General features: G+C 64.4%; 95 protein-coding genes and 5 pseudogenes (2 of these 100 running past the window's edge). 44 read left to right on the forward strand and 56 right to left on the reverse strand.

Translation table 11 applies throughout. The annotated features are described in order from the left end of the window. A protein-coding gene (locus FHT19_RS09680; RefSeq protein ID WP_348981744.1) for a muconate/chloromuconate family cycloisomerase crosses the window boundary here: on the reverse strand, positions 1-956 show its 5' portion. The gene continues 205 nt to the left of window position 1, outside the view; 956 of the gene's 1,161 nt are visible here — the first part of the coding sequence; its start codon is at positions 954-956; its stop codon lies beyond the left edge, outside the window. Between the two features lie 107 nt (positions 957-1,063). Here FHT19_RS09680 and FHT19_RS09685 point away from each other — a divergent pair, with 107 nt between their 5' ends. From FHT19_RS09685 to FHT19_RS09695, 3 genes are all read left to right on the forward strand, one after another. Beyond that, positions 1,064-2,032, forward strand: coding sequence for a LysR family transcriptional regulator (locus FHT19_RS09685; protein WP_169475032.1), 969 nt, complete (start codon positions 1,064-1,066; stop codon positions 2,030-2,032). 118 nt (positions 2,033-2,150) lie between these two features. Further along, complete coding sequence (locus tag FHT19_RS09690; RefSeq protein ID WP_169474758.1) at positions 2,151-2,822, forward strand: OmpW family outer membrane protein; 672 nt, start codon at positions 2,151-2,153, stop codon at positions 2,820-2,822. A 210-nt stretch (positions 2,823-3,032) separates the two neighbouring features. Continuing rightward, the gene (locus FHT19_RS09695) at positions 3,033-3,485 is read left to right on the forward strand and encodes a YaiI/YqxD family protein (RefSeq protein ID WP_169475033.1); all 453 of its coding nucleotides are present in this window, start codon (positions 3,033-3,035) and stop codon (positions 3,483-3,485) included. 374 nt (positions 3,486-3,859) lie between these two features. Here FHT19_RS09695 and FHT19_RS09700 read toward each other — a convergent pair whose 3' ends face one another. Continuing rightward, entirely contained in the window at positions 3,860-5,536 is a 1,677-nt protein-coding gene (locus FHT19_RS09700) for a DUF5597 domain-containing protein (protein WP_248290357.1), read from the reverse strand. A 613-nt stretch (positions 5,537-6,149) separates the two neighbouring features. Continuing rightward, positions 6,150-6,776: an NUDIX domain-containing protein gene (locus FHT19_RS09705; RefSeq protein ID WP_248290358.1), complete on the reverse strand. Its 627-nt coding sequence runs from the start codon at positions 6,774-6,776 to the stop codon at positions 6,150-6,152. Positions 6,777-6,933: 157 nt separating this feature from the next. Between FHT19_RS09705 and FHT19_RS09710 the strand changes: the two genes are divergently transcribed. Further along, positions 6,934-7,998 carry a bifunctional nicotinamide-nucleotide adenylyltransferase/Nudix hydroxylase gene (locus FHT19_RS09710; protein ID WP_169474760.1) on the forward strand — a complete coding sequence of 355 codons (1,065 nt, stop codon included), beginning with the start codon at positions 6,934-6,936 and terminating at the stop codon, positions 7,996-7,998. 52 nt (positions 7,999-8,050) lie between these two features. Further along, on the forward strand, positions 8,051-9,433 hold the full coding sequence (locus tag FHT19_RS09715) for a nicotinate phosphoribosyltransferase (RefSeq protein WP_169474761.1): 1,383 nt from the start codon (positions 8,051-8,053) through the stop codon (positions 9,431-9,433). A 300-nt stretch (positions 9,434-9,733) separates the two neighbouring features. Here FHT19_RS09715 and FHT19_RS09720 read toward each other — a convergent pair whose 3' ends face one another. Then, the gene (locus FHT19_RS09720; protein WP_248290359.1) at positions 9,734-10,681 is read right to left on the reverse strand and encodes a LysR family transcriptional regulator; all 948 of its coding nucleotides are present in this window, start codon (positions 10,679-10,681) and stop codon (positions 9,734-9,736) included. Between the two features lie 86 nt (positions 10,682-10,767). Between FHT19_RS09720 and FHT19_RS09725 the strand changes: the two genes are divergently transcribed. The 6 genes and pseudogenes from FHT19_RS09725 to FHT19_RS09750 all read left to right on the forward strand — a co-directional run. Further along, positions 10,768-11,529 (forward strand): SDR family oxidoreductase, encoded by a 762-nt coding sequence (locus tag FHT19_RS09725; RefSeq protein WP_348981743.1) that lies wholly within the window; start codon positions 10,768-10,770, stop codon positions 11,527-11,529. 45 nt (positions 11,530-11,574) lie between these two features. Beyond that, the gene (locus FHT19_RS09730; protein ID WP_169474762.1) at positions 11,575-12,177 is read left to right on the forward strand and encodes an NAD(P)-binding domain-containing protein; all 603 of its coding nucleotides are present in this window, start codon (positions 11,575-11,577) and stop codon (positions 12,175-12,177) included. A gap of 29 nt (positions 12,178-12,206) precedes the next feature. Next, positions 12,207-12,608 carry a nuclear transport factor 2 family protein gene (locus FHT19_RS09735; RefSeq protein WP_169474763.1) on the forward strand — a complete coding sequence of 134 codons (402 nt, stop codon included), beginning with the start codon at positions 12,207-12,209 and terminating at the stop codon, positions 12,606-12,608. A 28-nt stretch (positions 12,609-12,636) separates the two neighbouring features. Next, a complete protein-coding gene (locus FHT19_RS09740) occupies positions 12,637-13,719 on the forward strand; it encodes an alkene reductase (RefSeq protein WP_169474764.1) in 1,083 nt (360 codons plus the stop codon). 95 nt (positions 13,720-13,814) lie between these two features. Further along, positions 13,815-13,973 (forward strand): hypothetical protein, encoded by a 159-nt coding sequence (locus tag FHT19_RS09745; protein WP_211184731.1) that lies wholly within the window; start codon positions 13,815-13,817, stop codon positions 13,971-13,973. 444 nt (positions 13,974-14,417) lie between these two features. Beyond that, positions 14,418-14,549: pseudogene (locus tag FHT19_RS09750) on the forward strand (IS3 family transposase); the annotation flags it as partial. A 207-nt stretch (positions 14,550-14,756) separates the two neighbouring features. On the opposite strand, the gene FHT19_RS09755 reads toward FHT19_RS09750, so the two are convergent. Genes FHT19_RS09755 through FHT19_RS09765 form a run of 3 tightly spaced genes read right to left on the reverse strand, consistent with a single transcriptional unit; the run spans position 14,757 to position 19,192 of the window. Then, the gene (locus FHT19_RS09755) at positions 14,757-16,232 is read right to left on the reverse strand and encodes an indolepyruvate oxidoreductase subunit beta family protein (protein ID WP_248290360.1); all 1,476 of its coding nucleotides are present in this window, start codon (positions 16,230-16,232) and stop codon (positions 14,757-14,759) included. Positions 16,233-16,264: 32 nt separating this feature from the next. Further along, positions 16,265-18,409 (reverse strand): indolepyruvate ferredoxin oxidoreductase subunit alpha, encoded by a 2,145-nt coding sequence (locus tag FHT19_RS09760; RefSeq protein WP_169474766.1) that lies wholly within the window; start codon positions 18,407-18,409, stop codon positions 16,265-16,267. A gap of 6 nt (positions 18,410-18,415) precedes the next feature. Continuing rightward, positions 18,416-19,192 carry a cyclase family protein gene (locus tag FHT19_RS09765; RefSeq protein ID WP_169474767.1) on the reverse strand — a complete coding sequence of 259 codons (777 nt, stop codon included), beginning with the start codon at positions 19,190-19,192 and terminating at the stop codon, positions 18,416-18,418. 102 nt (positions 19,193-19,294) lie between these two features. Here FHT19_RS09765 and FHT19_RS09770 point away from each other — a divergent pair, with 102 nt between their 5' ends. The 3 genes from FHT19_RS09770 to FHT19_RS09780 all read left to right on the forward strand — a co-directional run bounded on the left by FHT19_RS09770 (position 19,295) and on the right by FHT19_RS09780 (position 22,632). Continuing rightward, positions 19,295-19,759 carry a MarR family transcriptional regulator gene (locus FHT19_RS09770; protein WP_168555315.1) on the forward strand — a complete coding sequence of 155 codons (465 nt, stop codon included), beginning with the start codon at positions 19,295-19,297 and terminating at the stop codon, positions 19,757-19,759. 100 nt (positions 19,760-19,859) lie between these two features. Beyond that, positions 19,860-22,163 (forward strand): bifunctional salicylyl-CoA 5-hydroxylase/oxidoreductase, encoded by a 2,304-nt coding sequence (locus tag FHT19_RS09775; protein ID WP_169474768.1) that lies wholly within the window; start codon positions 19,860-19,862, stop codon positions 22,161-22,163. Positions 22,164-22,203: 40 nt separating this feature from the next. Continuing rightward, positions 22,204-22,632 carry a thioesterase family protein gene (locus tag FHT19_RS09780; protein ID WP_169474769.1) on the forward strand — a complete coding sequence of 143 codons (429 nt, stop codon included), beginning with the start codon at positions 22,204-22,206 and terminating at the stop codon, positions 22,630-22,632. A gap of 5 nt (positions 22,633-22,637) precedes the next feature. Here FHT19_RS09780 and FHT19_RS24755 read toward each other — a convergent pair whose 3' ends face one another. Continuing rightward, positions 22,638-25,205, reverse strand: a complete 2,568-nt coding sequence (locus FHT19_RS24755) for a LuxR C-terminal-related transcriptional regulator (RefSeq protein WP_169474770.1) — start codon at positions 25,203-25,205, stop codon at positions 22,638-22,640. Positions 25,206-25,532: 327 nt separating this feature from the next. On the opposite strand from FHT19_RS24755, the gene FHT19_RS09790 reads away from it, so the two are divergent. Both FHT19_RS09790 and FHT19_RS09795 read left to right on the forward strand, forming a co-directional pair. Next, a complete protein-coding gene (locus tag FHT19_RS09790) occupies positions 25,533-26,435 on the forward strand; it encodes a LysR family transcriptional regulator (protein WP_246865939.1) in 903 nt (300 codons plus the stop codon). A 79-nt stretch (positions 26,436-26,514) separates the two neighbouring features. After that, positions 26,515-28,302: a M14 family metallopeptidase gene (locus FHT19_RS09795; protein WP_169474771.1), complete on the forward strand. Its 1,788-nt coding sequence runs from the start codon at positions 26,515-26,517 to the stop codon at positions 28,300-28,302. A gap of 111 nt (positions 28,303-28,413) precedes the next feature. Here the strand turns inward: FHT19_RS09795 and FHT19_RS09800 are convergent, their stop codons facing one another. Then, on the reverse strand, positions 28,414-30,135 hold the full coding sequence (locus tag FHT19_RS09800; RefSeq protein ID WP_169474772.1) for a hydantoinase B/oxoprolinase family protein: 1,722 nt from the start codon (positions 30,133-30,135) through the stop codon (positions 28,414-28,416). Beyond that, a complete protein-coding gene (locus tag FHT19_RS09805; RefSeq protein WP_169474773.1) occupies positions 30,132-32,174 on the reverse strand; it encodes a hydantoinase/oxoprolinase family protein in 2,043 nt (680 codons plus the stop codon). The genes FHT19_RS09800 and FHT19_RS09805 overlap by 4 nt, the downstream gene beginning before the upstream one ends. 201 nt (positions 32,175-32,375) lie before the next feature. Between FHT19_RS09805 and FHT19_RS09810 the strand changes: the two genes are divergently transcribed. Then, entirely contained in the window at positions 32,376-33,680 is a 1,305-nt protein-coding gene (locus FHT19_RS09810) for a cytosine permease (RefSeq protein WP_169474774.1), read from the forward strand. Positions 33,681-33,696: 16 nt separating this feature from the next. Then, positions 33,697-34,071, forward strand: a complete 375-nt coding sequence (locus FHT19_RS09815; RefSeq protein WP_169474775.1) for a nuclear transport factor 2 family protein — start codon at positions 33,697-33,699, stop codon at positions 34,069-34,071. Positions 34,072-34,085: 14 nt separating this feature from the next. Here the strand turns inward: FHT19_RS09815 and FHT19_RS09820 are convergent, their stop codons facing one another. The 4 genes from FHT19_RS09820 to FHT19_RS09835 all read right to left on the reverse strand — a co-directional run bounded on the left by FHT19_RS09820 (position 34,086) and on the right by FHT19_RS09835 (position 39,477). Further along, positions 34,086-35,018 (reverse strand): sugar phosphate isomerase/epimerase, encoded by a 933-nt coding sequence (locus FHT19_RS09820; RefSeq protein WP_169474776.1) that lies wholly within the window; start codon positions 35,016-35,018, stop codon positions 34,086-34,088. Further along, on the reverse strand, positions 35,015-36,700 hold the full coding sequence (locus FHT19_RS09825) for a GMC family oxidoreductase (protein ID WP_169474777.1): 1,686 nt from the start codon (positions 36,698-36,700) through the stop codon (positions 35,015-35,017). The genes FHT19_RS09820 and FHT19_RS09825 overlap by 4 nt, the downstream gene beginning before the upstream one ends. Beyond that, positions 36,700-37,314: a gluconate 2-dehydrogenase subunit 3 family protein gene (locus FHT19_RS09830; RefSeq protein ID WP_169474778.1), complete on the reverse strand. Its 615-nt coding sequence runs from the start codon at positions 37,312-37,314 to the stop codon at positions 36,700-36,702. The genes FHT19_RS09825 and FHT19_RS09830 overlap by 1 nt, the downstream gene beginning before the upstream one ends. A 63-nt stretch (positions 37,315-37,377) precedes the next feature. Beyond that, complete coding sequence (locus FHT19_RS09835; RefSeq protein ID WP_168555327.1) at positions 37,378-39,477, reverse strand: TonB-dependent receptor; 2,100 nt, start codon at positions 39,475-39,477, stop codon at positions 37,378-37,380. Between the two features lie 399 nt (positions 39,478-39,876). On the opposite strand from FHT19_RS09835, the pseudogene FHT19_RS09840 reads away from it, so the two are divergent. Continuing rightward, positions 39,877-39,955 (forward strand): annotated as a pseudogene (locus tag FHT19_RS09840). Positions 39,956-40,435: 480 nt separating this feature from the next. Here FHT19_RS09840 and FHT19_RS09845 read toward each other — a convergent pair. The 13 genes from FHT19_RS09845 to FHT19_RS09905 form a co-directional block, all read right to left on the reverse strand. Beyond that, complete coding sequence (locus FHT19_RS09845; RefSeq protein ID WP_169474779.1) at positions 40,436-40,843, reverse strand: RidA family protein; 408 nt, start codon at positions 40,841-40,843, stop codon at positions 40,436-40,438. Positions 40,844-40,873: 30 nt separating this feature from the next. Beyond that, positions 40,874-41,365 carry a VOC family protein gene (locus tag FHT19_RS09850; RefSeq protein WP_169474780.1) on the reverse strand — a complete coding sequence of 164 codons (492 nt, stop codon included), beginning with the start codon at positions 41,363-41,365 and terminating at the stop codon, positions 40,874-40,876. A gap of 114 nt (positions 41,366-41,479) precedes the next feature. Next, the gene (locus tag FHT19_RS09855) at positions 41,480-42,892 is read right to left on the reverse strand and encodes an FAD-dependent oxidoreductase (protein WP_169474781.1); all 1,413 of its coding nucleotides are present in this window, start codon (positions 42,890-42,892) and stop codon (positions 41,480-41,482) included. Then, positions 42,889-43,191: a (2Fe-2S)-binding protein gene (locus tag FHT19_RS09860; RefSeq protein WP_169474782.1), complete on the reverse strand. Its 303-nt coding sequence runs from the start codon at positions 43,189-43,191 to the stop codon at positions 42,889-42,891. The genes FHT19_RS09855 and FHT19_RS09860 overlap by 4 nt, the downstream gene beginning before the upstream one ends. After that, entirely contained in the window at positions 43,188-44,411 is a 1,224-nt protein-coding gene (locus FHT19_RS09865; RefSeq protein WP_169474783.1) for an FAD-dependent oxidoreductase, read from the reverse strand. The genes FHT19_RS09860 and FHT19_RS09865 overlap by 4 nt, the downstream gene beginning before the upstream one ends. A gap of 2 nt (positions 44,412-44,413) precedes the next feature. Continuing rightward, positions 44,414-45,340, reverse strand: coding sequence for a dihydrodipicolinate synthase family protein (locus FHT19_RS09870; protein WP_168555335.1), 927 nt, complete (start codon positions 45,338-45,340; stop codon positions 44,414-44,416). Positions 45,341-45,500: 160 nt separating this feature from the next. Beyond that, positions 45,501-46,946 (reverse strand): sodium:solute symporter family protein, encoded by a 1,446-nt coding sequence (locus FHT19_RS09875; RefSeq protein ID WP_169474785.1) that lies wholly within the window; start codon positions 46,944-46,946, stop codon positions 45,501-45,503. Next, on the reverse strand, positions 46,943-47,176 hold the full coding sequence (locus FHT19_RS09880) for a DUF3311 domain-containing protein (RefSeq protein WP_168555337.1): 234 nt from the start codon (positions 47,174-47,176) through the stop codon (positions 46,943-46,945). The genes FHT19_RS09875 and FHT19_RS09880 overlap by 4 nt, the downstream gene beginning before the upstream one ends. 111 nt (positions 47,177-47,287) lie before the next feature. After that, positions 47,288-48,205: a LysR family transcriptional regulator gene (locus FHT19_RS09885; RefSeq protein WP_248290361.1), complete on the reverse strand. Its 918-nt coding sequence runs from the start codon at positions 48,203-48,205 to the stop codon at positions 47,288-47,290. Positions 48,206-48,236: 31 nt separating this feature from the next. After that, entirely contained in the window at positions 48,237-50,822 is a 2,586-nt protein-coding gene (locus FHT19_RS09890) for a glycoside hydrolase family 3 C-terminal domain-containing protein (RefSeq protein ID WP_169474786.1), read from the reverse strand. A gap of 65 nt (positions 50,823-50,887) precedes the next feature. Continuing rightward, a complete protein-coding gene (locus FHT19_RS09895) occupies positions 50,888-53,140 on the reverse strand; it encodes a TonB-dependent receptor (RefSeq protein ID WP_169474787.1) in 2,253 nt (750 codons plus the stop codon). 282 nt (positions 53,141-53,422) lie between these two features. Continuing rightward, on the reverse strand, positions 53,423-54,346 hold the full coding sequence (locus FHT19_RS09900; RefSeq protein WP_169474788.1) for a fumarylacetoacetate hydrolase family protein: 924 nt from the start codon (positions 54,344-54,346) through the stop codon (positions 53,423-53,425). Between the two features lie 75 nt (positions 54,347-54,421). Then, positions 54,422-55,549, reverse strand: a complete 1,128-nt coding sequence (locus FHT19_RS09905) for a cupin domain-containing protein (RefSeq protein ID WP_169474789.1) — start codon at positions 55,547-55,549, stop codon at positions 54,422-54,424. 117 nt (positions 55,550-55,666) lie between these two features. On the opposite strand from FHT19_RS09905, the gene FHT19_RS09910 reads away from it, so the two are divergent. Beyond that, entirely contained in the window at positions 55,667-56,623 is a 957-nt protein-coding gene (locus tag FHT19_RS09910) for a carbon-nitrogen hydrolase family protein (protein ID WP_169474790.1), read from the forward strand. A gap of 3 nt (positions 56,624-56,626) precedes the next feature. Then, positions 56,627-57,289 carry a flavin reductase family protein gene (locus tag FHT19_RS09915; RefSeq protein WP_169474791.1) on the forward strand — a complete coding sequence of 221 codons (663 nt, stop codon included), beginning with the start codon at positions 56,627-56,629 and terminating at the stop codon, positions 57,287-57,289. Between the two features lie 12 nt (positions 57,290-57,301). Here the strand turns inward: FHT19_RS09915 and FHT19_RS09920 are convergent, their stop codons facing one another. Beyond that, entirely contained in the window at positions 57,302-57,652 is a 351-nt protein-coding gene (locus FHT19_RS09920) for a hypothetical protein (RefSeq protein ID WP_169474792.1), read from the reverse strand. 38 nt (positions 57,653-57,690) lie between these two features. On the opposite strand from FHT19_RS09920, the gene FHT19_RS09925 reads away from it, so the two are divergent. The 8 genes from FHT19_RS09925 (at position 57,691) to FHT19_RS09960 (ending at position 67,214) form a co-directional block, all read left to right on the forward strand. Further along, complete coding sequence (locus tag FHT19_RS09925) at positions 57,691-58,425, forward strand: autoinducer binding domain-containing protein (protein WP_248290362.1); 735 nt, start codon at positions 57,691-57,693, stop codon at positions 58,423-58,425. Positions 58,426-58,519: 94 nt separating this feature from the next. After that, on the forward strand, positions 58,520-59,179 hold the full coding sequence (locus FHT19_RS09930) for an acyl-homoserine-lactone synthase (protein ID WP_248290363.1): 660 nt from the start codon (positions 58,520-58,522) through the stop codon (positions 59,177-59,179). Then, complete coding sequence (locus tag FHT19_RS09935) at positions 59,176-60,033, forward strand: phytanoyl-CoA dioxygenase family protein (RefSeq protein ID WP_169474793.1); 858 nt, start codon at positions 59,176-59,178, stop codon at positions 60,031-60,033. The genes FHT19_RS09930 and FHT19_RS09935 overlap by 4 nt, the downstream gene beginning before the upstream one ends. Continuing rightward, positions 60,030-60,653, forward strand: coding sequence for a GntR family transcriptional regulator (locus FHT19_RS09940; protein ID WP_169474794.1), 624 nt, complete (start codon positions 60,030-60,032; stop codon positions 60,651-60,653). The genes FHT19_RS09935 and FHT19_RS09940 overlap by 4 nt, the downstream gene beginning before the upstream one ends. A 225-nt stretch (positions 60,654-60,878) precedes the next feature. Beyond that, the gene (locus FHT19_RS09945; RefSeq protein WP_169474795.1) at positions 60,879-61,400 is read left to right on the forward strand and encodes an RNA polymerase sigma factor; all 522 of its coding nucleotides are present in this window, start codon (positions 60,879-60,881) and stop codon (positions 61,398-61,400) included. After that, entirely contained in the window at positions 61,397-62,407 is a 1,011-nt protein-coding gene (locus tag FHT19_RS09950; RefSeq protein ID WP_169474796.1) for a FecR domain-containing protein, read from the forward strand. Before FHT19_RS09945 ends, FHT19_RS09950 begins: the two co-directional genes overlap by 4 nt. Positions 62,408-62,499: 92 nt before the next feature. Next, entirely contained in the window at positions 62,500-65,058 is a 2,559-nt protein-coding gene (locus FHT19_RS09955; protein WP_169474797.1) for a TonB-dependent receptor, read from the forward strand. Then, positions 65,058-67,214 carry an Atxe2 family lasso peptide isopeptidase gene (locus FHT19_RS09960; protein WP_169474798.1) on the forward strand — a complete coding sequence of 719 codons (2,157 nt, stop codon included), beginning with the start codon at positions 65,058-65,060 and terminating at the stop codon, positions 67,212-67,214. Before FHT19_RS09955 ends, FHT19_RS09960 begins: the two co-directional genes overlap by 1 nt. On the opposite strand, the gene FHT19_RS09965 is transcribed toward FHT19_RS09960, so the two are convergent. The 4 genes from FHT19_RS09965 to FHT19_RS09980 form a co-directional block, all read right to left on the reverse strand. Further along, complete coding sequence (locus FHT19_RS09965; RefSeq protein ID WP_169474799.1) at positions 67,203-68,939, reverse strand: asparagine synthase-related protein; 1,737 nt, start codon at positions 68,937-68,939, stop codon at positions 67,203-67,205. The two genes, FHT19_RS09960 and FHT19_RS09965, sit on opposite strands and share 12 nt — an antisense overlap. Further along, positions 68,912-69,571 carry a lasso peptide biosynthesis B2 protein gene (locus tag FHT19_RS09970; RefSeq protein ID WP_169474800.1) on the reverse strand — a complete coding sequence of 220 codons (660 nt, stop codon included), beginning with the start codon at positions 69,569-69,571 and terminating at the stop codon, positions 68,912-68,914. Before FHT19_RS09970 ends, FHT19_RS09965 begins: the two co-directional genes overlap by 28 nt. Positions 69,572-69,637: 66 nt before the next feature. Then, the gene (locus FHT19_RS09975) at positions 69,638-69,775 is read right to left on the reverse strand and encodes a hypothetical protein (RefSeq protein ID WP_169474801.1); all 138 of its coding nucleotides are present in this window, start codon (positions 69,773-69,775) and stop codon (positions 69,638-69,640) included. 198 nt (positions 69,776-69,973) lie between these two features. After that, on the reverse strand, positions 69,974-70,120 hold the full coding sequence (locus tag FHT19_RS09980) for a hypothetical protein (RefSeq protein WP_169473149.1): 147 nt from the start codon (positions 70,118-70,120) through the stop codon (positions 69,974-69,976). Between the two features lie 176 nt (positions 70,121-70,296). On the opposite strand from FHT19_RS09980, the gene FHT19_RS09985 reads away from it, so the two are divergent. After that, positions 70,297-70,716, forward strand: a complete 420-nt coding sequence (locus tag FHT19_RS09985) for a thermonuclease family protein (protein ID WP_348981742.1) — start codon at positions 70,297-70,299, stop codon at positions 70,714-70,716. 444 nt (positions 70,717-71,160) lie between these two features. On the opposite strand, the gene FHT19_RS09990 is transcribed toward FHT19_RS09985, so the two are convergent. Further along, a complete protein-coding gene (locus FHT19_RS09990; protein WP_169474802.1) occupies positions 71,161-71,775 on the reverse strand; it encodes a hypothetical protein in 615 nt (204 codons plus the stop codon). Positions 71,776-72,122: 347 nt separating this feature from the next. Here FHT19_RS09990 and hxsB point away from each other — a divergent pair, with 347 nt between their 5' ends. The 4 genes from hxsB (at position 72,123) to FHT19_RS10010 (ending at position 76,768) form a co-directional block, all read left to right on the forward strand. Beyond that, positions 72,123-73,526: a His-Xaa-Ser system radical SAM maturase HxsB gene (gene hxsB, locus FHT19_RS09995; protein ID WP_169474803.1), complete on the forward strand. Its 1,404-nt coding sequence runs from the start codon at positions 72,123-72,125 to the stop codon at positions 73,524-73,526. Continuing rightward, positions 73,523-74,608: a His-Xaa-Ser system radical SAM maturase HxsC gene (gene hxsC / locus FHT19_RS10000; RefSeq protein ID WP_169474804.1), complete on the forward strand. Its 1,086-nt coding sequence runs from the start codon at positions 73,523-73,525 to the stop codon at positions 74,606-74,608. Before hxsB ends, hxsC begins: the two co-directional genes overlap by 4 nt. 458 nt (positions 74,609-75,066) lie before the next feature. Further along, positions 75,067-75,234, forward strand: a complete 168-nt coding sequence (locus FHT19_RS24760; RefSeq protein WP_169474805.1) for a peptidoglycan-binding domain-containing protein — start codon at positions 75,067-75,069, stop codon at positions 75,232-75,234. Between the two features lie 952 nt (positions 75,235-76,186). Beyond that, positions 76,187-76,768 carry a DUF2285 domain-containing protein gene (locus FHT19_RS10010; RefSeq protein ID WP_169474806.1) on the forward strand — a complete coding sequence of 194 codons (582 nt, stop codon included), beginning with the start codon at positions 76,187-76,189 and terminating at the stop codon, positions 76,766-76,768. 211 nt (positions 76,769-76,979) lie between these two features. Here the strand turns inward: FHT19_RS10010 and FHT19_RS10015 are convergent, their stop codons facing one another. The 10 genes and pseudogenes from FHT19_RS10015 to trbB form a co-directional block, all read right to left on the reverse strand. Further along, positions 76,980-78,332 (reverse strand): TrbI/VirB10 family protein, encoded by a 1,353-nt coding sequence (locus FHT19_RS10015; protein WP_248290364.1) that lies wholly within the window; start codon positions 78,330-78,332, stop codon positions 76,980-76,982. Beyond that, on the reverse strand, positions 78,329-79,207 hold the full coding sequence (trbG, locus tag FHT19_RS10020) for a P-type conjugative transfer protein TrbG (protein WP_248290388.1): 879 nt from the start codon (positions 79,205-79,207) through the stop codon (positions 78,329-78,331). The genes FHT19_RS10015 and trbG overlap by 4 nt, the downstream gene beginning before the upstream one ends. Before the next feature lie 41 nt (positions 79,208-79,248). Continuing rightward, entirely contained in the window at positions 79,249-79,932 is a 684-nt protein-coding gene (trbF, locus tag FHT19_RS10025; protein WP_169474808.1) for a conjugal transfer protein TrbF, read from the reverse strand. A gap of 3 nt (positions 79,933-79,935) precedes the next feature. Beyond that, positions 79,936-81,201: a P-type conjugative transfer protein TrbL gene (trbL, locus tag FHT19_RS10030; protein WP_169474809.1), complete on the reverse strand. Its 1,266-nt coding sequence runs from the start codon at positions 81,199-81,201 to the stop codon at positions 79,936-79,938. A 1-nt stretch (position 81,202) separates the two neighbouring features. After that, positions 81,203-81,526, reverse strand: coding sequence for a putative entry exclusion protein TrbK-alt (gene trbK-alt / locus FHT19_RS10035; RefSeq protein WP_169474810.1), 324 nt, complete (start codon positions 81,524-81,526; stop codon positions 81,203-81,205). A gap of 6 nt (positions 81,527-81,532) precedes the next feature. Next, positions 81,533-82,288 carry a P-type conjugative transfer protein TrbJ gene (gene trbJ, locus FHT19_RS10040; RefSeq protein ID WP_169474811.1) on the reverse strand — a complete coding sequence of 252 codons (756 nt, stop codon included), beginning with the start codon at positions 82,286-82,288 and terminating at the stop codon, positions 81,533-81,535. Continuing rightward, complete coding sequence (gene trbE / locus FHT19_RS10045) at positions 82,285-84,765, reverse strand: conjugal transfer protein TrbE (protein WP_169474812.1); 2,481 nt, start codon at positions 84,763-84,765, stop codon at positions 82,285-82,287. Before trbE ends, trbJ begins: the two co-directional genes overlap by 4 nt. 7 nt (positions 84,766-84,772) lie before the next feature. Beyond that, the gene (locus FHT19_RS10050; RefSeq protein ID WP_248290365.1) at positions 84,773-85,054 is read right to left on the reverse strand and encodes a VirB3 family type IV secretion system protein; all 282 of its coding nucleotides are present in this window, start codon (positions 85,052-85,054) and stop codon (positions 84,773-84,775) included. Positions 85,055-85,095: 41 nt separating this feature from the next. Continuing rightward, a pseudogene (locus FHT19_RS10055) lies at positions 85,096-85,383 on the reverse strand (TrbC/VirB2 family protein); the annotation flags it as partial. Continuing rightward, positions 85,380-86,411, reverse strand: coding sequence for a P-type conjugative transfer ATPase TrbB (gene trbB, locus FHT19_RS10060; protein ID WP_169474814.1), 1,032 nt, complete (start codon positions 86,409-86,411; stop codon positions 85,380-85,382). The pseudogene FHT19_RS10055 and the gene trbB, both read right to left, overlap by 4 nt. A 314-nt stretch (positions 86,412-86,725) precedes the next feature. Between trbB and FHT19_RS10065 the strand changes: the two genes are divergently transcribed. From FHT19_RS10065 to FHT19_RS10085, 5 genes are all read left to right on the forward strand, one after another. Further along, positions 86,726-87,511, forward strand: a complete 786-nt coding sequence (locus FHT19_RS10065) for a S1/P1 nuclease (protein ID WP_169474815.1) — start codon at positions 86,726-86,728, stop codon at positions 87,509-87,511. A 113-nt stretch (positions 87,512-87,624) separates the two neighbouring features. Beyond that, entirely contained in the window at positions 87,625-89,334 is a 1,710-nt protein-coding gene (locus FHT19_RS10070; RefSeq protein ID WP_169474816.1) for a thiamine pyrophosphate-dependent enzyme, read from the forward strand. Next, complete coding sequence (locus FHT19_RS10075) at positions 89,331-90,968, forward strand: FMN-binding glutamate synthase family protein (RefSeq protein ID WP_169474817.1); 1,638 nt, start codon at positions 89,331-89,333, stop codon at positions 90,966-90,968. Before FHT19_RS10070 ends, FHT19_RS10075 begins: the two co-directional genes overlap by 4 nt. A 387-nt stretch (positions 90,969-91,355) precedes the next feature. Then, positions 91,356-91,712 (forward strand): ParD-like family protein, encoded by a 357-nt coding sequence (locus FHT19_RS10080; RefSeq protein WP_169474818.1) that lies wholly within the window; start codon positions 91,356-91,358, stop codon positions 91,710-91,712. Further along, positions 91,709-92,296, forward strand: coding sequence for a zeta toxin family protein (locus tag FHT19_RS10085; protein ID WP_169474819.1), 588 nt, complete (start codon positions 91,709-91,711; stop codon positions 92,294-92,296). Before FHT19_RS10080 ends, FHT19_RS10085 begins: the two co-directional genes overlap by 4 nt. Before the next feature lie 559 nt (positions 92,297-92,855). On the opposite strand, the gene FHT19_RS10090 is transcribed toward FHT19_RS10085, so the two are convergent. From FHT19_RS10090 to FHT19_RS10125, 8 genes are all read right to left on the reverse strand, one after another. Further along, positions 92,856-93,635 carry a cytochrome b/b6 domain-containing protein gene (locus FHT19_RS10090; RefSeq protein WP_169474820.1) on the reverse strand — a complete coding sequence of 260 codons (780 nt, stop codon included), beginning with the start codon at positions 93,633-93,635 and terminating at the stop codon, positions 92,856-92,858. Between the two features lie 156 nt (positions 93,636-93,791). Then, positions 93,792-94,211, reverse strand: a complete 420-nt coding sequence (locus FHT19_RS10095; RefSeq protein WP_169474821.1) for a hypothetical protein — start codon at positions 94,209-94,211, stop codon at positions 93,792-93,794. A gap of 274 nt (positions 94,212-94,485) precedes the next feature. Continuing rightward, on the reverse strand, positions 94,486-95,058 hold the full coding sequence (locus FHT19_RS10100; RefSeq protein ID WP_348981741.1) for a DUF6152 family protein: 573 nt from the start codon (positions 95,056-95,058) through the stop codon (positions 94,486-94,488). A 66-nt stretch (positions 95,059-95,124) separates the two neighbouring features. Then, positions 95,125-96,507 carry a GntR family transcriptional regulator gene (locus FHT19_RS10105; protein ID WP_169474822.1) on the reverse strand — a complete coding sequence of 461 codons (1,383 nt, stop codon included), beginning with the start codon at positions 96,505-96,507 and terminating at the stop codon, positions 95,125-95,127. A 245-nt stretch (positions 96,508-96,752) separates the two neighbouring features. Further along, positions 96,753-97,877 carry a hypothetical protein gene (locus FHT19_RS10110; protein ID WP_248290366.1) on the reverse strand — a complete coding sequence of 375 codons (1,125 nt, stop codon included), beginning with the start codon at positions 97,875-97,877 and terminating at the stop codon, positions 96,753-96,755. Next, positions 97,877-98,572 (reverse strand): hypothetical protein, encoded by a 696-nt coding sequence (locus FHT19_RS10115; protein WP_248290367.1) that lies wholly within the window; start codon positions 98,570-98,572, stop codon positions 97,877-97,879. Before FHT19_RS10115 ends, FHT19_RS10110 begins: the two co-directional genes overlap by 1 nt. 62 nt (positions 98,573-98,634) lie before the next feature. Then, on the reverse strand, positions 98,635-99,102 hold the full coding sequence (locus tag FHT19_RS10120; protein ID WP_169474823.1) for a hypothetical protein: 468 nt from the start codon (positions 99,100-99,102) through the stop codon (positions 98,635-98,637). A 67-nt stretch (positions 99,103-99,169) separates the two neighbouring features. Then, on the reverse strand, positions 99,170-101,296 hold the full coding sequence (locus tag FHT19_RS10125; protein WP_248290368.1) for a TonB-dependent receptor: 2,127 nt from the start codon (positions 101,294-101,296) through the stop codon (positions 99,170-99,172). 764 nt (positions 101,297-102,060) lie between these two features. Here FHT19_RS10125 and FHT19_RS10130 point away from each other — a divergent pair. Further along, positions 102,061-102,884 (forward strand): annotated as a pseudogene (locus FHT19_RS10130) (ArdC-like ssDNA-binding domain-containing protein). Between the two features lie 142 nt (positions 102,885-103,026). Here the strand turns inward: FHT19_RS10130 and FHT19_RS10135 are convergent. Then, complete coding sequence (locus FHT19_RS10135; RefSeq protein ID WP_169474825.1) at positions 103,027-105,777, reverse strand: winged helix-turn-helix domain-containing protein; 2,751 nt, start codon at positions 105,775-105,777, stop codon at positions 103,027-103,029. Between the two features lie 108 nt (positions 105,778-105,885). On the opposite strand from FHT19_RS10135, the gene FHT19_RS10140 reads away from it, so the two are divergent. The 3 genes from FHT19_RS10140 to FHT19_RS10150 are packed head-to-tail and all read left to right on the forward strand — an operon-like array spanning position 105,886 to position 108,474. Continuing rightward, the gene (locus FHT19_RS10140; protein WP_169474826.1) at positions 105,886-106,794 is read left to right on the forward strand and encodes a hypothetical protein; all 909 of its coding nucleotides are present in this window, start codon (positions 105,886-105,888) and stop codon (positions 106,792-106,794) included. A 19-nt stretch (positions 106,795-106,813) separates the two neighbouring features. Then, entirely contained in the window at positions 106,814-107,461 is a 648-nt protein-coding gene (locus FHT19_RS10145) for a hypothetical protein (RefSeq protein ID WP_169474827.1), read from the forward strand. Beyond that, positions 107,458-108,474 (forward strand): hypothetical protein, encoded by a 1,017-nt coding sequence (locus FHT19_RS10150; RefSeq protein WP_169474828.1) that lies wholly within the window; start codon positions 107,458-107,460, stop codon positions 108,472-108,474. Before FHT19_RS10145 ends, FHT19_RS10150 begins: the two co-directional genes overlap by 4 nt. Here FHT19_RS10150 and FHT19_RS10155 read toward each other — a convergent pair. Then, positions 108,471-109,236, reverse strand: a pseudogene (locus tag FHT19_RS10155) (IS5 family transposase). The gene FHT19_RS10150 and the pseudogene FHT19_RS10155 sit on opposite strands and share 4 nt — an antisense overlap. 41 nt (positions 109,237-109,277) lie before the next feature. After that, the gene (locus FHT19_RS10160; RefSeq protein WP_169474829.1) at positions 109,278-109,547 is read right to left on the reverse strand and encodes a hypothetical protein; all 270 of its coding nucleotides are present in this window, start codon (positions 109,545-109,547) and stop codon (positions 109,278-109,280) included. Positions 109,548-110,003: 456 nt separating this feature from the next. Between FHT19_RS10160 and FHT19_RS10165 the strand changes: the two genes are divergently transcribed. Beyond that, positions 110,004-112,115 (forward strand): EAL domain-containing protein, encoded by a 2,112-nt coding sequence (locus FHT19_RS10165; protein ID WP_248290389.1) that lies wholly within the window; start codon positions 110,004-110,006, stop codon positions 112,113-112,115. Positions 112,116-112,317: 202 nt separating this feature from the next. On the opposite strand, the gene FHT19_RS10170 is transcribed toward FHT19_RS10165, so the two are convergent. Both FHT19_RS10170 and FHT19_RS10175 read right to left on the reverse strand, forming a co-directional pair. Then, a complete protein-coding gene (locus tag FHT19_RS10170) occupies positions 112,318-113,763 on the reverse strand; it encodes a patatin-like phospholipase family protein (protein WP_169474831.1) in 1,446 nt (481 codons plus the stop codon). Between the two features lie 391 nt (positions 113,764-114,154). Further along, positions 114,155-115,343, reverse strand: partial view of a winged helix-turn-helix domain-containing protein gene (locus tag FHT19_RS10175; protein WP_169474832.1) — the 3' portion only. It continues 137 nt past the right edge of the window; the window shows 1,189 of its 1,326 coding nt (coding positions 138-1,326); the start codon falls outside the window, past its right edge; its stop codon occupies positions 114,155-114,157.

Genomic DNA, 115,343 nt, shown 5'->3' on the forward strand with positions numbered 1-115,343 from the left:
AACGTGGCGAAGAGCTGCGCAGAGGCGGCCGTTCCCACGCCCGCCTCCAGCATCGTGCCGCCATAAAGGCCCACGCCAGCCGCATCGGCGATGGCGGCCACTTCGCGCGCCGGCAAGAGCCCGCCCGACTGGGCGATCTTGAGCGCAAAGACGCGGGCGCCGGCATGGGCGGCGATCGTGAAGGCCGATCGCGGACCGTGCAGCGCCTCGTCCGCCATCAGCGGAAGGGCATGCCGCGCCGAAAGACGCGCCATCGCGGCCAGCGCATCCCGGGCGACCGGCTGCTCGACGAGATCACATCCGGCTTCGGCCAGCAAGGCCATGCCGAGATCCGCCTGGGTCTCGTCCCAGCCCTGGTTGACGTCGACCCGCACGCTGCCGCGATCGCCGATCGCACGCTTGATCGCGGCAACGTGCGCCACATCCGCGCGCACGTCGCGCTTGCCGATCTTCAGCTTGAAGATGTTGTGGCGCCGCGCGGCGATCATCGCCTCGGCCTCCTCGATGTCGCGCCCGGTATCGCCGCTGGCCAGAGTCCAGGCGACCGGCATGCTGTCGCGCACACGGCCCCCACCGATCAGGTCCGCAGCCGGGATGCCCAGCCGCTTGCCAGCCACATCGAGCAGCGCGCTTTCCACCGCGCTTTTGGCGATGCGGTTGCCCACGACGTGGCGAGAGATCGCGGCCATCGTTTCGGCCACGCGGCGCAGATCGCAGGTCGCCAGGACCGGCGCGATATAGGTGTCGATCGCCAGCTTGATGCCCTCGGCGCTTTCCTCGCCATAGCTGAGGCCGCCGATCGTCGTGCCTTCGCCGATACCCTCGATGCCATCTGCGGTAAGGATACGCACCAGCACGATGGTCTGGCGGTGCATCGTTGCCATTGCCAGCACATGCGGGCGGATCGTCGGCAGATCGACGAGAATGGCTTCGACCGACTGAAGCGCAACCTTCACAAGCAATTCCCGAAATTGGTGTTCGATGCCGGCTAGGTAGGATCCGGGAGGGCGCGCGCCAAAGACTATTGCAGTCTCCAATCGATACCTATTAGGTATGGCGCATGATAAACCTGCGCCAGCTTCGCTATTTCGTCGCCGTTGCTGAAGAGCGGAACTTCACCCGCGCGGCAGACCGGCTGCACATCGCGCAGCCCCCGCTCAGCCGGCAAATCCAGCAACTGGAGGCCGAAATCGGCGCCCCGCTGTTCGATCGCGCCGCAAGACCCTTGCGCCTCACCCCCGTGGGTCGCCTGGTTTTCGAACAGGCGACGCAACTGCTGGGAAGAATGGGCGAAATGCGCGACATGGTGGCCCGCGCGGTGAAGGCCGAGCAGCGCCGTTTCGCCATCGGCTTCGTCGCCTCCACCATCTATGCGCGGCTGCCACCGCTGATCCGCGAGTTCCGTCGCCGCGCCCCCCAAGTCGACTTGTCCCTGGGCGAACTGGTCAGCCTCGATCAGATCGCCGCGCTCAAGGAAGGGCGGATCGACGTCGGTTTCGGCCGGATCAGATTCGAGGATGACGCCGTGCGGCGCATCGTTCTCCGCGAGGAGCGGCTAGTCGTGGCCATCCCTGCGGAGCACCGGCTGGCGACGGCAACGACACCCCTGTCTTTCGATGAACTATCCGGCGAGCCGCTCATTCTCTATCCCCGCGAGCCGCGCCCCAGCTATGCCGATCAGGTGCTGAGCCTGTTCCGCGACCGCGGCATTTCACCCCGCATCGCCCACGAGGCACGCGAGTTGCAAATCGCCATCGGGCTGGTCGCAGCAGAGGAAGGGCTGTGCATCGTGCCGGAATCGGTGCGCAAGTCGCTGATCGACGGCGTCACATTCCACGATCTGGCCGAGCCCGCGACATCACCGATCATCATGAGCCACCGCGCCGAGGACCACACCCCCGAGCTGGCACTAATGGCCGAAATCGTCGCGCGCATGTACAGCCTGTGGGGCTACGCGGTGCCGGACAAGATCCTCAAGCTGGCCGGCCTGAGCGTCGATGCGCTCGTGCGGCCAGAGGCTTCCACACCCTGAAAGTATCGGCCACATATCGACATGGTCTTGGACGCTATCTCCGACCATCTGCCATGTCCCTGGTGAAGCCGCACCATCGGCCACATCGCCGCCGAACCGGCCGCAGGGAGAGAAAAAGATGAAAACGCCGCTCGTGGCAGCCAGCGCGCTTGCCATTGCCTGTTTCCCGACCATGGCACTGGCGCAGCACACGGACAGCACATCACCGCACTGGTATGTTCGGGCAGCGGTTGGCCACATCGCCTTCGATGAAAAGGCGCAAGTCAAAGTGGGCGGCGAGCCCCTTCCCGGCGCCAACGGTACGCTGTCGAACAACACCACGCTGACGACGGAATTCGGCTACCATCTCACGCCGCATCTGTCTTTGGCGGCCACACTGGGCATCCCGCCGGAAACCACACTCACCGCGGCCGGCTCGCTGGCGGGAGCCGGCGTGCTGGGCAAGGTGCGCTATGCGCCGGGCAGCTACACCCTGCGCTATCATTTCGGCGCACCCGGCGCCCGCATAAGGCCTTACGCCGGCGCTGGCCTTAACTGGACGATCGTTCTCAAGAATCACGATGGCCTGCTGCACAACATTCGCGCTTCGGACACCACAGGCCCGGTCGTGACAGGCGGCGCCGACATCGCCTTGAGCCGCCGCCTGGGTGCCTTTGCCAGCGTTATGAAAGTCTGGACGCGGACAAACGCCAGCTTCGACATGCCTACCCCGGCCGGGCTGGTGCCAGGCACCACCCGCCTGCAGATGAACCCGACCCTGTTCCAGGCCGGCGTGCAGGTCCGCTTCTAAATCCGTCGGGACGCCCTGCCGAGGTCTACACCCAAGCACCGCCGTCTGGCCCCCACTGCGCCAGACGGTGTGGAGATTCTATAAGAACCACCGCCCAGCAGAGCTCAGCAGCTTCAACCGCGGCTTGGCGCAACATCGGCATGCGATGGTAGAGGAGTTGAAGGCAAGCGCCGTCGCCATTCAAGCACGGTGGCGCTATGGCACGTCATGATGCAGATTCTGATCGATGCCGACGCCTGCCCGGTGAAAGAGGAAACCTACAAGGTTGCATTCCGCTACAACGTACCGGTGGTTGTGGTCAGCAACAGCCCGATCCGCGTGCCACGCGATCCGCTGATATCGCGCAAGGTCGTGAGCGAGGCGTTCGACGCGGCCGACGACTGGATCGTCGAGAACACCGTCGCCGGTACGGTTGTGATCACCGCAGACATCCTGCTGGCCGACCGCTGCCTGAAATTGGGGGCCACGGTGATCGCACCGAACGGCACCCCATTTACCAGCGCCTCGATCGGCAGCGCCATCGCCATGCGGGCGATCATGTCCGATCTGCGCGCCGGCGGTGAGCAGGTTGGTGGACCTGCCCCTTTCAGCAAGACCGATCGCTCACGCTTTCTGTCCGCGCTGGATCAGGCGCTAACCAGACTGCGGCAACGGAGCGGATGACGGCGAACTGTCCATTTTCACGCCCATTCGATACGCTCAGTGCGTGAAATTGAAGCGATGATCTGTCGGTATTTCCGGCTGTGATACGCTTGCCCTCCTGCTTCAGGCGACGCTTTGTGCGCGCTGAAACCAAGGTAAGATCGTCTCGTGATTGGCAGATGAATGATTTGCCGTTTGAAAGGGGCGGGATGCGAGCGATGAGCCCGACCTCTGAAAGCGGCAGCGATCGACCAGGCAACGCGCGCGGAATGGCAAGGATTGGCGCAAGCCGATGTCCTCGTGCCGCATCGGAACAGCATGGGTGGGTCGGGGCTCGCCATCTGCGTCCGTTGCGCTGGTTTGCAAAAGTCAGACGTTGACTGACAACCCGAAATTCAATCTGCCTTTCGCAACAGGCGGATCCGGACCAGACCGATGCGGTCCATAGGAATAATGGTCAGGCGTTCGTCTCCATTGATGACTCGCCCTGCCTTCCAGCCATCTTCGGTGAAGCGCCCTTCCTCGACCCGGTCGATTTCGACGAGGCCTGCCCTGTCAGCAAAATCAACCGTGAACCCACGACCCATTACCAGAAAGCTGCCGTTGCCCTCATCAATGACAAGGCCAAACGGGCGACCATCCCCTGGCGCTGGCTGACCATGCTCGGTTTCGCTGGGCAATGGCGCGGGCACAGGCGGGGCCTGAAGGCCAGCATCGAGCAACATTTGCTTGAGCAACACCTGCGTCTCACGCACCGTGATTGTATAACCGCCCAGATGAATTTCGGTCAGTTTCCCGTCGTCGATCAGAATTCCGGCAATGCGCTTCTGCGCCTGTGCCCGCGTGATCACGTCATCCATATTGGCCAGCATTGCATAGGCCTGCGCCAACTGACCGTCCGGCTTGCCGTCCTCGATGCCAAAGATGGAATAGCCGAGCGCGCCATGCTGGCCCAAGGCCCAGAACAGATTGCCGGTGCGGAATTGCGCCTCGGGCACAAAGAGTGGATTACCCGCGTGATCATAATCGGCCAGTGGCACCTTGGCATCGGGTACGTAGATGTCTGGCGAAAGCATGTCGAGCGAAGGGGCTGCCGCCTTCCATACGTCCAGCACCCGCTTGGCAGGTCCGCCGCTGGGATATTGCCCAGCCATTGGCTGCCCATCCTGCGGCCCCAGCCAACCATTGACATACATGGGTAGAGGTAGGGCCTTTTTGCCCTCTGCGGCCAGCGCCTCCATATAGCGGGCGAAATGCCACGCCATAAACACTTCTTCGGCCTGCCAGTCCGTACCGAAGACCTGCGCCCAGGTTCCACTGCCGCGGCGCCCCTGACGCGCCCACAAATCTGCCAGTTCAGGGCGCAAAGCCTGCCAGTGTGCGTTCAGATATTGGAGCAGGGACGCGGGTACCTGCTGCCCCCAAGCCGCATTCGCTAGTGATGAACGGTCTCGGCTATCATGCAACATGCCGGTTTCGTTGTTGACCTGCACCATGATGACGCGATGATCAGGATCGGCCTGTGCCAGATGCTTCATAAAGGCAGCAAAAGCGCGCCGATCAGCATTCAGCAGTTCGGGCGAAAAGACCGACAAAACAGGCTTGGGCATGGCGCCCGGATAGGTAAAGGCTTCTGCAAACTGGCCTTTTGCCACGGCACGGGGGAAACGGGCAGGATTGGCGCGCACCCAAGTCGGCGCATAGGTCGAACTGGCATTCTTGAACGCTCCGAACCAAATCAGCACCAGCCGCATATCGTGCTGACGGGCCCGCGCAATCTGGGCGTCGATCAGAGTATAATCAAAACGACCTTCCTGCGGTTCGAAGTCTTCCCAACTCACCGTGCTGACCACAGTGCGGACGTGCATCGCTTTTAATTTGTCCCACACCGGCTGCATGTATTCGGAGTTGGAGGCGCTGGAATTGTGCAATTCGCCACCAAGCGCGAGGTATGGCTTGCCATCCACAAGCAGCTGGCGATTTCGGATGACCGGCAATTCCTCGGCATGCGCAGCAGGAAGGAGCGCCCCCGTCGCCAAGGCCATCAACGAGCCCAGCAGAATCCTCTTCACAATGCATCCCCTCTTCGATTTTTGCTCGATGGCGCGCGAAGCTTAAGTAGAACAAAGGTTCTGATATGACAATGGAGGCTCTTGCCGCGTGCGATCCAATTTGCGGGGCGACCGCATGTACGGCCGCTTTCGAGACAAGCGGGCGTTCGAGTGCCAAATGCCTGACGGCTTGACCTGATCAAAACTCGCCCTTTGGCATCGTTGGTCCCTGCACCTTGAACCAACTCGAAGCAACGGTGCCCCTACAAGTCAAATGCCGATCAAAGTGGTCCTTCTGGACTCTCCGCGAGAAAGGCCGAGAGCCAAACGGAATTTCGTCCCTTGCGGGCAGTCCACCAATTCAAGCTGCGCGGCGCGAATCTGGCCTTTGCCACGTTTGCGGCGCACCTTGAGCAAGCGGCGCAAATCACGCAGGGGCGCGACAGTCGAACGCAGGGCATGCAACGGCAGCCGCTCGTGCAGATTGTGTGCAGAGGCTCGTTCACAACAGACTCTTGCTGGTGATGCCAAGGCACGTCGATCCACAGCCTCGCATGTGCAGCCCACGGTTCAAAGCCGCCGCTATGGCCGCCGCTCATGCGCCTGAGTTGAGGCGTCGGAACCTGTCGTTCGTTCAGAGCGACGAGTCCGGCACGGCCCGGCGGTAGAACTCCGCAGGCCGGAACGCGGTCTGCGCCTCGCGCTGACCGGTGCCTTCGATCCATCCCGTGTCGAGCAAGCGGCGGCGGAACGCTGGTTTGTTGACCGCCTTGCCGATGATCGCCTCGTGCACTTCCTGTAAGTCACGCAAGGTGAACAACTCGGGCAAGAGCGCCAGCGCAACCGGTGCATAGTCCAGTTTGCCGCGCAGGCGTTCGATCGCCAGTTCGATGATGGCAGCGTGATCGAAGGCCAGCGGCGCTTGCGAGCCAGCCGCCGGCGCCAGCAGCAGGTCTTCTCGCTTGGCAACAGCATCGGTCAGGCATGCTGCAGGCATTAGGGCAAAGTACGCGACGCTGACCACGCGCATGCGAGGATCGCGGTCGGGATCACCAAATGTGTAAAGCTGTTCCAGCCAGCCTTCCGCCATGCTGGCTTTCTCCATCAGAACCCGGCGCGCGGCCTGTTCCAGCGTCTCGCCTGGGCCGACGAAACTGCCCGGGAGCGCCAGGGATCCGGCAAAGGGTGATTGCCCACGCCGCTGCACAAGCACGGACAAGCGCCCCTCAACCACCGTCATCAGCACGAGATCGACCGTCACCGCCACTGGTGGGTAATCGGCAGGATTGTAAAGTTCGGGAGCGGCCTCAGACATCAGGCATACTTAGATGTTGACGGCATATATGCAAAATGGATATTAGAGTTCCATCGCGAGCCGGGGAGTCCGCCTCGCCTTACCATTCGAGGGAGTCTCGAACATGAGCACGATCGATTTCGGCGTCTTCATCGGACGCTTTCAGCCGCTGCATTTGGGCCATGAACACGTCATTTCCCATGCGCTGGAGCGGGTCAAACACCTGATCGTACTGGTCGGCTCGGCCAATGTCGCGCGCGATCCGCGCAATCCGTTCACCTATGCCGAGCGCGAAGCCATGCTGCGCCGCGCTTTCCGCCATGAAATGGCCGAGGGCCGCCTGATCGTAGCTCCGCTCGATGATCACCTCTATTCCGACACCGCCTGGGTTGCCCAGGTGCAGCGCGTGGTCCGCGGCATTGTCCTGGACCATGGCAATCATCATGGGTTCCAGAACCACGGGATAAGCGATTTCCGGGTGGCTCTCACCGGATACGGCAAGGATGCCTCTTCCTATTACCTGAAGCTGTTTCCCGAATGGGAAAACCTCCAGATCGACAGCCAGTACGGCACGTTCTCTTCCTCTCATGTCCGTCGCCGCTATTTCCAGCGTATTCCCGAAGTGCCAGCCGCGATCCTCCCGGCCAGCGTTGCCCAGTTCATGCACGAATTCATGCTGGGTGATGTGTTCCGCAGGCTGCTGGAGGAAGCCGAATATCTGGAAGCCTACCCCGCGCAGTGGGGCAAGGGGCCTTTCGTCACGGCCGACGCGGTGGTGATCCAGTCTGGCCACATCCTGCTGGTCGAGCGCGGCGGTCATCCAGGCAAGGGCCTGCTGGCACTGCCGGGCGGCTTCGTCGCGGCGGACGAGCGCATCCGTGACGCAGCAATCCGCGAACTGCGCGAAGAGACCGCGATCAGTGATGGCAAGGGGCAGATCCCGCCCGCCATGCTTGCAAGCTTCATCGAGGATGCCCGCACCCGTGTGTTCGATGCGCCCACCCGCTCTCTGCGCGGCCGCATCATCACCCATGCCTTCCTGTTCCGCCTGCCCGAGCGGCGCAAGCTGTTCAGCGTCAAGGGGGGCGATGATGCCGCCCATGCGCGCTGGTACCGTTTCGGAGACCTCAGCCCGGACATGTTGTTCGAGGATCACTGGGCGATCATCGAGGCAATGGCCGACCTTTGAACGCCTGTGCGGGGGAGTCCCGCCCGGCCTGATCATGTGAGGAGTTCACATCATGACCAATCCCATCCTGGCAACCGACAGCTACAAGCAAAGCCACTTCCTGCAATACCCGCCCGAAGCGCGCGCGATCAGTGCCTATGTCGAGGCGCGGCCGAACGACTTTGCCGACCGCGTGTTGTTCCTGGGGCTGCAACCCTACCTGATGGACTACCTCGGCCGTCCGGTGACGAGAGCCGACATCGAAGAGGCGGAAGCGATCTGCGCAGGCCACGGCGTGCCGTTCAACCGCGCGGGCTGGGAAGCGATTGTGGCCGATCACGGCGGCTACCTGCCGCTGGATATTCGCGCGCTGCCCGAAGGTACCATCGTGCCCACCGGTACGCCCCTGGTGCAAGTGGAAAACACCGATCCACGCATGCCATGGCTGACCACGTTCGTGGAGACCGCCCTGCTCCGCGCGATCTGGTACCCCACCACCGTGGCCACGCTGAGCTGGCAGTGCCGCCAGATCATCCGCGCCGGGCTGGAAAAGACCAGCGAGGAGCCGGATGGGCAGTTGCCGTTCAAGCTGCACGATTTCGGTGCACGCGGCGTCAGCAGCGCGGAGAGCGCAGCGCTGGGCGGCATGGCCCACCTCGTCAACTTCATGGGCACCGATACCATGGAAGCGCTGCTCGCCGCGCGCCGCTACTACGGGGCGGACATGGCCGGCTTCTCGATCCCTGCCGCCGAGCACAGCACGATGACCAGCTGGGGCCGGGAGCGCGAGGAAGCGGCCTACCGCAATATGCTCGATGCTTTTGAGGGTGAAGGCCGCCTGGTGGCAGTCGTCTCTGACAGCTACGACCTTGATGCGGCGCTGCAAGGCATCTGGGGCGGCGCTTTGCGCGAAAAGGTGCTTGGCCGGAAAGGCACCGTGGTCATCCGTCCCGACAGCGGCGATCCGGTCGAAACGCCGGTGCGCACGCTGAAGACGCTGTGGGAGGCTTTCGGTGGCAGGGTCAATGCCAAGGGCTACCGCGTGCTCGACCCGCATGTGCGCATGATCCAGGGCGATGGCATGACCATCGCCACCATCGCGCAATTGATCGATCGCGTGGTCGCAGAAGGCTTTGCCATTGACAACATCGCCTTCGGCATGGGGGCCGGAATGCTGCAGAAGGTCAACCGCGACACCTTGCGCTTTGCCATGAAGGCCAATGCCATGCGCGATGCACAAGGCCTGTGGCATGATGTCTTCAAGAACCCTGCGACGGACCCTGGCAAGGCCAGCAAGGCGGGCCGCCAGGCGGTTGTCCTGCGCGAAGGCAGGATGGTTGCCGCACGGCGCGACGATACCGTGCCTGGCCAAGACCTGATGGTGCCGGTCTGGCGCAACGGCGAGATGCTGGTGCGGCACACCTTCGACGACATCCGCGCCCGGGCCGCAAAATGACCGGCAAACAAAACGTAAGGGCGCTGGTGGTCACACCGCCGGCGCCCTTGCCACCCCCCGGCGATCGGCTGCGCATATTCCCGGCGGGCAGCATTGATGGAGGGCAGGCGCCAGATTGGCATGCCGAGGTGATTACCGTGCTGGCCGATTGGCGATGTGGCCATCTTCAACCCTCGTCGCGCATCTAGGTCGTGAACTCATAAATGGCGCCCCGAGGCGGCAGTTTCCGACGCACAACCTCCGGCCGGCTAGCGCCAACCAAGTGAGCCCTGGCACACAAAACAACCGCAAGCCCGCCCATTATCCCAGACTGCCGGCAAACCGTTCTGCCAGACGACCAAGCTTGAAAGCCTCGGATACACAGTCAACGAACGCGCGGGTTTTGCCGGGCAGCAGCGTCCGCGAGGCGAAATAGATCGAGATCGCTCCCGCGTCGGCGTACCATTTCGGCACCAGTCGAATGAGGGCGCCGCTTTCTAGATCGTTGATGACATCGGCCACAACAAGCATCGCAACGCCCAGGCCCAACAACGCGGATCGCCGCATCGCCGCCGGATCATTGAAGACAAATGCCTCCTTAAGTTGCACTGGAATTTGCTCTCCAGCGGCGTCTCGCATGATCCAGTGCCGTACCCGTCCTGACTGGAGCGAGCGCATGACGATACCGTCCAGGTGAGCCAAATCTGCCGGGTTGGCGGGGAGGCTGCGTCCCGCCAAATAGGCCGGCGATGCCACCGCAATAATGTGAGCCGGGGCCAGATTGCGCGCCACGACACCCGGGGACAATTCGAACCCGCCACCGATAGCGACATCGTAGCCTTCGGCGATGATGTCGACCTGCCTGTTCTCGAAATGCCATTCTGGACGGATGGCGGGATAGCGCGCGATGAAGCCGGGGAGGAGCGGCAGGATGTGCATGGTGCCCAAGGTCGGTGCCATACTCACCTTGAGCACGCCGGACGGCGCACCGCCGGCCCTCGCCACGCCTGCAATCGCCGCCTGTATGTCGCTCAGGCTTCCTGAAATCGCCTGTCGGAACGCTTCGCCCGCTTCCGTCAGCGTCAACCTGCGCGTCGAGCGGTGGAAGAGACGGACGCCCAGATTGCGTTCCAGCATGGCGACATTGCGGCTGACGGCAGCCGGCGTGATCGCGAGACGGCGGGCCGCTTCGGAAAAGCTGCCATGATCAGCGCTGCGAACGAAGGATTCCAGATTGGCGAGCGTCTCCATGGCTTCATCTTCAACCATCAATTGAAGATAATGCAAGCCATATACGGCTAATCGTTGATGTTAGCCTGGGTCATATTCCCTTCACCAACACACCTGGAGTGAAGATGATGACGACCAACTCCCAACCCCTCCTTGGCAAGGTAGCCTTGGTCACCGGCGGCACCCGTGGCATTGGCGCAGCCATTGTCCGTCGCCTTGCCCGCGATGGCGCAGACGTGGTGTTCAGCTATGCCGCTTCGGCGGATCAGGCTGCAGCCCTTGTGCAGGAAGTCGAGGCCCTTGGTCGGCGCGCAGTGTCTATCCGCGCGGATCAAGCAGTCGCCGCCGAGGTCACTGCGCTCGTAAGGGATGCACATGCCGCATTCGGCCAGCTCGACATCCTCATCAATTCTGCAGGTGTCTTCGTCACCGGAATGGTCGATGATGCAGAGGCTGACCTTGCTGCGTTCGACCGTCAGATTGCGGTGAATGTAAAGGCAGTCGCGACAGCTGTTCGGGCGGCGGTGCCACTCCTCAGCGATGGCGGACGCATCGTCTCGATCGGCACTACCGGCGCTGTTCACGTCCCCTTTGCAGGCGCGGCGGACTATATTGCCACGAAGGCGGCGGTGGCAGCCTATAGCCGTGGTTGGGCACGCGACCTTGGTCCGCGTGGCATCACTGTCAACGTGGTTCAGCCCGGCGCGATCAATACCGACATGAACCCGGAAACCGGCGACTTTGCGGCCATGCTGAGCGGCCTTGCTGCGCTTGGCCGCTATGGCCAGCCGGAAGACATCGCCAATGCCGTCGCGTTCCTGGCCGGACCGGACGCCAGCTATATCACGGGCGCCACGCTCAACGTCGATGGCGGCCAGCTCGCCTGAGCGCGCGCTTCCCAACCACAATACGCACATCGAAGGATGAAAAGCATGACGAGCATCGGAATCATCGGTGCGGGGCAGATCGGCAGTGCCATCGCCCGCGCCCTGGCCAACAAGGGCATTCCCGCAACGATCGCCAACAGCCGTGGACCAGAGAGCTTGCAGGATTTCCTTTCCGAAGTCGGCCCTGCCATCACGGGCGGCACCGTCGCCGAGGCTGCCACGAAAGACATCGTCTTCGTCGCGGTAAACTGGTCGCGCTTGCCCGAGCTGTTCGCAACCCTGCCCGATTTTGCCGGGCGGATCGTGGTGGATACCAACAATCCCATCGAGGCGCCGCTGTTCAAGCCGGCCGACCTGGGCGGGCTCGCCTCATCCGAGGTAGTGGCGGGGCTGGCGCGCGGTGCGAAGCTGGTCAAGGCCTTCAACCACCTACAGCCCCAACTCCTGTCCGGCGACCCGCGCAGCGAAGGTGGTAGGCGCGTCTTGTTCTATTCGGGCGACGATGCACCGGCCAAGGAAGAAGTCGGCGCGCTCATCGACCGGCTGGGCTTTGCCGGAATCGATCTGGGTGCGCTCGCTATCGGCGCCCGCCTCGTGCAGTTTCCGGGTGGTCCGTTGCCCGCCCTCAACCTCGTCAAGTTTGGCTGACCTCCAGGCCGCCCAGAAAGGAATGTGCCATGACTGACACCACAGCCACGCAACCCGCCGCAGAGCCAGGCTATGACGCTCTGCTTCGCGCCAATCTTGAGCGCATCTTCAACGAGCGCGATCCGGCGCGACGCGACGCGGCCATCGCAGACCTCTATGTAGTCGATCCCGTCATGTACGAACCCGACGCCATCGTGGCAGGGCGTCAGGCCATCTCGGACGTCGCCGGAAAGCTCATCGACAACTTCGGCCCGGATTTCGCCTTCGTGCCGGAAGGCAAGGGTCTGGGCCATCACGGCATGGCAACGCTGCGTTGGCACGCTGGCACACCCGGCAATCCCGCAACAGTCATCGGCGCTGATACCGCAGAAATCATCGACGGTCGTATTGCCCGGCTCTGGGTGCTGCTCGATCTCTCTCCGAACAATTGAAACACGCTCTGCATAAGGACGTTTTCCCATGACCGATCTTTTCTCCCCGTATCACCTGGGCCGACTCGCGCTTTCCAATCGCCTCGTCATGGCCCCGATGACCCGCAGCCGTGCGCAGGGCGACGGCACTCCCGGCGCAAGTGCCGCGATCTATTATGGCCAGCGCGCCAGCATGGGCCTGATCATCAGCGAGGGTACGCAACCGTCTGACGACGGGCAGGGCTATCTGACCACGCCCGGCATCTACACGCCCGCCCATGTCGCCGGTTGGCGCAAAGTCGCCAATGCCGTGCATGCCGGGGGCAGCCACCTGTTCATCCAGCTCATGCATGTCGGCCGGATGTCGCATCCTGACAACACGCCGCATCACCGGCAGGCACTGGCCCCAAGCCCGATTGCGCCGGGCACGCCTATGTTCACGCCCAGGGGCATGCTGGATATTCCCGTGCCGCGCGCCATGACGCAGGCCGACATCGACCAGACCATTTCCGATTTTCGGCATGCCGCGCGTAGCGCCATCGAAGCAGGAGCCGACGGGGTCGAGATCCACGGCGCCAATGCCTATCTGATCCATCAGTTTTTGGCGCCAAGCGCCAATGCCCGCACCGACCGCTACGGAGGACCGATCGAGAACCGCGCTCGCTTCGCCATCGCGGTTGCGGCGGCCGTGGCGGACGAGATTGGCGCCGAGCGCACGGGCATCCGCTTGTCACCCGGAATGGCGATGTGGGGCATTGATGAGGGGCCGGACAGCGCCGACCTTTATCGCCATCTAGTAGCGGAGCTCGACAAGCTCGATCTCGCCTATCTGCACATCACCCATAACGTGCCCGATGGCCTACTGCGCGAACTGCGAGCAGCGTGGCACCAGACCTTCATCCTCAACCGCCCCGGACGGGCGCGCGACACGATCGGTGCCGACATCGCGTCAGGCCTTGCAGACCTCGAATCATACGGCGTCATGGTACTGGCGAACCCCGATTTCGTTGAACGTGTCAGGGCAGATGCACCGCTCAACCAAGGCGACCGTGCGAGCTTCTTTGGCGGGAGCGATGCTGGCTATATCGATTATCCATCGATGGGAAACGCCACCGAAGATCAGCACGGGTGACCACCCGGATTCTCAATCTCCTGTCAGAAAAACCATCATGACCAACTTCATCACCGGCTGCCTACGTCGCCCGCTACGGCATAGCGCAGGGCCGCGTGGCCAAGGCCATTGTGGTGAGCGCAGTGCCGCCGATCATGCAGAAGACTGAACACTACCCTGGCAGCCCGCCGATCAAGATCTTCGACGGCCTACGTGCCGGACTTGCTGGCAACCGGGCGCAATTTTTCCGCGTCTTGCGTCGTATTTTTGGGTAGCCCAGCGCGCTGCCGGAGGGGGCACATAGCGGAGAGGGTGGAATCGAAACAATCATCTAAGTGATTGTTTTTCAAAAAAAGAAAAAATTTGCGCGCTTTACCCCACATTTCTGCCCCTTGATTGTCTATAATCGATAAATCACAACAACTTGTGCATTCCCCTCAGCCTTCAGACTGCCATGCCATCAGCCTGAGCAAGATCGCGATTTTCTGTGGGGAAGAACTTGGCCATGCTTCCTTCGAGCCGTTGACTCCAGTCTTTAGAAGCCATGGCAGGCGCCTAACAGCTAGCATCGCGATAACTATGCGGGCCAAGCGCAGCCGCCTTGCCTATAAAGAATAGTCGGATCGACCTTGGTCAAGACGCTGGCAGTACGATTCGCAGTAAGCCAGCGGGATTTCGCCATGATGGTACCAGTGGCGAGCCACTTTGCAGCATAGACCTGGTCGATGGACTTCGTGGCCGACACGTTCGGCGCTTCCCGTCGGCTGAGCATCCTGGTGATCAACGATGACGCCTGCCGCGAGAACCTGTGCCTGGTGAGGGACACCAGAAACTCGGGCGTGCAGGCAAGCATCTCGATTCTGCTGCTGCACTGCTGATCGCCGAGAACGGCAGGGGTATCGCCCATACTGTTGGTCGATAGCCCTTACAGGCTCTCCAGCGAAATGGCCGCCTGTTCCCGATGCTACCGTAATTCGTTTGTATGGCCTTAGTGCTGGCCGCCGCGGCTTTAGCGCTGTTCTACCGGGACAGAAAAGCGGACTGAACGCCGTTGTTGCTCAGCGCGCCATCGCTTGCATGAGCGCGGTAGAGGTGTCGTCGGACAGTGCCAGGTCGCGCAGCCGGCGAATTTCTCCCGCGCTGCGCGCTGCCCGCCCATGTTCGGCCACGATGCGCTCGTAATTGGCCAGACCGCGTTCGAATGTATCACCATAGCCTTTGATAAGGCGCTGGCACTTGACGAGCTCGAGCGCAGCCTCGCCGTCTCGCCGCAGCTCGGCCCGCACCAAATCGAGCCAGTGCTCGATGCGCGCCTGCTCTTCGGCGTAGCGCAGCGAGCGCCGGCGCAGAATACGCATGCTCGCCACCACATGCAGCACCAGGAACCAGCGCAGGCTTGTCGTTTCAACATGACGGCCTGCGCGGAAGAACCGGCCCAGCAGGTTTGACAAGCCCTGGCTGGCCAGAATGCGGCGGCCGATGCCTGCGGGCAGGGTTTCGCAAACTTCCTGAAGGCGCGGGTGCATGAATTCCACGATCGAGACGACCTGGTCGGGCTGGGCCTTGATCTCGCCACGCACACGCGCGAAGCGGCTGCCCCGGATCTTGAGATCGGCCACCCGGATCGTGTCCTCGTAGGCCATCCACAGCGCCAGATGGCGTGCCGCTTCCGCCGTGACGGCATAGGGCGCCACGTCCAGCGCGGCGCAGGCCTCCAAGCGATCGAGATAAAGCGCAGCGTAGTCCGCGTCCTGATAGTCCATCAGCTTGGCCACGCCGTGCAGCGCATTGGTCCGCGCGGCATTCGGCAGCGTGCGGGTGATCCGCGCCGCCAGCACGCGGCCGCGATCGGTCGTCGGCTCGGGCGCGGCGTGGACCGGCGCATCGGGCATGGCGACGGGCCCCTGCGCCTGCTCGAACCCGTCCTGGAAACCGCGCAGATTGCTCTGCACGGCAATGCCGCCTTGCTCGATCGCCTGTCGGAAGGTTTCGACCCGGAACGGCAGGGCGCCGCTGCCGGCCAGGGCGCCGAACATCACCGCGCTGATCACGCTGCACGACCGTTCGGTCGCCGCGTCCATGTCGAAGCCGACGAAACGCCTGGACCGCTTGTGCGCCGCCTCGATGATCTTGTCGCTATTGCCGCGCCCATCGCCCATCACCTGCTTCTCGCCAATGGCATAGATGCGGTGGGTGGAACCGATCAGCGTTGTGCGCGCGGCGGTGGAAAACCCGCGCAGCAAGGCGCGGCCCGCTTCCATAAGTTCGGACGCGATCACCACGTCCACGTCGCCCGGCATGGGCATCTGCGCGAAAACGGGCACGCGGCCCGAGCCATCGGGCCGCGCCAGTTCAACGTAATAGACGGTCGATCCCGTGCGCTGCGCCACGCCGGGCACCGACGTGCCCTGGGCCAGCCAGCCTTCGGCGCGGGCAACGTCCTGGATCCAGTCGGCCAGGACGCCCCCGCCCTGCCCGCCCAACGCGAGAACGGCGATGGTCAGGCGATCTTGTGTTGCGACGGACATGGTCATTCTCTTGTTTGGGGTGCCTGGGCGATGGCGTGTCAGAATGCGCGCGCGGCGCGGCCGCGTTCGGCGGCCAGTTGCCGGCTGGCGATGATCGCACCGCCGATCCGGGCCTTGAGCCGTTCCAGCCGGCCGGGATTGGCCACGATCTTCGCGCGGTAGAAGCTGGGGCAGAGCACGGCGGCATGGCTGACTTCGCCGCACAGACCGCAGCCCACGCAGGAATTCTCCACATGGGCCACTGGGTCCTGCCGCAGCGGGTCAGGGTTGGGCTTGATCGTCAGCGACGGGCAACCCGACAGGCGGATGCAGCTGTGGTCCCCGGTGCAGGTGTCGCTATCCACGCCAAAGCGTTCGCGCACGACCCGCTTGCCGGCCTTGAGCGCGGCAGCGGTGACCTTCTTTTCGCGGCGCTGCTTGTTGAGCATGCATTCCGACTGGGCGACGATGACCTTCGGGCCCTTTTCCGGCGTGGTCAGCGCCTCGCGCAGCAAGGACGTCATCCGCGCCAGGTCATACGTGCGGGTCGTTTCCCGAACCCATTTCGCGCCAACGCCGCGAACGGCTTTGGTAATCGGATTGCGCGTCTCGCGACTGGCATTGTCGGCCCGCGACGACAGGATGTCCTGCCCGCCGGTCGCCGCCGAATAGCCGTTGTCGATGATCATCGTGACGGTGTCGTCCTTGTTGAACACCGCGTTGCCGATGCCGGACGTCAGGCCGTTGTGCCAGAACCCGCCGTCGCCCATGATGGCGATCGAGCGCTTGCCGCCTTCGCCGTCCTTGGGCTTGAATGCCGAAGCACCCGCCGCGCCCAGGCCATAGCCCATCGTCGTGTTGCCGATGTTGAAGGGCGGCAGGATCGAGAACAAGTGGCAGCCGATGTCGGCCGAAACGTGCGTGGGGCCCAGATCGCGCTCCACCAGCTTCATCGCGGTGAAGATCGGCCGTTCCGGGCAGCCGGTGCAGAAGCCTGCCGGCCGCTGCGGGATTTCCTGGGCAACGCGCGCCGGCAGCGGATCCAGGGCGTCGGGGGCCGGCGCCAAGGCGGGTGCCTGATCCGCCAGGAACCGCGACAGGCCCTTGCGGATCACGTCGGCGGTATATTCGCCCGAGCGCGGCAGCATGTCCTTGCCCAGGATACGGGTGTCCAGCCCGGCGCGACGCACAAGCGTGTTGAGCTCGTGCTCGATGAATTCGGGCTGGCCTTCCTCGACAACCAGGACCGTACGCTTGCCCGCGCAGAACGCGGCCACTTCGTCGGGGATCAGCGGATAAGTGACGTTGAGGCAATAGATCGGCAGCTGCGCGGCGCCGTAGGCATCGGCCAGCCCTAGGAGTTCCATCGCGCGGTTGAGGTTGTTGTAGAGCCCGCCCTGGACGATGATGCCGATGCCCGCCTCGCTCTGTGCCGGCCCGAACCATTCGTTGAGCCGGTTGTCGCGGACATAGGCCACGCCGGCTGGCCAGCGCTGCTCAATCTTCTCCACCTCGTGGAGGAAGTTGGCGGGGGGCAGCACGATCCGGTCGGTATCGCGCACCGGCGCCGCGGCCGCCTCACCCACGGTGAGCGGCGGGCGGCGGTTGTCCTTGGCCACGAACGAGCCGGTCATGTGGCACGATCGCACGCGCAGTTGCAGCATGACGGGCGTGTTCGACGCTTCGGAAAGGCGGAAAGCCTGTTCCACCGAATCCACAATGCTCGGCAGGTTGGGCCGGGGATCGATCAGCCACATCTGCGATTTCATCGCGAAGGCGTGGGTGCGCTCCTGCATGATCGAGGAGCCCTCGCCATAGTCCTCGCCCACGATGATCAGCGCGCCACCGGTCACCCCGCCAGAAGCGACATTGGACAGCGCGTCGGACGCGACGTTGGTGCCCACGACGGACTTCCACGCCACCGCCCCGCGCAGCGGATAGTTGACCGAGGCCGCCAGCATGGCCGCCGCCGTCGCTTCCGAAGCGCTCGCTTCGAAGTGCACTCCCAGATCACACAGCAGGTCGTTGGCATCGGCGAAGACATCCATCAGGTGGCTGATGGGCGAACCCTGATACCCGCCGACATAGGCGACGCCCGACTGCAACAGGGCCTTGGTCACGGCCAGAATGCCTTCGCCGGTGAAGACTTCGCCTTCGCCCGCCGTCAGCTTGACCACTTCACGCTTGAACGACCGCTCCGCCATGCCGGGTTACTCCGCAACCAGCGCGAGCACGCGGAGCGGGCTGCCCGACCCGTCGCGGATCTTGAGCGGCGCGGCGATCACCACCGCGCCGGTCGCCGGCAGCTTGTCGAGGTTTTCCAGGCACTGCAGGCCGTACTTGCCCGCCCCGTGCAACAGAGTATGCGCCGGATACATCGGGTCCAGCAGATGCGCCTGCCCGGCATCGGTACCGATCGTCTCGACGCCGAAGCCCAGTACGTCGCGTTCTTCAACGAGGTAGCGCACCGCGCAGACGTCGGGGCCCGGCGTATGGGCGCCGTCCTCGCGGCGATTGGTGTAGCCTTGCGCATCGCGCTTGGACCAGTCGGTGCGGAACAGCACCCAGCTGCCGGCGGGAATCGTGCCGTGCTCGGCTTCCCAGGCCTTGATGTGTTCGGCCTTGAGCAGGAAATCGGCGTCGACCGCACATTGCGCGGAGAAATCGAGAACGACGGCCGGCGCGACGAGCTTTTGCGCGGGCACCTTGTCCACCGTGTTGTCGGCCAGATCCTTGCCCGAAACCCAGTGCACCGGCGCATCGAAGTGGGTGCCGGTATGCTCGCCCACCGTGAAGTTGTGCCAGTGCCAGGCCACGCCGCGTTCGTCATACCGGGATATTTCCGTGCGCGAGAACGCTGCCGTCTGGCCGAATGGTTCGGGCAAGACCAGCAAGGGCGTGTCTTCGGACAGCGTCTGGGTCAGGTCCACGACAGCGATGTCGCCTGTGGCAATAGCATGTGTGAGGGCAGCGAGAACGTCAGTCATGGACTCGGGCTCCTTTTCGGACCATTACCCCAAAGACTATCCCCTTAACTTGCATATGCAACTAAAATGTTTTTGACCGCTGACTGCCGCTTGGAGTTTTGAATGAGTGAGGATCTGCGCCCCTTCGGCAATCCCGGATCGGAAAAATTCCGTCTCGATGCCTACCCGTTTTACCTACTGAATCGCGCGGCCAGCCGTTACAACGTGGTCATAGAAGCGGAGCTGCGCACCGTAGGCATCGATATTCCGACCTGGCGCGTGCTGATGATCTTGGGCGAAAAGGCTCCACTCGCGATCGGCCAGGTGGCCAAGTCTGCCGTGATCAACCTATCTACGGTCATGCGCATCGTCGAGCGCATGGCCAAGGCGGACCTTTTGGTCTCCGCCCCCAGCGAACAGGACGGTCGCGTCACCGAGCTGGAGCTGACCGACCGGGGGCGCGAAGTGCTGGCCGCGGCGCGCAAGGTGACTGCGCCGCTCTACGACAAGATCATCAAGGGCTTCTCGGCAGCAGACTTCGCGCGCATGCTGGACATCCTCGCGAGGCTGCACGACAACTTGAATTGAAGCCGCCGCGATCGGCCGCAACGCCGGCGCAGAGCATCAATTAAACTTGCACATGCAAGTTTATCGATGTACGCCTGGGATCTACCCAGGAGGCGTGATCATGCGTATCGCTTGTCTCGGCGGCGGACCCGCCGGCATCTATTTCGCGATCTCGATGAAGTTGCGCGACCCCTCGCACGAGATACACGTCTTCGAGCGCAATCGCTCTGGAGACACGTTCGGTTGGGGTGTGGTATTCTCTGATCAGACACTGGCCAATCTGCAGGCGAACGACCCGGTGAGCGCGGCCACCATTGCCGACAGCTTTGCCCACTGGGACGATATCGACGTCACCGTGGGTGGAAGTACGGTAACGTCCTCGGGACACGGCTTCATCGGCATCGGCCGCAAGCGCCTACTCCAGATTCTGCAGGCGCGCGCGGCGCAGCTTGGCGTCGTGACGCATTTCGAAGCACAATTCGATGCCGACCTTTCGCGCTATGCCGATTTCGACCTGATCGTTGCCGCCGATGGCGTCAATTCCATGATCCGCGCCGCCAATGCCGACAAGTTCGACGTCGACATTGAAACCCGGCGCAATACGTTCTCGTGGCTGGGCACCACCAAGCTGTTCGATGCCTTTGCCTTCATCTTCGAACAGACCGAGCATGGCTGGATCTGGGCGCACGCCTATCGCTTCGATGCCACGCATTCCACCTTCATCGTCGAATGCGCGCCGGAAACCTGGCGGGGCCTGGGCCTCGACACGATGGAGCAGGCCGAATCGATCGCGCTGTGCGAGAAGATCTTTGCCCGCCATCTCGACGGTCACCGGCTGATTTCCAACGCCACGCATCTGCGCGGGTCGGCCGCATGGATCAACTTCCGCCGCGTGATCTGCCGGCAATGGTCGTTCGACAATGTCGTCCTGCTGGGCGATGCCGCGCATACCGCGCACTTCTCGATCGGGTCGGGCACCAAGCTGGCGCTGGAAGACGCGATCAAGCTGGCGCAAGTGCTGGACCGGCCCGGGATCATCGGCCGCGAGGAACTGGCCGCTGCGCTTGCCGAATACCAGGCGGAGCGCCATGTCGAGGTGCTCAAGATCCAGAATTCCGCCCGCAATTCGACCGAATGGTTCGAGACGATCGACCGCTACCTCGGCTTCGACCTGCCCCAGTTTGCCTATTCGCTGATGACCCGCTCGCAACGCGTGAGCCACGAGAACCTGCGCCTGCGCGACCGCACCTGGCTGGAAGGCCTAGAGCGCTGGTTCTGGGCGGGTAACGAAGGGCGCAACACCCCCGTCCAGCCGATGTTCACGCCCTATGCCCTGCGCGGGCTGACGCTGCCCAATCGCGTGGTCGTGCCCGCGATGCTGACCTATTCCGCCGATCCGGACGGCTATGCCACGGACTTCCACAACGTGCACTATGGTGCGCGGGCCCTGGGCGGCGCGGGCCTGGTGGTGACGGAACTGCTCGCTGTGAGCCCTGAAGGCCGCGCCACGCCGGCTTGCCCCGGCCTGTGGCACGAAGGCCAGACCGAGCGCTGGGCCGCCATCAATGCCTTTGCGCATCAGCATTCGGCGGCGAAGATCTGCGCGCAGATCGGCCATTCCGGCGCGCGGGCGGCCTGCCGCGTTCCGGGCGAAGGCGTCGGCTACGACGTGCCGCTGGCAGAGCCCTGGACCACGGTTTCGGCCAGCGCCCTGCCATGGCGCCAGGGTGGCTTGGTCCCTCGCGCGCTTGCGCAGGACGAAATGGCCGGCATCGTCCAGCAATTCATCGCCGCCACCGAGCGCGCCCATCGCGCCGGTTTCGATATGCTGGAACTCCAGGCCGGGCACGGCAGCCTGCTGTCCAGCTTCATCACCCCGGTAATGAATCGGCGCGACGACGCATTCGGCGGCTCGCTCGAAAACCGCATGCGCTTTCCGCTTCAGGTCGTGGCCGCCGTGCGCGCAGCCTGGCCGGCGGACAAGCCGCTGGCGGTGCGCCTCTCCGCCAACGACTGGGTAGGCGAGGCGGGCGTCACGCCAGCCGAAGCGGTCGTCATCGCGCGGCTGCTCGGCGAAGCCGGCGTCGATATCGTCGATGTCTCGGCCGGCGAAACCGCGCCCGAGGCGCGCCCGGTCTATGGCCGCATGTTCCAGACGCCCTTTGCCGACCAGATCCGCAACGAAGCGCGCATTCCCACGATTGCGGTGGGCAACATCGCGGACGCTGACCAGGTCAATTCGATCCTCACCGCCGGTCGCGCCGATCTCGTGGCCCTGGGCCGCACGCACCTGTTCGATCCGGTCTGGACGCTGCGCGCGGCCGTTGCCGCCGGCCACGAAGCGCAGCCGGTGCCATTGCCCTACGTCACCGGCCATGCCATGGCCCAGCGCGCCGCGCAGGCGCCTGCGGCCGTCCGCGCCTGAGCGCCATCGTCCCATCTCATCCGGTCCGGAACACTGACCCATGCCTTTCACCACCCGCGCACAAGTCCGTTTCGCAGACGTCGATCCTGCCGGCATCGTTTTCTACCCGCGCTACTTCGAGATGTTGAACGGCGCGGTGGAGGACTGGTTCGAGCAGGATCTCGGGATGGATTTCAAGACGATGCATCTTGAACACCATATCGGGGTGCCCACGGTCAGGCTGGAAACCGAATTCTTGGTGCCTAGCAGCCTGGGCGACCGGCTGGACATCACGATCGCGCCCCGGCAGCTGGGCCGTACCAGCTGCGCGCTGTCCATCGAATTTGCGGGCAACGGCGTGACCCGGCTGCGCGCGCAGGTCGTGCTGGTGTGCATGGACCTGCACAGCAAACGCCCCATCGCCTGGCCCGAAACTTTGCGCACGGGGATCGAGCGAGGCCTGCCCGCGCCGATCGCGCCTGCCGCCTAAGCCCGTCAGATCAGCCGCCGGCGCAACGCCTCCGCGACGGCGGCCGAGCGCTTGTTGACGCCCAGCTTGCGATAGATATTGCCCAGGTGGAACTTGACCGCGCTCGCCGAGAGGCCAAGGTCGCGGGCGATCACTTTGGTGGAATGGCGCAGGGCGATCCCACGCAAGACGGACAGCTCGCGCGGTGCGAAGGCGATGCCGCCCGATGCATCGAAAGCATGCGCCGCGACGGTGCGCACCACGCCCGCGCAAAAACTGCGCACCCCCCGCCCCGCCGCGCGATAGGCCGGCACTGTCTTCATCGCATCGACCACCGGCAGCAGCGCCGGGCCCTGCTCTGCAAACGGCAGTACGATCCCTTCCGGTTGGGCCATCACGATCGCTTCGTAAAGGCGCTCGGCTGCCGCTTCGACGCGGTCCTGGTCGAACAGGCCCAGCGCCTGGATCACGAAAACGCGGATCGTCGTCACCGCGCGCCCGCTGTCCAAGGCCTGACGCTCCAGCCGATCCGCCACCGCGCGCAGCGCTTCGGCATCCTTGCCCAGCAGCGCGTCCTGCGCCTGAAGCAGCGCGGCCTCGTCGCGCGCGCGCCAGCCGACGCGGCTCGTGGCGATCGTGTCGGCCAGCGCCGGCACCAGATCGCGGCCCTGACGCCTATCCGCCACCACGCCCGCGTGCAGGATGCGGCAGAAGTGCTCGATATCGCCCAGCCGGCGCCCACGCATCAGGCGCATCGCGCGATCGAGCAGTTCCAGCGCGCGGGCATGGTCGTTGTGCATCAGTGCCGCCCGCGCACCCACGCGATAGCCGATGACGAAGGCATCGGGCCAGCCGTCGTGCGCCTCCAGATCGCGCAGCGCCGCATCGATCCGGTCAAACAGGCCTTCGGTTCGGCCGCGCTCCAGCTCCACCTCGCACAGCACGCATTCGCCAACGGCCCGCAGCCCGACGTCATCGGGCAGGGTGCGCGCAAACATCGCGCCGGCTTCGGTCGCCAGGCGGCTCGCCCGGCTCAGCTTGCCTTGCGCCAGGGCAATCATCGCATCGACCAGCATGGCCGAACCAAGCCCGTAATGCGCCGTAGCGCTTTCGTATTTGCGGCACGATGCCTCGATCTGTTCCTGCGCCAGGGCAAAGCGGCCCTGGCGGAAATAGTGCAGGCTGCGCAGCGCATAGACGAAGGCGGCATTGATCCGGTCGTTGGTATAGGTCGACCAGAAGAAGCCCTCGGCCAACTGGGCCTCGGTCAATTGGGTGTGCGAATGGAACGCCAGCACATGCTGCGCGATGATGAAATCGGCATAGACCCGCGATTGCGACGGTGATTGGTAGGCCAGTTCCTCGGTCACATATTCGCGCGCTGCGTCGAGCAGGCGCCGCGCTTCGGGGAAATGCCCCTCCTTCATCAGCATCACCGCCTGGGTTATGGTCACCTGGCCGGACTGCGCCGCCTGCGGCTGCTCGGCAAAGTCGGGCAAGAGTTGCGACAGGGTATCCCGCACCCGCGTGTAGCCCGATGCGCCGAGCAATTCGCCGCTGGTAAAGGCCTCGAACGCCAGCCGCGCCAGGGCCTGGTCGCCGCAGTCCCGCACCAGCGCCATCGCAGCATCGGGCGCGCGCCGTTCGACGTGATAGTGCAGCGCCTCGCGATAGGCCTGCGCGCGGTCTGCCGGCTTGCCCTTGTCCAGTTCGCGCCGGGCAAACCCGCGCAGCAGCGCATTGGCGGAAAACCCGCCGTCCACGCCGCGCCGCACGCTGATCAGCGGCGCCAGCTGGCCCAGTTCCATCAGCACTGGAAACGCAAGGCGCGGTGCCAGCAGCCGGCCCAGGTATCGCTCGTCGACCCATTCGAGCATGGCCGTCTGCGTCAACGCCAGTTTGGCGTCCACGCTCAGCGCCTGCCAGATGCCTTCGCGCATGGCGGCTTCGAGCAGACCGCCGGCGTGGTCGAGCACGGTCTCGACCGAACAGGGCCCGTCAATATCCGTCGCCACCGCTTCGGCCAGCGGCCAGCCGGAGGCAACCCCGGTACCTGGCCGAGCGGCAAGGTGCATCGCGGCATAGGCAGCCGCCTCGGCCGGATCGAACAGGAATTGCGCCGGGTCGAGGGAGCGGGTCAGATGGGGCGAGCGCACTTGCGCCAATAGCGCCGCGCAGGGGCGGCGCGAAACCAGCCAGACCTTGAAGCGTTCCGGCGTCCACAGCAGCAGCTGGCCAAGCGCCTGCCCCACGGGTTCGACATCCAGCGCGTTGGCATCGATCACCAGGATCAGCGGCCGCCCGTTCAGGCCGGCCAGAACCTGCCCGATGGCATCGGCCGTCGGCAAATCGCCACAGGCACCCACGGCCTGTGCGATGGCCCACTCGAATGCGCCGCCATCGCCCAGATCGCCGGCACGCAGCGTCAACCAGCGGAACGAAGCCGCGCCTGCGGCTGGTCCGCGGACGTGGTTCGCGAGCAGCGTGGTCTTGCCCAGGCCCGTGGGCCCGAAGACCTGCACGATCCGCTCGCGCCCATCCGTCGCCAGCAGATCGGCAAACCGCGCCAGGCGCACATCGCCGCAGATCGGCACGGGCGGCCGCGCGTGCTGCGGTGCAGCGGGCCATTCAGCTTGGTTTCCCCCGGGACCGGCTGTCTCCAAAGCTTCATCCGCTGCCGCTACCCGAACGGGGAGACCGCGCCCGGTCATGGCGTCTGGCACGCAAATGGGGGCAGTAGAATCCGCATGGGGCGGACACTAACGCCCCGGCGCGCGGCGCTGCAAGCGCACGCTGGGCCGTGACTGGCCGAATATGCACGATCCTGTCCATTCTGGCCCGTGCCTGCCGCCCGGCGCACCCGCTATCCTGCACTGCGGCAGACGCGTTGCCGGGCAATGCGTGGGGTGATGGAGGCGCCGATGTTGATGGATGTGGCAATGCGCTATTTCTACGAGGCCGCGAACCAGGGCTCGATGCGGCTGGCCAGCGAGAAACTGGGCGTCGCCGTCTCGTCGATCAGCCGGCAGATCGTCCAGCTGGAAGGTTATCTCGGCGTCAACCTGATCGAGAAAGGCCGGCGCTCGGTCAAGCTCACCGAGGCGGGCGAGCTGACTTACGACTTTCACCGCACCCAGATCGCGGAACTGGACAGCCTGCGCACCAAGATCCAGGACTTGCGCGGCGTGCGCAAGGGCTCCATCCGCCTGGCGGTGGGCGAAGGTTTCCTGTCGAGCGCGTTCTTCCAGACGATCGACGCGTTCCACAGCAGGAACCCCGGCCTGCGCATCGAAACCCATGTCGGCTCGACCAGCGAGATCGTGCGCATGGTCCAGGAGGACGAAATGCACATCGGCCTGGTGCTCCAGATCGAGCCAGAACCCAAAGTGCGGGTGCGGCTCTCGCTGGCCCAGCCGCTGATGATCATGGTCCATCCCTCGCACCCGCTGACGCGCAAGAACACCGTCACGATCGCCGATCTGGCCCAGCACGACTTGTGCCTGCCGCCCCGGGGGTTTCGCATCCGCCAGATTGTGGGCCAGATGGAAGCGGTGGCGGGCATCCATCTCGAACCCGCGCAGACCACCTCCTCGATCGCGATGATGCGCGATCTTGCGGCCGAGGGCCGCTTTGCCACCGTGCTGCCGCAGATCGCAGCGTTCGGGGAAGTGTCCACCCGCCGGCTGGTGGCCATCCCGTTCGAGGAGACCGAGGCCGATCCCGTCTCGGTCCACCTCATCACCCGCCTCGGCCGCCATCTGGAAGGCGCGCCCGCCAAGCTGCTGACCGTGCTCGAAGCCAAGATGCGCAGCTGGACGCACTGATCGCGCAACGAGATCGCCCCGCGCGCGCAATGAACGCGGCCTAGACTGCGAGGCGGACATGCGCGAAAAGGACGAGAACGTGAAGCCCGCATACTGGCCATCCGAACGGCGCGCGCCGCTGCCGCCCGTCCAGCCCTGGAGCGGCGCCAGCGAAGCGCTGATCCGGCCCGAAGACGATCCCTGGGTCTCGCCGGCGGAACGCTCGGATTTCGATACGACCCCAACGTATTCCGAAACCCTGGCATGGCTCGCTCGGCTGGCAGACGCGTCACCGCTGGTCCGCCTCTACGATTACGGGCTGTCGGCCGAAAGCCTGCCGCTCATGCTGGTGGTGGCCAGCACCGATCATCGGCGCATCGCAGCCCGCTTGCAGGGGCAGCGGCCGGACCTCTCCGCAGCAGCGGAACCGATCCGCGTCCTGAGCGAATGCGGCATCCACCCCGGCGAGATCGACGGCAAGGATGCCAGCCTCATGCTGCTGCGCGACATCGCGCTGGGCGGCAAGACGGACCTGATCGTCGGCTGCGACTGGTATTTCGTGCCAGTGCTCAATCCCGATGGCCACGAACGACGCTCTGCCTATAGCCGCCCCAACCAGCGCGGGCCCAATGTACAGGGCTGGCGGGCGTCGGCGCAGGGGCTCAATCTCAACCGCGATTTCGTCAAGGCACAATCGCCGGAAATCCGCGCCATCCTGCGCCTGCTGGCCAAGATCGACCCCGACCTGTTCATCGACATGCACGTGACGGACGGGCTCGATTACCAGTACGACATCACTTTCGGTTTCCAGGACCCGCTCTATTCCGCCTCTCCGCAAATCAGCGCTTGGCTGGAGCAGACCTATCGCCCGCAAGTGGATGCGCATATGCAGGCGCAGGGCCATGCTCCCGGCCCGCTGATCCTTGCGGCCGACGACCGCCGGCCGGAGCTGGGCCTGATGCTGCCCGCCTTCCCGCCCCGCTTCTCCCATGGATATGGAGACTTGCGCCATATCCCGACGGTGCTGGTGGAGAACCATTCGCTCAAAACCGTGCGCCGGCGCGTGCTCGGCACTTATGCGCTGCTCGAAGCATCGCTGCGCGCAGCCGTGATGCATGGCGCAGACTTGCGCGCTGCGCTGGCGGCCGATCGCGCCCGGCGCGAGCCGGAGCCGATCCTGGCCTGGGACATGGCGCCCGAGCCGGTGCGCACGATCACCTTCCACCCCATTGCCTCGAAGTTCTACGAAAGCCCGGCATCGGGCGCGCAGGAAGTGCGCTGGCTGGGCACGCCCCTGCCGCCCGTGGAAACGCCGGTGTTCGGATCGACACCCGCCACCCGCATTTCCCGCCCGCGCGGCTATTGGGTGCCCGCAAGCGAATTCGACGCGCTCGACCGCCTGCGCGCCCACGGCATCGCCATCGACATCGCGCCCGACTGGATCGAGATCGAAGTCGACATGCTGCGCCTATGCGACCTCGAGGTGGCCGGCGCCGTCTCCGAACGGCGCGTTACGCTCAAGGCCGGCGTGGCGCAGATCGAGCGACGCCGCGAACGCTTTGCGCCAGGTTCCGCTTTCGTTACCACGGACCAGCCGCTGGGCGACCTCGCCATCCACATGCTGGAGCCGACCTGCGCGGATTCACTATTCGCGCAGGGGCTGATCGCCGGAATGCTCGACCCGGTCGAATATCTCGAAGCCTATGTCGTGGCGCCGATGGCCGAGGAAATGCTCGCCACCGACCCGGACCTGCGCGCCGAATTCCAGGCAAAGCTCGCGGCCGACAACGCCTTTGCCGCCGATCCCATGGCGCGGCTTAAGTGGTTCTATCTGCGCTCCCCCTACCGCGACGAGCGCCACATGCTCTACCCCGTAGCGCGCTGCTGACCGGGGCCTAGGCCAATTCAACAGCGGTTGATTGGCCGAAACGGCCGGGAACGCCTCAAACAGCGGGACCTCGGATCAAGCCCGGGGTCCCGCTATTTCCACGCGCAACGCCTAGGCCCCACGCAGCGCCTCGGTCTCGGCCTCGTCCACTGCGTCTCCGGCGATCGCCACCTTGTAGACCGCTTGCGCTGCCTCGCGCGACACATAACCATCGCGCACGTCTGCCAGCACCGCTGCGGGGTCGCGCTCCACCGCCCGGCCATAGCCCGCGCCGCCCGCGCCGCGCGCGATGGCGCGGTCTCCCACTGCTACGGGCATGCGATAGGTGCCCACGCGCTTTTCCTCGGGCGTCCCGAGGCGCACGATCATCTCGTTGGTCTGCGGCTGTTCGCCGCCGGCCAGGGCCCAGGGCTTTTCCTTGGAGCGCTTGGTGATCGAGAGGAATTCGCCGTCCTGGGTGAAGCGAATCACTCGCTGCGTGCCCATGCCGCCGCGCTGCCGTCCGGCGCCGCCCGAATCCTGCTGGATTTCGAACTGCTCCATCATCATGCCGGTCTTCATCTCGATCACTTCGATCGGCGTGTTGCGCACCAGACTGCCGGAAATGTGGTTGGTGGCATTGATGCCGTCGAACCCGGCGCTGCCGCCCCAACCCACCGGCTCGTTGTTCGACACGGCGTACATCGCTTTGGTGATTGGGTCGGTACCAATCATCATGAAGCCCAGCGTGTCCCCACCCGAACAGGCCGCGATGCGCTCGGGCATGCCCTGCGCCAGCGCCTTGTAGACCAGTTCCAGCGCCAGGTGGGCCGGCCACTGCGTGAACGTGGCGGCGGGATAGACCGCGTGGAACAGGTTGCCTTCGGGCGCGATCACCTGAAGCGCGCGGAACGAACCGGCGTTGTTGCGCTGCGCGGCCGACGTCAGGGACTTGAGCACGAACTTGCAGACCGTTTCGGTCAAGCCGATCGGAATGTTGATCGGCCCGCGCACCGCCGGCGACGAGCCCGAGAAATCGCAGGTCAGGCCATCGTCGTCGATCGTGACTTTCACGTGGATCGGCACCGGATCATCGGTGATGCCGTCGTCATCGACCACGTCGCTCGCTTCCCAGGTGCCGCGCGGCAATTCGGCCAGGGCGCGGCGGACCAGCGCATCGCTGGCCAGCTTGATGCGGGCGACCGCTTCGTCAAACGCGGCGCGGCCAAACTTGGCGAGCACGGCGTTGAGCCGTTCCACCCCGGTGCGCGTTGCCGCCACTTGCGCATCGAGATCGCCCATCACCGGGCCGGGCATGCGCGAATTGAACTTGATAATGTCGATGATGTCCTTCACCGGCGCGCCATCCTTGTAGATGCGGGTGCCGGGAAAGATCAGGCCTTCCTGGTGCATGTCGGTGGAATCGAGCACATAGCCCGGATCCTTGGCGCCCAGGTCCATCCAGTGCGCGCGGATGCAGGTATAGGCAAAGGGCTTGTCGTCCCCTGCGGCAAAGACCGGCGCAAACAGCGTGGCATCCAGCGCGTGCGCCGAATTCCAGTAGGGATAGTTCATGATGAAAATGTCGCCCGGACGCATCGTCTCGGCGCCGGCAAAGGCCACGCCCTTGCGGATCGCATAATCATTGGCGCCGAGGAAAAACGCCAGGCCCGGCGCATCGGCGATCAGTTCCAGACCGGCGTCGTAGATCGAGATGCCGAAATCCAGGACCTCGTAGATCACGGGATTGAACGCGGTGCGGATCAGCGTGCGGCGCATTTCCTCTGCGGCCGAAACGAGATAGCTGCGGATGACTTCGATGGTGGCGCCATCGAGCGGTGCGGGCTGGTTCACGCGATCCCCCTGCTGGAGATGATCAGATGGCCGTATTCGTCCACGGCAACGGTCTGGTCGGAATGGATGACGGTGGTGGTCGTGCCCTCTTCCACGATGGCCGGGCCATCGAAGCGGTGGCCCGCGCCCAGACGCCCGCGTTCGTAGACGGTGAAGGCGGTGCGCTGGCGAAGCGCGAAGCAGAACGCATTGCGCGTGCCCGTGCTCGCCGCGCTGGTCGGACCTTGCGCCGTGGCGATCAACGGCAGCGTCGGCTTGGGCATCACCGCACTGGCGCGCACCCGCAGCGTCACGATCTGCACCGGCCCGGCGATCGCATGGCCATAGCGTTCGCGATGCAGATCGTCGAAGCGGGTGCGCAGCGCGGCCAGATCCTCGCCTTCGCCCAGTTCGATTTCCAGCGCATGCTCCTGCCCAGCATAGCGACATTCCACCAGGCGCAGGTAGCGGCGCTCGGTGTTGCTGCCGGTCTGGCCTTCAAGCTGTCCGCGCGCTTCTTCCACAAGTGTTGCAAACTTCGCTTCGATCGCCTCTCGCGCGGCGGGTTCGAGTAGGCGCAGTTCGGTCAGCGCCACATCGGTGACGATGTCCGACATCAGCATGCCCCAGGCCGAGAAGACTGCCGGGGATTGCGGCACGATCAGTTCGGCGTTCATCACCTCGCGCGCGATGAGCGGGGCGATCATCGGCCCGGCGCCGCCGAACGCCAGCATCGAGAAGTCGCGCGGATCGCGGCCCCGCTCCACGGTGATTTCGCGAATGGCGCCAGCGGTGCGGGCCACCAGCACGTCGAAGATGCCGGCGGCAGCGCGGTCGATATCGATGCCGAGCGGCGTGGCGACGCGATCCTGCATGCCCTGGCGCGCGGCCGGCACGTCAAGGTCCACGGTGCCGCCCAGGAACCTCGCGGGATCGAGGAAGCCCAGGATCAGCGCGGCGTCGGTGGTGGTGGGCTCCTGCCCGCCCCGGCCATAGGCGATGGGCCCGGGCTGAGAGCCTGCGCTTTGCGGCCCCACCTGGAGAAGGCCTTCCTGCACCCAGGCAATCGAACCGCCGCCCGCACCGATACAGCGGATGTCGAAGATCGGGATCAGGGCCGGCAGGTCGGCCAGCGGCGCCTCGTGCATGACCAGCGGCTCGCCATCCTCGATCACCGCGGCATCGAGCGAGGTGCCACCATAATCGAGCGTCAGCACCCGGTTGCGTCCGATCGCCCGCGCCAGCTGGCCCGCGCCGATCAGCCCACCCGCCGGCCCCGACAGCACGGTGTAGATCGGCGCCTGGCGCGCGGTCTGCGCGGTCATTGCGCCGCCGGCAGACCGCATGATCAGCAGTTTGCCCGCAAAGCCCGCATCGACCAGCCCGCTTTCCAGCCGGCCGACATAGTCGTTGAAGATCGGGTTGATATAGGCATCGACCACGGCGGTCGCCGTGCGTTCGTACTCGCGATATTCGCGGGTGATCGCGCTGGAGGCCGAGACCGCCAGTTGCGGATAGGCCGCGCGGATCAGCGCCGCCGCGCGTGCCTCGTGCGCGGGATTGCGATAGCTGTGCAGGAAGCAGATCGCCACCGAGCGAATGCCGGCCTCCACCAGCAGGCGCGCCGCATCGAGCACGGCGGCTTCGTCCAGCGGCTCGATCTCCATGCCCTGCGCATCGATCCGCCCGCCCACGCCATGGCGGTGCCGGCGCGCCACGATGCTGGGCGCGTGCTGATAGCGATAGTCGTACATCGAAGCGGCGGGCACATCGGCGCGGCCGATTTCGAAGATGTCGCGAAAGCCGGCATTGGTGATGATGCCGGTTTCCACGCCGCGCCGCTCGATCACGGCGTTGAGGCCGAGCGTGGTGCCGTGCACGAACAGCTCCGTATCCGACAGCGCCACGCCCAGCCGGTCGAGCGCGGCCAGTACCCCGCGCACGGGTTCATCGGGCGTGGTCGATGCCTTGGCCAGCCGGGTCGTGCCGGTTTCGGAATCGAACAGGATCGAATCCACAAATGTGCCGCCGATATCGACTGCCACACGAAATCTCTTCATGCACGCGCTTCCCGGATCTGGATGAATCCCTCGAATGCCGCGATGATATTGCGCAAACGGACCAAGAAGCGCCGATGTCGTTGCATCTGACGCAAGACCCGCTGCCCACCCTTGCCGCGGCCCACGCATCTGACACGATCGGGGGCACTATTCCCTTGGCCGGCCATGCTTTGGCGGCCGCCGGAGATCGATCGAATGCCCATGTTGAAGAGGATTGCCAGCATCGTCGAGCGCAATCCCGAGCGTCCCCCCGAAGCCGGCGCGCTGCGCAGCTGGCCGTTCCTGACCATGGTCCTGGTCGGGGTTTCGATTTCCGTGCCGTTCTTCGCGTTCGGCGGCACGCTGGGGCAACACGCCGATTTCCCGACCGTGGCCGCCGGCATCGTCATCGCCAGCGCGCTGCTGGGCCTGTGGGGCGTGATCACCGGGCATATCGGGCTGGTGGCGCGGCTGCCCACGGCGATGATCATCCAGCGCACGTTCGGACGGCACGGGTCGATCGCCATCGTGGCGATGATGGTGCTTTCCTCGTTCTGCTGGTTCGGGCTGCAGACGCAAATCCTGGTCAAGAGCCTGGCGGCCATCCTGCGGACGCAACTGAGCTATCAGCTCGACGAGCGGATCGGCGTGGTCCTGGTCGGCGCGCTGATCGCCTCGACCGCCGTGATCGGCGTCAAAGCCATGGGCAAAGTCGCGGTGGTCAGCGTGCCGCTGCTGCTCCTGGCCACGCTCGTGCCGCTCGGGATCGGGCTGGATCGCCACGGTCTGGGGCCGCTCCTGGCGATCCGCCCGATAGCCGAGCCCATGGGCCTGGGCATGATCGTGTCCACCGTGATCGGCGCCGAAGTGTTCGGCTGCTCGATCAACCCCGATCTCAGCCGCTTTCTCAAGACCTCGCGCGACAACGTGACGGCGATGACGATCAACTATGCCGTGGCCTTCCCGCTGCTGCTGATCCTGGCCGCCGCGCTGGGCACGATCTACAACAACGCCGATCTTGTCGCGACGATGCTGGCGGCGGGCATTGCCCTGCCCGGCAGCCTGGTCATCATCCTCGCCACCTGGACCAGCAACGACAAGAACCTCTATGCCTCGGCACTGGCGCTTTCGGCGCTGTTCCCGAAAGTGGAACGCTGGCAATTGGCAGCCCTCGCCGGCATTCTCGGCACATGCCTCGCGGCCGCCGACATTCTCGGCCATTTCATCGTCATGCTCACGTTCATGGGCCTGCTGATCGCGCCCATGTCGGGCGTCTATGTCGCCGATTTCCTGCTGCGCCGCAGCCGCTACACCGACGTCGACGCGCCGGTGCCCGCGTTCCGCGTGCGACAGCTGCTGGCCTGGCTGTTCGGCATTGCCGTCGGCGTTTCCACGCTGCCGGTGGCCAATGTCGGCCTGGGTCTTGCGGAAATCACCCACGCCCCCACCATCGATGCCCTGCTGGCCGCGATGGTGTTTCTGTTCGCAGCCGATCGCGTGTCCCGCGCGCGGCCGGCCATCGCCTGACCATCACGGAGCGACCATGACCAGCACGCAAAGCCCCATCGCCCGCATGTTCGCGTGGTGGAACGAAGCCTATCGCCAAGACGCCTTCACGCCGGCCGGCTTTGCGCAGCACTTCACCGAAGATGCGCCGTTCCTGGTCGATGGCGGTCTGCGCGGCACCGGGCCCACAGAAATCAGCGCCCATTTCGCCCGTATCCGCCAGGCAACCGATACGGTGGAATTGCAGCCGCCCATCGCCTTGCTCAGCGACGAGACGCAGGGCTTCGTCCACTATCGCTGCACCTTCACCGCCGACGGCCTCGCCGGTTCGGAAGTCTGCATGGCCCACGCGCGCTTCCGCGACGGCAGGATCGCGCGCTTCGAAGTGATGGGCCGACCCGAGGAGAACTGACGGCGCGCCCGCGATTACATCAGCGGCGCCAGATACTTCTGGGCATCGGCCGCGGTGCGCAGCGGGTCGGTCGGCACGTCGTATTCCACGAAGAAGTGCGCGACTCCCGCGCGTTCGGCCGCCGGGATGATCCTGCGGAAATCCACCAGCCCCGTGCCGGGATCACGCACGCTGCCGTCGGCGGCAATGTCCTTCATGTGAACCATGCGGAACCGACCCGGATTCCGCGCGAAATAGCCGCGCACATCCACCCGGGCCTTGGTTGCCCAGGCCAGGTCGAGTTCGAACTTCAGCCTGGCCGGGTCGGTCTCTTTCAGGATCAGGTCGTAGGGCACATCGCCGCCCAGCTTGCGGAATTCCTGGTCATGATTGTGGTAGGCCAGCTGGAACCCGCGATCGTGCGCGGCATCGGCGGCGCGGTTGAGCGCGGCAATCAGCTGCTTGATCTGCGCCAGCGATTGCAGCTGCGATGGCCAGGTGATCTGCCAGGTGATGTATTTCTGTCCAAGCGGGCCGGCCTGCTTGGCGCAGGCATCGATCAATCCCTCAACACGGGTGAAATCGAAGGCTTCGATGAACTTGCGCTCGAACGTCGCCCGGTCGATCCGGCCGGCCACGCCATCGTCGAACACTTCGTAGAGGCCCGGCGGCATGATGTGCTGCGAGGGCGAGACCAGGCCGTGCCGGTCGAACACCGCGCGCACGAATGCGGGGTCGCGTCCGAAGCTGCCCAGCGTCTCGACTTCGCGATAGCCCATCGCCGCCACTTTGGCGATCGTGCCTTCGAAGTCGGCATCGAGCAGGGTCATCAGGGTATAGAGCTGGATGCCCAGCGGGCGCCGCGGCGGGCGAGCCAGCGTCGCACCGCCGCCCAGCAAGGCCGCCGCTCCCACTGCGGCAGTCCCGCCGATCAGGCTGCGGCGCGACATCGCGAAGGGGTTCATCATAGCGCTCCTTGCTTCATCTGGTCCGCGGCAAAGGCAGCGGCGCGCGCGGTCAGCGCCATATAAGTCAGCGACGGGTTCTGTGCGGCCGAAGCGGTCATGCAGGCACCATCGGTCACAAAGACGTTGGCCGCGTCGTGGCAGCGGTTGTGCGCATCGAGCACGGCCTGCGCCGGATCGGCCCCCATGCGCGCGGTACCCATTTCGTGGATGGCCAGGCCGCCGGGCCCAAGGTCGGCGCTGGTGACGATGTCGGTGCCGCCCGCGCACTCCAGCATGGCCTTGGCCTCGACCGCCATGTCCTGGGCCATGGCATGCTCGTTGGCGTGCCAAGTAAATGCCACGTCGAGCAGTGGGCGGCCCCAGCGATCCAGTTCCTTGCCCAGCGTGGCGCGGTTGTCGGCATAGGGCATGCATTCGCCCATCGCGCCGATGAACATCTGCCACGGCCCCGGCGTACGCAGCCGGTGCTTGAGCGCAGGGCCGATGTCCTCGCCCTCGCCGCCGCGCGTCCACATCTGGCGCGAGGCGCTGCCCTGATAGCCATAGCCGCGCCGGAACGGCCGCTCATCCGCGCCGCCCTGGCCCGACAGGTTCTGGAAGCGGGGAATGTAGATGCCGCTCGGGCGATTGCCCAAGGGCATGCGGTCGGTAAAGCCGGGGATCGTCGCCAGGCCGAACGGCCCCATGACATGATCCATCAGATAGCGGCCGAGCGCGTCGGACCGGTTGGCGAAACTGCGCCCGCTGGCAGGATCGAGCGAGTTGAGCAGGATCTGCGTCGTCCCCAACGTGGAGGCGTTGAGGAACACCACGCGCGCGCCCAGCGTCGTGCGCGCCTTGGTCTTGGCGTCGATCACCCGCACGCCGGTCGCCCGCCTTGTCGCGGGATCATAGACCAGCGAATCGACGATAGCATCGGTCATGATCTTGAGCCGGCCGGTGGCGCGCGCGGCGGGCAGCGTGGAACTTTCGCTGCTGAAATAGGATCCCGTCGAACAGCCGCGAATGCACGGGCCGCAATAGTGGCAGGGCTGGCGATCGCCGAGCGGCCGGGTGAGCACGGCGCTGCGCTCGTTGATCATCGGGCGCCCGGCGAACTTCTCGGCAAGGACCGCCTTCACATGCTCTTCCACGCAATTCATGCCGTGCGCGGGCATGAACTCGCCATCGGGCAGCGTGGCAATACCGTCGCGGTCGCCGTTGACGCCGATGAAGCGTTCGACATGCGCGTACCATGGCGCCAGATCGTCGTAGGTAATCGGCCAGGCGATGCCATGCCCGTCACGCCCGGCCTCGCTGAAGTTCAGCGGGCTGAGGCGGAACGACGCGCGGCCCCAGGTGATCGAACGGCCGCCCAGATGATAGCCGCGAATCCAGGCGAATTCGGCATCCGGGTGCGTCGCATAGGGATTGTCGACGTCATCGACGAACCAGTGGTCGTTGGCATCCGAAAGCCCGGCCAGTCGCGATTGCACCGGCTTGCGCGCGGCATAGCGGCGGCGGTCGCCAAAGCCGCGATAGGGCAGCTGAAACGGCGCGAGATGTTCGGTGATATAATCGGTGCCGGCCTCCACATGGCGCCCGCGCTCCAGCAGCAAGACCGAAAAACCACGCTCGGTCAGCTCCTTGGCGGCCCAGCCACCCGAAATGCCGGAACCGACGACGATGACGTCCGCGTCCATCACGCCGCTCCCTTCGCCGCAGGGGCGATCGCCGGCGGCGCGGCATCGGCGGCGCGCGGCCCCGGATCAAGCGAGAGCGAAATGCCCCAGACGTTGAGCGCGGGCGCCCGCCCGCCCGCGCCAAATGCGGCGCAGGCGTCATAGGCGCCAGGCACAAGATTGAGATCCAGCTCCTCGGTCGCGCCGATCTCGCTGGTGTAATAGCCATAGACGGTCAGCTTGCGCAGCGTCGGCGCCTTGAACCGCCGCCCGTCGTAAAGCGCCACGGCCGGATCGCCCCCGGCCGCGAACGCTGCCATGACGAGATCCAGCTCGGCATCGCAGCGGCGCTGTTCCTCCGGGCTCATCCAGTGCTGGTGCATCATCTCGATAAAGCCGGTAACCCCGGCTTCCTTTGCCCCCCGCGTGGTGTCGGCCGGAATGATCAGGTCCACCAGGCGATCGAGCGCCGCATGGCGCGCAGGCGCAAAGGGGGTGTAGGCCGGCGGCGCCAAGGCAGAGGGGGCCGCATCGGCCGCCATGGCATGATGGTCATGCCCCGCCATCGCCCGCGCCGCGCCGGGCGCAACCAGCGCCGCGGCGGCAATCCATTTGAGCGTTTCTCTACGATGCAACGGCAATACTCTGCTGGGGGAAAAGGCCGGCGGCGGGGAAAACCACCGCCGGCCCGAACCCGATCAGAACTTCACGCCCAGTTCCACGCCATACTGGCGCGGCGCGTTGTAGCTGGCCAGCGTGGACGTGCCATAGGCGTGGGCGCCCACCGCCATCGGCGTGCGCTCGTTGCTGAGATTGCGGCCGATCGCGGAGAGCGACCAGGCCCCGCGCTGCAGCGTGACTTTGGCATTGAAGAATGTCTTGGGCCCGGTTTCGAGCGAATTGGCCACGTCCCAATAGACATTGCCGCGGTGCGCCATGTCACCGTGCACGACCAGCGTGAATGCGTCCGACAGCGGCGCTTCGTAATCGATCCCCGCCTGGGCGGTGAAGCGGTAGATCTGCGGAATGACGTGGTCGTAATAGGTATCGGGGTCTTCGGGCAGGTACGATTTGATCTTCACATCGGAATAGCCGACTGAACCCGACAGGCTGAGCCCGCGGGTGGGCCGGATCGTCAGTTCCGCCTCGGCACCCAGGACCTGCGTCTTGTTGATGTTCGAAATCGCGGTGTAGATGCCCACGCCTTCGACCACGCGCGAGGTGGAGAACTGTTGCCCGCGGAAATCGGTGTAGAACAGCGCTCCGTTCAGCGTCACCATGCTGCCGGCCAGATTGCTCTTGAAGCCCAGTTCGTAGTTGTCGGCCGTTTCGGGCTTGTAGGTCAGGAACATCTCCGCGCTGCTTGGGTTGAAGCCACCCTTGCGATAGCCGCGCGAATAGCTCGCATAAGTGAACAAGTCGGGCGACCACTTGTACGATACCGAAGCCTTGCCCTGCGGTTCGGAGAACTTCTGCTTGAGCTGCTTGGGCCCGGTCGAGGCGGGATCGAGATCGTCGTAGGTCTGGTGCTCCCAGTCGTAGCGGAAGCCGCCGGTCAGCTCGACCCGGTCGGTGATCTGGTAGGAAACCTGCCCGAACAGCGCGAAGGTCTTGTAGGTCCGCTTGGTATCGCTGTGCGAGAAGAACACCGGCGGATTGCCGGCATAGCCATAGTTGCTGGTGTAGAAACGCCGCTCATCCTGGTAATAGCCACCCACGTTCCACTTGAGCGGCCCGGCGCCGTTCGAAGTCAGGCGCAGTTCCTGCGACCAGGTTTCGTCGAGGAAGAAGACGTTCTGCGTATAGTTGTCGGCCGCCGAGAAATCGCCGTCCGCCGTGGTGTAGTCCCGCCCGCGCGAATAGGCGGTGATCGCCGTCAGCGTGGCGAAATTGGGAATGGTCCAATCGCCCTTGAGCGAATAGGCGCGCAGTTTGGTCCGAACGATGCCCGGCTGGTTCTCGCTGGGATTGGGCACCGTATCGCGGAAATCGACATCTGGCACAGGCGCCAGCCACAGGCCGCCGACCTTGCTGTCGGTGGTCGAAGCGCTCAGCGCCAGCGTGAAGTCCGCGGTCGGCGTGAAGATCAGCGATCCGCGCGTGGTCACGCCCTCGCCGAAATCGGCATTGAGCGGGTTGGCCAGATTCTTGATCAGGCCATCGCCTTTGTAAGCCGTGGCACCGAACGTGAAGTAGAGCTTGTCCTTCACGATCGGGCCGGAAATGCTGCCGATCGCCCGCTTCTCGTTGCCCGAGAGATATTGCGCCGAAACACTGCCGGTGAAATCGTTGGTCGGCTTGCGCGTCACGATATTGATCGCGCCGGCAATCGCACCGCCGCCATAGAGCGTGCCCTGCGGCCCGCGCAGTATCTCGATCTGCGAGACGTTGACCAGTTCCTGCTGGAAGAACATCTGGCCGGGCTGGACCACCCCGTCCACCACGGTGGCAAAGGGAAATTCGCCGTCGCGGCCCAGGGTGGTGAAGCCCCGGAACGATACCGTCTTGTACCCCGGATAGAGCCCGTCGAGCACGACAAGGTTGGGCGTCAGGCGCACGGCGTCCTGCAGGGTGCGCAAGTCCGAATTGGCGATCTTGGCGGCGGTGACCACGCTGATCGGGTCGGCCACGGTCTGCGCCGTCTCGTTGCGCTTGCGCGCGGTGACGGTGATTTCATTGGGCGCGAGCGTGTCGGACGCGTCTGCCTGCGGGGCTGCCTGCGCAAGGGCGGTCGTCGGCGCGAGAGTCGCGGCCGTGAGGGCCGCTGCCGATATCGCTGTCAGATAGTGCATCTTCATGATCAAAACCCCCATGAGCCAATTCGGTAGGCACCACCGCACCGGACGGCACGTGCCACGTGCTATTGCTGCTCCTGCCTGCGCCGTACGTCTTGCCGCGCACGGTCGCATCGCTTGCGGCACGGCGCGCCTGCTTCGCGCGCACCGGTTGAACCGCTGCCTGGGTGTGATGGTCACAGCAATGGCACGCGGGATCAATGCGATCGCCATCCCGCTTTCATTGTCGCTGGCGCAAATTAGGTCGTGGGGATCAAGGCAGGCTGCCGCTTTAGGAAAGTGCCCGCGTCCGGACTGCCGAGTGAATTTATGGGCACGCGGAGGCGCGGAGATCCTATTTGTCCGGAATCGCCCCAGTTGCGGACATTGTCTTCTCGCCCAATCCAACGATAGAGTAGCCCCGCTAGCGTGACGGAATTGGTAGACGTATCGCAAGAGCGATCCCGGCAACGGGTGGGGGTTCGATCCCCTACCGCTGGCAACTCTCGCCCACTTGCGGACCATCGCCATATCGACGAAAATAGTCCCGATGGATCGTTCCCGCTTGATACACCGGCACGGATGGCGCGGAGCGGCAATCGGCACTCTGATAGCGCTTGCGGCGATCGTGGCTGCGGTTTGGTCAGGGGGAGCAGGTCACGGCTCTTATGTCGCTGCTCGCGCACTTTTCCTGTTCTCTATGCTTCTGACGTTGCGCGAACGGAGCATTGGGCCAATTGGGATCGGCGTGGGTCTGGCTCAGTTTCCGCTGTACGGCACACTGATCGGCAGCGCCATAGCCACAAAAAATTACCGCGCCGTTGGTGTTGCGGCGGCTGCCCACCTCGTTGCCAGTCTCGCCTGTTTTTCGGGAACCCTGAGTGCTTTCGCTTAGTGAACGAATGACCGCTTCCCACCACTTGACGACAAAGGCACCGTCGCCGTGCAACGGTGCCTTCGCGCGCAAGAACAGGGGTTGGCGTTACGCCCGAATGGTGGCGATCGCTTCGATCTCGATCAGGAATTCGGGCATGGCCAGCGCCTGGACGCCGACGATGGTGTTGGCGGCGGGCATGGCACCGCCATAGAACGCGCCCAGTTCGGGACCGATCGCGCCCAGCATCGACACGTCGTAGTTTACCACGAAGGTGCGCAGGCGCAGCACTTGCTCCGGGCCGATGCCCAGCGAGTCCAGCACGGCCTTGATATTGGCCAGCGCCTGGCGCGCCTGAAGGCCCACGTCGCCGACGCCGACGACGGTGTAATCCTTGTCCCAGGCGACCTGCCCGGAGAGATGCACCGTGCCGGTGGCCTCATCCAGAGTGGCATGGGAGAAACCGTATTGCACGCTGGGATAGAGCGTTTCGGGATTGATGCGGGTGCTGGTCATGTCGAATACACTTTCGCGAGGTTGCAACGATCAATCGACCAGTTCGAGCTGGTGGCCCCACGGGTCCTGAATATAGAGGTTCTTCTTGCCGGCGAGCGGGCCTTCACTGATCTCGATCACTTCCATCGGCGTGCAGCCATGAGCAGCGAGATAGCGCGCGGCCTTCTCGACATCGTCGACCTTGAGGCCCAGGTGATGGCCACCCCAGTCGCAGTTGCGCGGCAGCACGGCGCCGCGATCGGCGGGCTTGTCGTATTGCACCAGCTGGAAATTGAGATTGGGCGTCAGCTTGAGCATGATCAGCCGCAGGCAGGCGCCCGGCACGTTGACGTGCGCGGCCATCCAGTCGCGGCCATCGGCGCCCACCGGAATGTCGGCCGCGTCGATCGGCCCCATGCGGAACAGTTCGCTTGCCCCGAGCACGTCGATGTAGAATTTCGCCACGGCATCGGCATCCTGGACCGTCCATGACACATGGTCGGCCTCGATGAAGACGGGACGGTCAAGGGCGGGCTCGGTCATGCGCATCTCCGGGCTGGGAACGGCTGTCAGCCTAAGCCGGGCCGTGTGCGCTGCAATGGCGGGCCTTGAACGAAAATGTTGCGCGCCGCGCAACATCCCGGGCCCGCGTGCCGCTTATGCGGGGCCGTCCAGCATGTCCGCGATCGACACCGCGCGGGCGGGGAAGCGCGCGCGAAACCCGGCGACGTCGCGCTCGGCACAGCCGCGCGCAGCAGCAATGCGGCGGATCAGCGCATGTTCGCAGCTGCGCCCCTGGCACAGGCCCATGCCCGCGCGGCAGCGCAGCTTGATCGCGCTGGCACCATAGGCCTGGCCGAGATGGCCGGCATCGGCAATCGCGGCATCGACCGCGCCGGCGGAAACATCCTCGCAGCGGCACAGCAGCGTTTCGCCCGCTGCCTCGGGCAGAAAGGCACACGGATCGGCAACCGCCCGCAGCAGGTCGATGAAGCCCTGCATCCGCGCGCGGGCGCGGCGCACCTGGCGCATGGCACGCTGCGCCGCCGGCTCGCCCAAGGCGCCGGCATCGCGCGCCATGCCGATCCCGGCCAGGGCGCCCTCTACCATGGCGGCATCGCTGCCCGCCACGCCGGTCGTCTCGCCCGCGACATAAAGACCAGGCACGCTCGCGCGCATCGCATCATCGTGCACGGCTTCCCAGCCGCCGGCCGGACCGGACCAGCGCACCCGTGCGCCGATCTGCCGCACGAGATCGGCTTGCGGCAGGAAACCATAGCATTGGGCAGCAACATCGCAGGCCAGGGCCTCCTCGCCGTGGGTGCCGGCAATCACCACCCGCATCACGCCCTGGTCCGATCCTTCGCAGCGCACGACAGGCGCGCTGAAACGCACCGGCACGCCAGAACGTCGCAGCGCGGCAAGGCCGGCTGCTGCCGCCAGCAGCGGCGCGGGCGTCCACAGCGCGCGGGCCAGATGCGCCAGCGCGGCCTTGGCGATCACGGCAAAGGGCTGGGCAAAGCAGACCGCATCCACCCGTCCGCCCGCCGCCACGATTTGCTGCGCCAGCACGATCATCAGCGGATGGGTGCCGAACAGCACGATACGCTGGCCAGGCAGCACCTGCTGTGCCTTGACCAGGGTCTGCACCGCGCCCGCGCTCATCACGCCGGGCAGCGTCCAGCCCGGCAGCGCCACCGGCATGTCATAGCAGCCCCCCGCCACCAGCACGCGCCGCGCCCGCACGTCGCGCAGGCCCTCGCACCCATCGGACAGGGAAAGGACGAAACCGTCCGCGTCGGGCGCAATGCCCAGCACCGAAACGCCGCCCCGCCAGTGGAGCGCCTTGTCCGCCGCGACGCGCGCGAGCAAGGCGCGCGCCTGGCGGTAGGGCGCACCGTCCAGCCAACCGGCCACCGCGAACGTGGCGGGCGGCTGGCGGAGGATCTGGCCGCCCGGCCGCTGCTGCTCGTCGACGATGCAAGTGGAAAGCCCGGCCGCCAGTGTGCGCTCGGCCGCCGCCAGCCCGGCGGGACCGCCGCCGACGATCGCCACGTCGTAGGCGCTCATGCCGCCGCCTCCGGATCGCGGGTGGTGATGCGCAGGCCCGGCTCGACCGGGACAAGGCACGCCCGCAGCCGGCGCCAGGGCCCGTCTCCGCGCGCGATCCACACGGTGCATTCAGCGCAAGTACCCATGTTGCAGAACATCCCGCGCGGCCGCCCCCCGCGATCGTCGCGAAACCGCCGCGTGTCCGAAGCCAGCACGGCCACCGCGACGGTTTCACCCGGATAGGCGCGCAAAGCGACTCCGTCGATCAGGACCGTGATCGACGCCGGGCGCGCGACATTGTCTTCGATCCGCTTCATGGCAGCACCGCAAAGGCATCGAGGTGGGCAAAGCGGCGCGGCTGGAACAGCGCCAGCGGCCCGGCCCCGATCCCCTGCGCGCTTCCTTGCGCTATCGTCTGCGCGAGCAGGCGCGCCAGCACCGGGCCCAGCGTGAACAGCGAGCCGCCCGCCGCGACGAACAGGCCTGGCGCCGCTGCAATCTCGCCCACGATCGGCAGCTGGTCGGCCGAAATGCAGGTCGTGCCCGTCCAGGTCCGCAGCAGCGCGCGGCGCTTGAGCAGGGGCATGACGCGCGCCGCCACGGCCAGGTTGGCGCGCAGGTTCGCTCTGTCCATAATCGCGGGCTGGTCCAGATCGGGCGTGCCGTCCGCGCGCTTTGCCAGCCGGGAGGCCCAGCCGCCGCCGATCAAAAGGTTGCCGTCCTCGGTCTGCTTCATCGACAGCCGCGCGCCGACATGCTGGATCAGGTAGGGCAACACCGGCTCGGTCCGGTCGGTCACGCTCATCATCAGAGGCGCGGCATAGAGCGGCACGTTGAGCCCGAGCAGCCCGGCCAGGTGCGGCACCCGGTGCCCCGCCGCCAGCAGGACGCGCGGCACCTGGACGGCAAGCGCGCCATCGGGCCCGTCGAGGGTGACACGATAAGTGCCATCGCGCGCCATGGCCATGGCGGTTACCGCCGTGCCGGTGCGGATCTGCGCGCCCTGCGCCTGGGCACCAGCGGCATAGGCATCGACCAGAATGCGTGGATTGGCATGGCCTTCGCTTTCCAGCCAGGCCGCCCCGGCCAGCGCCGGCGAGAGACAGGGTGCCCGCGCGCGCAACTGCGCGGCATCGAGCAGTTGCGTATCGAGGCCCAGCGCGTTCTCGCGCGCCACCTTGAACGCGAGCAGGTCCATGTCCGCTTCGGTTTCGGCCACCATCAGCCCGCCGTGCATGGCCACGTCGAGCGGGCGGCCCAGCAGGTTTTCCAACCCGCGCCATTCCTCGATCGCCAGGCGGTTGAGCGTGACGATGCGCGCGCCGTCGACGGCAGCCTGCTCGCCCTGTTCCAGGAAGCGGCGCTCGATCTGGAAATGCAGCGAGCCGGCGTTCTGCCCCGAAGCGCCGGCATTGGGATGCCCGCGCTCCACCAGCAGGACCTTGAGCCCCAGCCGCGCCAGATGCCAGGCCGAAGCCGCACCGACGAGGCCGCCCCCGACGATCAGGATATCGAAGCTGGTGGGTACGGCCGCCATGGTCAGATCATATCGAGCTTTCGCAGCGTCGCGGCAATGCTTTCGCGATCGGCCTGGCTCACCGCCAGCAGCGGCTTGCGCACCGCGCCGCCGGGCAGGCCCATGGCATCGAGCGCCGCCTTGAGAATGGCGGGGCCCGAACCGAACCGGCCGATCAGGTCTGGCGTGTACCATTCCTCCATCAGCACGCGGTCCTTGCGCCCGCATTCGCGCGCGCCCTCCACGTCGCCGGCCCAGAGCTTGTCGTAGAAGCCGGTCTGGTTGCGCCCCAGCACGCCGCCCGCGCCCATCGTGCCATCGCCGCCGTGGACGCGCAGCATGGTCAGGCCCAGTTCGTCCATCGGGAAGCCGAACACGCGCACCTGCTCGTGCAGCGCAAAGAAGGTTTCGGCAAAATGCGTGAAGCGCGGCGTCGATTGCTTGATCGCCACCACCGCGTCGATCTCGGCCAGGCGGCGCAGCAGATCGAGCGGCATGTCCACGCCCGTGCCCGGCGGCCAGTTGTAGACGCAGATCGGCAGATCGATCGCCGCGCCGATTTCCTCGTAGAAGGCGACGATTTCTTCGCCGCGCGGGCGGATATAGGGCGGCGGCGTGATCAGCACGCCTTCAAAGCCGCAGGTCGCTGCATGCTGGGCATAGGCGATCGTCTCACGCGCGGTGAAGCTGGAACAGCCGGCGATCAGCGGCAGGCGCTTGCCCATCTGCGCGCCGGCCACGGTGAACAGGCGCGCCCGCTCGGCCGGGGTCATGCTGGTCCACTCGCCGGTCGTGCCGGCCAGCACCAAGCCATGCATGCCCTGGTCGACCAGCCATTCGAGCAGCAGGCCGATGCCCTGATCGTCCAGGCCCTCTTCCCCGAGGAACGGCGTCGTGATCGCAGGGATGTACCCCCGCCAGTTGACCCGCGACCGCTTGCTGACTGCCATTCTTGCGTCCTTGTTCCTGACCTGCGCCGCCCCGGCCGAGCTTTTTTGAATCCCGGCTCGGTTGCCCGCTTTCATCACGACCGATGCCAGCGGGTCAGGTTTCCAACAATGGCGCGTATCGGGCGAATGCGTTGCATCGTGCGCAACGTAAGCGAAGCGCTCAGGCGGAGCGCGCAGGAAGTGGCGTGCACAACGAGACGGCCACCGTCACCACGGCATTGGCGATCAGCGCCACCAGCCCCATTTCCCAGTGCGGAAACCACCGGCCGGCCAGCGTTCCCAGCATCGGTACCCACAACACGGCGTAGCCGGTCGCCAGCCCGGCCAGCACCGCCGCCGCGCTGGTCCGGCGCAGCAGGAATGCGCAATAGACCCCCGGCGCCAGCATCCCGATCGCCGCATAGGCAGAGAGCCCGATCTCGACCAGCGAGCCGCCGGCGCCAAGCGTGAGGTAAAGCGCGATGCCGGCAAACCCGATCATCGACAGGCGCGATACCAGCAGTTCGCGGCCCTCGTCCATCGCCGGCACCAGCGGGCGCACGATGTTGCGCCCAAAGATCGCCCCGCAGGTCAGCAGCAGCACGCCGCCCGGAACCAGCGCCAGCAGCGATGCCGTGCCGGCCAGCAGGCCAAGCATCCAGGCCGGATAGCGTTCTCCCACAAAGGCCAGCAGCAGCGCATTGGGATCGCCGCCGGGCGCCTGCGTTCCGGCGAGCAGCGCGGCAAAGCCCAGCAGGATCACGAAAAAGTACGAGAGCGAATAGATCGGCTGGAACACCGCATTGCGGCGGATCGTGTCGCCGCTGTCGGCCGAAAAGCACAGCTGGAACATGTGCGGGAAGATATAAGTCCCCAGCGCCACGTTGATCGCCGAGGTCACCAGCCAGGTGACGTCAAGCCCCAGTTCTGGCTTGAGGCCGGGAAAGCGCACCGCCTGGGGAAAACGCTCCGCCACGGCGCTGAACACGCCTAGGATCGAACGCTCGCCCACCGCGTCCGCGATCGTCGCTGCCAAGGCGATCACCACGATCAGCATGAGCACGTCCTTGACGCCGGCGGCAAAGGCGGCCGAACGCAGCCCGGCCAGGAACACGAACAGCAGCATCAACACGACCGCGACAAGCGCCGCCGCCGCCGGGCTGACTTGCGGCCCGGCGGCAAGCCGCACCACCAGCGACAGCGCGGTCAGCTGAATCTGGACATAGACCACCAGCGCCACCAGCCCGGCAGCGGCGACGCACACGCCCAGCCAGCGCGCACCATAGCGGTGCGCGAAGAAATCCGCCTGCGTCACCAGGCCGTGCCGGCGGCCATAGGCGTGGATCAACGGCGTCAGCCAGTATCCCACCGCCGCCGCCAGCGAAACCGAGCAGAACGCCAGATAGGCCGGCGCGCCATAGGCCCAGGCAAAGCCTGAAATGCCCAGCACCGCGAATGTCGTATAGATTTCGCCGGCATTGAGGAACCAGAACACCAGCGTGCCCAGCTTGCGCCCGCCTAGCGCCCAATCCTCCATGCTGCGCGCGCGTTGCTGCCGGCGGCGGCCGTAGAGCATTGAACCGGCCACGGTGCCGCCCACGATCAGCAGGATCAGCGCCAGGATCATGCGCGTGCCCCGCCCTTGCGATCGATGCGATAGCGCAGCGCCAGCACCAGCGTGGCGAACACGATGCCCGCCATCTGCCAGGCCATGCCGAACGGCAATCCCAGCGGCCGCAGGCTCACCCCGTTGGCCCAGGGCGCTAGGCCGAGCTGCCACACGAAGGGCAGCAAAAGCAGGCAATCGGCTTTGCGCAGGCCGCCATCGGCGTTCGGGTTGTCCACGGAATCTGTCATGCTGGCGGCCCTAGTTGTGTCGCGATCAGCCTGACCAAGGCGGCCGTTGCATTCAATGACGAATTCTGCGCGCAACCGTTGCGATCAAACGAACGTTCGCGCGCCGTCGGTTCAGCGCTCGCGCCGCACCGGCTTGTTCCACTGGCGCAGCTGCGCCTCGATCCGCTTGAGCAGCCGCAGCGGCGCGCCTTCCAGCTGGCGGCCGGAACGCAGGACCAGACTGGTGGTCGTTTCCTCGATCGAATCGTCGGAGATCGGCACGCTCACCATCGTGCCTTCGATCAGTTCCGACCACACCGAAATCTGCGGCAGGATGGCCAGAGCCGTCCCCGCGCGCACCGCGTCCTGCATCACATGGATGGAATTGGAGGTGATCAGCGGCTGGAGATAGACTTTGGAATTGGCTTCGGCGGTGCCCAGGATCTGGCGGATGCGAAAACTCGCCGGCGGCAGGCAGAGCGGCGCGGTCGCCAGCTCGGCAATGGTCACGGTGGATTTCTGGGCAAAGGGATGGTCGGGCCGCATGATTGCCATCAGCGGCTGCGCGATCACCGCGCGCACGTGGATCTTCATGTCGTTGGGGGTGGAAAACACCAGGCCGAAATGCGCCTCGTCATCGGCGATCATGCGCAGGATTTCCTGCGTCGAGCCGGTCAGGATATCCAGTCTGATCTGCGGGTTCTGTTCGGAAAACTGGCTGACCAGTCCGGTGAAGGACTTGCCGGCAAAGCCTTCGCCGATCGCCGCGGTGACGTGGCCGGTGCGCACCGACCGCAGTTCCTCCAGCTTGGAACGCAGCGCCTCGCGATCGGCCAGCTGGTTGCGATAATGCGCGATGACGATCTCGCCCGCATGGGTAAGGCGTACGCCGCGCCGCCCCTTCTCGATCAGCGCCAGGCCATATTGGCTTTCCAGTTGGGCGATCTGCCGGCTGATCGAAGAGGGCGCTACGTTGAGCCGGTCGCCCGCCGCCCGCATCGAGCCGGCATTGAGCGCTTCCAGCAGGTATCGCATTCCGGCTTCGGACAACGCCCTCTCCTTTAATGCCGGCCATAGCAGGTCAGTGCGCGGGATCGAAGTCCCTCACCAGGCGAATGTCCCGCGAGCTCGCGCCCACCGCGATCCGGTACGTCCCCTTGGCCATGCGCCAGTCTTTCGCGGCTTCGTCCCAATAGGACAAGTCACGTGACGCAAGCGGAAACGACACCGTCGCCGCCTCACCCGGTGGCAGCGAGACGCGGGCAAAGCCCTTGAGCTGGCGCGGGGGTTCGCCCGCCGCCGCCGGCATCGCCACATAGAGTTGCGCCACTTCGTCGCCCGCGACGCGCCCGGTGTTGCGCACGTTCACGCGCACCGTCCAGCCCTGCCCGTCGCGCACCAGCGTCAGGCCGGAATAGCCGAACGTGGTGTAGGACAGCCCGTGGCCGAACGGATAGAGCGGCGCGATCCGCTCGGCATCGTACCAGCGATAGCCGACCAGGATGCCTTCGTCATAGCGCGCGGTCGTGCCGATGCCCGGATAGCGCGCGGGCTGGTCGGTGGGGCCATGGGTTTCGTCGGCCGGAAAAGTCACCGGCAGCTTGCCCGACGGATTCGCCTTGCCGGTGAGCAGCGCGGCGATCGCATCAGCGGCCTGCTCGCCGGGATACCAGGCCGCAAGGATGCCGGCGACTTTGTCGCGCCAGGGCATCAGGACGGGGCCCACCGTGTGCAGCACCACCACCGTGTTCGGATTGGCGGCAGCAACGGCCTCGATCAGCGCATCCTGGTCGCCCGGCAGCCGCAGGTCGGTGCGGTCCGCCCCTTCGGAGACGTGATCGGCGACGAACACCACCGCCACCTGCGCCTGCTTCGCGGCTGCGACGGCTTCGTCGATCAGCGTGCTGTCGGGCGCCTGCCAGCCCAGCCGCACTTCGTTGGCCGAAAGCGTCGGCGCGTTGGAATAGGCGAGGTCGAGCGCAACGGGCTTGCCCGCTTCCAGCCAGACAGTGCCGTGGGTGACGAGGCGGAAGCTCTGCTTGGGAATGGTGACGACGCGCTGGCCGTCGATGGTCAGCGCCATTTCGCCCCCGCCGTTCAGCGAAAAGCGATAAGTGCCGGTGCGCCGCGGGATGAAGCGCGCAGTCCAGCGCGCCGACCACAGCGCCGGCAGCCCGGCAACGCCCGCCTTGGGGCCTGCCTCGGCATAGTCGATCGTTGCTTCCTTGCGGGTGACGACCGGCTGCCCGCTCCAGTCCGGCGACGCGTAATAGCGCGCGGTCAGGTCGTGAAACGCGCTGGCCGGCATGGCCGGCAGCGGCGCAATGCCCAGAGTGCCACGGGCATAACGCACCGCAACGCGCGGTCCCAGCGCCGCTTTGAGCGCATCGAGCGGCGCGCGCACCCCGCCGATGTCCTCGGTCTTGACGAAACCGCCATAGCGTTCGGAGGTCTGCACATTGGCGCCGGCATCGTCTCCGATCACCGCCACGCTCGCGACTCTCCCCGGCCGCAGCGGCAAGATCCCGCGCGCGTTGCGCAGCAGGACGGTGCCTTCCTCGGCGATCCGCTCCGACAGCGCCAGATGCGCCGGATCGCGCACGTCGGCATTGGCATTGCCGGTTACCGGCCGATCGACCAGGCCCAGGCGGAACATCGGCGTGACGATCCGCGCCACCATGCCGTCGATGTCTGCCTGGATGATGGCACCGCGCGCGCGTGCCGCCTTGAGTTCCTTCACGCCGTAGAATTCGGCGAAGCCGAACGGGCTCACCCCGCCCGGCATCGAGATATCCAGCCCGGCCTTGACCGCCGCCACCGTGCTGCGATGGGCAAAGTACCAGTCCGCTACCACGAAGCCGTCAAAGCCCCAGGTCTTGAGCTGGCCCAGCGTTGCGGGGTTTTCGCAGGCATAGCGGCCATTGACGCGGTTGTAGGCGCACATGATGGAGCCGGCCCTGGCCGACTTCACCACGGACTCGAACGCCGGGAAATAGATTTCGTGCAACGCCCGCTCGGGCACCAGCGCGTCGGTCGCTGCATAGGCCGGGCCGTCGCCCAGGCGCAGCCATTCCTGGTTGTTGGCCACGAAGTGCTTGGGCGTGGCGATCACGCCCACGGACTGGATACCGGCGGTGATCGCACTGCCCAGCTGGCCGGCCAGATAGGGATCCTCGCTCAAGGTTTCGGCCAGGCGGCCCCACTTGGGCGTGCGGATGATATTGATCGTGGGCGCGAGGACGACATTGCGCCCTTTCCCGGCATGCTCGGTGCCCAGCGCCTGGCCATAGGCCTGCATCAAGGCGCGATCGAACGTCGCTGCACCCATCACCGGCGCGGGAAACTGGGTCACGCCTTTCATGCCGTTGCCAACGCCCGCCGGCCCATCGCCCATACACAGGCTCGGCAGGCCCAGCCGGGCAATGCCGCTGATATGCCCGACACAGGCATTGACGCCCGTGCCATTGGCATCGAGTTCGGTATCGCCCTGGAGCAGCCGCAGCTTCTCCTCGTCCGTCATTGCCGCAACCACCAGCGCGGCCCGCTCTTGCGGCGTGCGGGTAGCGTCCAGCCAAGGCCGATCCCCGCCGCCACCCTCTGCCGCCGCCCACGCGGGCGACGCGCAAAGCGCAGCACTGAGAATGGTACGGGCGATCCCGGAAAGCATGGCTTTCCGGGATCGGGCAACCAACTGCGACCCGTAGGGAGAGAACGGGGTGGTTGCCGCCATGGTCAGAACTTGACCATGGCCGAAAGGCTGACGGTGCGGGGACGATTGGTATAGTATCCCAGCGGATAGACGCCCGGGACGATCTCGTTGAAGTTGATCGTCGTCTGGTCGTTGAACAGGTTCGTGACGTTGAGGTTGACCGACCAGGGCCCCTTGTTGACGCCGGCGCGCAGCCCCACCAGCCAATAGGAGGGCAGCGTCTGGTAGTTGCTGATCGTCGAATTGAACTTCGTGGCCGTCGAACCCTGGTAGCTGGCATCGGCACCGACCGACCCCATCAGGCCTGAAGCGTCGATCGGCGCGGTATAGGCAATGCTGGCCGAACCCGTCACTTCCGGCACATAAGGGATGCGGTCCCCCTTGCGGCCGGTGCTCGCCACGGGATTGTCCCGTGCCAGCTTGGCCGTGTTGTAATTGCCCGACAGGTTGATTTCCAGGCCGTGGATCGGATGCGCCTCCAGCGTCATTTCGAAGCCCTTGACCGTGGCCTTGCCGCCGTTGCCGGTGTATCCGAAGGAAACCGTCCCGTCCGTCGCTTGCTCCGAAACCTGGATGTTCGTCCAATCGATGTAATAGACAGCACCGTTCAGGAACAGCTTGCGATCCAGCAGCGTGCTCTTCACGCCCCATTCGTAGCTCCACAACGAGTCCGAGCCATAGCCATCGGGGATCACCACGTTGGCCAGCGCGGCAGCGGTCTGGTCGTTGGTGCCGCCCGAACGATAGCCCTGGGCGATCTGGATATAGGTGTTGATCTGGCTGCTCAGCTTGTAGGCCAGGTTGAAGCGGCCGATCAGGCCGTTGTCCTTGGTGTGGAGCACGGGGCCAGCGCCCGCGCCGGTGCCGCCGCCGAACGCGACATTGGCCACCGAGACCTGCTCCAGCTTGAAATCGAACAGGCGGCCGCCGGCGGTGAACGTCAGGCCGGGCACGAATTCATAGCTCGCTTCGCCGAACAGCGCGCGTTCCTTGATGCGCGCATCGACCGTGCGATCAAGGAACTCGCCCGCGTTGGCCGGAATGTTGCCGGTCGAGTCCGCTTTGGGCCAGGCGCTGTGGTAAAAGCGGTTTTCGTTCTGGAAGAACCCGCCGACCAGGATCTGGAACGGCCCGTCGAAGCTGGAGGCGAAGCGCAGCTCGCCACTGTCCACCCGGCGGTGCTTGTCCTGCTTGAGCGCGCTGAGACCGGTGGTGCCATAGGGCAGGCCCAGGAACGCCTGCGCCGCCAGCGAGGCATCGCGCACGAAGCTGGTGTCGCGCACGAAGCGCGATACGGTGCCGGTGAAGGTGCCGAACGGCTGCTTGTAGTTGACCGTCGCGTTGTAGATCTCGCTCTGGTCGCCATAGGGCGCGCGCACCTGGTCGGCCTGGTAATTGGCGGGCAGCGCATTGCCGTCGTAATCGAGCTTGTTGTAGTAGTTCTTCGCGTCCTGGTGCACGTCCTGGTACATCGCCATCAGGTCGACGGTCAGGTCGGGCGTCGCCTGCAGCCGCGCGGAAAGGCGGCCGGCCTTGCTCTTTTCGGCGTTGGCGCCTTTCTGAAAGCGGTTGTCGATCCAGCCGGGCAGATCGGCATAGAAGCCGGAGGCCCGCACCGCGAAGACGCCCGGCACGATCGGCAGGTTGACCGCGCCATCGGTCTGGAGGCCCAGCGAGGCGCCCTTGGTGGCGCGCAGCGCGGACTGGGCATAGCCGCTCACTGCGTCGACGTCAGCCTTGGTGGTGATGTAGCGGATCGTGCCGGCCATCGAGGACGCGCCGAACGTCGTGCCCTGCGGGCCCTTGAGCACTTCGACCCGGCTGATATCGAACAGCTTGATGTCGGGCGCCTGGCCGCCGCCGTCCTGCGAATTCTCGCCGGTGATTACCGTCTCGTCGAGATAGAGCCCCACGGTGCTCGCCCCGGCGGAGTTGATACCGCGGATCACATAGCGCTTATCGCCCGGACCTTCGTCCTGGACCGAGAGCGCAGGCACCGCATGATAGAAATCGGCAAAGTCGATCGCGCCCTTTTCCTTGAGGGCTTCGCCACCCAACGCCTGGACCGCGATCGGCGTATTCTGGATGGTGGTTGACGTGCGCTTGGAGGCGGTGACGACGATGTCGCCGCCGGTGCTTTCGGTCGCGCCGGCGGCTGCGTCCTGCGCCAGGGCGGGCGTCGCGCCCAGTATGCAACATGGCACGCAACACAAGGCGGTGCCGGCCAGGAAACCGGAAACGGACAGCGTGCGCGACCTGCTCTGCTTGATGCTCATGGAATCCCTTTCCAGATTTTATGCTTTTACCCGGCGCGACAGCAAGTGTCCCCACATTCACCGGACAGGGCAAAGCTCCCATGCGCGCGCTTGCGCTTCAATGCAGGCCAATCGCGAACTTCGTTGCGAACAGAGCAACGCACTCTGGGCCTCAGTTGCCGCCATAGGTGCGCCGTGCCACGTCTTTTTCCAAAACGGGCTCCATTCGCGCCGCAATACCGGCGTCACAAAAAAGAAGGGGGCCAAAGCCCCCTCCCCTTGCGCGATTCTGGTGGAAAGGCTTCAGGCCTTGACCACCGGATGGCGCAGCGTGCCGATGCCTTCGACCGTGGCGACGATCGTGTCGCCTGGCCAGACCCACTCCTGCGGGTCCATCCCGGCGCCCACGCCCGCCGGCGTCCCGGTGGCGATGATGTCCCCGGGCTCCAGCGTGATGCCCTGGCTGATGTCGGCCACCAGCTCGTCCACCTTGAACAGCATGTAGGCGGTGTTGCTGCGCTGCTTTTCCACGCCATTGACGGTCAGCCACAGGTCCAGCGTCTGCGGATCGGGAATCTCGTCGGCCGTCACGATCACCGGCCCCATCGGCGCATAAGTATCCTGGCCCTTGGAATAGATCCACTGGCCGGCGCGGCGATTGTCGCGCGCGCTCATGTCGATGCACACGGTGTAGCCGAACACGTGGGCCAGCGCGTTCTCGCGCGCCACGCCCTTGGCGCGGGTGCCGATCACGGCGGCCAGTTCCACTTCCCAATCCAGCTGCTGCGTGATGGCGCCATCGTGGCGGATCGGTTCGCCCGGCGCGATGACGGCCGTCGGCGGCTTGGAAAAGATCACCGGCTGGCGCGGCAACTCGGGCGAGGTATCGAGCGACTTGGCGCTTTCGGCGACGTGCTCGGTATAGTTGAGCCCGATACCAAAGATGTTCTTGCGCGGGCGCGGAATGGGCGCAAGCAGCGTGACGTTGACGAACGGGATGGCCGTGCCCAGTGGAAACAGACCGTCGGCCTCGGCAATCAGCTTGCTCGCCAGGGCCACCGCCTGCGGACCGAGGTCGATGAATTCCAGCATGGTCGCGGGAAAGGGCACGCCCATTTCCGCGCCGAACGCTTCGAGATCGAGGACATGTTCGCCGCCTTGGGCCGAGACGAGCGCGCCGAGGCGGGCTTCGGCTTCGACATGGGCGCGATAGGTTACAAGACGCATGGGAAATCTCCCTGTTGGATCAGGTGCAAAGGCTGCGAATGGTTTCGGCGCCATCTGCGCCGGCCGGTTGTGGCGTCAGGCCAGTACGGGCTGGTGCCCGCCGTTTTCGGCCAGGGCTTCCTCGCGATAGAGGCCCAGCGCGCGCATCACGGGCAAGTCGTTGAACGTGAACAGGCAAGCGTCCTCACGGTCGGAAGCATTGGCATGTTCGTGCCAGGCCCAGGCCGGCACCACGAAAATGTCGCGCTCCTGCCAATCGAAGCGCTGGCCGTTGATGATCGACCAGCCGCGGCCCTTGGCGCATTGGTAGACGAAGCTGCCGGTCTGGCGGTGCGCCTTGGTCCGCTCGCCGGGGCGCAGCATCTGCATCGAAGCGCCGATCGTCGGCATCACCGGGCCGCCGGTATGGGGGTTGACGTATTCCATCATCACCCCGTCATAGGGTGAACCGTCGGTCACCCGCGCATAGTTCGAGAGGGCCTCGTAGGTCGGCGCCCATTCGTATTTCAGCAGCGGCGAATAGGCCTTGGACCAGGCCATGCCCGCCGGGCGCAGGCCGGTGCCGGCCCAGGTGGCGGTAGAATCATCGACCGGGTGCGAGACGGCCTGCTGCAAGTCCGGATGGACTTCGTAGAAATTGGCTTCCAGCGCGTTCATCAGCGGAATGTCGAGCCCGTCCTGCCAGATGCACGCGGTGCCGTCCTCGGCCACCCCATGTTCGTGCCAGGTGCCGTTGGGCGTGAGCACGAAGTCATTGGCACCCAGCGTCATCTTGTGCCCGTCCACATTGGTGAACGCGCCCTTGCCCTCCATGATGAAGCGCAGCGCCGAGGCCGAATGGCGGTGGCTCGAAGCCAGTTCGCCCGGCCCCATTACCTGTAGACCGGAATAGAGCCAGCCGACCGCCGCCACCACATCGGCCCGCCCCGGATTTTCCAGATAGACCACCCGCCGCCCGGCTTGCTCGGGTGTGACAAGGTCGAGAGCGCGCATCACGTCGTCACGCAATTCACGATAGCGCCAGATATAGGGGATTGAGGTCGAGACCGGCTGCCACGGCTCGATCTTGTTGGCCACCGTCCAGAGCGCCCCAGTGCCCAGTTCGCGCAGTCGCCCGTAATAGGCCACCAGTTCGGGCGTATCGGCCACATTGGCGCGACCGATCATGTCCTCACGGTACTGGTCGTAACTTTCCGTGGCCATGGTCCGCCTCTGCAACTGGTTTCCAGAGGCCTAAAAGAATTTGGAGAAACTGTCAAATGCAAGTATTATCGACTGCGAAGAGACCAGATTTCCTGAGTTTTCCAATGCGGAGCGCCAATGAATCAGCCCTCTTGCCACGCGGCCCCATTCAAGGCCGCCGTCGTCCAGGCCGCCTCGATTCCTACCAATTCCATGGCCTCGGCCGCCAAGGCCGCCGACCTCGCGCGCCAGGCTGCAGCCGGCGGCGCCAGCCTGATCGTGTTTCCCGAAGCGTTCCTGGGCGGCTATCCCAAGGGCGCTTCGTTCGGCACGCCGGTCGGCATGCGCAAGCCACAGGGCCGTGACGATTTCCGCGCCTATCACGCCGCCGCCATCGATCTGGACGGACCGGAAGTGGCGCTTTTGGCCGAAGCGACAGCCGAAACCGGCGCTTTCGTGGTGATCGGCGTGATCGAGCGTGATGGCGGCACGGTCTATTGCACCGCGCTGTTCTTCGACGGCAAGAAGGGCTTGGTGGCCAAGCATCGCAAGCTCATGCCCACCGGGGCCGAACGCCTTATCTGGGGTTTCGGCGACGGGTCGACCCTGCCGGTCATAGACACGCCGCTGGGCCGCATCGGCGCGGTGATCTGCTGGGAAAATTACATGCCGATGCTGCGCATGGCGATGTACGATCAGGGCATCACGCTCTATTGCGCGCCAACCGCCGACGATCGCGACAGCTGGGCCGCCACGATGCAGCATGTCGCGCTCGAAGGCCGCTGCTTCGTGCTCTCTGCCTGCCAGCACATCACGCGCGGCGCCTATCCGGCCGATTACGACTGCGCGCTGGGTGACGATCCCGCCACCGTGCTGATGCGCGGCGGATCGTTGGTGGTCGATCCGCTGGGCCAGGTGCTGGCCGGCCCGGACTTTTCCGGCGAAACCATTCTCTATGCCGATATCGAGCCCGGCCAGGTCTTGCGCGGCAAGTATGATTTCGACGTGGTTGGTCACTATGCGCGCCCTGACGTTTTCGAACTCGCAGTCAATGTCGCGCCGCGCCGGGCGGTTTCGCGTATCGGCGGGGAATAGGTCATGGAATTCGATTTTGCCAAAGTCAGCGCCGCCGATCGCTACAAGCTCATGGGTTCATCGATCACCCCGCGCCCCATCGCGTGGGTCACCACTGTCTCCGGGTCAGGCGTGCGCAATGCCGCTCCATACAGCTTCTTCAACATGATGGGCGCCGATCCGCCGCTGGTCGCACTGGGCATGATGCGCCGGCCCGACGGCAGCTACAAGGACAGTGCTGCCAATATCCTGGAAACTCGCGAATTCGTGGTACACCTCGTCTCCGAGACCGACAGCGCGGCGATGAACTTTACCTGCATCGACGCACCGGCCGAATTCGACGAACTGACAGCAGCCGGTCTGCCCACACTGCCGTCCAGCGCGGTCGCCGTACCACGCATCGCCAGCGCGCCCGTTGCGATGGAATGCCGTCTCCATGAAGCGGTCGAAGCCGGGTCGACGACCATTGCCATCGGCAAAGTGCTTCGCTTCCATATCGACGATGCCTTCATCGACCCCGAGCGGCTGCACGTCGACACATTGGGCATGAACCTCGTGGCCCGCGTTCATGGTGCCGGCTGGTACGCACGTACCACCGACCTGTTTCAGATGACCCGCCCCACTTTCGAGCAATGGGCTGCCACGGCGGGGGAAGAGGACCGGGATATGGCGACACCCCCGCGTTAAGGCCGCGGCCAATCAATCCAGCCAGCCAAACGGTCCTTGTCTTTCCACAATGGTCGCTGCGCCAGTGGCCATTACCAAGCGCGCAAGATCGGATACCATTGGACAGGCGTGTTTCACCAATCCGGTTCTTATCGAAACCGCGTTCTTGATGATTTTTTCTTTTCCGACACCATGATACGATGCGCCCGCGCAACCGTAGGGAGAACAGGCGATGCCACGCCGAACTGCTCGCCCGCCGTGATAAGTTCGATCGGGCATAGCAAACGTTTCCTGCAACTGGGCAACACGGCAGTGTGGAACTTTGCCGACAATGCTCCTTTTCAGGCGATCACGATTGGAGCTTGGGCAGCCGATCCGTGCCATCGCGCGGTCAAGTCATGCCTTTGCATCTCACCGAGGAATTGTCCCACGACATCACCCAAGCGTTTGATCTTTCCAATTTGCATAGCGTCGTGCAGCGGGCCAGCAGGCGCATGGGCTTTGACCATTTCGCGCTCAATTTCGATCTTCATCAGCATCACGCATCGCCCGATGGCGTGCTGCTGCACGACTATCCCGATACCTGGGCGCAAGTCTATGTGGCGTTCGACCTGGCCGGCCAAGATCCGGTAAGGCGAGCGTGCGACAAAAGCCTGACCGGTTTTGCCTGGCGGGACCTGCCCCATCTCATCCCCATGACCAAAGGCGATCGCCAGATGCTGGCCATAGGTCGCGAGCTCGGCCTTGCCGATGGCTATACCATCGGCCGGCATCTTCCCGGCGAATCAAGCGGCTCCTGCAGTTTCGTCGTGCGCGCCGAGCGCAGCCTGCCACAAGGCATGCTGATGGTTGCCGAGCTGCTCGGCGCTCTCGCCCTCGCCGCAGCACGCCGCCTCACCGTCGGACCAGCCACGCCGCCGCCGGTCCGGTTCACGGATCGCCAGCGCGAGTGCGTGCTGTGGGCAGCGCGCGGCAAGACGGCCTACGAAACCAGCATCATTCTAGGGATCAGCGAGGAAACGGTCATCCAGCACCTCAAGATGGCGCGTGAACGCAGCGCGCTGCATTCGCGCTCCGAACTGACGTCCTTTGCCCTGCTCTGTGGTTTCATCGGCTACCAGGACATTTTCCCGTGGTGGTGGCGCGCGGAGCGGTGATCCGGCTGACCGAAAAACCGGCCGCAGCATCCCCATTCCTTGGTATGGCACGCTGCGCTACGACATGTTGGGATCTGGTCATGCCACAACGGGGATGACCACCATGCTGCCCAACCTGATGCCTTCGCAGACCCGACCAGTGCCGCAAGCCCCGGTGCCCACCGATGTCGAGACAAAAGCGTTGCGTGCGATGTTTGCCGCCCGCAAGCGCGTCTTCGTCGATCTGCTGGGATGGAACCTGCCGGTTGTGGCCGGTCGGTTCGAGGTCGACCAGTTCGACAACCCTTGCGCCGAATATCTCGTCCTTGCCGATGCGGAGGGGAACCATTGCGGCTCGGCGCGGCTGCTGCGCAGCGACGGCCCGCACCTGCTGGGAGAGATCTACGCCCATCTGTGCCCAGCAGGCGTGCCCTGCGGACCGGACATCCGCGAGATCACCCGCTTCTGTCTCGATCCCGCGCTGGGCGCCGCGGCAAGGCGCAAGACGCGCAACCAGCTTGTCACGGAGCTGGCCGAACACGCGCTAGCCCACGGCATTGCTGCCTATACCGGTATCGCCACCCGCGTCTGGTTCGAGCAGATTGTCCGATTCGGCTGGGTGTGCCGCAAGCTCGGACCTGACGGGGACCTGCGCGGCAGTGATCTCGTCGCGTTGCAGATCACGATCGACGCCCACACGCTACCCGGTCTGATCGCCGGCGGGGTCTATGATCGGGCGGACCATGTATGCCACCGCGCAGGAGACCTGGCATGACCGACGCGCGACTGGCAGCCGATCTCACCGCGCTTGATCGGGACGGTTTCGTCATCGTGCCCGATGCCCTGCCGCGCGCAGGAATTCGCGCGCTGGATCGCGAACTGGCGGCGCATTTTGCGGGAACGCCTTTTGCCACGGGCGACTTCTACGGCCACAAGACCAAGCGTTTCGGGCGCCTGCTGACCCGCGCCAAGCGCGCACAGGACCTGGTGCTCTGTCCGCATATCCTGGCACTGGCCGAGGCCGTGCTGGGCACAGCCTGCGAACGCATCCAGCTCAATGTCGCCCAGGCCATCGCGATCCATCCAGGCGAACGCGCGCAATTCCCCCATGCCGACCAGGACATGTGGGGCGGGGTCAAAGGAACCCACGAGTTCCTGCTCAATGTCATGTGGCCGCTGACCGCGTTCACCGCCAGTAACGGCGCGACGCGGCTCTATCCCGGAACCCACCGCACGCCGCCGCAAACGCTGGCCGACCTGCCCGCCCCGGTGATCGCGGCCTGCCAGCCCGGTGCCGCGATCTGCTTCCTCGGATCGACGGTCCATGGTGGCGGCGCCAACACCGCGACGAAACCGCGTCGGGGGATCGTTGTCGGTTACAGCCTCGGCTGGCTCAAGCCTTATGAAAACCCGTTCCTCGCCTACCCACCCGCAGTGGCGCGGCAGTTTTCGCGCCAGCTGACCGACCTCCTCGGCTACGTCCAGCACCGTCCCAATCTTGGCAATTTCGAAGGGCAATGCCCGTCATTGCTACTCGCAGACACTGTTCCAGAAGCACTTGGCGCGATAGACGCGTTGCGCCCTGACCAGGCGGCCATGCTCGCTGCATTCGCGAGGAATGGCGCTTGAGCCCGGCCCACGTCTTCGAACCGACCTATCGCACCTTGCGCGAGCGCTTACTGACGGCGACATGGCCAGCAGGCACGCGGCTGGAGAGCGCCCGCCTGGCCGCCATGCTGATGGTCAGTGCCACGCCGGTCCGCGACAGCCTCAATCGCCTGCTTGGCGAAGGCCTGGTCATGCTTCATCCTGGCCTCGGCTTTCTCGTACCGCGCCTGCTCGAGCAGGATGTACGCGATCTTCTTGCCTGCCAGCACCGCCTGCTCCTGATTGCTTTGGAAAGCGCCTCTTTCGCAAGGCAGAGCGACGCCGCAACCCATCGGGACGACGCTGCTGAAGAGCATTCGGCAACGCGCCGGCGCGCGCTGATTGCCAGCATCGCCCTGGCCTGCAACAACCGGGCCTGGGCCGACCTTGCGCACCAGATCGAGGATCGCCTTGCCCCGGTCCTTCACCGCGAAGCGGACGTGCTGGATGATGTGGCGGCCGAACTGGACAGCCTGGAGAACACCTGGTCGCGGGCCCGGAGCGGCGCCACTCCAGCGACCACGATGGTTCCGCTGCTGGACGCCTATGTGCAGCGGCGCAGCGGTGCGGCAAGCGCCTTGCTCGTCCGCCTTGCCGGCTGAGCGCTTGTCAGCCCAGGAGCCCTGCGGCATGATGGCGCTGGTTGCCGATCGCTGGCGCGGCAATCTGGGAATGGCTCCCGTCAGACATCATGCACGCCTGACCAAGCGGTCGGGCGGCTGCCGTGCCACCGGGATTGGCTTCCCTGTGGTGCCTTGGCAGCACAGTCCTGAACCGCATGACGCGCCACCCGGCGCGTCGTTGGGTATGCCGGCACGGGAACGACCGTGTCTTCATCCTCGGGGCGCCCCGCCCCGACCGAAACCCTGCTTGGCCGCGCCTATCGCGCGGAACGGCGCGGTTTACTGCGTTTCCTGCGCCGCAAGGTCGATCCCGAGTTGGCGACCGACCTGCTGCACGATGTGTTCGTACGCGCCCTCGGCAGTGCCGATGCGGATCGTCTGGCCAATCCCGCAGCATTCCTGCGCAAGGTCGCCGGCAATCTGCTGATCGACCGGGCGCGCGGCGCGGCGCGCCACCCTGCCCCGCTGGCCTTGGCCGAAACCCAGGAGCCTGCCGTTGCGCCGGAACAGGGACTGGCGCTCGAAGCGGCCGAACTTCTCGCCTTGTACGAAGCAGCTGTGGAACAGCTTTCACCACGCACCCGCGAAGTCTTCCTGATGCACCGGGTCGATGGCCATACCTATCGCGAAATCCATGAAGCGCTTGGCATTTCCGTGGCAACGGTCGAATATCACATGATGAAAGCCCTTGCCGCCATTGCCCGGGCCGTGGAGCCGGCACGATGACCACCGATCCGCCAACCAGTCCCGATTTCGACGTGATCGAGGAAGAGGCGATTGCCTGGTTCGTGGTACGCCAGGACGCCGAAGGGTTCACCCGCCAGGAAGAATTCGAACGCTGGCGCGCGCGCAGCGCAACCCATGCCGCAAGCTACGCCCGTATTGAGCGGCTTTACGGCGATGCCGCCATCCTGCAGGGGTCGGGTCGCTTTGGCAAAGGCCGCAACGCGCCGACGGTGACTGCTGCCGTAGCGCGCCATTGGCGCGTGCCGCTTGTTGCTGCCCTTGCCGCGCTCGTAGTCGTCGGCCTCGGGTTGCTGTTGCACATATGGTCGGGAAGAGAGGCGCCTGCCTTGCAATCCTCGCCGGCGCAGGTGCTCGCCAGCGACCGCGGCGCAATCCGCAGCATCCGCCTGGCCGACGGCTCGACCATCACTCTCGATGCCGCCAGTCGGGTGGATGTCCGCCTGAGCGAAAGCCAGCGCCGCTTCGCACTGGTGACCGGTCGCGCGCGTCTCGATCTGGTAAACGACGGTCGCCCGTTCATCGTTACCGCCGCGCAGGAAGAAATTGCCGGGCAGGCAGCGCTGCTCGATGTCGAGACCACCGGCGAAGCGGGCCAGGCCGTGCTGTGGCACGGCGCCGCCCAGGCCCGGCCGCTCTGGCATGACGCCACGTTTCGGCCGGATACCGCCGTCCTGCGCCCTGCCACCGCACGCGCCCTTGGCCCCACCGCCGGTCGCCAGGCGGCGCCGCGCGATGCGGTAGGCAGCCGCGACTGGCCGAGCGGCTGGGCCGAATACCGCGCGCTGCCGCTCAGCACGCTTGTCGAGGTGGTCAACAGCTATGGCCACATGCCGTTGCAGATCGACGATCCCGCCATAGCCAGCGAGCTTGTCTCCGGTCGCTTTCGCCTGACCGATCCCGACGCCGTGGCGCAGCGCCTGGCGGAGGTGTTCAACCTCGTGGTCAGCCGACGCGCGGACGGCATTCATCTCGCCGCGCGGAAATAATTTTGTCAGCCCCCTAAGGTCCTCCCCGTCTCCGGCGTCGAACCCTGCATCGCACACGCATCAAGCGTGGCCAACGATGAGGGAGTGCAACCATGTCGAGACGTCCCATACCCCTGTCCTGCCTGCTGGCAAGCGCAGCCCTGCTGCTGATGCCGCCAGCCGTCGTGCTGGCGGCCCCGGCGCCGCGCTACAGTTTCGATCTGCCGGCGCAGGATCTGGGCGATGCACTACGTGCGGCCGCCGCGCGCGCCGGCTGGCAGATCTATGCGCCAGCGCAGGCGGTGAATGGCCGTCTGTCGCCGCCGCTGCACGGGACGATGTCGCTGCCCGAAGCGGTCGAAGCCCTGCTCGTCGGAAGCAGTCTTGTCGCGCACTTTTCCGGCCAGACCGTGACGATCCGGGGCGCGGCCGTGACGGATGCGGCGGCGCCAGCGGCAGGCGACGCGCCGATCATCGTCACCGGCACCCGCATTCGGGGCGCGGCCGTCGCGGCGCCGGTGATCCAGGTGTCGCGCGCCGACATCGTGGCCGCAGGCCAGACGGACTTGGGCGAAGCGCTGCGCGCGCTGCCGCAGAACTTCGGCGGAGGCCAGAACCCAGGGGTGGGTTCCGGCGCCGGCACGGCCAACGAAAATGTCAACATGGCCAGCAGCGTCAACTTGCGCGGCCTCGGCGCCGATGCCACGCTCACGCTCCTCAACGGTCATCGCCTGCCGTACGATTCCGCGTTCGGCGGGGTGGACATATCCGCGATTCCGGTGGCCGCGGTCGAGCGGATCGATGTCGTGGCCGACGGTTCCTCGGCTCTCTACGGCTCGGATGCCGTGGCCGGCGTAGTCAATGTCGTGCTGCGGCCCGACTATGTCGGGATCGCCACGTCGACACAGATCGGCACGAGCACCCAAGGCGGGGATTTCCAGCAGCAGGCCGATCTGGTGACGGGCGCGCGGTGGGCTGGCGGCGGCGTCATGCTCGCTTACGACTTTGCCCACAATTCGGCGATTCTGGCCCGCCAGCGCGACTTTGCCGGGGCGTTATCTGCAGACAACACGCTTTATGCCGAACAACGGCGCCACGCCATTACCGCCACGCTGCACCAGGATCTCGCGCCTGGGCTGACACTGCGCCTCGACGGGTCCTATAGCACGCGCGCGTCGCAGACCGCTGGCGGCACCGATGCCTCGCGCACCCTCTACCGCCCACGGGTGACAATGGTATCGCTGGCCCCGGAGCTGACCGCCGCGCTGGGTAGCGACTGGACCGCGCATGTCCTGGGCACCTGGGGCCAGGACCACACCCGGCTCAGCTCGGATTTCGACCTCACCAGCAGCAATCCCTCGATCAACCGCGGGTGCATCTGCAATCGCGCCTGGTCGGCCGAAACCAATGTCGAAGGCCCGCTGTTCCGCACCCCGGGCGGGATCGCGCGCGTGGCGCTGGGCGGCGGCGTGCGACGCAACGGCTTTGCCTATTCGGTCGTGAGCAATGGCGTGACAACGCAGGATTACAACGTCGCCCGATCGAGCCGCTATGCCTTCGGTGAGCTGAACCTGCCGGTCATTGCTCCAGCCAACGATGTGCCCGGTATCCACCGCCTCAACCTTTCGGCGGCGCTGCGGTACGAGGATTATCCGGGCATGGCGCGGATGACGACACCGCGTCTGGGCCTGATCTATGCGCCAGTCCGCGACATCACGATAAAGGCCTCGTGGGGACGCTCGTTCAAGGCGCCCACGCTCTACCAGCAATTCATGGGCTACCAGACCTATCTGCTGCCCGGTGCCTGGTACGGCTTGCCCAGCGGCAATCTGCTGCTGGTCAGTGGCGGCAATACCCGCCTCACGCCCGAGCGGGCGCGGACCTGGCAGGCCGGGGTAACGGTCGAGCCGGCAGCCCTGCCTGGCCTGCGCGTCGAAGCCAGCTATTTCGATGTCCAGTACCGCGACCGGGTGGCCGAACCCTTTCCCGGCAGCATTGCCAGCGCGCTGAGCAATCCCGGCAATGCCGGGCTGGTGACGTATGCGCCGTCAGCAGCAGTGCTGACCACGCTGGTCGCTGGTTCGCGCCCGGCCCTGCTCAACTACACCGGCGCGGCGTTCGATCCGGCGGGTGTCGCGGTGCTGGTTGACGATCGTTACGTCAATATCGCGCGCCAGGCCATCCGCGGGATCGACTTGCGCGCGACCTGGAAAAAGCCGCTGGACGATCGTCGCACGCTGGCCTTCGACCTCGCCGCGGCCTGGCTCGACAGCGACCAGGTCCTGTCGGCCGGCCAGCCGCAAACCCGCCTCGCCGGCGTCATTTTCCAGCCGGCCAATCTGCGCGCGCGCGGCGGCGTCAGCTATGAAGATGCCCGGCTCAGCGGCGCCTTGCATGTCAATTTCATCGGTGCCCTGCGCGACGAACGCTTTGCCACGCCGGTCCGGTTGTCGCCCCAGGCCACGGCAGATCTGGCGTTGCGCTACACGATCTTGCCCGCCCGCCGGTCGGCCGATGATCCCGGCCTGGTGGTGTCGCTGACGGTCAACAACCTGTTCGACGCGCGCCCGCCGGCGATCGGGCAGACCGGGTCGACCGACACGCCGTTTGACTCGACCAATTACTCTGCCGTCGGTCGCTTCATCGCGCTCGGCCTGGCGAGGCGGTGGTAATGGCGCTCGCGCTCTCACTTCTGCTGGCCGAAGCCACCGTGGCCTGGCCTGTCGTCCCACCATCGGTAGCCGACCGCTGCGATCCGCCGGCCATCACGACTTCGGCTGCACCGGCGTCGCGCTTGGTCACGGCGCAAGACCTGGCCCGACTGGTCGATATCGGGCGATCGGACCCGTATGATACGCCGCCGCCGTTTGGCCTGTCGCCGGACGGCAAGACCATTGCCGTGCTCCTGCGCCAAGCCGATCCGGCCCACAACGCCTATTGCCAGCGCCTGGTCCTTATTCCCGCCGTACCGCCGGAAGGTCAGACGGCGGCCCCCCGCGAAATCGACCGTGGCGGCGCTTTCATCCCGGCGACGTACCCGTTGCGCACGTTTCCGGCGCTGCGGGCGGGCTATGGCCAGGTGATCACCCCGCACTGGTCGCCCGATGGCCGGACGATTGCCTATATCAAGCAGACCGCCGGGCCGCCCCAGGTCTGGCTGGTGCCCCGTGACGGCGGCGCGGCCCGGGCGCTGACGGCTCTGCCGGACGCCGTGGAGAACCTCGCCTGGAACGCCGAGGGCACGGCCCTGATCATCGCGACCCGCCCTGCCCTGCGCGCGCAGAGCGAAGCGATCACCGCTACAGCACACGAGGGCTATCTCTACGACGATCGCTTTGCCCCGGAACTGGCCGACCATCCCATTCCCTCGGCTCCGATGCCGCTGGTCTACAGCCATGTCGACATCGCTAGCGGAATCGTCCAGCCGGCAACGTCGGCCGAACAGGCGATACTGGCGCCGCCAGGCGCGCCAGGCCAGCCTCCGCAGGCCAGCAGTGCGACGCGCAGCGCCGACGGTCGCTGGGCCTGGATCGAGCCGATCCATCCCGCATGGGTGGTCAGTGCGCGCCAGGTGGTGATCGAAGCGCCGGCACGACGGGGGCAACCACGTCGATGGCTGTGTCCCGAAGCACTTTGCGACGGCACCATGCATCTCTGGTGGTCGCGCAGTGGCACGACGCTCTACCTCCTGCAGCGCACCGGCTGGGGTCGCAGCCAGACCCGCCTGCTGCGCTGGCGCAGCGGCACGCCGCGCCCCGAACCCGTACTCACCACCGACGATGTGCTGGTCGGGTGCGTCCCAGCTCCCGATGCCCTCTACTGTGCCCGGGAAAGCAGCGCGCACCCGCGCGTGCTTGTTCGTATCGATTGGCGCAGCGGCGCATCGCGCACGGTGTTCGATCCCAATCCGCAATGGGCGCAGTTCCGGCTCGGCCCAATCCAGCGGCTCAAGGTCCGCAATGCTTATGGCGTCGAGAACCATGCCGACCTTGTCTTGCCGCCCGGCCATCGCCGCGGCCAGCGCCATCCCCTGGTCGTCGTACAATATGTCAGCGAAGGCTTCCTGCGCGGCGGCACCGGCGACGAGAACCCGATCCAGCCGCTGGCGGCCCGCGGCTTTGCCGTGCTCAGCTTTGCCCGTCCCACCTCGGTGCCAAGCGTGCGCGACGCGCCCAATGAAACCGAGCTGATGCGGCGCGAGCACGTCGACTGGCTCGATCGCCGCAGCGTCCAGTCGGCTCTGGAGGAAGCGCTGCGCCAGGCCGTGGCTACCCGCACGGTCGATCCGGCGCGCATGGGGATCACCGGCATGAGCGAAGGCACGTCGATGACGCAGTGGGCGCTGCTGAACAGCAAACTGTTCAAGGCCGCCGAGCTGGGCGTCTGCTGCGAGGGCCCGACGATTTACCCGCTGGTCGCTGGTCCAGTGTTCGAGAGACTCGGTCGTCAGCTTGGCACGGCCTGGTTCGAGCCGAATTCGGAGCAAGTCTGGAAACCAATGGACCTTGCCGCCAATGCCGAGCGGATCACCGCGCCGATCCTGATTCAGTCGGACGACAGCGAATATACCAACGCGCTCGATGTCGTGGCCCGGTTCCGCCTCCTTGGCAAACCGATCGAGATGTGGGTCATGCCCGGCGAGCCCCATTTCAAGTGGCAGCCGGCGCATCGCCTGGCAATGTACGAACGGACGATGGACTGGTTCAGCTTCTGGTTGCAGCACCAGCGCGATTGCGACCCGAACAAGGCCACACAGTACCAGCGCTGGCTGGCGATGCCTGGCGCACCCAGCAAAGACGAGGTCACCTGCCTCCCATCACGACCATGAACGCGCCCAGGCCTCGGCTTCGACCAGATCGAGCAAGCGATAGATCCGGTCGTCGTCCGCCTGGGCGTCGAGCGCCAGTGCCGCATCGATGGCGGCAAGGTCGAGCAGCCCCTGCCCGGCCAGCAGGCCATCGTGCAGCATCGCCCGCAGCCGCACCCGGTCCCGCGCAAAGACCGCGCGCATGACCGTGTCCGGTCCGGCCTTGGCGACCCGCCCGGTGATCGCAGCCGGCAGCTCAGCGGCGAACGCCGCGCGCGCGGGCGCGCGGTTGATGCCGCCCTGACACCAGACCCAGCTCGGAATGGCGAGGCAGGTCTCGACGAGCGGCTGGCTGAACAAAGGCGAAAAGCGCAAGGGATCATCCAGGCCATGGACGTGATGCTGCGCCGCCTGGATCAAGCGCAAGTGCGCCCGCGCCCCTGTCGCCGTCATCGGCACCTGCGCTTCCCAGTCGGTCAGCGGCAACGAGGGCGCAGTCTCGCCCGGGCCTGCCAGAAGAGCAAGGTTCGGTGCGCGTGTCGCAGAGCGCTGGCGCCGCCACCATTGCCGAACGATGGCGCGGACCAGGGTCGGGGCGTCGGCGCCGGTCAGTCGGCAGAGGTCGACAAAGATCTGTGCCAACTGGCGCGACGACCCCAGCGCGCGCCACGCATCAAGAAACGGCGCTGCCGAGTGCAAAAAACAGAACACGTTGTCACCGCCATTGCCATCCAACACGCGGGCCGCGCCGACTGCGGCACAGGCCGCACTGAGCTGACGCCGCAACTCGCCGACGAACATCTTGCCCACCGGCCGCGCGCTTCGCGCAAAGCTCGCCTCGCCCGAATCGATTGCGGCGAGCGCGTAGTGCGCCGCGCGCCACGGGACGGCCAGCCGCGCCGCAAGGCTGGCGACATAGGCGGTTTCGTCGCCGCTGGGATCCCGGGTGGACACGGTAGCGCAGGAGAACGGCCGTTGTTCAACTGCCAGGGCCGCGCACACCAGCGAGGAATCGACACCGCCCGAAGCCGCGACAACCACCCGCCCGAAATGCCCGGACCAGGCGCGGACCACCATGCGGGCACAATCCCGCACGCGCTGCGCTGCGGCCGAAGGCGTGATGTCGCCCGACGCCGACAGATGGAGCGCCGGTTGCCAGATCACCTCCTCATGCACTGCCTGCCCCAGACGATGGAGCACGCCGGGCGAAAGTTCATCGACACCCGCCAGGCACGTCGCGCGCTGCCGTCGCTCAGGGTCCTGCAGGAACTGCTGCACGCGGGGCCAGGACACAGGAGTGGCGATCCCCGCCTGCGCGAACAATGCCGGTGCCGTCGCCAGCAGCCAGCGGCCAGAGTCGATGCGCCGATAGAGCGGAAGCAGGCCGGAAGGGTCGCGCAGGATTGCCGCTGCGCCGGTCCGCGGATCAATCAGCACCGCAAACCATGCGCCCCAAGTCTTGCCAACCAACCAGCGCGCCACGGCCGACAGGTCGGCGAGGCCCGGGGCGTCGGCCAGGGGATCGGCCAGGACGCTGCCGCCGCGATCGAAACTGCAGCCTACCAGCAAACCCCAGGCCCCAAGCGAACGGACCGACCAGCCCTCTCCCAGCCATATGCCGCTGTGTGCCGTGCGCAGCTCGCGCAACTGTCGCAGCGGGGAAAGACCTTCGCCAAGCCCGCCGTGCACGGGCAGGGCCAATGCAACCGCCAGCGGCTTTACAGGGCCAGGATCGGGATGAAGCATGCCACAGCCTCGGGCGTGTCGTTGAGCACCATGCGTCCAGCCTGGGCCCAGCAATGGGCCGCGAAGGGCCCCTGCCGCACACCCAGCACGGCATGGGCGCGCCAGCCGCACCGGGCGAGCAGGTCGACCAGCGCGAGGGAACGCGGCAGGCAGCGATCGGCGGCCGTCCGCAGAAAGCAGGCAAACTGAAACCCGCGCACCAGTCGCCCGGCGGCATCATCGCTCCCGATCGGGCGCGATACCGCCTTCGCGGTCAAAGCCGCGAGTTCGTCGCAGAGCGCAGCGAGACCGCGACGCGCCAGAGCTCGCTCGAAGTGCCGCTGACGGCGCAGCGCCCGGGCGGTCTCCGGCAACGGCAATCCGCCGTCAGCCAAGGCACCACAGGGCTGATCCGGCAAGGACCAGCGGCAGGGTTCCAACGGCAGTGGATCGCTGGCCGCCCCTGCCAGTTCGCCAAGGCCAGCAGCAAGTAACGCCGTGCGATCGACAAGGCCGGTCGCAACGAGCGCACAAAATGCCTGGGCCTGCTGGTCGGGAAGACGAAAATAGCGTCCGGTGACGAGATCGAGAAAGATCGGGTCGTCGCCGACGAGGCAGAAGTGCAGGCCCGGCCGCAAGAGTGATGGCGCCATCGCACGATCCTCCGGGCAAGAGGACGCGAGCCGGTCAGGTTCCGGCCCGCGCCCAGGACAGGACGGTCAGTCTTCGACGATGCCGAGCGCGAAGCTCTGCTGGCCGATGCTGGCATCCTGCCGAGCAACCGCTTGGCCGCGGGTCACGGTGGCGACATCGCCGAGGTCGATGACGGCGGTGTCGGTCTGGTCACGGTCATTCATAGTTCAGTCCTTTCCGGTTGACGCGACTCCTTGTGTCGCCCGGACAGGATGTGAGGCCGCTTCCCGCATAACCATTTTATAATGCAGTTATTTTCTGCCTGAAACTTGGGCAGAGCCGGCCTGCTACAGATCATGAGCGGCTGAAGCGCTGGGCAGACTGCCCCCGGCGTGGCCAGGCGCGCCGGGGGCAGCGTCACGTCAACGCGGGCATTTGATGAACTTGCCCTTGGCATCCTTGCACGGCTTCTTGGGTGCCGGTTTGGCGGCCGGGCACTTGATAAAACGGCCTTTGGCGTCCTTGCAGGGTGCAGCATGGACGACGATCGGCGCTGCGGCCATGGTCATGGCTGCGGTCAAAGCGATTGCAAGCTTGCGCATGAAGACACTCCTCGTTGGCGCCCCCCAGTGGGATAGTTACTGCCATTTTGGCAGGATCGCGAGCCTCGAAACGTCAACAACGGTCAAGATCTCGTCCACTGCTCGGACGAACGCTCCGGATCCGAGCGCGTTTGGTGCTATCGATGCTGGTGGTGTGCATGATCCTGAGGCAATCTGCTGACATGCCCAGCTTCCTTGCCCTCGCCGCCGCTGCAGCCCTCGCCCCCTGCCCGCATCCCGTCGTTCATGATGGCGATACGATCCGGTGCGGCGTGGAACGGGTTCGGATCGTCAACATCGATGCTCCGGAACTGGCTGGTTCCGAACGTTGCAGTTCGGCTTCGCGGCGTCGTCTCGCGGGTAGCCGCAATCCGGCGTGGTGCGATGGGACGCTTGGCATCCGCTCGCGGGATGCACTGGCTGCGCTGCTCGCGCAGGGCACCACACGGATCGTTCCGGTGGGCCGCGATAGATACGGGCGTCTCCTTGCCCGGGTCGTTGTCGACGGTCGCGATGCCGGCGCTTACCTGATCGGCATTGGCCTTGCACGCCGCTGGCAGTGAATCTCCGAGACTTCCGGCAATGCCGCGTCCCGACATCCTCCTATCCGGAGGAATTCTGCCATGTGGAAAGGCACTGCCTGCCTGATCGCGGTCATCATCGTCGTAGATGGCGCATCGGCACACCCTGGCGGCGTGGATGGGTCAGGCTGCCATACCAACTGCGGGACGGGTCTGCATCCTTGTCACGGCCATGGGATAATGGCTTGCGAACAGCACCCGCACCGTTGTCTCGGTCCCACCTGCGGCGCGTGCCGCCGGCGCGGCGCCACTTTGGCGCGGCGATCCCCGCAGCCTGGAGTCGATCGGGATGGCGGTGGGCGGGGTAACAGTGAGATTGCCTGCGAGCGCTGAGCAACTCCAAGGCACCAGACTTTGCCATCAGGACTCTACGTCGTTCTTGGCGCTCTGCTGCCCGACAGGGGCAGATTTTAGCCAGGCCAGCTTTCAATCGCGTATGTCGGCGTCCTGCGCGGAGGCTTCGGCAGTTGGCTCGGTCGCCTGTGGGGCGGCTGGCTGAATCGAGCGCACCATTGCCTGCAGATCGCGGAGGCGAAAGTCCACCCTGCCGGGATCCTCGCCGGCGCCTATCGCGGCTTTGAGGTAGCGACCGGCTGAAGTCTCACTTTCGAACCATTTGGCTTCCGGTCCAGACGTCACCGCCGCCGCATCGGCAAGAACCTGCACCGCAGCTTGGTCAAAAGCGCCGCAGGCATCCAGCTTGGCCCAGGAAAATTGCCGCGTGAGAGCATCATAGCAATTCTGGCTATAGATCATTTCGCCAGAGAGGCCTTCGGAGTGGGCTGCCAGAGCAAAGCGCTTGATCGCCAGTTTCACGCTGGCTCGATCAATGGGCATCACCGGCTGCCGGACCTGGGAAGTCACGCCGCTGGCAATGGCCTCAGGGGCAGCCTCGCTCGTAGCGTCATGAGGTTCGCTGGCACTGCCCGAGCATTGGCCGATCGCCCAGGCGAGCAGGCACAACACCACAAAGCCGACGACAAACACGCCATTATCCCGCTTGTTGGGCGGCTGGCTACCCGCTCGGCGGCTGGTGGGCAAGGTGTACTCCCTCTGTCGTGCGGCCATGAACGCAAGGCCGGTTGGGCGTTCGCACCGCTACTGTGCGAGTCACTGCCATGCAACGTAGAAAAATCCATGACCGTTGCCCGAACAGAATCGTAGACAGATTGAGCCTTCGTGTTGCTGAAAGTGGATTGCTCCCGCATTATACCTTGAACAACGCCGGAAGCTGGTGTGGACTTGCCACCTTCATCGGGTGCCACGAAGTAGAGGATTTAACCTGTGCTCTTCTCTAGGCAGTTGGGGCTTGGTCGCATGCGTCATGGCGGTAGGCTCGTCGATCCATTGGTCACGGTTGCAGCGACCATCATCGGATTGCTCGCCTGATGGCCCTGCGACAGTATCAGCTTCCCGCCGGGCGGGCCTTGTTCGTCAACGCTGGTGGCAGTTTCTTCCTGGCATCGCGAGCTGCCTGCATGAGACTGTACAACAGCGCTTTGCTCGACGCCGACCACGACTTTCTCCATTTGCACGGGCATGTTCTGGAGCCAGGCGACAAACTAGGACATGTCGCGCGCGCCTATGCTGAGGCACAGCGTGCAGCGGTATCCCGGCAACTGGACTATCTGATTCTGGTCCCGACATTGCGGTGCGATCTGTCGTGCAGCTATTGCCAGGTATCGCGCGTAGCAGCAACGCAGCCGGGCTATGACTGGAGCGAAGACACGGCAGAGGCCGTGTTGCACCTGCTCGATACGCTTGCGACGTCGCAGATCAAAATCGAATTCCAGGGCGGCGAACCGACGCTGAGGCCGGACCTGGTGCGGCGCGTCATCGAGCGCTGCGCCCGGTTCGACCAGCGCGAGTTCGTGATCTGTACCAATCTTCAGCGCCTCGACGACGACATTCTTGCGTTGCTTGACCACCCCGATGTGTTCATCAGTACGTCTCTTGACGGAAGCCCAGATGTTCATTCGCGCAACCGGACCGGCTCCGCTCAAGCGACTGACCGGTTTTTTGACAATCTTGCAACGGTCGTAGCGCGCTATGGACCCAAAAAGATCGCCGCCCTGCCAACGATTGATCCGGCGGCACCGCCGGATATCGATGCCTTGATCGACAGCTATAACCGACACGGGCTTGAAAGCATTTTCCTGCGACCGATCAATTACCAGGGATTTGCCCGAAAACGGCATCGCGATGCCCGCGAGCAGGGCGACGACTGGCGCGCCTACTACGAGCGGTTCGTCCGCCGCTTGATAGCGCGCAATTGGCAGGACCGAAGCCGCGTACTCGAGGAAGCCTATCTGAGCATAGCCCTCCGGCGGATTTTCCGGCCCGGTACGGAACGCCATGTCGATCTGCGCAGCCCCAACCCGCTGGGGATCGACTACATCGTGGTCGATCACGACGGCGTGGTCTATCCTACCGATGAGGCGCGCATGCTTGCACGGGCCGGCGTGATCGATTTGGCTATCGGGACTGTCGCGGCGGGCTGGGACAGTCCAGCACGCGACTTGCTGAACAAGCACTCCAGCAATTCCGATGATCCTGCATGCCAGACGTGCGCGTTTCAGCCATTCTGTGGGCGGGATCTCGTCGATGACATAGCGCGCTATGGTCGCATCGACCTGCCTCGGCACGAAACGGAATTCTGTCGACGGCACACGCATCTCTTCAGCTTCATTTTCCGATTGCTGTATGAAGAGGATGAAGCCGTGCGCTATTCCTTGGCGCGCTGGCTGCGCCTTCCCGGCACGTTGGCACCTGCGATGGATTATCTGGCATGATTCCGCTCAGCCTGCGCGGCCTCGCCGAAGCCAAGGCGCCCTATGTCGTCCGCTTGAGAACAGCAGCGTGCGGAGAGCCAGGCCCGGACGATGCCCGGTCGGTAGGCCAGGACGACGAGGGCGTCGCATTCTCGGGGAGCAACGGGCTTCTGGCCATCGATGGCGCGAGTGCAGCGATGCTCGATGGCGATGTCGTGCTGGTCGATCCACGCCGACAACGGGTCGAACGCTTGCTGCGTGCCGGATCACAGCACAACACGCTGGTTGTCACGGAGCGCTGCGATCAGCTTTGCGTGATGTGCTCCCAACCTCCCAAGAAGACCCATGTCGATCGCTTTGCGTTGCTCGAGAAAGCATGCCTGTTGGCCGCGCCCGATCTGCTGATCGGTATATCGGGGGGCGAACCGACGCTGTTCAAGGAGGAACTCCTGGGGATGGTCGAGCGGGTTATCAGCGCGCGGCCCGACCTCTCGTTCCACATCCTCAGCAACGGACAGCACTTCACGGAACAGGATATTCCTCGGTTGGCAGCACCTGTGTACCGCCGCGTGAGTTGGGGCATTCCGATCTACGCGGCGACGGCGGGCCTGCACGACGCGATCGTCGCCAAGGACGGCGCATTTGTTGCCTTGCAGAATGGTCTTGCAGTTTTGATTATGGCCGGGGCACGGGTCGAACTGCGCACCGTGCTGGTGAAGGACAACCTGAATGCATTGCCGGAACTGGCTAGGTTCGTGGCGGCCCGCTTGCAGTTTGTCGAAGCATGGTCACTAATGCAATTGGAGCACGTTGGATTTGCAAAAGGACGCTGGGCCAATCTGTTCGCAGACCATCGAGAGGCCTTCGCGCCGTTGGCCGAGGCGATCGATTATGCGACCTTGCACGGCGTGCGCGCACAGTTGTTCAACTTTCCGCGATGCACCGTCCCCGCGGCATATCGTCGGCTGGCCAGGGCTTCGATATCCGACTGGAAGCGCAAATTTCCGGACCGTTGCGCGCCGTGCCGGGAGCAGGTGGAATGCGGCGGGTTTTTCGCATGGCATCCCGATGACCACGCCAACCAAATGGTGCAGCCATTATGAAACGTCGGCGCTTTCTCATTCCCAGCCTCTTAGCGGCGGGGCTCGGCGCGCACGATCCAGCGCGCGCCGCTGGCGATGAACCCGGGGTGGTTCCGCCGCCAACCGATCCCGATGGCGCGAGCCTAGCGCGCCTGTATAGCCAGGACCATCTGTTCACGCTGGCAAGCCATCGCAGCCACAGCAGCCATTCAAGCCACAGTTCGGGCAGCGGCGGTGGCGGCCACTATAGCCACACCAGCCACCGCTCGAGCACGAGTGGTTACGATGGGGGAAGCTTCAGCTACGATCCACCAGCGATGCCAAGCTTGCCCAGGACGCCTTCCTCGTCCCCGTCCCCGCCGAACCAGACCGCGCCCCTGCCACTATTTGCACCATCCGAGCGAGCGTCGCCGCCAACCAGCGATGGCCTGGCCCCTCTCTCGGGTCGTACGCGACGCTTTGCCGCAATTGTCCGAAGAGTGGAACTCGCCCTGCTTGCTCAGGATTTCTACAAAGGGCCGATTGACGGCACTGTGACCCCTGAACTGCGCGCAGCGCTACGGGCGTTTCAGGGCAAGCGGGGTCTTGACGTCACGGGGACGATCACCCCCGCGACGCTGGACGCACTAATGGTTGCCAGCCAGTAAGGTCGCGGGTGGTGCAGATGCCCCGCATGGACTTGGCGCGAGAATGTCTGTGAGCGGCGCGAGCGCCGCACGTTGATATGGCCGCCCAATGCTGAACGTTGCAGCGCACCGCGTCGTGCGGCGCCTTGGTTTCCGGCACGACGAGACCGATGTCGCGGCACGCCTGTTTTTTAAAGAAAGTTGAGATCTCGGGCCCCGACCGCGATTTGCCGGGGACGGGCGCGCCGTTCTGCTCGAGGCCATAGCCTAGGTGGTGGCATGGGCGAGCGTCCACCGGATCGGTCGCTCCGATCGACGGAAATGGAAGTCGATACGCTGCTCGTGGCGAAAGCACCCGCACAGGCCCGCTAGATCATCCCGCGTGATTTGGGACTCACACAGGATGATCTAGGCTTCTGTTGTCGCATCGCTTTTGCGAAAATCCGGTTCCCACTTCTTCGCACGATGCTCTAGAGCGCGCAACGCGACAGCGTGGGGCAAACAAGCCGGGCGGTGGAAGAGCGTGCTTGGGACGCCTTGTCGACACCTTTAGCATCACGCCTGGACATACGCGCCGACCACCCGGCCGGCTGCCGACTATACTGCGGGCCGACGCGTGCGAGACCCGCCCCCTGCGATTTTGCCGCGCGAATTGAACGGTTTGTCTTTTCGCTAACCAGCAACAGCCATGCAGCGCGCCCTGTCGATACCAAGAACAGGGAAGGCCCCTTCCTTCCCTGGGGAATGGCTGAGACCGATAACCATGACCATGCTGCGCCTTCCGTGACAAGGAGCGCCAAGATGGTCGTGCCCGATCCAACCCGTGACTTTGCCGGCTATGCCCAGGAATTCCTGCGCCGGAACGAAGCCTATCGCGCGGCCTGGCAGGGCTTGCGGCGGCAACCACTCGCCCGCAGAAAGGAGCAGGCCCGGGCATGGGGCCTGGCGTTTTCCATTCGATCCCGATGCCACCGTGGCCGCCACGCCCGCATTGTGGCTGCCGGCGTGCCATCCTGCCACGCTGATTCTGGTTGCAGCGCCTGCCGACACGCCGGGGCTGTCGCGCGCGGCGCTCAGCGCCAACCTTCATGCGTCATCACAAGCGCCGACCAGTTCGGGCCAGCATATTGCCGTGCGCGCCGGGAATACCTGGTTGCGCTTGCTGCTGCCGGAAAGACACGTTGCGCCGCAGCTGACCTGCCTGGCCACGCCCGATCGCCATTGGCGGCTGCGCAGTTGCGCACTGGGTCGGCTGCATAGCGTGCTCAATGGTGGACGGATTGCCGTGCGAGAGGCGATCGACCAACCCAGCCCCTATCAGCACCATCGCCTCGACCTTTTACTGCGCCTGCTCGATGCGCGTCGCGCGGCGCCCGGCGCCAGCAAGCGCGATCTGGCCGAAACCGTGGTATTCCCCGGCCGGCATTTCGACCGTGCCATTGCCTGGACCTCGAGCCCGGAGCGTCGTCAGGTCCATCGCCTGCTGCGCGCCGCCGAAGCCCTGGTCGCCGGAGGCTATCGGCAGTTGTTGCAAGCCACCTCCGACAAGGGCTGATGGCGCAACGGCACCACCGGCTGGGACAGCGATCCGCAGCAAAATGCAATAAGACATGGCAGGTACGAGCGGGGCCGCCTAAGGCACGCCTTGCACACCGCGAGAGATGCTTGCCTGGGGCGGGTCTGGGTCGCGCACAGCCGGCGTTGCGTAGGCACCAGGCGCAGACGCCGCCATTATCCGCTAGCAATAGCAGCCAGAACCAGGCGCCTCAGGGCGTATCGCCGCTGACATCGAACACGAGATCACGCGTCACCAGGACGCGCACCGGATAGCCGGGGCGGATCGTCAATGTGGGAGGCACGTCGAGCGCGCGCGCCACGATCTGCGTGCCGGCGCGGTTGACGCTATCCTGCCCACCCTGGCGCAGAGCGCGGACCAGCGCATCGTTGCTATCGCTGCCCCATTCCGCCCCGACCGCGAGCAGCGTCGAGACCGCGGCCGCGCGCATGATCCCGCCCCAGTGAAAATCGGTGCGATCCTCAAGCCCCGCCTGGCCGGCCGGATCCGTGCCAGGCAACCGATCGAGGTCCAGCGAGCGGCCATCGGGCAGGATGAGCCGCGTCCAGACGAGCAAGGCGCGGCGCTGCCCGGCGGCAATGGCGGCGTCGTATTCGCCGATCAGACGTGCGCCTTGCGGTACGAGTACCTGCGCGCCGGACAGGCTGTCATAGACGTTCTGGGTCACTTGCGCGGTGATCTGGCCAGGCAGGTCGGACCGCAGCCCAGTGATCAGCGCCGCCGGGATGACACTGCCGGCCTGTAGCACCGCCGGTCCACCTGGCGGCATGAGGCGCGCTGTCGAGATGGTCGGCGCGTTGGCCGGGCGATCGAGGAAGGCCTGGCGCGCGTCCGTCACCGACGAGGCGGAAGAATGCGGCTGGGCGCCAGGGGGCATCGCCCCGGCAGCTGGTTTCCCGCTAGCGGCACCGTTGTCCGCAGAGCGCTCGGCGTGGGTGACCGCCTCGCCTGCGAACAGGCGGCTCTGGCGCGCGGCATCACGCTCGGCCTGGCGCCGCTGCCGCATGGCGGCGACGCCATTGTCCCCGTTTCCGGCCGGCGGCGCGGCGGGCCGGAATCCGATCTGCTCCGCCATGGACCGCTCGTCGGACTTCGCCGGGCCGTTGCGCTCCGCCACCTTGAGTCCAGCCTGCCCCACATCACCGGGCAATACTGGGGCGAGCCGGGGAACCTGGGTGTAATCGCGCGGTGCCTTGGCCAACAGGTCGCCAGGCTGGGCCGGCGCAACCGGTTGCGGGTCGGCCCCCGAGGATGAGCGTCCGCCCTGCAGCCCAAAGGCAATTGCCAAGGCAACCAGAGCCACGCTCGTGGCCGTCAGGGTGAGGACAGCCTTGCGCGACAGGCGCTCGACGCTTGGCCAAGCGGGACGCAGGCGGACCACCGATGCGGCCGCCGCTCGCGCCCAACCAAGCCAATCATGCGGCTCGGCCACATTGGGCGCTTGATCGTTCTCCATGGGTGGGCATGCGCCGTCGAGCTCGCCATGGCGCGCGTTGGCGACATGCGCCGGATCAGAGCGCTGCGATCGCTCCCGACCGGTCATGGCCGTGCCTTCCTGGCCAGCGCCATGATTGTCACGCGTTGCGCCGATTTGCGATCGCCCAGCCGCAATTCGGCGCGGTCGAACAGGCGATCGACGACCAGGAAGCGACCGGCCACGCGGTAGTTGACGAGTTCGAGCTGCCCCCCTGTGCCGGTGACGAACAGCGGCGGCAGGGTGCTCGCCGCAATGTCATCGGGGAACCCGATGTAGACCCGCTGGCCGTCGTCGAAGACACGAGCGGGTCGCCAACGCGGCCGGTCCCCACCGATGCTGTAGCGGAAATCGAGTGCGCTCGGATCGATGCCCGCCGCGACCGGCGCGGCTCGCTGCGCGGCCTCGGCGCGGACGCGCAGGGCCACGAGCTCATCCTCGGGATAAGTCCACGACACCGCAGCGAGCCAGGTCGACGGTGTCGCGCGCAACTCGAGATAATAGGTGCGCCGATCGGTGTTGATCACCAGGTTGGTGGCAATGTCGTTGCGGATCGGCTTGACCAGAATGTGCACCCGCTGGGCCGACCCAGTGCCGCTGTTGGTATCGCCGATCAGCCAGCGCACGGTGTCGCCGGCCGCGACCGGACCAGTACCCACCAGACGCTCGCCGTCCTGCAGAGCAATATCGGTCACGTGACCGGGACTGGCGTAGACCTGGTAAAGCGCGCCTGCAGCAAACGCATAGCGCTGGATGGCATTGGCAAAGCCCTGTGGGTCGGGCTCGACGCGCGCCGCGCCGTTGGCTTGGGCGACGCGCGCGGCTGCAACTGGGCGCGACGCAACGCCATGATCCGCCGCGGCCACGCTCGCCGCCAGGCTCGCAGCGCCGAGCGGGGCGATCGCCAGCAGCAGCAGCAATGGCGCGATCAGGCACCTGCGCAAACGCATGGAACAGGCAGGCCAGACAACGACATTCGGACAGTTCATGGCGTTAGCTCCCTCGACCAGTTGATAGCGGTGATGAATATCCCCAGCGGGTTCTTGAGCAGCCTGTCGGCCGTCCGCGGCGCCTGGACCGTGACGGTCAGGATCGCGCTCCACTGCTCGGTCTGCGCAAGCGTACCATCGCGGTAATGGCGCTCGCGCCAGGCGATGCGGAAGCTGTCGGGGGATGCCCGCACCACGCTGGTCACGTCGACCGCGACCTGCTCCTGGCCGATCCGCGCAAAGGGATCGTTGCTGCGCGCGTCGGCACCGAGCGCCTGGCCGCCGCTGTCGCTCACGAAATCATAGGCGCGCAACCAGTTCTGTCGCACCACCACCGGATCGGCCGAAAGGCTGCGCACATCCTCGATGAAGCGGGCGAGCTGGTAGGCGATCTGCGGATCGGTCGGCCGGTAGCCGGCCGCGGCGGGTGCCACCGCACGGACCTCGCCGAGCCGGTCCACTTCGACGACCCATGGCACGATCGTGCCGCGTGCGCCCTGCCAGATCAGGCCACCTGCGAGCAAGCCGGACAGGCCGAGCGCGGCAAGGCAGGCGCAGCGCCAGTTGCGGGCCTGGACACGGGCTGCGCCAATCCGCTCGTCCCAGACCTGGGCGGCGCGCTGGTAGGGCGTTACCGGTTCGGGGGTCGTCGCGTAGCGGATCGAGGAACGCCGGAACATGGATCAATCGTCCTTCTGCGAAGTGTCGATACTGGTGCCAGCGCCCTGGCTGTCGCCACTGCGCAGCGTGTGGGCGGCCATCATCGCGCCCTGGCCGAGTGCCTGGCGTCGGCGCAGCGCGCGGGCCCAGGCAGGCGGGCTGCCTGGCGCGGCGGAGTCGACAGCGGCGTGGCCAGCGGAAGAGGCGCTACGGCCGCCTTCGCTCGACCCGACGCCGGTCTTGCGCAGCGGCGCCGTGGCGGCGCGGGCTGCCGTGCTGCCAACCTGGCCAAGCCCATGCACGATGCCCGCCAAGCCGGCGTGCCCGGCGGCGCCCTCCCGGTAGGCGGCGCCGGCGGCGCTCGCGCCGCGCAGCGCGCCCCCGGCTGCGGCTGCCGCCGCGCTGCCGGCAAGTCCCACCGCGGCGGCACCGCCCGCAGCAAGGCCGCCGGCTCCGAGCACGGTGGCCGCTGTCGCGCCGGCGCCGAGCTGGGGGCCGCCCGACACCAGCCCACTGGCGATGCCTGGGCCGAAGATTGCCAGCGCCAGGAGAGTCAGGCTGGCCAGCACCAGTGTCATGGCATCCTCGAGCGTCGGCGTGCCTTGGATCGCGGCGGTAAACTCGCCGAAGATGGTCGAGCCGATCCCGACGATGACCGCCAGGACCAGCACCTTGATGCCGGCAGCCGCGACATTGCCGAGCACGCGTTCGGCCAGGAACGCGGTCTTGCCGAACAGCCCGAACGGCACGAGCACGAAACCGGCCAGCGTGCTGAGCTTGAATTCGACGAGCGTCACGAACAGCTGGATCGCCAGAACGAAGAAGGCGAGCACCACCAGGACCCAGCAACCGAGCAGGATGACGATCTGCACGAAGTTCTCGAAGAAGCTGACATAGCCCATGAGGTCGGCAATCGCCTGGAGCAGCGGGCGGCCGGCGTCCAGCCCGACCTGGGCGATGCGGCCAGGCTGGAGCAGTTGCGCCGTGGTCGTGGCCGTGCCGCTGGCCTTGAGGCCCAGTCCGGCGAAACTTTCGAAGACCACGCGCGCGAGCATGTTCCAGTTGCCGATGAGCCAGGCAAACACACCGACAAACAGGGTCTTGCGGAACAGGCGGGCGAGAATGTCCTCGTGCTCGCCCCAGGCCCAGAACAGCGCGGCAAGCGTGACGTCGATCGCCACCAAGGTACTGGCGATGAATGCGACATCGCCATGGAGCAGGCCAAAGCCACTATCGATATAACGCGAGAAAACCGCCAGAAAGCGATCGATAACGCCGGTGCCGTTCATCTCACCAGTCCTCCTTCACCGGCAACGGGTCGGCGGCCGGCCCTGCCCCGGCGACCTGCCGCGTCGGCAGGCCAAAGAAGCGACGACGCCGTGCGTCCCACCGGGCCGCGCACGACGCCATGGCCGGATCGTTGACCGCAATCGTCGCGCAGCGCCGAGCAAGCGTATCGCCGGCCAGCGGCGCAGCGACTGCGGGCCGCGTGTCCAGCAGGGTCACAGCATCGTCCCTGTGCGGTGCCGGCAAGAGCAGCGCAAGCAGCGCCACTAACCCGGCCAGGCCGAGAAAGGCGAGCAGCAGGACGCGTGGCGTGCGGGTGCGACGCATGACCATTTACTCGTGAAACAGCGTCACCGGGTCGGCGACATAGCCGCTCCCCGGAGAAAGGAAGCGACGCAGCTGCTCGCGCGCCTGGGTCTTGGCCGCTGCGGCCCCAGCCGCGTCAAGCGTCTGCGCCCGCCCCTGGGCAGCGATCGTCGCCGCAAGATCGGCGAGCTGCTGCGACTGAACCGCGAGGATCTGGTTGCCGGCCTCGATCGCCTGGAGCGCTCCTGTGGCGTCCTGGCTTGCCTGCATCAGGCTGGTGAGCGACTGGCGCGTCGTGTCGAGATGGCCGACCGTCAAGGCCTGGATCTTGAGCGCATCCTCGAATGCCGCGACACTGTCCTGCCAGCGGCTCTGGGCACCGGCAACCAGCGCCTGGTCGGACGCTGACAGGTCGATCGCGCGATAGCGGGCGGCAAAACCCGACTGGACCGTATCGACATTGTAGCTCAGGCGCTGCGCCTGCCGCAGCAACTGCCGCGTCTGATCGAGTTGCTGCTCAATCGGCGCGACCAGCGAGAGCGGCAGGCTGGCAAGGTTGCGCGCCTCGTTGAGCAGCGACTGGGTCTGGTTCTCGATCTGGCGCAGCTGGTTGTTGACCTGCTGCAAGGCGCGTGCGGCCGTCAGGACGTTCTGCGCGTAGTTTGACGGGTCGTAGACGATGCCGCCGAACTGGGCCTTAGCCGGCGCGGGCAGGACGGCCAGCAGGCTGGCTCCCAGCAAAGCGGCGATCGCGCGCGGTGCGCGCAAGGGGCTAACGCTCATGGCCGCACGTCCTCCGCGTCGAGTGGCAGGGTTTCGGGGAGCAGATCGGCGGCCCAGTCGAGACCGCGGGCGCGCAGCCAGGCGAGCGCGAAAGGCGTGCCCGCCCCGCCCGCGGCCAGCATGGTGATCGCCTGCTGATCGCGCGGCCCACCGGCTGCGGCAAAAGCCAGGGCAATCTCGCCCAGGCCGAGTTCGAACAGGCGGTTGCCGCTGCGGGACTGGCAGTAGTAGTCGCGCTTCGGGGTGGCTTCGCCCAGGATCGCGATCTGGCGATCGTTGAGACCGAAGCGGCGGTAGAGCCCCAGGATCTGCGGCTCGCGGGCGCGGGCATTGGGCAGGAACAACCGCGTCGGGCAACTTTCGATGATCGGCGGCGCAATCGCCGATCTGGCGATATCGGCGAGGCTCTGCGTGGCGAAGACCACGCAGGCGTTCTTCTTGCGCAGAGTCTTGAGCCAGGTGCGCAGCTGGGTGGCAAAGGCAGGACTGTCGAGCGCCAGCCAGCCTTCATCGATCAGGATCAGCGTGGGCGCGCCGTCGAGACGGCGGTCGATGCAGTGGAAGAGGTAGGCAAGGACCGCCGGGGCCGCAGGCGATCCGGCGAGACCCTCGGTTTCGAAAGACTGGAACGTGGCCGCGCCCAGGTCCTCGTACTCGGCATCGAGCAGGGTGCCGAACGCGCCGCCCAGGCACCAGGGCGCGAGCGCCTGCTTGAGGTCCTGGCGCTGGAGCAGGATGGCCAGCCCGGTGAGCGTGCGTTCGACAAGCGGAGCGGAAGCGAGCGAGACCAGCGCGCTCCAGACATGGGCCTTGATCACAGGATCGACGACAATCCCCTCGCCCGTCAGGATGGCCAGCAACCAATCGAGCGCCCAGGCGCGCTCTGCAGCATCGTCGACCCGCGCCAGTGGCTGCAGCGCAAGCCCGGGTCGCTGGGCGGGCCTCGTGCCGTCGGCGCCAGTCAGGGCATTGCCCGCTACGGTCTGGCCCAGATCCTGCCAGGTCCCGCCGCAGGCCAGGGTCGTCGCGCGGATCGCTCCGCCAAAATCGAACGCGAAGATCCGCGCGTCAGGATAGCGGCGAAACTGCATGGCCATGAACGCCAGCAGCACCGACTTGCCCGCGCCGGTCGGTCCGATGACCAGGCAATGGCCGACATCGCCGACATGCAGCGCAAAGCGGAATGGTGTCGTGCCATCGGTGCGGGCATGGAACAGCGGCGCGGCATGCCAGTGTGGATCTTCATCGGGCCCGGCCCAGACGGCCGACAGCGGGATCATGTGGGCGAGGTTGAGCGTCGAGACCGGCGGCTGGCGGACATTCGCATAGACATGGCCGGGCAGCGTGCCGAGCCAGGCCTCGAGCGCGTTCATCGTCTCGCTGATCACGGTGAAATCGCGGCCCTGCAGCACTTTCTCGACCTGCCGCAGCTTTTCTGTGGCAAGCGCGGGATCCTCGTCCCAGACCACGACGGTGGCCGTGACATAGGCGGTGCCAGCATGATCGGCACCGAGTTCCTGCAACGCCAGGTCGGCATCCTGCGCCTTGTTGGCGGCATCGTTGTCGACCAGGACAGCCGCCTCGTTGGTCATGATTTCCTTGACGATTGCGGCCAGCGACTTGCGCTTGGCAAACCACTGGCGGCGAATGCGGGAGAGCAGGCGCGTGGCGTCGGTCTTGTCGAGCATGATCGCACGGGTCACCCAGCGATAGGCGAAGGCCAGGCGATTGAGCTCGTCGAGAATGCCGGGAAAGGTCGCCGACGGAAATCCGATCACCGTCAGCGTGCGCAAGTGCGCTGCGCCGAGGCGCGGCGCGAGGCCGCCAACCAGCGGCTCGTCGGCGAGCAGCGCATCGAGATAGGTCGGGGTTTCCGGGACGCGCACGCCGTGGCGTCGGGTCGAGACGCAGGCATGGAGGTAGCGCAGCGTGGCCGCATCGTCGAGCCAGGCCACTTCGGGCAGGAAGCCCTCGACCAGGCGCAGCAGGCGCTCAGACCGATCGGCAAAACCACGCAGCCAGTCGCGGGCATCGCTGCGCTGCCGCGCGCGGCCTTCGAACAGCCAGTTCTCGGCCCGCGCGGTGTCCTCGGCCGGCGGCAGCCAGGTCAGCGTCAGGTAATAGCGGCTTTCGAAGTGGGCGCCGTCCTCGGCAAACTGGGCCGCACGCTCGCGCTCGACCAGGGCCGAGACGGGATCGGGAAAGGCATCTTCGGGATAGCCGCGCGCCGGATCGCGGGCGGCCTCGACGAAAATCGCCCAGCCCGAACCCAGGCGGCGCAGCGCGGCATTGAGCCGGGCGGTGACCGCGACGAGTTCGCCCGGCGTGGCGGAATCGAGATCCGGCCCGCGGAAGCGCGCCGTGCGCTGGAAACTGCCGTCCTTGTTGAGCACGATGCCCGGTGCGACCAGCGCGGCCCACGGCAGGAAGTCGGCAAGGCGGCTGGCACCCGGGCGATATTCACGCAGCGACATCATGACGGCCTCACACCGCAAAATAGGCTGGAAAGCGAAGATGCCGGCGCGCCACTTCGACGAACTGGGGATCGCGGCGCCCGGCCCAGACGCCAAGTCCATGGCCCACGCCGAGCAGGGCGAGGCCGACCAGCCACAGCCGCAAGCCCAGCCCCACTGCGCCGGCCAGCGTAGCGTTGATGATTGCCAGGCCGCGCGGCGCGCCGGCCAGCAGGATCGGCTCCACCAGGGCGCGATGCACCGGCACGGCAAAGCCTGGCACGATCGTCGGATCGGAAGTGTCCTCGCTCACAGCACGGCCCCGCCGCCGAACGAAAAGAACGAGAGGAAGAAGGACGAAGCCGCAAAGGCGATCGAAAGGCCGAAGACGATCTGGATCAGGCGCCGGAAGCCGCCCGAGGTATCGCCGAACGCCAGCGACAGCCCGGCAGCAATGATGATAATCACCGCGATGATCTTGGCGACCGGCCCCTGGATCGATTCCAGGATCGACTGCAGGGGCGCCTCCCACGGCATCGAAGCACCCGAGGCATGGGCCGTGCCCGCCGAGACCATCAGAGCGGCAGGGAAAGCCGGCGACACGAGGCAGCGCCGGGGAGAAAAGCGGCAACGGACATTCATGGCAAAGTTCCTTCAGGCGGGATGGAAGCGGGACGCGCCGCAGTCGCAGCCAGCGGGGTGAGCTCGTAATCGCCGTTTGCCGCCTGGCCGCTGACCGCGACCAGTTCGGCCAGGCGACGGGCCGGCCCGTCGCGGACCAGCACCGCGATGACATCGATGGTTTGCGCAATCAGCGCGCGGGGCACGGCCACGACGCGTTCCTGGATGAGCTGCTCGAGGCGGCGCAGCGCCCCCAGCGCGGATCCTGCATGGATCGTACCGATGCCGCCAGGATGACCCGTGCCCCAGGCCTTGACGAGATCAAGCGCTTCGCCGCCGCGCACTTCGCCGATGGGGATGCGATCGGGCCGCAGGCGCAGGGCCGATCGGACGAGATCGGACAGCGTGGCGATGCCATCGCCGGTGCGCAGCGCAACGAGATTGGGCGCGGCGCATTGCAGTTCGCGGGTGTCCTCGATCAGCACGACGCGGTCGGGCAGGCGCGCCACTTCGGCGAGCAGGGCATTGACCAGCGTGGTCTTGCCGCTGGACGTGCCACCCGCAACGAGAATATTGGCGCGCGACGCAACCGCAGCACGCAGCGCCTCGGCCTGTTCGGCCTGGCAGATGCCGGCAGCGACATAATCGCCCAGCGTATAGACCGCGCTGGCCGGTTTGCGGATGGCAAAGCTCGGCGCGGTCACCACCGGCGGGAGCAGGCCTTCGAAGCGCGCGCCACTATCGGGCAGTTCCGCCGAAACCCGCGGCGCCCGGCCATGGACTTCGGCGCCGACATGATGGGCGACCAGCCGGACAATACGCTCGGCATCTGCGGCCGACAGGCTGTCGGTGGTCGCGCAGAGCCCCCCGCCAAGCCGATCGAGCCACAGCCGGCCATCGGGATTGAGCATGACTTCGATGACGGCCGGATCGTCGAGCCAGGCACAGATGCACGGACCGAGCGCCGTGCGCAGCATGCGCGCGCCGCGCGCTTCACCCAAAGCACGGTCGGGAGAGAGGCCGCATGACAGAAGCGATGGACTGGACATCAGGAGCCTTGCTCAACCCGCGCAGCAGGATGCCGGCGCGGCAAGGCCTCTCAACAAGACCGCAAATCCGCCAAACTCAATAACTACTTGATCTCGGCGCAGGCTGGCGTGCAATCGGCCAACTTTGCGCATTTCCCTGCCGCACGCCGTGACGCCGAGGCGGAACCACAGGGCAGGAGCCGCGCCGGCGACCTCATCGCAATCCATGGACGAGCAACCAAGCACGCAGCGCTGCGTGCTATCGCAGCGCTGTTGTCGCGAGCCCGGCGCCGGGCTATCGGCGCGCGATCGCAATCTCCTTGGAGAACAGACGCATGCGCCGATCCCTGATCGTTGTCCTCTCGCTGTTACTGGCGTCACCCGCCCACGCCTGGGGGCCTGAAGGCCATCGCATCACCGGCGCGATCGCCGATGCCAACCTGAGCGGCCTGGCGCGCGCGCAAGTCCACCTCTTGCTCGGCTCGGAAGACCTGGCCCAGGCGGCAACCTGGCCCGACGAGATGAAATCCGATCCCGATCCGTTCTGGCAGAAGCAGGCCAGCCCGTGGCACTATGTCACGGTCAAGGGGGACGACTATGTCGCCAGCGACGCCCCGCCCGAAGGCGATGCGATGACCGCTCTCACTCGCTTTACCGCGACGCTGCGCGACCCGAAAGCGCCGCTTGAGCAGCGACGACTGGCCCTGCGCTTCATTGTCCATATCATCGGCGACCTGCATCAACCACTGCACGCCGGTGCCGGTACCGACCGCGGCGGCAATACCGTCCAGGTCACCTGGTTCGGCAAGCCGACCAACCTCCACAGCGTGTGGGACTCGGCATTGATCGAGCAGCAGGGCCTGTCCTATTCCGAATATGCTGGCTGGCTCGCCCGCGCGATCACCCCGGCCCAGATCGTCGCCTGGAACCAGCGCGATCCGCACGTCTGGATCCGCGAGAGCGTGGCCCTGCGCAAGACCATCTACCCCACGGACCCGGCGCTGTCGTGGAGCTACGCCTACCAGCACCGCGCCGATGTCGAAAACCGTCTCAAGCAGGCGGGCGTACGCATTGCCGCCTATCTCAATACCGTACTCGATCCAGTGGCCACGGAACCCTGAAGGAACAGCAGGTTCCAGCCGGTGGCCCGATGGATTTTTTGCACCATCGCGTGAAGCCAAAGCATGGCTTGCGCGTTCGGGCACAGGACAGCAGCCAACAGCAGGAACAGCCTATGACCACCGTCGCCGATGTGATCGTGAAAACACTCGAAGCGGCGGGCGTCGAACGCTGCTACGGCATTCCGGGCGACACGCTCAACCACATCACCGATGCCATCCGCACGAGCGGAATCCGCTGGGTCCACGTCCGACACGAGGAAGCCGGCGGCTTTGCCGCCGGGGCCGATGCGATGCTGACCGGCAAGCTTGCCGCCTGCGCCGGATCGTGCGGCCCGGGCAGCCTGCATTTTATCAATGGCCTGTTCGAATCCCACCGCAATCGCGCCCCGGTCGTGCTGATTGCCAGCCAGATCGTGCGGGACGAACTGGGCTTCGACTTTCCGCAGGAGGTCGATTTCAAGGCGGTCTATGCATCCTGCAGTGTGTTCTGCGAGGAAATTCGCACACCAGGACAGGCCCGGCGGATGACCGCGATGGCAGCGCAAGCCGCACTGGCCAAGCGCGGTGTGGCGGTGCTGATCGTGCCTGCCGACGTGTCGAGCGCGAATGCCGCAGACGAACCGGACTTTGCCGTGCATCACGCCACTCCCGTCGTTCGCCCTGCGGACGCGGAACTGGATCGCCTTGCAGCGGCCCTCAACAGCGGCCGGCGGATCGCGATCTACGGCGGGTCGGGGTGCGAGCAGGCACATGATGCCGTCGTGGCGCTGGCCGACCGGCTGCGAGCGCCGGTGGTGCGGACATCGCGCGCCAAGGACTTTCTCGAGCACGACAATCCCTTCGATGTCGGCATGACCGGCATCTTCGGCAGTGAGTCCGGCTATCACACGCTGGTCTCCTGCGACGTGCTGCTGCTCCTGGGCTGCGACTTTGCCTGGCGGCAGTTCTATCCCGAAAAAGCCACGATCCTGCAGGTCGACCTGGATGGCACGCACCTCGGACGACGGCATCCGGTCGACATCGGCGTTGTCGGCGACATCGCGCCGACACTCGAGGCCCTGCTGCTGCGGATCGCGCCACGCGACGACAATGCCTTTCTCGACGAATGCCTCGAACACCACCGCAAGGCACAGGCGGCACAGGCGAAGCACGCCACGGTCGGCAAGGGCGGCGCGATCCACCCGCAATATCTGACTGAGACCATTTCGCGCCATGCCGCGCCCGACGCGGTGTTCACCGCCGACGGCGGCTCACCCATGGTCTGGTCGCTGCGCCACATTGCCGCAACCGGCCGGAACCGCACGGTGGTCAGCCTGACCCACGGCACGATGGCCAATGCCATGCCGCAGGCGCTGGGTGCCAAGGCGGCCTTTCCCGATCGGCAGGTCATTGCCCTGTCCGGCGATGGCGGCCTTGCCATGTTGCTCGGAGACCTGCTGACCGCCGTGCAGGAAAAGCTGCCGATCAAGGTCGTGGTCTTCAACAATGGCGCACTCGATTTCGTGGAAATCGAGCAGAAAGTCGAAGGCTTGCTCGACGCCTATACGGAACTGGTCAATCCCGACTTCGCGCGCGTTGCCGAAGCGATCGGCTTTCGCGGGCGGCGCGTGGAACATGCCGAAGACCTTGACGCTGCTGTACAGGCCTGGTTGCAGGAACCGGGTCCGGCGCTGCTCGACGTGGTCACCGACCGTTATGAACTGGTGATGCCACCGGCGGTCAAGCCCGGGCAAGTCGCGGGTATGGCGCTCTATTCCGCCAAGGCCGTGCTGGGCGGACGTGGCCGCGATGTGGTCGGGATCATCCGGAACCTGATCGCGTGAGCGGGCGCCCTACCCTCACCCAAGCGCTGTGGCGCGATCATGCGCTGTCGCGCAACGTGTTGTTGTTCGTGGCGCTGGCCGGAACCATCGGGTCCATTGCGGCAGGCCTGGACCATCCCCGCGCGTGGTGGTTGCTGTTGCTGTTCGTGCCCTTGTTGCTGATCACGGTGATCGACCTGGCGCAGACCCACCATTCGCTGCGCCGCAACTATCCCGGTTCCGCGCGCCTGCGTTGGTTCTTCGAATGGCTGCGCCCGTTCCTGCGCTCCTACATCGTCGAAAGCGATCTCGATGGGCGGCCGTTCAGCCACGACGAGCGCGCCCTGGTCTATGCCAGAGCCAAAGGCGACGTCTCGACCCATCCGTTCGGCACCGAACTCGACGTCTATTCCGAGGAGTACGAGTGGCTGCCCCACTCGATGGCGCCGACCCGCCAGGCCGAACGCTACACCCGCGTCACTGTCGGAACCGATCAGTGCAGCAAGCCATACCGGGCAGCGCGGCTGAACATTTCCGCGATGAGTTTCGGCGCGCTCAGCGCCAATGCCATCGAAGCGCTCAACCTGGGGGCAAAGATCGGCGGCTTCTATCACGACACCGGTGAAGGCGGCCTGTCCCCCTACCATCTCAAGCATGGCGGCGACATCGTATGGGAAATCGGTTCGGGCTATTTCGGCTGCCGCGACGCCAAGGGCCATTTCCACCCCGAGCATTTTCGCGAACGCGCGAGGCACGATGCGGTCGCGATGACCGAGATCAAGCTCAGCCAGGGGGCCAAGCCCGGGCATGGCGGATTGCTGCCCGGTGCCAAGGTCACTGCTGAAATCGCGAAAATCCGTGATGTTCCCCAAGGCGAGGATTGTCTCTCGCCAGCCTATCACACCGCCTTTTCGACCCCGCGGGGCCTGCTCGAATTCGCTGCCCGGATGCGGGAGCTGTCGGGCGGCAAGCCGGTCGGCATCAAGCTTTGCGTCGGCTATCCGCACGAACTGTTCGCGGTCGTCAAGGCCATGGTCGAGACGGGGATACTGCTCGATTTCATCGTCATCGACGGGGCCGAAGGAGGCACCGGCGCTGCCCCGACCGAACTTTCCGACCGCGTGGGCATGCCGCTGCGCGAAGGGCTGATGCTGGCCCGCAATGCACTTGTCGGCACCAACCTGAAGGGCCGGGTCAAGCTGGCCGCATCGGGCAAGGTCAATTCCGGCGCTGCGATCGCGATGAACGCGGCGCTGGGCGCCGACTGGTGCAACGCCGCCCGGCCGTTCATGTTCTCGCTCGGTTGCGTGCAATCGCTGCGGTGCCACACCGATACGTGCCCGACGGGCATCGCCAACCAGTCCCTGGCGCGCCAGCGCGGGTTGGTCGTGCCGGAAAAGGCCGAACGCGTCGCCCGGTTCCAGAAGGCAACCCTCGACGCCTTGCATGACATCGTGGTTGCAGCCGGTCTGAACACGCCGGACGAATTTACCCCCGACAGCCTGCGCCAGAGGATCAATGCATCGGAGATGCGCTCGTTCGACGAGCTCTATCCCTTCGTGGCTCCGGGTGAATTGCTCGACGGCGCGCGCGATCCCCGCCTTGCCGCATGGTGGCGCCAGGCCGACCCGGAAAGCTTTGCCAGGCGGGCATGACGCTATGCCGACAGCTTGGCCCAGAACTTCCTGGCCTTGATCCAATGAGGCGCAATGCGGCTGTGGGTCGGTGTTTATCAATCTGCGGCCTTTAGCCGACCCTGCTCGATCAATCGCGCTTCGCCAGATAGATCGATAGCCTACATGCATTCGCTGATGCTGCTCCTTCAGGCGCTGCCACGACGCACACGCGCATCATACGATGCCCGATGAAAGGAGACATCCAGCGCATCATTTGGCATCAGCTCGCCCGCTGATTGCCCATTGCCAACCGAAGGCGCGCCGCAATCGCCGAGTTCCCGAACTCTTGGGCATGCACTTTCGAACTGCGTGATCAGCCTTGAAAGAGAGGTGGCAAAATGCTACCTCTACGTGCAGAGGTGAGGTATGGCCCAATCGATCAAACTTGCCGATGACATCATGAAGATCGTACGCCGGGAATCCGAACTGCAAAGCCGGTCGGTCGCTGGCCAGGTCACGCATTGGGTGCGCATTGGTCGCGCGATCGAGCTGTCCGGTCATTTCGATCATGCCAGAATCACCGCGGCCCTTGCAGGGCAAATCGAGACCACGGCACTCACCAGTGAGGAAAAGGACGTCTGGCTCGACAGCTTCGTCGAAAAGATGGGACAGCCCGGGCCTGACGAAAAATCCTATTTCGCTGGTCGGCGACAGCTTGGTTTCGGCGTCGGCCTCGATGCCGCTGGCAATCTCGTACGCGGGAAGACTGCAAGCGAGGAATGAAACCGACACTGATCGTACTTGCCGGGCCGAATGGCTCCGGGAAGTCCACGCTCTATCAGGCTCGTGTTGCCCCCAGCTTCGCCGGCCCGTTCATCAACGCTGACATCATCCAGCGTGAGGAACTCCGTAATCCTTCACCACAGGCATCCTATGAGGCAGCACAGATCGCCACCGCGCGCCGAGCCGAATATCTCGCGCAGGGTCGGGATTTCGTAACCGAGACGGTCTTCTCCCATCCATCCAAGCTCGCGCTCATAGACGAGGCTCGCGCCAGCGGCTTCACTGTCATCGTGATGCATGTCGGCGTCAATACGCCCGAGCTGTCCGTAGCGCGTGTCGCCGCGCGCGTGGAGGAAGGCGGGCATATTGTACCGGAAGACAAGATCCGCGCCCGCTACACGCGCGGCGCGCCTCTCATTCGAGCAGCGATCCTCAAGGCTGACCGCGGCATGGTTTTCGACAATTCCCCCCTCAACCAGCCGCTCACCCACTGCCTCACTTTCTCGGATGGGCGGCTGGTCTTCGCTTTGCCTCATCTTCCAAGGTGGATCAGGTCGGTCTATGCGTCGGACCTGGTCATCTAGGACTGCCTCGGTTCCGGACATTCCCGGCGTCCTATCGGGGCATCGAAATTCGCCTTACATTTCCGTTGCCCGCTGCTTTGCAGCAAGCCTGGGCCTACGGTCACCTGGAATTCCTGTGCGTGGGATAAAGTGGCACGCTCGCCGCCGTCTTCGCCGGTGCCGACGAGGTGATCGAAGTGCCCGTCCGGCTCCCGCAAGCGATGACAATCAGTCAGGCCGGGCTCGCGCAATTGCTGATCCGGGCCTCCCCCGGCCATGTCTTTCCACTCTCGCACGCAACAACCAAGAACGCGGTGATCGGACAGCTCCAGATCGCTCGGGAGAACCTGGAGCCGGTGGGCGCCGTAACCGGGCGTATACAGGTTTGCGGGATCGGAGCTGCCGCCAGTGGTGTGGCCAGAGCGCTCGTTCGCCCCGGCGTGCTCGCCACCTGCACTCGATACGAACTGGCGGCCCCTACCAGCAACGGCAGATCGCCTTCGCGGATCTCGTCAAGCTGTTCGGCACCGCTCTTGTTGCCGATCTGGTGCTCCTCCTCGCCATCTACCGGCGCTTCTGGTTACCTATCATGATGATCGGCTGCGCGCTCCTTTCGAGGAGATCGCACACGCTTACCGATACCCATGCGTGCCAATTCAGGCTGCTTGTCGAGCACTTGATGCTTCAGCGCTCCCAAAATGTGGAGGATTAGCAATCCAATGAGAATGTAGCCGCCGGTACCATGCCAATGCACAAATTTCTCGTGCAATTCTTGCTGTGCTGCGAGTCCGCCGGGGTGCTCGCCGATGGCTTCGATCGGTGCGATCACCGGAACTGGCAGCACGTACCAGATTTTCATCACGAACTTTCGTGGCGGTGCGCCTGCTCCCGGAGATCCTTTTGCGGACGCTGTCATCGCCATTGGTGGCATGGGATGACGCATTGCTTCGGCAATCGCACCCGGCGATCCAGGGCGCGGATGCGACGAAATGATCGCCCATCCGGTGAGCGGCATCAAAACCATCGCCGCGTACAGCATGAAATGGGCGTAATGCGCGGCGTGCCGCTCCCAAGAGGTCATGCTATCCGGATAGGGTGGCGGTGCGTGCGACAGGCGCCAAACAACGCGAACCAAGGTCAGCGCAAGCACCGTCAAACCCGCTGAGATGTGGAGGCCTACGACGATCAAACGGAAGGGCATCGCGAACCCTTCCATGAAATATCCGAGGGAGAGGTTGAAAACGATGAACAGTGCGATGGACCAGTGCAAAATCATCGCGACGCGCGAATAGCGCGCATTTGATATGCCGCCTTGTGGACCAATGTAATCTAGAGACGGAACGCCATTTTGATTGCTCATGTGAAGATCCTTAGATTTTGCACATCAAATTGTGCCAGCGACTTCAGCATGCGCACTCCACCCGGACCACTCGCCTATCATTTATCCGAAAGGAGCCAGGTTATTTGTTTCCGCAAAGCCATCCGGCTACAAATTAATTTTCAACTTATGTGAAAATTATGCCTTATCAGCGTAAATGGTCCGAAACATGAGAACGATTTTGCTGATTTCTTTTAAGCTGCATTTCCCTATACCAGGTATTTTTCCAATAGATTTATTGTTTTCCCTGGATAACAAAATAAGATCGTAAAAATTACTAAATCCGGCATCTTGCAAAGCTCGACACGTACGCCGCCTCAGAGGCAATTGCGAAATCGGACAATTAATTCCAATACTATCCACGCTTGCTGATTTATAGTGCTTCTCTATATTTTCGGCACTTCGATAAATCTGAGATGCGCGGCAAGTTGATATCCCCAAATTCTTACCAATATCCCCAAAGCTTATGCCACTTTCGCGCATTTTAACTACAATATCGCGTCGATAATTTGCAGCGGAAATCAGTTGATTTTGGTAAAATGAATCCGGCAATGACATGAGAAATTCTCCCGCCAAGCGAAATATCTTGCCAAATTAAACCACTCGCAACATGAGCGCGGAAATGAATGCGCTGGGCCTTTTGACGGCAAACTTCTGCCGCAACCATGTAAACACCGATTCTCATGAACATCGCTGACGCAACGCAAAAGTACATGGTGAGGCGCTGGAGGCGTCTCCCATGTACGTGCGGTCAGCATCATATTGGGCAAGTCAAATTTCAGGTGACCGAGAACGGCGCTATGTCATGATGGTTGTCAGGCTCGATCGTCCATCACTTGCCCGGAGAAGGCGCAGCTCGTTGAGCCTCGCTGTCAGAGAAAACACGCCCGCCCGGGATCGTCAGGCTTGCCAGCGCGCCACCTGGTGAATTGTTGATATTGGGGTGGAAAGTCACCGAAATCTTGTCACCACGCTTAAAATCACGTGGCGTAAATCCTTGCCTCGAGAACATCAATGGGCTACCCGAGACTATTGCCACCTCGCTAATATTACCCTTTTTGTCTTTTAATACGATGACAAGCGATGAATGCGGCGCACCCCATCGAAATTCTTTCAAAGTGCCCGACGCAGACTCGGTTACATTCATATTGTAGGCACCAAAAGAATGGTGCGCCAAGGCGGGTGCCGCGATCACAGCCAGTCCCACTGCCGCTATCAGATTAACCGACTTCATATTCTTCTCCATTCCGAACCTGCGAAACACCGGTAACCAGGCCCAGTACGAAAACAACAAGACCATTAGCGCGTAGCGTTTGCTGACGCGCCATTGCTCGAGGAGCTTTACCGCGCGTCGAGAGCGAGAACTAGCTGCAACATTTATGCTGATTTCAATGCCTTCGACCAAGAGCGATCAGCAATAAAATATACCAATCTAGATTGATCTAATGGCAGTATCTGAAAATTATACGCCCTATCGAGGAAAGAATCTTTGCAGCATCAACGCGTAACGTTTTTTCGCAGCCATTTCAGCTTCAACGCGATTTGAAGATTCTACGCCACGAAGTATATCCTGCGAGAGCTGGAACATCTGTTCAAGCGGGACGTGTTCAGAGGAATATGGAGGGGATATGACGCAAGAATAAAGCAGCAGACCACGTTCAAGACTTGCCAGGAGCGGATTTTGAGCGTATCCTTGAATACGTCGATCAATTAGGATCATCTTCCACGCATCGTCGACCTCAGGCGGAATCTTCTGAATTTTATCTTCAGATCGCACCTTTGCTTTCGATGCTGCCAGTCGCGCAATCTCAACGCTCAGCATTCCGGCCACTTCGTAGCAATCCGATACCGTTAAATGATGTCTTCCCAGAACATGTGGCAGCAGCGAGGAAATCGATACGGTATCAGGCTTTCGCAGCAAGATGCCGCCCCTTCGTCCGCGCTGGGGAGCAACCACCTCCAGATCCTCAAGCAATCGCACCGCTTGCCGGACCATCTCGCCATTGGCGTCGAAGCGCATCCCGATCTCTGCTTCTGACCCGAGGGAAACTTCGGAATCTTGGGGATTCTCGACAATCGTTCGCAGCATCTGCAACGCAAGACGATAGCCGACCTTTCCGGCGCCCGAGTGCCGTGGCGACAAAGCCGAAACGTCATCGGGGCGATTGAGCAAAGGCCGATTGCACGGCAGCAAGAATCTGCAAAGCGCTGCATGCGCGGACGCGACATCCCGACGATCTATCGCCACCAAAAGCTCTCTACCCGCGTCTGGACCGCGATCCTCACGGCGCTCTTCAGGGTAAGAGCAAGCCTCCCGAACCAGTTCAATATATTCAACGATCAGTTCGAAGGCAGGGTTGCCTGTACGATAGGCCAAAGCTCTGGGAACGGAAACCTGCTTCTCGAGCTCGCTCAGTTTCCTGGCCCTTGGCGGTATCGAAGGGTCGGCGAGGATCTTATCGACCATAGCTGCGAGCAGGGCGGCTTCTGCCTCGATCAACTCGTGAATACCGTCCGGCGCAATGTAGATATACAGTAGCGAAAGCTCGACGATATTGCCGAAATCGGGCTCCGCCACCACCACGCCCCCGCCAGGACCGGGCCTAAGACGAGCTACGCCGCGCTGTTCGAGAATCGCCAGCGCCTCCCGGAAAGCCCATCGCCCGAGATTGAAGCGCGACCGAATTTCTGCGGCGGTCCCCATCAAATGACCACTTTCGAGGCCACCGAAGATGATCTCTTGCTGGATGAGCATCGCAGCGCGCTGCGCGAGCTTGACGCTTTCATTTGTGCGCCCGGCCACCATAGCGTGGTCGATGTGTGGCGGCTCGCGCGGAGTTTCGTTCAGCGCCATGCGATTGCATCCTTTTCCCCGGACTTTCTTACGCCCGATCGCACGTGAGGACTAGACCAAGCTGCGACCGGCCACGCCGGAACCCGACGGAGGGAATGCGACGACACTCTGAGGCATAAGCATTTATGATTTCTGGCCACACCGCGCCCTGTGCGGCCGAACCGGGATGCGAACCGTCGGGACCAGCCGCACAAATGTCGTCGGGCAGCCATTCCAAACCTCATATTTGAGCCTGTACCATTGCGTCAGGGAGTTTCGGACGGCTCGGGAACCAATCCCGCGTCGCTATTCACATTCGGATCGCCAAGTTGCAGTTCGCAATTGTATTCATCAAATAAAGGCATGTTGGGCTGCCAGCGAAACGTGCGGACAAGCGTCCACGGATCGGTATAGTATTTCGGATCGACGATAGTGGTTTCTATTTCAAGCAAGGGCTTGTGATCACCGTTGTCGATCTTGCGAACACGGTTGATGAGGCGCGCGTCCTTGGAGACGGGCGTGCCGGCGATATCAAGCCATAGACCCTGCTTGAAACCGCTCGTTTCCGCAACCAGGGTATCGCCGTCCCAATGGGCCAGCGCAGTGCCCATATAGCTCTTGCCCGACGGTTGCAGTTTGTCGTCGAGGACAAAATTGAGCCGCCCGCGATAGTCCTGGAAAACGAACTCAACGGCGCCCTTGCTCTGGAAAACCATGAAGGGCATGTGGACGTCAGCTTGCCAAACGATGCCCGGCGGTCGACAGAGAGCAGCGCCGTTCTGATAAGGCCGGCCAGCCTTGTCGGCTTTGAAGCGGCGCTCCAGCACGCGGGCGCCCTCCATGGTGAACGGGATGAGCTTGCCGTGCATGTCGCGCAGGATGCGGCCGTGCAGGCTCAGATCGTGAAACCAGACGCCGCTGAAGTCCCGAGGATCGGGCGAAGAGCGTGCAGCGTCGGATCTCAGCGGAGGTGGTTCCGCCATCGCAGCCATCGGCGAGACCGGCAGCGCGGCAGCAACCTTTTGCGCTTCGGTCAGCGGCGGATCTTCGCTCAACCGCAGTTCCAGCGCAGCCGCATCGGCATAGACCGCCTTTTCCGGGATCGTGTCCGGATCGACATGGGGTCGCGCCGGCGGAAGCGGGGGGCCACCCTGGGGAAATCCTCCGAGTGGAGGCCCGCCCTGTGGAAACCCGCTCGGCGGCATCGCGCCCGGCGGGGGAGCCCCCTGAGGGATCGCGCCCGAAGGGGGCACGCCCTGCGTGGGGGCGCCCGACGGCAGATTTTGTGCAACGGCTCCGTGGGCCATCGCCAGCGGCAGGGCGGCGCTCAGCAGGCGAAGGGATCGCACTATGCCGTAGGCGGATTTACGCGACACACTGGTGTAGGACATCACTTGCCTCCCTTATGCGGCAGCCGATCAAGGCACACATCCTCGGCAAAGACGGCGAAGGGCTGGCGCTTATAGATCAACACCGCGTCCCATGGGCGCTTGTAATATTCAGGATCGGTGATCGTGATCCGATCCTCCAGCGTATCGGGATCAACGAGGCGATAATGCTCTGTCACTTTCATGTCCCAGGAATGCGGCAGAGATTCGTCGATGAGAGCCTCGGGCGGGACGTCCGTTGTTTCCGCTACAAGCGTATCGCCGACCCACCGCCCTCTTGAAACGCCGGTGAACCGCGTTCCCAACGGCTTTTCGAGCGGGAGTCCCCGCAAATCGATCTGCCGGATGAGACGGTTCCACTCGAACGTGAACGTCAGGACGTTGAACAACTCTCGTAACTTGAACCGTTTTGCCGTCAACATCATGCGTGGCATCCCGGGATTGGCGCAGCGGGAGGTCATGACGTCATAATCGTCGAAGTCACCTTTCTTCCTCATGCGCAGATTGGCATTAAACGCGTCCCGTCCTTTCTTGGTGAACGGCACGACCCCATCGACAGGGCGCAGTTGAACTGTCGGCTTCGTGATCTGCCAGACTCCCAAAATGCCTTCGGTTTGTGGAGAGGCCATAGCGGGCGCGGCGACGATCAAGGCGCCAAGCGCAATCATGGCCGCGCGAAGATGTACTGATGTCTTCAAGTGCGCCTATCCTTCCAGAACATGTTTCACGCTACGGCCCCGCGAGGCCACCGTCTCAAACATCACTTTCCCCAATGTTCTGCGATCTTGCCGTCTTGGATGCGCATCATGTTGAACATGAATTCCGGCTTGTCCTTACCTGGCAACTGTACTGATGAAACCCAGACCACCTTGTCGCCGTCGGCCACCCAGTACAGATCCTTGGGACTTGGCATGGGGCCCACTAGCGGTCCTCCGCCCTGCGCCAACCCGACCATGCTGCCGATGTAGCCTTCGCGGCCGGGTTTGATGCCCTCGCTGTGCTGAATATAGTCGGGACGCAAATAGCGTTCGCCAATTTCCCGAATTTCCTTCGGGTCATGGTGCTGAAACGTTGCAGTCCTGATCTTCTCCAGGAATGTCTGGATGAATTTTATATTGGCGTCCGTCTGCGGCGTTCCGGCCGCAGCCGGCAACGGCGCCGACGCGGCGACGATCAACGCGAGGCACGATGCGAAGGTTTTGCTTCGGACACTGCTGAGAAATTTCATGATTATCGGTCCTTGACGGCAAACGATTGAGCAGACACGTGACCGTACGCCCCGGGCAGGTTGGTCATTAGAAGCGGGTCTGAAGAATGACGCCGAACGTCCGCGGGTCCGTGCGAGTCCCGGTGATGGCGAGCGGAGCGATCGACAATACTGAAAGTGTAGCCGCCGTGCGTTGATTGGTGACATTCCTGACAAATCCGCCGATCGAAAAACGCTTTCCGGGCAAGTTCCAGTTGATGTTCGCGTTGCCGACCAATTGTCCCTTGGCACGGATCAAGGCTGCACCGCCCGCCGCGGCATCCGCAGCGGAAAGCGGTGAAAGGTCGGAGGCAGAACGATAGACTCCTTCACCGCGTACGGTGACAAAGGAGCCGCCGGGCAGCGCGATGTCATGTTCCCAAAACGCACTCGCGGTAGTTGAGGGAATGTAGGGAATCTTGTCCTTCGACAAGACCGCCCGGATCGCAGACGTCTGATTGACGAAGCGCGCATCGACATAGCCCGCGTTTATCCCGAGGCGATCATGCCTAGTCGGCCGGACCAGAATCTCTATCTCAAAGCCAGTCATGCGCGCGGGCGCGGTGACCTGGACAAACGACGGAGCGAACGCATTGCCGATGTTGACCGCTGTCTGATAGCCACCGTAGACGTAATGGAAGACCGCGCCGTTCATCTGGAGCAGGTTGTTGAAAAACCGGTTCTTGGTGCCGATCTCGTATGAAGTGAGCGTTTCTTCCTTGTAGGATAGCGCGAGTGGCTGATTGTTGGCGCCACTCACTACTTGAACGTCTCCGGGCAAGAAACCAGTCGATATCGAACCATAAAGAAGATTTTCGGGGCTCAGGTCGTATTCCAACCGTGCCTTGTAGGTTACGTTGTTGAACCGGCTGGTTGCGTCTTCGCCAGACACGGACTTGGTGACCAGGATCTCGGGCTTGGAAAAGTCCGGTGTTCCGGGAATGCCCGAGACACCAAAATTGAGATTGGCTGTATAGTCTTGATCGCTGCGAACATAGGTATTGTCGTACCGCAAGCCACCGCTTACCCGAAGACCATTGGTGATCGGATAGCTTACCTCGGCATAGACACCAAGGTCGCGCGTCGTCTTGCGCGTGATTGACGAATAAGCGAGCGCGCCATTCGACTTCAGCTCCGAAGAGTTCCGGCTTTCCAGATCATTATCATAATAATAGACTCCGGCCTGCCAGATAAGCTTGGAACCCGTCGGTGATGCGATACGAAATTCCTGGGTGAGAAAATTGTCCTTGGGCACGTATTGCTTTTGCGACAACACTAGACCCGCGGGACCAAGCACCAGGATGTTGGCGTCCTGATGCCAAGTTCGATAGGCGGGTACATAAGTCAATGTCGCGAAACCCAGATCATAATTGATCACTGCAGAAAATTGCCGGAACCGGTTGCGCCCTTCGGCCGTACCAATTGGAACCTTGACGAAGGTATCGGGTGCCGTGAGCTGTAAAGCCTGCTCCCCAGTATGGGTTACATTGTCTTGAAACGCGGCCGCGATCATCGCCGAAAGATTGCTCGTCGGCTTGAGCAACAACTTCAATCGACCTTCATTGGTGCGCAGGGCGCCACCAGCGGGAGCATCGTAGCCGTCGCGTTGATAGTGGTTACCCGAGGCGCGGATCGCAACATCGTCGCCGATCGGCACATTGAGCGCTCCGCTGAAATGCCTCAGGTCGTAATTGCCGATTTCCGCCAAGCCTGACCCGCTGAATTCTTTCAGCTTTGGGTCGATCGAATGGATCGCCACCAGACCCGCTGTGGCACTGCGCCCGTACAAGGTTCCCTGCGGGCCACGCAGCACCTCCAACCGTTCGATATCGTAGTTACCGCCGATACCGCCATAGACTTCGTCGACATACACCGCAGTGGTTGGAACACTGGAAATAATCGATCCGGCCGCGCTGGCATTTGCCGGCACGCCACGAATGGCGATGCCAGTTTCCGGAGAATCGGAACCACCTCCGCTGGTTCCGGTGGACGCTGTACCCGAAACACCCGGGACGTTGTCGAGCATCTGCGACAAGGTACTTCTTCCTTGACCACGCAAATCCTCGCCCGAGCGAACACTGACTGACACCGGGACATGCTGAATACCAACGGTGCGACGTTCCGCCGTCACGATGATATCTTTGACCGCAGATTCAGCGGATTCCTCTTTCCCCATAGACTGGTTACTCTGCGCAAGTACCGTCCCACTCGCGGATGCCGCTAGCGTTCCGAGGGTTACTCTCATTGCAAAACGGCGAAAGTGCATGGCCTTCCCCTCTCCAATTTTCTTTTTATGCGCAGCCGTTCGCGCAAGGTATCGCTACCCAGCATAAGCTTGGACTACTCTGTATAGACTTGACCGTTTCGTCTAATAATGGGTCTGGGATCGTTATAATAGCTGCCTCGTTTAAGGCCGCCGGAAACTGCCGAACCGGAGTGCGTGAAGGCAATGCTGCGCGACGACAGAACCAGATGGTCAGCGCGCCCGTCACTAAGCCAATGCTTTTCGCAAAGGGGCATGAGGGGTACCGAACTTGCCGCTCTGGCAATCAGGGCGCATTCCTATGCCAGCCTCTTGACTGCGTCTCATGGCCGGCACGATCGCTGACGCTGGGCCCGACCTTGCTGGCCATGCCTGTCGGCCCGCCTCCGGGTCCCCTCCGATTGTCGCCGCGCTTTGGTTGCGCGGCGGCGTCTGCCTCGACGCCGAGGTGACGGGGGGCGTCACGGCCCTGTAGCCCCGCTGCAACGGGGTAAACCGGCCCGCTGCGCGGCTCCGGGTGCTCCACGCTGTTGCGCTCCTAAGGCCCACCCCATTGCGCAGGCGCAACGGGGACCTCGGGGGATGCACCCCGCCGCCTGATGCGGAGCTGTCGGTCCGCTCCTGCCGCCCCCTGCCACCCGGGCGCGGACCAAGGCGGTTTAAGGAGCTTGAAGATCATGAGCACCGTGAATGTGACCGAACGCCAGTCCCTCCATGCCGAGGTGACCTCCCGCATCATTGCCGAACTCGAGGCCGGGCGCCCGCCCTGGGTGCAGCCGTGGGACGCCAGCCGCTGTCCCTGCACGCTGCCGCACAATGCCGGTTCTGGCCGGACTTATTCAGGGATAAATGTTCTCATTCTCTGGACCTCTGCCATCGAGCAGGGCTTTTCCTCGCAGCGCTGGCTGACCCGTCGCCAGGTCGAAGCGGCCGGGGGCCATGTCCGGCGCGGCGAGAAGGGCACGGTGGTCTGCTATGCTGATCGCTTCACCCCGCGTGAGGAAGCGGCCAAGGCCAGGGACGAAGACCGCGAAGCGCGCACCATGTCCTCCTCAAACGCTTTACCGTGTTCAATCTCGACCAGTGCGAGGGCCTGCCGGAGGACATGACGATCCCCGTCGCGCCGATTGCGCCCGAGCTGGCGATTGCCGGCGCCGATCGCGTGATCCAGGGCAGCGGGGTGACGTTCCGCATCGGTGGCGGGGAAGCCTTCTATTCCCCCAGCCATGACGTGGTGCAGGTGCCGCCCCGAGTCGGCTGGACCGGGACCAGTCCGGCAAGTTCGGTTCTGCGTCCTATGCAAAAGAGGAAATGGTAGCGGAAATGGCCAGTTGCCTTTGCCTGTGCGGCGCTGGGCATTGTCCCGACCGTGCGGCATTCCGATTACATCGGCGCCTGGCTCGAGGAACTGCGCGCCGATGAGAAGGCGATCTTCCGCGCGGCCAGTGCGGCCAGCAAGGCGGCCGACTTCCTCTTGGCATACGGGGAGGACCGGCCATGAGCACGCCAACACACAACGCTCAGTCTCGGCGGCCTTTATCGCTCCCGCGCGTTGCCGCGAGGATATCGGAGTCGCGGCACACTGCAAACCGTGCGGAACGGATGGCGAAGACGGCTCGATGATCGGCGTTCTAAAACCAATCTCACCTGCTGTGCTTTGCGGTCTCCTTCGATAACCTCGCATCGAGCATCTTCCATGCTCTAGCCTGGTATGGCTCCGCGTTCGCGGCTGAAAACGCAGGTTTCGCCGCGTCAAGATAGCGACGGGCGTCTGACGCATGGACTTGCGCCGCCGCAATCTGGGCAAGCGCCAAATCGACATTCGCACCCCAATGGGGATCGGCGGCAAGCTGGGCCACTGCCGCACGGTCGATGCCCTGCAGATTGCTCAGCGCCTGTGCATAGCGTCCTGCCGCAATCTGGCATGCGGCCAAAGTATAGGCGGTGCCGTCGGTAAGAGCGGCTTTGCCAAAGCCCTCGAGGGAAAGACGATGGGCCGTTTCGGCGTTGATAAGGCCCTGGGTCAATTGCCCGCCGCGGCATTGCGCCGTGGCCGCGTCCGACAGCGTCGCGATGGCGAAGAATGATTTCGGCCCCTGCTTGCCCACCGCGATTTCGTGGACGCGCAGATCGTCGCGGATCGCGTCATCCCAATGTTCCAGCACCCCTTCCGATTGGGCCCGCGTCGTGAGCAGTTGCAAGGTCATTTCGTGATCCGGGCCAAGACGCGTCAGAATCCGCGGATAGACCGCATTGGCCTGCGCCACCGCGTCCGCATGCTTGCCTTCGACCATCAGGGCCTGGGCGAGGTTCATGCTTACCATCAGCACGTTGGGCCCATCGGGCCCTTCGATCGCAGCAAAATCGCGCACCAGCGCGCGGAACAGTTGTTCTGCACCGGCGCCATCCCCCAGCCTGAACTTTGCAAAGGCGAAGCGCTGCCGCAGCGTCAGGCGCGCGGTGGGATCGAAATCGGGCAGCGCATCGGCGGCGCGCGAAGCCTTGTCGAACTCGGCCTCGGCCGTGGCGCCGTCGTTGTCGATCAACGCGACCACCCCCCTGGCCGATGCCCGCCAGACAGCGAGGTCCGGCCGGGTAAGGTGCTGCCGTTCGATGTCCTTTTCGGCGGCGGCGATCATCGCCTTTGCGCGTGGCAGGCTGCCCGCCTCGTACGACCGCGCCTCCATCATCGCGTGCTGCAAACCCGTGGCCACGGCATCGGGCGAAGACGGGCCCTGCGCTTGCCTCCACAACAGCGCTGCCCGGTCATATTCCGGCCGGGCGCCGGCCCAGTCGCTGCGCTTGTCGAGCGCATTTGCAATCGTCTGGTGAAGGCGAGCCGCGACGGCGGGCTCGTCCTTGAAGCGAATGTCGATCAGAGGCGATGCCTGCTTAACTGCACCCACCAAGCTTTCATCGGGCGAAGCGCCGCGAAACGGGCTGCTGCGGGCCAGAATATCGGTCGCGAGGAAACGATTGACACGTTCCGCGATCGCCGTCTGATGCTCGGCGATATCGCGCTCGCGCAGTGTGCGAGCATATAGGAGCGACGATGCGATGGCACCGGCCGTCAAGGCGAGCGTTGCGGCAATCAGCCAAGGCCGGCGTGCGCGGACCCGAACAAGCCGCGCTTCTGCCAGGCGCGCGCGTTGTATCGCCTCCGCCGTTGCTGCCTGCTCGGTGCGACGGGCCTCGATGGAGCGCAAGCGGCGTGCGAGTTCCGTCGCGCCGTCCATGCGAAGCGCAGGATCGCCAGCGGCCGCCAGTGCAATATCCTCGCGCAGCAGTGGATCGGCAATGTCCAACTCCCACCCCGGCGCAAGCGGCTTGCGCAGATCCCCGATCACGACCTGATACAGCAGAACGCCCAGAGCAAAGACATCCGAGGCAACGCTGGGCGCGGCGCCGCCAAGCAGTTCCGGCGCCATCCAGATCGGCGTTCCGGTGACATCGCCCCCTTCGCCTCCGGTCGGGCCGAAACCACTCTGGGTGATGTCCATCACCGCGAGCCTGTCCGGGTTGGAGACGACGGCGCTTCCGAAGTCAACCACCTTGGGCTGCCAGTGCCCGTTGCGATCGACCGAGACAAGAATGTTACCGGGCTTGATGTCCTTGTGCAGAATGCCAAGACCGTGGGCAGCCGCGATGGTCGAAGCCACGCTGGCGACAATATCGAGCCTGATCGCCAGGGGAATCGCCGCCAGGCCGCCCTGCTCGTCCGCCCATTGCGCGAGATCAGGCCCGCCATAGGCGCTTTCGAGCGAATAGGGCGCGGTCGTGAAGTTCCAGTCGAGCACCGCAACGAAGTCCGGCCGCTCGCCAAGAGACTGGACCAGCAGTAGCGATATCGCGCTCTCGCGCTTGAGCGCGCGCAGGCGGTCCGCGTCGGTCGCAAATTTGAGGACGTGCGTTTCGCTGGTCTTGCCGTGCTCGATCCGCCAGACTTCGCTGCCCGCAGAGAGATCGAGGCGCTCGACAAAGTGCCAGTTGGGGCGGTTGGGCACCGATGAGCCCGGCTCGATCGGAAGCGCCCTGGGCGTCCCGGATCGGATCAATTGCACGGAGACCGGGCCAGCCAGCCGATAGCCGATCCGCGGCACCGTCTCGATCAACCGCCCTTCATCTCCCATGGCCTTGCGCAGCTTCGAGATCGCCGTGGTCAAAGACCCCTCGACGACGGTCAAACCGGGCCAGACGGTGTCGAGCAGTTCGTCCTTGGTCACGACCTCGCCAGCGTGACGCAGAAGCTCCAGAAGAATTTCGAGCGGCTTCGCTTCTATCTCAATCGGTGTGCCTGCCATGGTAAAGGCCCACTGCGCTTCGTTGAAAGCACACTTTCCGAACGTCCACAGACGCCGGGCAGTCGATTCGGCAGTTTCCGGATCAGGCGCCATGAAGGTTTTTCGCTGTCCTTGAGAAATCCTTGAGATGTTCTTGAGGACAATTCTTATGCCACCGATCCAGATTGCCGCAAGGCAACAATCGGCGGGGTCATGGTGTCTTTGCCGCCGGATTTCGCGCCGACAGTGCGGAGGCAGCAAATGAAGGGCAGGATATTGGGTTTCACGACCTCTTCGGGCACAGGCACCATCGCCGGCGAAGATGGCAACCGCTACGGCTTCAGCCAAGCAGAATGGCGAAGCGACCAGACGATCGCGAGCGGCGTGGCGGTGGATTTCGAGCGGCGCGGCAGCGAGGCTGTCGGCGTCTATCCGGTCACCGACTTCGGCACCGGCATGGCAGCGCTCGCCGCGTCTCCGGCACTGGTAAAGGCCCGCGCCCTCGCCACGACCACATTGACATTTCCCCTCGCCATCGTGCTGCTGCTGGCCTCGCTCATGCCGGCGATCAACAGCATCGCGCTGGGTGGGCAGAGCCTCTCGCTCCTCAGCCTGGGTCCGGTCGTTACCGAACTGGCAGACGAAGCGAAGGCGGAGCGCGCGGCGGCCGCAAGCGATGCCAAGGACTTCAGCGAACGCGAGCAGCAGTTGCAGAAAGTGATCGCGACAAGTGGGCCTGCAACACCGATTGGAATGTTCGGTAGCGGCGGAACGGCGGGCGACGCGCTCAAGGAACTGCAGGACGAGCGAGAAAAAGTCGCCGCCAGCCACCCCGGCCATTGGGGCACGTTCCTGCTGAATTTCATGTGGCTGGTCTTTGCCGTGCCGCTTCTCGCCCTGGCCCTGATGGTCATCAGTTGGACCGGGCGCCCGTCGCGCGCCATAGCGCTGCTGGCCGGAATCTCCACCTTGATCGCCTTTGGCCTGCTATGGAATCTCACCGCGCTGGCCGCGGTCGGCGATAGCGCTACCCTCACGCTCGGGTTTGGGGCGTGGATCGTGCTGCTGACCGGCATCGCCCTGATCCTGGCGGCGCGCGGCAAGATCGCAAATCCGCTCGCCACGGCCTGAGCAAGTAGGGCCAGATCCGATGAACGACCACCACAATCCCTTCCAACACGACGTCGAAATCGACATGTTCACCGGCGAAGTTCGCCACCGGAACAATGGCGGCGGGGCGATCATCCTGCTCCTCGTGCTCGCGCCGATCATTATGGCGAGCACAGTTTTCCTGGCCGTGATCTTTCCGGTCGCGGGCTGCGGCGCGCTCGTCGTCGGGTATCTTGTGCAGTCGATCGCCGGCTATTTCGCGCAGTGGCCCACCGACGATCCGCTCGGGGGATGGACGACCGACGACCTCGCCCGGCTCACTGTGATGATCCTGGCAAGCATGGTGGCGCTGTTCTGCCTGCTGCCCGTCGAAGGCTGGGTCAGCCGGCGTTTCGCGCGCTATGTCCAGTTGCGCCACTGGATCAGGGTCTTCGGCCTGGCGCTTATGCTCAACGAGATCGGTGTCGATTACTACTTCTCGCTGATCGGCCAGCCCTGGAACGCGGGCGGCCATGGCCTGCTGGCCGGCGTCACGGCAGACAAGTTGCAGCGGATCGCGGTGTTCGCGGTTGGCATCCATGTTATTTTCCGGCTGATCGACACACGCGGCACGAACAGCAATCTGCTGCAGCGCCTCGGCTTGCCCGGTCGCCGGGCTCGCATCGCAAGAAAGGAAACACGCCGATGAAACGCTCTCTCCGCGCTTTCGCCGTTTTCGCGACATCCACACTTGCCACCTCCGCCACCGGCTGGGCACAAACGCCACCGCGGCCGGGAAATACCGGCTTTCCCGCAACAATGTCCGTCGCGGATCGCAGGCAAATTCTGCAAGTCGCCAATTTCGATCTCAGCGCCGATCTGCGCAACGCGACACGCTATTGCGATGACAAGAAGGTAATCGCGAAAGTCGGGATCGGCCGGCGCGATATCAACAACGACAGCAGGGAGGAGTTCTTCGTCCTCAGCCAGAACGAATGTCCCGGCGACAATGGCAAAATTCATGCCGCCATCGTCTTTTTCGATTCCAATACCAGGCTCTATCAGAACATGCTCGATGTCGACGGGCAGCCCAAGATCGGTGCGCAGAGCGGCACGGACTGGCCGCAGATCGACGTGACCGATGGCGACAAGACAACGAGCTACGCCTTCGTCGCCCGCGACAGCCGCTACCTGCCGCTCTCCACGATCGCCTACCGCAAGAACCTGGCCCTCGCCCGCCAACCCGAAAGGACGCCGCCGAGCCAGCTCCCCACCGCCAGCTGGACGAGGCCCTGGAACCGAGGCGATCTGACGCCGGGACAGCTCGCACAGATCTTTCTGGCGGCGGGCTATAAGCAGACCCCTGATGGCTGGAAGGGCTGCGACGGGACCAGCGACGCCGAGATACCCGATGCCGAGAACGCGATCGTCGATCTCAACGGCGATGGCAATCCCGAAGTCATCGTCCGCGATGACAGCGCAGAATGCTATGGCAACAGCGGCGGGCGGTTTACGGTCTTGTCCCCGGTGCCGGGCGGCTGGAAGAAGGTCGGCGAGGGCCAGGACATCCCCTTCATCCTCGAGAACCGCAGCCGCGCCGGCTGGCTTGATTACGAAGAGGGAGGCCCCGGCTTCTGCCATGCGCGCGATCGCAACGATGGCCAAGGCTACAGAAGCGTCGGGCAAATAGCAGACAGCCCGAATGGCTGCTCCGGTTCCTAGGCGGTAGTCTCGTAAACGCGGAGCCATAGGCGCATTGATGCGAGTTGGACCATGGCAAGGAAGTTCTCGGCCAGCTTGTCGTAGCGCGTGGCGACCCGGCGGAAGTGCTTCAACTTGGAGAAAAAGCGCTCGATCAGGTTCCGCTCGCGGTAAAGCCAAGTGCTGAAGTAGGGCTTTGACCTTCGGTTCGCCTTTGGCGGGATATTGGCAAACGCTCCCTTTTCACGAAGTGACGCTCGGATGCGATCGGTACCGTAGGCCTTGTCCGCAAGGACGATTGTTCCTGCTCCGACGTGATCGAGTAAGTCGTCAACAGCTTGCCCGTCATGACTTTGCCCGGCGGTCAGGCTAACCGGATCGGGAGCCCTTGCCCGTCAACGACCGCGTGGATTTTGGTCGTGAGCCCGCCTCGGGAGCGACCGAGACAACGATCTCGATCCCCCTTTTCGCCGTCGCGGCCTGTTGGTGCGCCCGGATGGACGTGCTATCGATCATCTGGGTGTCGCCATCATGGGCCGCGGTAATGGCGTCCATCATCCGATCCCACACACCAGCTTTTCGCCATCGCACAAAGCGGTTGTAGCAGGTGGTGCGCGAGCCATAACGCTCCGGCAGGTCTCGCCACGGCGCACCGGATCGCAGCACCCAGAAGATGCCATTCAGCACGCGGCGGTCGTCAACACGCGGCACGCCTCTTGGTTTGTTGGGTAGTAGCGGTTCGATCACACGCCATTCGAAGTCGGTCAGGTCATATCGGCTCATATGGAGCCTGAATCAGAAATGCCTGTGGTCAGCAAGGCACATCAGCCAAGCTCCACGATGATACCGTCCGACTGCATTGTGCGACGGTGGTTTGGCATTATTTCCGGCCAAGTTTCGTTATAAATGCGCCGAAATTGCTTGGCTTGATCCCAATCGACAAAACAGCGGCGATGCATCGCTGAGTCAGAGAACCTCCATAGGGGATGGGCCTCATCCCAGATGAAATGCGGAAACATCACGATGTCATCCGATCCTGCGATGACATCACCGCACACGGAACATTCTGTCTTTCCCCGAACGACGATCGCCATGTGATCCTCCCAATAGATCAGGTCACACGATCGACAACAGGGCACAAGCCCGCATCGACATCCGCCTCAATATATGAGTTCACGGCCTAGTGAAGCGGCCGTGGAGCGGGATCGACCGCTTTTCGCAGTTTGGGCAGATTGCCTCGGCCGCCGCCAACCCGCTCGATTTCTTGGCTTAGCCCCCGATCACCGCCGCAACCAACAGCAACGTCGAAAGGCCATGATCGCCACAAAGTAAAGAAAGAGTTGGTGACAGCAGCGACGGTTCCTTCAATCATGCGTTTGGGAGGAATAATTTACCCCAGTTTAACGTGTTTCAAGCATTCTCTATGAATGGCAAATTTTGGCGCTGCACTCGGGAAGGTATGCCGCGTTGCGCTGCACGTTTCGCGAGCCGGTTGCACGTCTCACGCGGCTTTGCTGACCGTGCTAACAAGTCTTTCCGTGTTGACTTCGGTGCTCATTGTCAATTTCCTTGTCTGGAACGCCGACGAGCATGCCGACCGGCTGGCTGCCGTATCGATTTCTGGGGCAATCGATCGCGAACGTTCGCGCATCAGCAACGAAACGTACATCAATGCGCATTGGAACGATGCCTTCGCCCACGCTTACGGGTCTCTGGATGACCCATGGATCGTGTCCCAATGGGGAACGCCGATAGGCTTGGGTTATGTGATCGACGCAAACGGACGGACGTTGTTCGCGCATCTCCCATCCGGGCGTGAGCCACCTCTTGCCGACCTGATCGGACCAAGCACCCTGAAAGCTTTGCTTGCCCGAGTTCCGGCAAACGAGGCGGCAGTACGGCGGCGGGGCGACGCGATGGTGCTGATCGGAAAGGCCGGCACTACTCCGGCTCTGATAGCGTTCTCGCCGATCGTCCGGGAAAATGGTCCGGCAACGCTCGACAAGTCGTCCTATCGCATTTTTGTCGATATCCGCTTGCTCGACGACAAACTGCTCGAAGAATGGGGAAAAGGCTTTGGTTTGCGGCATCTTCGGTGGTCGCGGGATGGCGTCTCCGCAGGGGACGAAGCCTCCACCAAGGTGCGCGATTGGTCGGGCGCGCTGATTGGCACGATTGCCTGGCAACGCCTTGCTCCTGGTTCTTTAGCGGTTCGCGAATTGCTGCCAGTAATCTGCTTGTGCGTAGTTCTGTTTCTGGCAGTTGCTGCCGTTATCGTGCGCCGCGTGCACAGTCTCAATCGAGAGTTGGCAATACAGTCAAACAGCGCGATCGAAGCCGGCCGCCTGGAGCGCGACGCGCGCCTGCTTGCCGACAGCGACGAACTCACAGGGCTGTACAACCGTCGACGTTTCTATGCCGATCTGGAAAATGTCGCCATCCCGGCCAATCTCAACGCCTTGACGGTGGGATTGATCGACCTCGATCGGTTCAAGCCAATCAACGATACGTTCGGACACTTGGTTGGAGACCGCGTGCTGGTGGAGGTTGCCAGATTACTTCGCGACACGGCGGGGCCCATAGCCACGCTTTATCGTTTGGGCGGAGACGAGTTCGCGATGATCCTGAGCCTTGATGGAAAGGCCGCGATGCGGCTTGCGGAGCGGATATGCACGGTCGTGGCGGCTCCGATGAGAATTTCCGACCGACAGGTGAGTCTGGGTGTCTCGATCGGGCTTGGTGCGTTTGTCGATGCTGGCCTCAGTCCGGTCGAGCTTGCCAAGCGCGCGGACCACGCGCTCTATCACGCAAAGCGGGAGAAGCCTGGGCAAGCCGTTCTATTCAACGTCGAATTGGAACGCCGTCTGCTGGACGACCACGTAATTGAAGCGGAACTGCACGCGAGCGAATTCGAAAACGAATTGCATTTCGACGTGCAGCCAATCGTTTCCATGACATCAGGAGCGGTGGTGGGCGGCGAACTCCTGGCACGTTGGACCAGCGCGCGACTGGGGGTGGTCGAACCCCAGCGCTTCATCGGAATTGCGGAGCGCAGTACAGTGATCCATGCGATAACGCGCAACGCCATGCATTGCGCTTTGGAACTGCTGGAAGTTCTGCCGCCAGACAAGACACTCTCCGTCAACGTATCGGCCTGTGATCTGCATTGCGCCGATACGGTGGATGCGATTCTTGACATGGTCCGCAATTCGCGGGCTGATCCGTGCCGCCTTTGTATCGAGGTGACCGAGACGGCAGTGATGCGAAACCTTGATGTTGCCGTCAATGCGCTCCATCGATTTCGCGCAATTGGCATGCAGGTTGCACTGGACGATTTTGGCACAGGCTACTCCAGCCTTAGCAATCTTTATCGCCTGCCGCTTGACAAGGTAAAGATCGATCGGAGCTTCGCCTTGAATTTCGATAATATTTACAGCGTGTCGATCGTTGACGCGATCGTCAACCTTTGTCATTCTCTTGGCCTGGTCTGTATTGTGGAGGGAGTTGAGACCACCTCGCAGGCCGTCAAGTTGCAAAACATCGGCTGCGATCTCATGCAGGGCTATCTCTTCGGCTATCCGCTGAATGCGAAAGTCTTTGCCACCCTTGCCTCGCATTGGTTTGCACAAAAGGAAGATGACCGCCCGCGCATTGCGGGCTGATACGAGTTTTCGGCCCCCCTTTATGTTGAAGCGCTGCATCACGATCAGTGTGCTGCCAGGCACCGCACGCACGGAAACATTGTGACCGATTGGCGGCGGAGTGCCGACTACCCAGCGTGCGCGGCTAAGCGCAATGACAACAGTGCAAATCATGGAGGGTTTAAGTAACCCCGATGACGCGCGGTGACTCCAATTTACCCGCTTAGTTTTGCGGAACGGTGTTCCATTGATTGCGCTGCCCGCGTGCTCGCCCGTAATCGAGCAGGCAGGACATATAGCTGGCAAAGAACTGCACCGGGTGATGTTCTTCATCGTCCTGTTTGTGCCAGGCGTCGCAACTCTTGCCTTGGTAGAGATGGTCGCCGGGCAGTTCGGCGGGACGGCCGTTATCCATCAGATTTTCGTTGCTGATATAGGCCATACGCAAACTGTCCGCCTGCGCTTCGACCATGCCGACCGACAACTGATAGACCTGATTTTCCAGGATATCGACAGTCCGCAGGCCCAGCGTGGTCAACAGCCAGCCGTCTTGCGGATTTTTCAGGTCGCCATCGTGCCAGGGACTGATAGACAGGCGCGTATTCGTCAGCAGCGTGACATTGGCCCTGCCCGATCGCTGCGCCATGGCCTGCGCGTCCTTGATCTCGTGCAGGAAGACGCCAAAGCGTGCCCCTCCATCGACGAACAAGTTGCGGCGATGCTCCTCCGGGTCGCTGCCGACAAGGCGAATGCGCAGTTGTACGGGCTTGGCGCCGACGGGGACGGAGGAGGACGCGATCAAGCTTTCGACATAGGCCTGGCGCACCTGCAGCATGCGTGTGGCGGTCGCATTGCCGTCGAAAGCGGACAGCGCGAGCGCGGTCAGGTCGAGCGCATAGCCATAGCCATCGTCGACATCGGTCACGCCGACGTAGAGCTTCCGGCCGCGACATGCTTGCTGTGCTACGGCGCGGATCGTGCCGGGGCTGATGAGGGCAAGCAGACGCTTGCGCAGCGGATCGAGGCTGCCCTTCGCCCCATGCGCCAGCATGCCGATGCCGCCAAAGGGATATGGCCGCAGGATGTCCGTCTCTTTGCGGATGCTATACGCTAGAGCGAGATCCTCGATGTCGCTATGTCCAGGCTTGGGCGCCGTCGCATTGTCCGCGCCGGGCAGCGTCTCGGCCGCCATGCCGCCGACCCATTTGTAATCGCGGTCGTTGGCATCGGGTCCAGCCCCCGCCCTGTCGAGGTCGGTTCGGCGCAGAAAGAGAAACGTGGATTGGAGCGACCCGGTGCTCACGCCCGTCACCACGTCGGCCAAGGGCGGCAGCAGGTTTTTGTCCTGCAAACCCAGAAACATGCCGGCGCCGAAGGCACCGTTCAGACTACCGCCCGACAGTACCAGATATTGCGCGCCCTCGCTATTGGACGTCATGGGCATGACAACGCCCAGCTGGACGCAATTGCCGGCGCCGCCGCCAAGGGCCCGCATGTCCTTGCGCGAGGCGGCATAGGCTTCACGCGCGAAGGTCGTCAGATCGTCCGGCGTGGCTTTAGGCGCATTGCCGTGAGCGGTGGCGACGATGCGCGTTGCCCGAATGGCGATGGGACTGATTTGTCCGGGACGCTGGTGCGCGCATCCGGACAGAACAAGAACTGCGGCCATTACTCGCAGCGTGTGTCGCAACATCTCATTCCCCCCAAAGAAATGTGGTGTACAGCGAGTTTTTATGTTGGCGACTCGTATTGAATAAACCGACTTTTGCAAAAAGTCACGACGCAGGAGGAGCAAGAAGGAAATTAAATTTTGTCGATGTTGCGCTACTGCTTGGTTTGAGGATATCCTACTCGAGGTACGGCTGTAGACTATCTGCACTCCTTCAACTTTGCTGACCAATGCACCAAGTGGCGCGCCCTGAAGCTTGCCGTTCGTTGCCGGTTTCGGCCACCAGAACCGATGACCGGTTCCGACGTCCCGATCTGGGATCGGCAATGACCGCTGTCGCGGCGTGAACGACTGTACCTCGCTGGCCAATCAGCGCAGAATCAATCTGGAGTTAGTCGCCAATGACTTTTCGAACCCGGCCGAGCTTGGCCAAAACCGCCCGAAAGCGAGGCTCCTGGCGGAGATGCTTGAATGCAGGATCGACCGCCAGAGCGCAGATTGGCTGGGCGCGTTCGACTAAAGCAGTCTCGAGCCAGTCCAGCGCCGCACTCACATCGTTCTGAGCGGCATAGACCGTGGCGATATCGAACGCAGAGACATAGCGATGGCCCCGCGCGGCGAGGAGCTCGTCCAGAAGCCCTTTGGATTCCGAATGCCTTCCCGCGAGTGCCAGGGCGGCCGGCACATCGGCAGCGCTGCCGATTGTCACGCCGGCGCGCGAGCGAAATATTTCGAGGGCGCGCTCGACATCGCCCAGGCGCAGCCAACTGCGTGCCCGTATGGATTTGGCATGCGCGAACTGGGGGGCAAGCTCGAGCGTGGCTTCGGCCTGCGCGATCGCCTGATCATATTGCCCGGCATAATAGAGGCCCATCGCAATGTTGGCGTTGATATTGGGCGCTAGCGGCTCGATAGCCTGGGCGCGACGAAGGTGGAAAAAGGCCGCTTCGAAGTTCTGAGCGCACATCGCCTGCAGTCCCATATAATGGAACGCCGCGAGGCAGTCGGGATTGAGGCCGAGGGCGCGTCGGTAGCAGACGTCGGCTGCAGCAAAGTCGAACTCGAACATCGTGTTGATATGGCCCAATTGCGCATGGGCATCGGCAAGGGTTGGGTCCGCCTCCAAGGCCGCAAGGGCGGCACCGTGCGCCTTTGGAAAGACATCCCTTGGCGGGGCGAGTCCAAAGACGCCCAGAAGGGCATAGCCAGACGCAACGCAGGCGTGTGCCAGCGCAAACTGCGGATCGATCTCGACTGCCTGTTCGAGCTGCTCCAGACCACGCTGCAGCGTGTCGCCGCCCGGTCTGGTCAGCGCGGACCAACCAGAGACGAAGAGTTGGCTTGCCTGCGGGTTGGCGCTCATGCGGCGGGACAAAGCGCCTGGTTCTTTTTTCTCGGTTCCGGCAATTTCAGCCACGAATCGGTAGCCTCGCCTCGGCTCTGTGACGATGAAACGCTTGTCGTTTGGCCTCTCGCCGAGCGACCTGCGGATCGCGGAAATGCATTTTGCGAGGCTGTTGTCCTCGACAGTGACGTCCTTCCAGATCACTGCCATCAAATCCCCCTTGGGCACCAGGACA

It is taken from the genome of Novosphingobium sp. SG919 (assembly GCF_012932495.1).
Lineage (GTDB): Bacteria > Pseudomonadota > Alphaproteobacteria > Sphingomonadales > Sphingomonadaceae > Novosphingobium > Novosphingobium rhizosphaerae.

What these genes read in the sequence shown, in the direction of transcription:
- FHT19_RS09950 (WP_169474796.1), top strand. Translation starts at nt 61,397, where the DNA reads ATGACCACCGATCCGCCAACCAGTCCCGATTTCGACGTGATCGAGGAA.
- FHT19_RS10145 (WP_169474827.1), top strand. Translation starts at nt 106,814, where the DNA reads ATGAACGACCACCACAATCCCTTCCAACACGACGTCGAAATCGACATG.
- FHT19_RS10015 (WP_248290364.1), bottom strand. Translation starts at nt 78,332, where the DNA reads ATGACCGGTCGGGAGCGATCGCAGCGCTCTGATCCGGCGCATGTCGCC.
- FHT19_RS10105 (WP_169474822.1), bottom strand. Translation starts at nt 96,507, where the DNA reads ATGGCGCTGAACGAAACTCCGCGCGAGCCGCCACACATCGACCACGCT.
- FHT19_RS09825 (WP_169474777.1), bottom strand. Translation starts at nt 36,700, where the DNA reads ATGGACGCGGACGTCATCGTCGTCGGTTCCGGCATTTCGGGTGGCTGG.
- trbL (WP_169474809.1), bottom strand. Translation starts at nt 81,201, where the DNA reads ATGAACGGCACCGGCGTTATCGATCGCTTTCTGGCGGTTTTCTCGCGT.
- FHT19_RS09835 (WP_168555327.1), bottom strand. Translation starts at nt 39,477, where the DNA reads ATGAAGATGCACTATCTGACAGCGATATCGGCAGCGGCCCTCACGGCC.
- FHT19_RS09920 (WP_169474792.1), bottom strand. Translation starts at nt 57,652, where the DNA reads ATGGCACGGATCGGCTGCCCAAGCTCCAATCGTGATCGCCTGAAAAGG.
- FHT19_RS09810 (WP_169474774.1), top strand. Translation starts at nt 32,376, where the DNA reads ATGTTGAAGAGGATTGCCAGCATCGTCGAGCGCAATCCCGAGCGTCCC.
- FHT19_RS09720 (WP_248290359.1), bottom strand. Translation starts at nt 10,681, where the DNA reads ATGGTTGAAGATGAAGCCATGGAGACGCTCGCCAATCTGGAATCCTTC.
- FHT19_RS09780 (WP_169474769.1), top strand. Translation starts at nt 22,204, where the DNA reads ATGCCTTTCACCACCCGCGCACAAGTCCGTTTCGCAGACGTCGATCCT.
- FHT19_RS09815 (WP_169474775.1), top strand. Translation starts at nt 33,697, where the DNA reads ATGACCAGCACGCAAAGCCCCATCGCCCGCATGTTCGCGTGGTGGAAC.
- FHT19_RS09770 (WP_168555315.1), top strand. Translation starts at nt 19,295, where the DNA reads ATGAGTGAGGATCTGCGCCCCTTCGGCAATCCCGGATCGGAAAAATTC.
- FHT19_RS09775 (WP_169474768.1), top strand. Translation starts at nt 19,860, where the DNA reads ATGCGTATCGCTTGTCTCGGCGGCGGACCCGCCGGCATCTATTTCGCG.
- FHT19_RS09710 (WP_169474760.1), top strand. Translation starts at nt 6,934, where the DNA reads ATGAGCACGATCGATTTCGGCGTCTTCATCGGACGCTTTCAGCCGCTG.
- FHT19_RS09980 (WP_169473149.1), bottom strand. Translation starts at nt 70,120, where the DNA reads ATGACCATGGCCGCAGCGCCGATCGTCGTCCATGCTGCACCCTGCAAG.
- FHT19_RS09965 (WP_169474799.1), bottom strand. Translation starts at nt 68,939, where the DNA reads ATGCTTCATCCCGATCCTGGCCCTGTAAAGCCGCTGGCGGTTGCATTG.
- FHT19_RS09910 (WP_169474790.1), top strand. Translation starts at nt 55,667, where the DNA reads ATGAATCAGCCCTCTTGCCACGCGGCCCCATTCAAGGCCGCCGTCGTC.
- FHT19_RS09860 (WP_169474782.1), bottom strand. Translation starts at nt 43,191, where the DNA reads ATGAAGCGGATCGAAGACAATGTCGCGCGCCCGGCGTCGATCACGGTC.
- FHT19_RS09790 (WP_246865939.1), top strand. Translation starts at nt 25,533, where the DNA reads ATGTTGATGGATGTGGCAATGCGCTATTTCTACGAGGCCGCGAACCAG.
- FHT19_RS09890 (WP_169474786.1), bottom strand. Translation starts at nt 50,822, where the DNA reads ATGCTTTCCGGGATCGCCCGTACCATTCTCAGTGCTGCGCTTTGCGCG.
- FHT19_RS10135 (WP_169474825.1), bottom strand. Translation starts at nt 105,777, where the DNA reads ATGGCGCCTGATCCGGAAACTGCCGAATCGACTGCCCGGCGTCTGTGG.
- trbF (WP_169474808.1), bottom strand. Translation starts at nt 79,932, where the DNA reads ATGTTCCGGCGTTCCTCGATCCGCTACGCGACGACCCCCGAACCGGTA.
- FHT19_RS09895 (WP_169474787.1), bottom strand. Translation starts at nt 53,140, where the DNA reads ATGAGCATCAAGCAGAGCAGGTCGCGCACGCTGTCCGTTTCCGGTTTC.
- FHT19_RS09875 (WP_169474785.1), bottom strand. Translation starts at nt 46,946, where the DNA reads ATGATCCTGGCGCTGATCCTGCTGATCGTGGGCGGCACCGTGGCCGGT.
- FHT19_RS09735 (WP_169474763.1), top strand. Translation starts at nt 12,207, where the DNA reads ATGACTGACACCACAGCCACGCAACCCGCCGCAGAGCCAGGCTATGAC.
- FHT19_RS09765 (WP_169474767.1), bottom strand. Translation starts at nt 19,192, where the DNA reads ATGACTGACGTTCTCGCTGCCCTCACACATGCTATTGCCACAGGCGAC.
- FHT19_RS10160 (WP_169474829.1), bottom strand. Translation starts at nt 109,547, where the DNA reads ATGGCGATCGTCGTTCGGGGAAAGACAGAATGTTCCGTGTGCGGTGAT.
- FHT19_RS09850 (WP_169474780.1), bottom strand. Translation starts at nt 41,365, where the DNA reads ATGACCGAGCCCGCCCTTGACCGTCCCGTCTTCATCGAGGCCGACCAT.
- FHT19_RS09960 (WP_169474798.1), top strand. Translation starts at nt 65,058, where the DNA reads ATGGCGCTCGCGCTCTCACTTCTGCTGGCCGAAGCCACCGTGGCCTGG.
- FHT19_RS10065 (WP_169474815.1), top strand. Translation starts at nt 86,726, where the DNA reads ATGCGCCGATCCCTGATCGTTGTCCTCTCGCTGTTACTGGCGTCACCC.
- FHT19_RS09900 (WP_169474788.1), bottom strand. Translation starts at nt 54,346, where the DNA reads ATGCGTCTTGTAACCTATCGCGCCCATGTCGAAGCCGAAGCCCGCCTC.
- FHT19_RS09935 (WP_169474793.1), top strand. Translation starts at nt 59,176, where the DNA reads ATGACCGACGCGCGACTGGCAGCCGATCTCACCGCGCTTGATCGGGAC.
- FHT19_RS10150 (WP_169474828.1), top strand. Translation starts at nt 107,458, where the DNA reads ATGAAACGCTCTCTCCGCGCTTTCGCCGTTTTCGCGACATCCACACTT.
- FHT19_RS09715 (WP_169474761.1), top strand. Translation starts at nt 8,051, where the DNA reads ATGACCAATCCCATCCTGGCAACCGACAGCTACAAGCAAAGCCACTTC.
- FHT19_RS09955 (WP_169474797.1), top strand. Translation starts at nt 62,500, where the DNA reads ATGTCGAGACGTCCCATACCCCTGTCCTGCCTGCTGGCAAGCGCAGCC.
- hxsC (WP_169474804.1), top strand. Translation starts at nt 73,523, where the DNA reads ATGATTCCGCTCAGCCTGCGCGGCCTCGCCGAAGCCAAGGCGCCCTAT.
- FHT19_RS09740 (WP_169474764.1), top strand. Translation starts at nt 12,637, where the DNA reads ATGACCGATCTTTTCTCCCCGTATCACCTGGGCCGACTCGCGCTTTCC.
- FHT19_RS09930 (WP_248290363.1), top strand. Translation starts at nt 58,520, where the DNA reads ATGACCACCATGCTGCCCAACCTGATGCCTTCGCAGACCCGACCAGTG.
- FHT19_RS10170 (WP_169474831.1), bottom strand. Translation starts at nt 113,763, where the DNA reads ATGGCCGCAGTTCTTGTTCTGTCCGGATGCGCGCACCAGCGTCCCGGA.
- FHT19_RS09725 (WP_348981743.1), top strand. Translation starts at nt 10,768, where the DNA reads ATGATGACGACCAACTCCCAACCCCTCCTTGGCAAGGTAGCCTTGGTC.
- FHT19_RS10095 (WP_169474821.1), bottom strand. Translation starts at nt 94,211, where the DNA reads ATGTCATTGCCGGATTCATTTTACCAAAATCAACTGATTTCCGCTGCA.
- FHT19_RS10080 (WP_169474818.1), top strand. Translation starts at nt 91,356, where the DNA reads ATGGCCCAATCGATCAAACTTGCCGATGACATCATGAAGATCGTACGC.
- FHT19_RS09760 (WP_169474766.1), bottom strand. Translation starts at nt 18,409, where the DNA reads ATGGCGGAGCGGTCGTTCAAGCGTGAAGTGGTCAAGCTGACGGCGGGC.
- trbK-alt (WP_169474810.1), bottom strand. Translation starts at nt 81,526, where the DNA reads ATGCGTCGCACCCGCACGCCACGCGTCCTGCTGCTCGCCTTTCTCGGC.
- FHT19_RS09915 (WP_169474791.1), top strand. Translation starts at nt 56,627, where the DNA reads ATGGAATTCGATTTTGCCAAAGTCAGCGCCGCCGATCGCTACAAGCTC.
- FHT19_RS09870 (WP_168555335.1), bottom strand. Translation starts at nt 45,340, where the DNA reads ATGGCAGTCAGCAAGCGGTCGCGGGTCAACTGGCGGGGGTACATCCCT.
- FHT19_RS09880 (WP_168555337.1), bottom strand. Translation starts at nt 47,176, where the DNA reads ATGACAGATTCCGTGGACAACCCGAACGCCGATGGCGGCCTGCGCAAA.
- FHT19_RS09695 (WP_169475033.1), top strand. Translation starts at nt 3,033, where the DNA reads ATGCAGATTCTGATCGATGCCGACGCCTGCCCGGTGAAAGAGGAAACC.
- FHT19_RS09865 (WP_169474783.1), bottom strand. Translation starts at nt 44,411, where the DNA reads ATGGCGGCCGTACCCACCAGCTTCGATATCCTGATCGTCGGGGGCGGC.
- FHT19_RS09905 (WP_169474789.1), bottom strand. Translation starts at nt 55,549, where the DNA reads ATGGCCACGGAAAGTTACGACCAGTACCGTGAGGACATGATCGGTCGC.
- hxsB (WP_169474803.1), top strand. Translation starts at nt 72,123, where the DNA reads ATGGCCCTGCGACAGTATCAGCTTCCCGCCGGGCGGGCCTTGTTCGTC.
- FHT19_RS10120 (WP_169474823.1), bottom strand. Translation starts at nt 99,102, where the DNA reads ATGAAATTTCTCAGCAGTGTCCGAAGCAAAACCTTCGCATCGTGCCTC.
- FHT19_RS10090 (WP_169474820.1), bottom strand. Translation starts at nt 93,635, where the DNA reads ATGAGCAATCAAAATGGCGTTCCGTCTCTAGATTACATTGGTCCACAA.
- FHT19_RS10110 (WP_248290366.1), bottom strand. Translation starts at nt 97,877, where the DNA reads ATGTCCTACACCAGTGTGTCGCGTAAATCCGCCTACGGCATAGTGCGA.
- FHT19_RS09975 (WP_169474801.1), bottom strand. Translation starts at nt 69,775, where the DNA reads ATGAATGACCGTGACCAGACCGACACCGCCGTCATCGACCTCGGCGAT.
- trbB (WP_169474814.1), bottom strand. Translation starts at nt 86,411, where the DNA reads ATGTCCAGTCCATCGCTTCTGTCATGCGGCCTCTCTCCCGACCGTGCT.
- FHT19_RS09755 (WP_248290360.1), bottom strand. Translation starts at nt 16,232, where the DNA reads ATGACCATGTCCGTCGCAACACAAGATCGCCTGACCATCGCCGTTCTC.
- FHT19_RS09805 (WP_169474773.1), bottom strand. Translation starts at nt 32,174, where the DNA reads ATGAAGAGATTTCGTGTGGCAGTCGATATCGGCGGCACATTTGTGGAT.
- FHT19_RS09985 (WP_348981742.1), top strand. Translation starts at nt 70,297, where the DNA reads ATGCTGGTGGTGTGCATGATCCTGAGGCAATCTGCTGACATGCCCAGC.
- FHT19_RS09730 (WP_169474762.1), top strand. Translation starts at nt 11,575, where the DNA reads ATGACGAGCATCGGAATCATCGGTGCGGGGCAGATCGGCAGTGCCATC.
- FHT19_RS09855 (WP_169474781.1), bottom strand. Translation starts at nt 42,892, where the DNA reads ATGAGCGCCTACGACGTGGCGATCGTCGGCGGCGGTCCCGCCGGGCTG.
- trbE (WP_169474812.1), bottom strand. Translation starts at nt 84,765, where the DNA reads ATGATGTCGCTGCGTGAATATCGCCCGGGTGCCAGCCGCCTTGCCGAC.
- FHT19_RS10070 (WP_169474816.1), top strand. Translation starts at nt 87,625, where the DNA reads ATGACCACCGTCGCCGATGTGATCGTGAAAACACTCGAAGCGGCGGGC.
- FHT19_RS09845 (WP_169474779.1), bottom strand. Translation starts at nt 40,843, where the DNA reads ATGACCAGCACCCGCATCAATCCCGAAACGCTCTATCCCAGCGTGCAA.
- FHT19_RS09820 (WP_169474776.1), bottom strand. Translation starts at nt 35,018, where the DNA reads ATGATGAACCCCTTCGCGATGTCGCGCCGCAGCCTGATCGGCGGGACT.
- FHT19_RS09690 (WP_169474758.1), top strand. Translation starts at nt 2,151, where the DNA reads ATGAAAACGCCGCTCGTGGCAGCCAGCGCGCTTGCCATTGCCTGTTTC.
- FHT19_RS09970 (WP_169474800.1), bottom strand. Translation starts at nt 69,571, where the DNA reads ATGGCGCCATCACTCTTGCGGCCGGGCCTGCACTTCTGCCTCGTCGGC.
- trbJ (WP_169474811.1), bottom strand. Translation starts at nt 82,288, where the DNA reads ATGAGCGTTAGCCCCTTGCGCGCACCGCGCGCGATCGCCGCTTTGCTG.
- FHT19_RS10125 (WP_248290368.1), bottom strand. Translation starts at nt 101,296, where the DNA reads ATGGGGAAAGAGGAATCCGCTGAATCTGCGGTCAAAGATATCATCGTG.
- FHT19_RS10085 (WP_169474819.1), top strand. Translation starts at nt 91,709, where the DNA reads ATGAAACCGACACTGATCGTACTTGCCGGGCCGAATGGCTCCGGGAAG.